This window comes from Pseudomonas sp. HS6-2, assembly GCF_049325675.2.
GTDB lineage: Bacteria > Pseudomonadota > Gammaproteobacteria > Pseudomonadales > Pseudomonadaceae > Aquipseudomonas > Aquipseudomonas putida_N.
This window is the reverse complement of the sequence record NZ_CM143906.1, coordinates 1,248,236-1,359,768: the sequence shown is the minus strand read 5'-3', so window position 1 is coordinate 1,359,768 and position 111,533 is coordinate 1,248,236. Positions and strand designations below refer to the sequence as shown.

The 111,533-nt window shown below is 63.1% G+C and carries 114 protein-coding genes (2 of these 114 running past the window's edge); 42 read left to right on the top strand and 72 right to left on the bottom strand.

What is annotated here, in order from left to right; genetic code table 11:
• The 13 genes from ACOKS3_RS06305 to ACOKS3_RS06245 form a co-directional block, all read right to left on the bottom strand.
• Positions 1-873, bottom strand: partial view of a terminase large subunit gene (locus ACOKS3_RS06305; RefSeq protein ID WP_236238357.1) — the 5' portion only. It extends 813 nt beyond the left edge of the window; 873 of the gene's 1,686 nt are visible here — the first part of the coding sequence; its start codon is at positions 871-873; its stop codon lies off the left edge, out of view.
• Positions 873-1,415: a terminase small subunit gene (locus ACOKS3_RS06300; protein ID WP_422763447.1), complete on the bottom strand. Its 543-nt coding sequence runs from the start codon at positions 1,413-1,415 to the stop codon at positions 873-875. The genes ACOKS3_RS06305 and ACOKS3_RS06300 overlap by 1 nt, the downstream gene beginning before the upstream one ends.
• A gap of 156 nt (positions 1,416-1,571) precedes the next feature.
• Positions 1,572-1,910, bottom strand: coding sequence for an HNH endonuclease (locus tag ACOKS3_RS06295; protein WP_422763448.1), 339 nt, complete (start codon positions 1,908-1,910; stop codon positions 1,572-1,574).
• Positions 1,910-2,233 carry a phage holin, lambda family gene (locus ACOKS3_RS06290; protein WP_422763501.1) on the bottom strand — a complete coding sequence of 108 codons (324 nt, stop codon included), beginning with the start codon at positions 2,231-2,233 and terminating at the stop codon, positions 1,910-1,912. Before ACOKS3_RS06290 ends, ACOKS3_RS06295 begins: the two co-directional genes overlap by 1 nt.
• A 31-nt stretch (positions 2,234-2,264) precedes the next feature.
• Positions 2,265-2,780 carry a hypothetical protein gene (locus ACOKS3_RS06285; protein WP_422763449.1) on the bottom strand — a complete coding sequence of 172 codons (516 nt, stop codon included), beginning with the start codon at positions 2,778-2,780 and terminating at the stop codon, positions 2,265-2,267.
• Positions 2,781-3,001: 221 nt separating this feature from the next.
• Positions 3,002-3,343 carry an antiterminator Q family protein gene (locus ACOKS3_RS06280; RefSeq protein ID WP_422763450.1) on the bottom strand — a complete coding sequence of 114 codons (342 nt, stop codon included), beginning with the start codon at positions 3,341-3,343 and terminating at the stop codon, positions 3,002-3,004.
• 11 nt (positions 3,344-3,354) lie between these two features.
• Positions 3,355-3,672 carry a hypothetical protein gene (locus tag ACOKS3_RS06275; RefSeq protein WP_422763451.1) on the bottom strand — a complete coding sequence of 106 codons (318 nt, stop codon included), beginning with the start codon at positions 3,670-3,672 and terminating at the stop codon, positions 3,355-3,357.
• Entirely contained in the window at positions 3,669-3,923 is a 255-nt protein-coding gene (locus ACOKS3_RS06270; protein ID WP_422763452.1) for a hypothetical protein, read from the bottom strand. The genes ACOKS3_RS06275 and ACOKS3_RS06270 overlap by 4 nt, the downstream gene beginning before the upstream one ends.
• A complete protein-coding gene (locus ACOKS3_RS06265; protein ID WP_422763454.1) occupies positions 3,920-5,206 on the bottom strand; it encodes a tyrosine-type recombinase/integrase in 1,287 nt (428 codons plus the stop codon). Before ACOKS3_RS06265 ends, ACOKS3_RS06270 begins: the two co-directional genes overlap by 4 nt.
• A complete protein-coding gene (locus ACOKS3_RS06260) occupies positions 5,203-5,631 on the bottom strand; it encodes a VRR-NUC domain-containing protein (RefSeq protein WP_422763455.1) in 429 nt (142 codons plus the stop codon). Before ACOKS3_RS06260 ends, ACOKS3_RS06265 begins: the two co-directional genes overlap by 4 nt.
• Entirely contained in the window at positions 5,628-7,007 is a 1,380-nt protein-coding gene (gene dnaB / locus ACOKS3_RS06255; RefSeq protein ID WP_422763456.1) for a replicative DNA helicase, read from the bottom strand. Before dnaB ends, ACOKS3_RS06260 begins: the two co-directional genes overlap by 4 nt.
• Entirely contained in the window at positions 7,000-7,791 is a 792-nt protein-coding gene (locus tag ACOKS3_RS06250; protein ID WP_422763457.1) for a replication protein, read from the bottom strand. Before ACOKS3_RS06250 ends, dnaB begins: the two co-directional genes overlap by 8 nt.
• 323 nt (positions 7,792-8,114) lie before the next feature.
• Positions 8,115-8,339: a helix-turn-helix transcriptional regulator gene (locus ACOKS3_RS06245; protein WP_422763458.1), complete on the bottom strand. Its 225-nt coding sequence runs from the start codon at positions 8,337-8,339 to the stop codon at positions 8,115-8,117.
• 104 nt (positions 8,340-8,443) lie between these two features.
• Here ACOKS3_RS06245 and ACOKS3_RS06240 point away from each other — a divergent pair, with 104 nt between their 5' ends.
• From ACOKS3_RS06240 to ACOKS3_RS06155, 18 genes are all read left to right on the top strand, one after another.
• Entirely contained in the window at positions 8,444-9,172 is a 729-nt protein-coding gene (locus tag ACOKS3_RS06240; RefSeq protein WP_422763502.1) for an XRE family transcriptional regulator, read from the top strand.
• Between the two features lie 368 nt (positions 9,173-9,540).
• Positions 9,541-9,924 carry a LuxR C-terminal-related transcriptional regulator gene (locus tag ACOKS3_RS06235; RefSeq protein WP_422763459.1) on the top strand — a complete coding sequence of 128 codons (384 nt, stop codon included), beginning with the start codon at positions 9,541-9,543 and terminating at the stop codon, positions 9,922-9,924.
• A gap of 19 nt (positions 9,925-9,943) precedes the next feature.
• On the top strand, positions 9,944-10,213 hold the full coding sequence (locus tag ACOKS3_RS06230) for a hypothetical protein (protein WP_422763460.1): 270 nt from the start codon (positions 9,944-9,946) through the stop codon (positions 10,211-10,213).
• Positions 10,210-10,668 (top strand): hypothetical protein, encoded by a 459-nt coding sequence (locus ACOKS3_RS06225; RefSeq protein WP_422763461.1) that lies wholly within the window; start codon positions 10,210-10,212, stop codon positions 10,666-10,668. Before ACOKS3_RS06230 ends, ACOKS3_RS06225 begins: the two co-directional genes overlap by 4 nt.
• A gap of 88 nt (positions 10,669-10,756) precedes the next feature.
• Positions 10,757-11,104: a hypothetical protein gene (locus ACOKS3_RS06220; protein ID WP_169775109.1), complete on the top strand. Its 348-nt coding sequence runs from the start codon at positions 10,757-10,759 to the stop codon at positions 11,102-11,104.
• Positions 11,105-11,131: 27 nt separating this feature from the next.
• The gene (locus tag ACOKS3_RS06215; RefSeq protein WP_422763462.1) at positions 11,132-11,947 is read left to right on the top strand and encodes a DUF2303 family protein; all 816 of its coding nucleotides are present in this window, start codon (positions 11,132-11,134) and stop codon (positions 11,945-11,947) included.
• A 52-nt stretch (positions 11,948-11,999) separates the two neighbouring features.
• Positions 12,000-12,584, top strand: a complete 585-nt coding sequence (locus ACOKS3_RS06210; RefSeq protein ID WP_422763463.1) for a hypothetical protein — start codon at positions 12,000-12,002, stop codon at positions 12,582-12,584.
• Between the two features lie 86 nt (positions 12,585-12,670).
• Positions 12,671-13,444, top strand: coding sequence for a DUF2786 domain-containing protein (locus ACOKS3_RS06205; protein ID WP_422763464.1), 774 nt, complete (start codon positions 12,671-12,673; stop codon positions 13,442-13,444).
• Positions 13,445-13,453: 9 nt separating this feature from the next.
• Positions 13,454-14,377 carry a DNA cytosine methyltransferase gene (locus tag ACOKS3_RS06200; RefSeq protein ID WP_422763465.1) on the top strand — a complete coding sequence of 308 codons (924 nt, stop codon included), beginning with the start codon at positions 13,454-13,456 and terminating at the stop codon, positions 14,375-14,377.
• 13 nt (positions 14,378-14,390) lie between these two features.
• Positions 14,391-15,215 carry a hypothetical protein gene (locus ACOKS3_RS06195; RefSeq protein WP_422763466.1) on the top strand — a complete coding sequence of 275 codons (825 nt, stop codon included), beginning with the start codon at positions 14,391-14,393 and terminating at the stop codon, positions 15,213-15,215.
• 92 nt (positions 15,216-15,307) lie between these two features.
• The gene (locus ACOKS3_RS06190) at positions 15,308-15,673 is read left to right on the top strand and encodes an HNH endonuclease (protein WP_422763467.1); all 366 of its coding nucleotides are present in this window, start codon (positions 15,308-15,310) and stop codon (positions 15,671-15,673) included.
• Entirely contained in the window at positions 15,670-15,936 is a 267-nt protein-coding gene (locus ACOKS3_RS06185; protein ID WP_422763468.1) for a hypothetical protein, read from the top strand. The genes ACOKS3_RS06190 and ACOKS3_RS06185 overlap by 4 nt, the downstream gene beginning before the upstream one ends.
• Before the next feature lie 11 nt (positions 15,937-15,947).
• Positions 15,948-16,358, top strand: a complete 411-nt coding sequence (locus tag ACOKS3_RS06180) for a hypothetical protein (RefSeq protein WP_422763469.1) — start codon at positions 15,948-15,950, stop codon at positions 16,356-16,358.
• Positions 16,355-16,705, top strand: coding sequence for a hypothetical protein (locus tag ACOKS3_RS06175; protein WP_422763470.1), 351 nt, complete (start codon positions 16,355-16,357; stop codon positions 16,703-16,705). The genes ACOKS3_RS06180 and ACOKS3_RS06175 overlap by 4 nt, the downstream gene beginning before the upstream one ends.
• Positions 16,706-16,751: 46 nt before the next feature.
• Positions 16,752-17,234 carry a class I SAM-dependent methyltransferase gene (locus ACOKS3_RS06170; RefSeq protein WP_422763472.1) on the top strand — a complete coding sequence of 161 codons (483 nt, stop codon included), beginning with the start codon at positions 16,752-16,754 and terminating at the stop codon, positions 17,232-17,234.
• 52 nt (positions 17,235-17,286) lie between these two features.
• A complete protein-coding gene (locus ACOKS3_RS06165; protein WP_422763473.1) occupies positions 17,287-17,601 on the top strand; it encodes a hypothetical protein in 315 nt (104 codons plus the stop codon).
• A gap of 38 nt (positions 17,602-17,639) precedes the next feature.
• Complete coding sequence (locus ACOKS3_RS06160) at positions 17,640-17,831, top strand: DUF4224 domain-containing protein (protein ID WP_039614784.1); 192 nt, start codon at positions 17,640-17,642, stop codon at positions 17,829-17,831.
• 15 nt (positions 17,832-17,846) lie between these two features.
• A complete protein-coding gene (locus ACOKS3_RS06155) occupies positions 17,847-18,833 on the top strand; it encodes a tyrosine-type recombinase/integrase (RefSeq protein WP_422763474.1) in 987 nt (328 codons plus the stop codon).
• On the opposite strand, the gene ACOKS3_RS06150 is transcribed toward ACOKS3_RS06155, so the two are convergent.
• The gene (locus tag ACOKS3_RS06150) at positions 18,814-19,713 is read right to left on the bottom strand and encodes an SDH family Clp fold serine proteinase (protein ID WP_422763475.1); all 900 of its coding nucleotides are present in this window, start codon (positions 19,711-19,713) and stop codon (positions 18,814-18,816) included. The genes ACOKS3_RS06155 and ACOKS3_RS06150 overlap by 20 nt on opposite strands.
• A 523-nt stretch (positions 19,714-20,236) precedes the next feature.
• On the opposite strand from ACOKS3_RS06150, the gene mutS reads away from it, so the two are divergent.
• Both mutS and fdxA read left to right on the top strand, forming a co-directional pair.
• Positions 20,237-22,810, top strand: coding sequence for a DNA mismatch repair protein MutS (mutS, locus tag ACOKS3_RS06145; protein WP_422763476.1), 2,574 nt, complete (start codon positions 20,237-20,239; stop codon positions 22,808-22,810).
• Positions 22,811-22,950: 140 nt separating this feature from the next.
• Complete coding sequence (fdxA, locus tag ACOKS3_RS06140) at positions 22,951-23,274, top strand: ferredoxin FdxA (RefSeq protein ID WP_051097441.1); 324 nt, start codon at positions 22,951-22,953, stop codon at positions 23,272-23,274.
• A gap of 562 nt (positions 23,275-23,836) precedes the next feature.
• Here fdxA and rpoS read toward each other — a convergent pair.
• From rpoS to ACOKS3_RS06100, 8 genes are all read right to left on the bottom strand, one after another.
• A complete protein-coding gene (gene rpoS / locus ACOKS3_RS06135; protein ID WP_016392283.1) occupies positions 23,837-24,844 on the bottom strand; it encodes an RNA polymerase sigma factor RpoS in 1,008 nt (335 codons plus the stop codon).
• Between the two features lie 109 nt (positions 24,845-24,953).
• Positions 24,954-25,811 carry a peptidoglycan DD-metalloendopeptidase family protein gene (locus ACOKS3_RS06130; protein ID WP_103446220.1) on the bottom strand — a complete coding sequence of 286 codons (858 nt, stop codon included), beginning with the start codon at positions 25,809-25,811 and terminating at the stop codon, positions 24,954-24,956.
• Between the two features lie 160 nt (positions 25,812-25,971).
• A complete protein-coding gene (locus tag ACOKS3_RS06125; RefSeq protein ID WP_181004448.1) occupies positions 25,972-26,610 on the bottom strand; it encodes a protein-L-isoaspartate(D-aspartate) O-methyltransferase in 639 nt (212 codons plus the stop codon).
• Positions 26,611-26,651: 41 nt separating this feature from the next.
• Positions 26,652-27,401 carry a 5'/3'-nucleotidase SurE gene (gene surE / locus ACOKS3_RS06120; RefSeq protein WP_060510080.1) on the bottom strand — a complete coding sequence of 250 codons (750 nt, stop codon included), beginning with the start codon at positions 27,399-27,401 and terminating at the stop codon, positions 26,652-26,654.
• The gene (truD, locus tag ACOKS3_RS06115) at positions 27,389-28,447 is read right to left on the bottom strand and encodes a tRNA pseudouridine(13) synthase TruD (RefSeq protein WP_103445316.1); all 1,059 of its coding nucleotides are present in this window, start codon (positions 28,445-28,447) and stop codon (positions 27,389-27,391) included. The genes surE and truD overlap by 13 nt, the downstream gene beginning before the upstream one ends.
• Entirely contained in the window at positions 28,444-28,917 is a 474-nt protein-coding gene (gene ispF, locus ACOKS3_RS06110) for a 2-C-methyl-D-erythritol 2,4-cyclodiphosphate synthase (protein WP_103445317.1), read from the bottom strand. Before ispF ends, truD begins: the two co-directional genes overlap by 4 nt.
• Positions 28,918-28,993: 76 nt before the next feature.
• On the bottom strand, positions 28,994-29,848 hold the full coding sequence (gene fghA / locus ACOKS3_RS06105) for an S-formylglutathione hydrolase (protein ID WP_103445318.1): 855 nt from the start codon (positions 29,846-29,848) through the stop codon (positions 28,994-28,996).
• Positions 29,849-29,856: 8 nt separating this feature from the next.
• Positions 29,857-30,969 (bottom strand): S-(hydroxymethyl)glutathione dehydrogenase/class III alcohol dehydrogenase, encoded by a 1,113-nt coding sequence (locus ACOKS3_RS06100; protein ID WP_103445319.1) that lies wholly within the window; start codon positions 30,967-30,969, stop codon positions 29,857-29,859.
• A gap of 108 nt (positions 30,970-31,077) precedes the next feature.
• On the opposite strand from ACOKS3_RS06100, the gene ACOKS3_RS06095 reads away from it, so the two are divergent.
• A complete protein-coding gene (locus ACOKS3_RS06095) occupies positions 31,078-31,974 on the top strand; it encodes a LysR substrate-binding domain-containing protein (protein ID WP_103445320.1) in 897 nt (298 codons plus the stop codon).
• Between the two features lie 45 nt (positions 31,975-32,019).
• Here ACOKS3_RS06095 and ispD read toward each other — a convergent pair whose 3' ends face one another.
• The 22 genes from ispD to rpsB all read right to left on the bottom strand — a co-directional run bounded on the left by ispD (position 32,020) and on the right by rpsB (position 57,178).
• Positions 32,020-32,727, bottom strand: coding sequence for a 2-C-methyl-D-erythritol 4-phosphate cytidylyltransferase (gene ispD / locus ACOKS3_RS06090; RefSeq protein ID WP_103445321.1), 708 nt, complete (start codon positions 32,725-32,727; stop codon positions 32,020-32,022).
• Positions 32,724-33,005 (bottom strand): cell division protein FtsB, encoded by a 282-nt coding sequence (gene ftsB, locus ACOKS3_RS06085; RefSeq protein WP_023534037.1) that lies wholly within the window; start codon positions 33,003-33,005, stop codon positions 32,724-32,726. The genes ispD and ftsB overlap by 4 nt, the downstream gene beginning before the upstream one ends.
• 156 nt (positions 33,006-33,161) lie before the next feature.
• The gene (eno, locus tag ACOKS3_RS06080; RefSeq protein ID WP_054885360.1) at positions 33,162-34,451 is read right to left on the bottom strand and encodes a phosphopyruvate hydratase; all 1,290 of its coding nucleotides are present in this window, start codon (positions 34,449-34,451) and stop codon (positions 33,162-33,164) included.
• A 200-nt stretch (positions 34,452-34,651) separates the two neighbouring features.
• Positions 34,652-36,280 carry a CTP synthase gene (locus ACOKS3_RS06075; RefSeq protein WP_079229451.1) on the bottom strand — a complete coding sequence of 543 codons (1,629 nt, stop codon included), beginning with the start codon at positions 36,278-36,280 and terminating at the stop codon, positions 34,652-34,654.
• A 268-nt stretch (positions 36,281-36,548) separates the two neighbouring features.
• Entirely contained in the window at positions 36,549-37,832 is a 1,284-nt protein-coding gene (gene tilS, locus ACOKS3_RS06070) for a tRNA lysidine(34) synthetase TilS (RefSeq protein ID WP_103445322.1), read from the bottom strand.
• A 135-nt stretch (positions 37,833-37,967) separates the two neighbouring features.
• On the bottom strand, positions 37,968-38,915 hold the full coding sequence (accA, locus tag ACOKS3_RS06065) for an acetyl-CoA carboxylase carboxyl transferase subunit alpha (protein WP_103445323.1): 948 nt from the start codon (positions 38,913-38,915) through the stop codon (positions 37,968-37,970).
• Positions 38,916-39,020: 105 nt separating this feature from the next.
• Positions 39,021-42,545, bottom strand: coding sequence for a DNA polymerase III subunit alpha (dnaE, locus tag ACOKS3_RS06060; RefSeq protein ID WP_103445324.1), 3,525 nt, complete (start codon positions 42,543-42,545; stop codon positions 39,021-39,023).
• 89 nt (positions 42,546-42,634) lie between these two features.
• Complete coding sequence (rnhB, locus tag ACOKS3_RS06055) at positions 42,635-43,258, bottom strand: ribonuclease HII (RefSeq protein ID WP_103445325.1); 624 nt, start codon at positions 43,256-43,258, stop codon at positions 42,635-42,637.
• A 1-nt stretch (position 43,259) separates the two neighbouring features.
• Positions 43,260-44,387: a lipid-A-disaccharide synthase gene (gene lpxB / locus ACOKS3_RS06050; protein WP_103445326.1), complete on the bottom strand. Its 1,128-nt coding sequence runs from the start codon at positions 44,385-44,387 to the stop codon at positions 43,260-43,262.
• Position 44,388: 1 nt separating this feature from the next.
• Positions 44,389-45,165, bottom strand: coding sequence for an acyl-ACP--UDP-N-acetylglucosamine O-acyltransferase (lpxA, locus tag ACOKS3_RS06045; RefSeq protein WP_085675614.1), 777 nt, complete (start codon positions 45,163-45,165; stop codon positions 44,389-44,391).
• Complete coding sequence (fabZ, locus tag ACOKS3_RS06040; RefSeq protein WP_003252314.1) at positions 45,162-45,602, bottom strand: 3-hydroxyacyl-ACP dehydratase FabZ; 441 nt, start codon at positions 45,600-45,602, stop codon at positions 45,162-45,164. The genes lpxA and fabZ overlap by 4 nt, the downstream gene beginning before the upstream one ends.
• 113 nt (positions 45,603-45,715) lie before the next feature.
• Entirely contained in the window at positions 45,716-46,771 is a 1,056-nt protein-coding gene (lpxD, locus tag ACOKS3_RS06035; protein ID WP_422763477.1) for a UDP-3-O-(3-hydroxymyristoyl)glucosamine N-acyltransferase, read from the bottom strand.
• Position 46,772: 1 nt separating this feature from the next.
• Positions 46,773-47,276 carry an OmpH/Skp family outer membrane protein gene (locus ACOKS3_RS06030; protein ID WP_003252311.1) on the bottom strand — a complete coding sequence of 168 codons (504 nt, stop codon included), beginning with the start codon at positions 47,274-47,276 and terminating at the stop codon, positions 46,773-46,775.
• A gap of 44 nt (positions 47,277-47,320) precedes the next feature.
• On the bottom strand, positions 47,321-49,669 hold the full coding sequence (gene bamA, locus ACOKS3_RS06025) for an outer membrane protein assembly factor BamA (RefSeq protein ID WP_422763478.1): 2,349 nt from the start codon (positions 49,667-49,669) through the stop codon (positions 47,321-47,323).
• A gap of 74 nt (positions 49,670-49,743) precedes the next feature.
• The gene (rseP, locus tag ACOKS3_RS06020) at positions 49,744-51,096 is read right to left on the bottom strand and encodes a sigma E protease regulator RseP (RefSeq protein WP_103445329.1); all 1,353 of its coding nucleotides are present in this window, start codon (positions 51,094-51,096) and stop codon (positions 49,744-49,746) included.
• Between the two features lie 48 nt (positions 51,097-51,144).
• Positions 51,145-52,335, bottom strand: a complete 1,191-nt coding sequence (gene ispC / locus ACOKS3_RS06015; RefSeq protein WP_422763479.1) for a 1-deoxy-D-xylulose-5-phosphate reductoisomerase — start codon at positions 52,333-52,335, stop codon at positions 51,145-51,147.
• A complete protein-coding gene (locus tag ACOKS3_RS06010) occupies positions 52,332-53,147 on the bottom strand; it encodes a phosphatidate cytidylyltransferase (RefSeq protein ID WP_103445331.1) in 816 nt (271 codons plus the stop codon). The genes ispC and ACOKS3_RS06010 overlap by 4 nt, the downstream gene beginning before the upstream one ends.
• Positions 53,147-53,902 (bottom strand): polyprenyl diphosphate synthase, encoded by a 756-nt coding sequence (uppS, locus tag ACOKS3_RS06005; RefSeq protein WP_027920033.1) that lies wholly within the window; start codon positions 53,900-53,902, stop codon positions 53,147-53,149. The genes ACOKS3_RS06010 and uppS overlap by 1 nt, the downstream gene beginning before the upstream one ends.
• Before the next feature lie 15 nt (positions 53,903-53,917).
• The gene (frr, locus tag ACOKS3_RS06000; RefSeq protein WP_103445332.1) at positions 53,918-54,475 is read right to left on the bottom strand and encodes a ribosome recycling factor; all 558 of its coding nucleotides are present in this window, start codon (positions 54,473-54,475) and stop codon (positions 53,918-53,920) included.
• Complete coding sequence (gene pyrH / locus ACOKS3_RS05995; RefSeq protein WP_027920035.1) at positions 54,472-55,215, bottom strand: UMP kinase; 744 nt, start codon at positions 55,213-55,215, stop codon at positions 54,472-54,474. The genes frr and pyrH overlap by 4 nt, the downstream gene beginning before the upstream one ends.
• Positions 55,216-55,392: 177 nt before the next feature.
• Entirely contained in the window at positions 55,393-56,256 is an 864-nt protein-coding gene (gene tsf, locus ACOKS3_RS05990) for a translation elongation factor Ts (RefSeq protein ID WP_103445333.1), read from the bottom strand.
• A 184-nt stretch (positions 56,257-56,440) separates the two neighbouring features.
• The gene (gene rpsB / locus ACOKS3_RS05985; protein WP_027920037.1) at positions 56,441-57,178 is read right to left on the bottom strand and encodes a 30S ribosomal protein S2; all 738 of its coding nucleotides are present in this window, start codon (positions 57,176-57,178) and stop codon (positions 56,441-56,443) included.
• 346 nt (positions 57,179-57,524) lie between these two features.
• Here rpsB and map point away from each other — a divergent pair, with 346 nt between their 5' ends.
• The 3 genes from map to dapC are packed head-to-tail and all read left to right on the top strand — an operon-like array spanning position 57,525 to position 62,276.
• Positions 57,525-58,307 (top strand): type I methionyl aminopeptidase, encoded by a 783-nt coding sequence (gene map / locus ACOKS3_RS05980; RefSeq protein ID WP_025337973.1) that lies wholly within the window; start codon positions 57,525-57,527, stop codon positions 58,305-58,307.
• A 39-nt stretch (positions 58,308-58,346) separates the two neighbouring features.
• On the top strand, positions 58,347-61,049 hold the full coding sequence (locus tag ACOKS3_RS05975; RefSeq protein ID WP_103445334.1) for a [protein-PII] uridylyltransferase: 2,703 nt from the start codon (positions 58,347-58,349) through the stop codon (positions 61,047-61,049).
• Between the two features lie 30 nt (positions 61,050-61,079).
• Positions 61,080-62,276, top strand: coding sequence for a succinyldiaminopimelate transaminase (gene dapC / locus ACOKS3_RS05970; RefSeq protein ID WP_422763480.1), 1,197 nt, complete (start codon positions 61,080-61,082; stop codon positions 62,274-62,276).
• 105 nt (positions 62,277-62,381) lie between these two features.
• Here dapC and ACOKS3_RS05965 read toward each other — a convergent pair whose 3' ends face one another.
• Positions 62,382-64,028 carry a Na+/H+ antiporter gene (locus tag ACOKS3_RS05965; protein WP_103445336.1) on the bottom strand — a complete coding sequence of 549 codons (1,647 nt, stop codon included), beginning with the start codon at positions 64,026-64,028 and terminating at the stop codon, positions 62,382-62,384.
• Positions 64,029-64,342: 314 nt separating this feature from the next.
• Here ACOKS3_RS05965 and ACOKS3_RS05960 point away from each other — a divergent pair, with 314 nt between their 5' ends.
• The 4 genes from ACOKS3_RS05960 (at position 64,343) to ACOKS3_RS05945 (ending at position 67,451) form a co-directional block, all read left to right on the top strand.
• Positions 64,343-64,690 (top strand): ArsC family reductase, encoded by a 348-nt coding sequence (locus tag ACOKS3_RS05960; RefSeq protein WP_103445408.1) that lies wholly within the window; start codon positions 64,343-64,345, stop codon positions 64,688-64,690.
• 31 nt (positions 64,691-64,721) lie between these two features.
• The gene (dapD, locus tag ACOKS3_RS05955; protein WP_085673271.1) at positions 64,722-65,756 is read left to right on the top strand and encodes a 2,3,4,5-tetrahydropyridine-2,6-dicarboxylate N-succinyltransferase; all 1,035 of its coding nucleotides are present in this window, start codon (positions 64,722-64,724) and stop codon (positions 65,754-65,756) included.
• A gap of 82 nt (positions 65,757-65,838) precedes the next feature.
• Positions 65,839-67,044, top strand: a complete 1,206-nt coding sequence (locus ACOKS3_RS05950) for a cysteine desulfurase (protein WP_103446224.1) — start codon at positions 65,839-65,841, stop codon at positions 67,042-67,044.
• On the top strand, positions 67,041-67,451 hold the full coding sequence (locus ACOKS3_RS05945) for a SufE family protein (RefSeq protein WP_103445409.1): 411 nt from the start codon (positions 67,041-67,043) through the stop codon (positions 67,449-67,451). The genes ACOKS3_RS05950 and ACOKS3_RS05945 overlap by 4 nt, the downstream gene beginning before the upstream one ends.
• Before the next feature lie 55 nt (positions 67,452-67,506).
• On the opposite strand, the gene tcdA is transcribed toward ACOKS3_RS05945, so the two are convergent.
• Positions 67,507-68,316, bottom strand: coding sequence for a tRNA cyclic N6-threonylcarbamoyladenosine(37) synthase TcdA (tcdA, locus tag ACOKS3_RS05940; protein ID WP_103445410.1), 810 nt, complete (start codon positions 68,314-68,316; stop codon positions 67,507-67,509).
• Positions 68,317-68,448: 132 nt separating this feature from the next.
• On the opposite strand from tcdA, the gene ACOKS3_RS05935 reads away from it, so the two are divergent.
• The 4 genes from ACOKS3_RS05935 to ACOKS3_RS05920 all read left to right on the top strand — a co-directional run bounded on the left by ACOKS3_RS05935 (position 68,449) and on the right by ACOKS3_RS05920 (position 73,494).
• Positions 68,449-71,040: a glycosyltransferase gene (locus tag ACOKS3_RS05935; RefSeq protein WP_422763481.1), complete on the top strand. Its 2,592-nt coding sequence runs from the start codon at positions 68,449-68,451 to the stop codon at positions 71,038-71,040.
• Positions 71,041-71,135: 95 nt separating this feature from the next.
• Positions 71,136-72,287 carry a succinyl-diaminopimelate desuccinylase gene (gene dapE / locus ACOKS3_RS05930; protein WP_422763482.1) on the top strand — a complete coding sequence of 384 codons (1,152 nt, stop codon included), beginning with the start codon at positions 71,136-71,138 and terminating at the stop codon, positions 72,285-72,287.
• The gene (locus tag ACOKS3_RS05925; RefSeq protein ID WP_103445413.1) at positions 72,287-73,099 is read left to right on the top strand and encodes a putative RNA methyltransferase; all 813 of its coding nucleotides are present in this window, start codon (positions 72,287-72,289) and stop codon (positions 73,097-73,099) included. The genes dapE and ACOKS3_RS05925 overlap by 1 nt, the downstream gene beginning before the upstream one ends.
• Before the next feature lie 17 nt (positions 73,100-73,116).
• Positions 73,117-73,494 (top strand): hypothetical protein, encoded by a 378-nt coding sequence (locus ACOKS3_RS05920; RefSeq protein ID WP_085673285.1) that lies wholly within the window; start codon positions 73,117-73,119, stop codon positions 73,492-73,494.
• A gap of 118 nt (positions 73,495-73,612) precedes the next feature.
• On the opposite strand, the gene ACOKS3_RS05915 is transcribed toward ACOKS3_RS05920, so the two are convergent.
• Positions 73,613-73,822, bottom strand: a complete 210-nt coding sequence (locus tag ACOKS3_RS05915) for a cold-shock protein (protein WP_003252255.1) — start codon at positions 73,820-73,822, stop codon at positions 73,613-73,615.
• A 231-nt stretch (positions 73,823-74,053) separates the two neighbouring features.
• Between ACOKS3_RS05915 and plsB the strand changes: the two genes are divergently transcribed.
• The 3 genes from plsB (at position 74,054) to ACOKS3_RS05900 (ending at position 77,736) form a co-directional block, all read left to right on the top strand.
• Positions 74,054-76,540, top strand: a complete 2,487-nt coding sequence (gene plsB, locus ACOKS3_RS05910; protein WP_103445414.1) for a glycerol-3-phosphate 1-O-acyltransferase PlsB — start codon at positions 74,054-74,056, stop codon at positions 76,538-76,540.
• 78 nt (positions 76,541-76,618) lie between these two features.
• On the top strand, positions 76,619-77,017 hold the full coding sequence (locus ACOKS3_RS05905; RefSeq protein ID WP_103445415.1) for a YbaY family lipoprotein: 399 nt from the start codon (positions 76,619-76,621) through the stop codon (positions 77,015-77,017).
• Between the two features lie 32 nt (positions 77,018-77,049).
• Complete coding sequence (locus ACOKS3_RS05900) at positions 77,050-77,736, top strand: DUF4197 domain-containing protein (protein WP_103445416.1); 687 nt, start codon at positions 77,050-77,052, stop codon at positions 77,734-77,736.
• Positions 77,737-77,856: 120 nt separating this feature from the next.
• On the opposite strand, the gene ACOKS3_RS05895 is transcribed toward ACOKS3_RS05900, so the two are convergent.
• Together ACOKS3_RS05895 and ACOKS3_RS05890 are read right to left on the bottom strand one after the other, a co-directional pair.
• A complete protein-coding gene (locus tag ACOKS3_RS05895) occupies positions 77,857-80,922 on the bottom strand; it encodes an efflux RND transporter permease subunit (RefSeq protein ID WP_103445417.1) in 3,066 nt (1,021 codons plus the stop codon).
• 6 nt (positions 80,923-80,928) lie between these two features.
• A complete protein-coding gene (locus tag ACOKS3_RS05890; protein WP_103445418.1) occupies positions 80,929-82,029 on the bottom strand; it encodes an efflux RND transporter periplasmic adaptor subunit in 1,101 nt (366 codons plus the stop codon).
• A gap of 168 nt (positions 82,030-82,197) precedes the next feature.
• On the opposite strand from ACOKS3_RS05890, the gene ACOKS3_RS05885 reads away from it, so the two are divergent.
• Positions 82,198-82,839: a TetR/AcrR family transcriptional regulator gene (locus ACOKS3_RS05885; RefSeq protein ID WP_103445419.1), complete on the top strand. Its 642-nt coding sequence runs from the start codon at positions 82,198-82,200 to the stop codon at positions 82,837-82,839.
• A 56-nt stretch (positions 82,840-82,895) separates the two neighbouring features.
• Here ACOKS3_RS05885 and ACOKS3_RS05880 read toward each other — a convergent pair whose 3' ends face one another.
• Positions 82,896-83,672, bottom strand: coding sequence for a class I SAM-dependent methyltransferase (locus ACOKS3_RS05880; protein WP_103446225.1), 777 nt, complete (start codon positions 83,670-83,672; stop codon positions 82,896-82,898).
• A gap of 103 nt (positions 83,673-83,775) precedes the next feature.
• Between ACOKS3_RS05880 and ACOKS3_RS05875 the strand changes: the two genes are divergently transcribed.
• Entirely contained in the window at positions 83,776-84,396 is a 621-nt protein-coding gene (locus ACOKS3_RS05875) for an energy transducer TonB (RefSeq protein WP_103445420.1), read from the top strand.
• A gap of 2 nt (positions 84,397-84,398) precedes the next feature.
• On the opposite strand, the gene ACOKS3_RS05870 is transcribed toward ACOKS3_RS05875, so the two are convergent.
• From ACOKS3_RS05870 to ppc, 7 genes are all read right to left on the bottom strand, one after another.
• Positions 84,399-85,085: an extensin-like domain-containing protein gene (locus ACOKS3_RS05870; RefSeq protein ID WP_103445421.1), complete on the bottom strand. Its 687-nt coding sequence runs from the start codon at positions 85,083-85,085 to the stop codon at positions 84,399-84,401.
• Between the two features lie 6 nt (positions 85,086-85,091).
• Positions 85,092-85,922, bottom strand: coding sequence for an isocitrate lyase/PEP mutase family protein (locus ACOKS3_RS05865; RefSeq protein ID WP_103445422.1), 831 nt, complete (start codon positions 85,920-85,922; stop codon positions 85,092-85,094).
• Positions 85,923-85,950: 28 nt separating this feature from the next.
• Complete coding sequence (locus ACOKS3_RS05860; protein WP_103445423.1) at positions 85,951-86,820, bottom strand: DUF72 domain-containing protein; 870 nt, start codon at positions 86,818-86,820, stop codon at positions 85,951-85,953.
• Positions 86,821-86,823: 3 nt separating this feature from the next.
• Positions 86,824-87,111, bottom strand: a complete 288-nt coding sequence (locus tag ACOKS3_RS05855; RefSeq protein WP_103445424.1) for a hypothetical protein — start codon at positions 87,109-87,111, stop codon at positions 86,824-86,826.
• A gap of 131 nt (positions 87,112-87,242) precedes the next feature.
• Complete coding sequence (tsaB, locus tag ACOKS3_RS05850; protein WP_103445425.1) at positions 87,243-87,917, bottom strand: tRNA (adenosine(37)-N6)-threonylcarbamoyltransferase complex dimerization subunit type 1 TsaB; 675 nt, start codon at positions 87,915-87,917, stop codon at positions 87,243-87,245.
• An 88-nt stretch (positions 87,918-88,005) separates the two neighbouring features.
• Positions 88,006-88,656: an adenylate kinase gene (adk, locus tag ACOKS3_RS05845; RefSeq protein WP_028691565.1), complete on the bottom strand. Its 651-nt coding sequence runs from the start codon at positions 88,654-88,656 to the stop codon at positions 88,006-88,008.
• A gap of 257 nt (positions 88,657-88,913) precedes the next feature.
• Positions 88,914-91,541: a phosphoenolpyruvate carboxylase gene (gene ppc, locus ACOKS3_RS05840; protein WP_103445426.1), complete on the bottom strand. Its 2,628-nt coding sequence runs from the start codon at positions 91,539-91,541 to the stop codon at positions 88,914-88,916.
• A gap of 167 nt (positions 91,542-91,708) precedes the next feature.
• Here ppc and ACOKS3_RS05835 point away from each other — a divergent pair, with 167 nt between their 5' ends.
• From ACOKS3_RS05835 to ACOKS3_RS05825, 3 genes are all read left to right on the top strand, one after another.
• The gene (locus ACOKS3_RS05835) at positions 91,709-92,053 is read left to right on the top strand and encodes a hypothetical protein (RefSeq protein ID WP_060512646.1); all 345 of its coding nucleotides are present in this window, start codon (positions 91,709-91,711) and stop codon (positions 92,051-92,053) included.
• 273 nt (positions 92,054-92,326) lie between these two features.
• On the top strand, positions 92,327-92,740 hold the full coding sequence (locus ACOKS3_RS05830) for a DUF4398 domain-containing protein (protein ID WP_103445427.1): 414 nt from the start codon (positions 92,327-92,329) through the stop codon (positions 92,738-92,740).
• Positions 92,741-92,790: 50 nt separating this feature from the next.
• Positions 92,791-93,582 (top strand): lipotoxin F family OmpA-related protein LptF, encoded by a 792-nt coding sequence (locus ACOKS3_RS05825; protein WP_103445428.1) that lies wholly within the window; start codon positions 92,791-92,793, stop codon positions 93,580-93,582.
• Between the two features lie 223 nt (positions 93,583-93,805).
• On the opposite strand, the gene ACOKS3_RS05820 is transcribed toward ACOKS3_RS05825, so the two are convergent.
• The 15 genes from ACOKS3_RS05820 to ACOKS3_RS05750 form a co-directional block, all read right to left on the bottom strand.
• Positions 93,806-94,132 carry a hypothetical protein gene (locus ACOKS3_RS05820; RefSeq protein WP_103445429.1) on the bottom strand — a complete coding sequence of 109 codons (327 nt, stop codon included), beginning with the start codon at positions 94,130-94,132 and terminating at the stop codon, positions 93,806-93,808.
• Positions 94,129-95,052, bottom strand: coding sequence for an alpha/beta hydrolase (locus ACOKS3_RS05815; RefSeq protein WP_103445430.1), 924 nt, complete (start codon positions 95,050-95,052; stop codon positions 94,129-94,131). The genes ACOKS3_RS05820 and ACOKS3_RS05815 overlap by 4 nt, the downstream gene beginning before the upstream one ends.
• On the bottom strand, positions 95,024-96,301 hold the full coding sequence (locus ACOKS3_RS05810; RefSeq protein WP_103445431.1) for a flavohemoglobin expression-modulating QEGLA motif protein: 1,278 nt from the start codon (positions 96,299-96,301) through the stop codon (positions 95,024-95,026). The genes ACOKS3_RS05815 and ACOKS3_RS05810 overlap by 29 nt, the downstream gene beginning before the upstream one ends.
• A gap of 25 nt (positions 96,302-96,326) precedes the next feature.
• Positions 96,327-96,875 carry a hypothetical protein gene (locus ACOKS3_RS05805; RefSeq protein WP_103445432.1) on the bottom strand — a complete coding sequence of 183 codons (549 nt, stop codon included), beginning with the start codon at positions 96,873-96,875 and terminating at the stop codon, positions 96,327-96,329.
• Positions 96,876-96,904: 29 nt separating this feature from the next.
• Positions 96,905-97,609 (bottom strand): TetR/AcrR family transcriptional regulator, encoded by a 705-nt coding sequence (locus tag ACOKS3_RS05800; RefSeq protein ID WP_103445433.1) that lies wholly within the window; start codon positions 97,607-97,609, stop codon positions 96,905-96,907.
• A gap of 123 nt (positions 97,610-97,732) precedes the next feature.
• Positions 97,733-99,235 (bottom strand): lysine--tRNA ligase, encoded by a 1,503-nt coding sequence (gene lysS / locus ACOKS3_RS05795; RefSeq protein WP_422763483.1) that lies wholly within the window; start codon positions 99,233-99,235, stop codon positions 97,733-97,735.
• Positions 99,236-99,328: 93 nt separating this feature from the next.
• A protein-coding gene (gene prfB / locus ACOKS3_RS05790) for a peptide chain release factor 2 (protein ID WP_103445435.1) occupies positions 99,329-100,424 on the bottom strand; the annotation gives its coding sequence in 2 pieces (ribosomal slippage) (positions 99,329-100,351 and positions 100,353-100,424; 1,095 coding nt in all).
• Between the two features lie 92 nt (positions 100,425-100,516).
• Positions 100,517-101,521, bottom strand: coding sequence for a Wsp signal transduction system regulator diguanylate cyclase WspR (gene wspR / locus ACOKS3_RS05785; protein ID WP_103445436.1), 1,005 nt, complete (start codon positions 101,519-101,521; stop codon positions 100,517-100,519).
• A gap of 51 nt (positions 101,522-101,572) precedes the next feature.
• Positions 101,573-102,586 carry a chemotaxis response regulator protein-glutamate methylesterase gene (cheB, locus tag ACOKS3_RS05780; protein WP_103445437.1) on the bottom strand — a complete coding sequence of 338 codons (1,014 nt, stop codon included), beginning with the start codon at positions 102,584-102,586 and terminating at the stop codon, positions 101,573-101,575.
• Entirely contained in the window at positions 102,583-104,886 is a 2,304-nt protein-coding gene (locus ACOKS3_RS05775; protein ID WP_103445438.1) for a hybrid sensor histidine kinase/response regulator, read from the bottom strand. The genes cheB and ACOKS3_RS05775 overlap by 4 nt, the downstream gene beginning before the upstream one ends.
• Positions 104,883-105,548, bottom strand: coding sequence for a chemotaxis protein CheW (locus ACOKS3_RS05770; protein ID WP_103445439.1), 666 nt, complete (start codon positions 105,546-105,548; stop codon positions 104,883-104,885). The genes ACOKS3_RS05775 and ACOKS3_RS05770 overlap by 4 nt, the downstream gene beginning before the upstream one ends.
• On the bottom strand, positions 105,545-106,798 hold the full coding sequence (locus ACOKS3_RS05765) for a CheR family methyltransferase (RefSeq protein WP_103445440.1): 1,254 nt from the start codon (positions 106,796-106,798) through the stop codon (positions 105,545-105,547). Before ACOKS3_RS05765 ends, ACOKS3_RS05770 begins: the two co-directional genes overlap by 4 nt.
• Positions 106,795-107,301, bottom strand: coding sequence for a chemotaxis protein CheW (locus ACOKS3_RS05760; protein ID WP_103445441.1), 507 nt, complete (start codon positions 107,299-107,301; stop codon positions 106,795-106,797). The genes ACOKS3_RS05765 and ACOKS3_RS05760 overlap by 4 nt, the downstream gene beginning before the upstream one ends.
• 5 nt (positions 107,302-107,306) lie before the next feature.
• A complete protein-coding gene (locus ACOKS3_RS05755; RefSeq protein WP_103445442.1) occupies positions 107,307-108,929 on the bottom strand; it encodes a methyl-accepting chemotaxis protein in 1,623 nt (540 codons plus the stop codon).
• Positions 108,930-109,057: 128 nt separating this feature from the next.
• On the bottom strand, positions 109,058-109,744 hold the full coding sequence (locus ACOKS3_RS05750) for a tellurite resistance TerB family protein (RefSeq protein ID WP_103445443.1): 687 nt from the start codon (positions 109,742-109,744) through the stop codon (positions 109,058-109,060).
• Between the two features lie 216 nt (positions 109,745-109,960).
• Here ACOKS3_RS05750 and ydcS point away from each other — a divergent pair, with 216 nt between their 5' ends.
• Both ydcS and ACOKS3_RS05740 read left to right on the top strand, forming a co-directional pair.
• Entirely contained in the window at positions 109,961-111,112 is a 1,152-nt protein-coding gene (gene ydcS / locus ACOKS3_RS05745; protein ID WP_103445444.1) for a putative ABC transporter substrate-binding protein YdcS, read from the top strand.
• A 131-nt stretch (positions 111,113-111,243) separates the two neighbouring features.
• Positions 111,244-111,533 carry the 5' end (the start) of an ABC transporter ATP-binding protein gene (locus ACOKS3_RS05740; protein ID WP_103445445.1) on the top strand. Its footprint extends 751 nt past the window's final position, so only the first 290 of its 1,041 coding nucleotides appear in the window; it begins with the start codon at positions 111,244-111,246; its stop codon lies beyond the right edge, outside the window.

Below are 111,533 nucleotides of genomic sequence, written 5' to 3'. Positions count from 1 at the left end.
ACGCTCAATAAACGGTTCATCAACTGACAACCCCAGGTTGGGGTTGGTGATATAGGCGTTGGAAAAGTCTCGATGCGCTCCGGCGTCAAGCATCGCCTTTGGAAACTCATACAGCACCGGCAGGAACGACTTGTCGACGATCTCCCCGTCCCGGACCTTGCGGGCGTACATCAGCTTTTGCCGGAACACGCCGGCCGGCGGCGCGTCGGACTGGGTTGTGGCCCAGATAATGAAACCCTCGGGACGCGATGCCAGGCCACCCGTTGCCTCGCGCAGCATTGCCTCGGCGTTGTTCCGTTTGCCGAACACCCAAAGTTCGTCAACAAAAACGCCAATGGCCTTCTTGCCCGACACCGTCTCGCTATCCGCCGCCACCACCTTCAAGGTCGCGTTGGTCTGGTGATGCGTCACCGTGCGGATGTGATCCTGAACCTTGAGCAGCGCCGAGAGCTCTTCATCGGCCCGCACCATGTCGCGGATGGGGATGTAGGAGTTGTCAGCAATTTCCTTGGTCGGGGCCAGGATGATGAACTCGCCAGATGGCCGCCAGTTGAGAATCAGCGCCGTCAGCATGATGCCGGCAGCGATCGTCGACTTGCCGTTCTTCTTGCTGATCAGCAGCATGAACTCGCTGACCAGGCGCCGGCCCTCGTCCGGGTCGTAGGCTCCGAAGATTGCGGCGACGAACTGATTCACCCAGTCACGCACCGTTTCGCACATCAGCGGGCTGCCGGTGGCATCAACCATGCGCAACGCGCCGAACACCTCCAAGGCCTCCTCAGCCTCTGTCGGGAACAGCGGGTCGAACGGGATAAGACTCTGGCGCGCAACAATGCGTCGCTCCCAGTCAGGGCATGCCGTTGTCCAATCCATCACTTCACCGATCGCAGCGGGCCGCGACGGGCGCCGAATTTACCAGCAGCTGCCTCGGCAGCTTTGTCTTTCGCCTGTTCCTTCTTGCCGCTCTCCCCTCTACGGGCATGCACGAAGGGCATCAGGGCCTTGGCTGCGTCAACACGCAGCTTGGCCTCAGTGCCCAGGTCATTCATGACCGCGAGCAGGAAGTCTTTGGGATCTTTGTGGGAAAGCGCCTGGGAGAGGTCGAAACCGGCCGGCTCCCACTCACCTTCAAGGCTGTGGGCAGTTGCTGGGGGCTCAGTTGGCGATGTGCTCTCGGGGCGCTCGGAGGCGCCACCTTTAACATCGTCTTTAACATCTGCTTTAACATCACCAGGCATGAGGCCGAGCGCTCGAAGCTTCTTCAGCTCGGCTGCGACATCGGGATCCTTGGCCAGCCGCGATCCGGCTGCAGATGCTGATTTTGCTGGGCATCCCGCCGCAATGGCTGCGTCGCGATTGGACGCACCTCCCCTCAGCGCGGCGATGAAAGCGCGCTTCTTGGGTGTTAAAGCCATTTAACAAAAATCCTGTGGGGGAAAAAAATCTGTGCGTGGGGTCGGTGGCGGTCTAGCTAGGTGAGAATCGCTATATTTTGACCTCCCCCACCCTCGCGGCACGCCACTGACGTGCCTCGAAGCCTCCCGACGCGCCTCGCGACGAACTGCTGACCATCAGCAGACCAGGCCAGCAGCCTCCTCGGCCTGCTTGACCGAGTCGTGGCAGGGCTTGCAGAGCGGCTGCCAGTTGGCCTGATCCCAGAAGAGGTCCTTGTCACCTCGGTGCGCCACGATGTGGTCAACGACGCTGGCTGCTGCCGTTCGCCCTTGCCGGGCGCAGTAGGCGCACAGTGGGTTGTCACGCAGATATTGCTCTCGCGCCTTCTGCCATCGGTAGTCATAGCCACGCTGGGAGCTGGTCATGCCGCTACGCCAGCTGCCTGGCGTGACCACCTTGACCCGTGAACCCGCGCTCTCCTTGATGCGAGAGCCGAGCGTCTTGAGCCTAGCCATCAGCCTTGAGCCTTGCGCGTCATGAACAAATCCGAGTAGCCGCGCAGCTTCTCAACTCCCATGAACCCGACAGCGCCGCCTGCGAATGTGGCCATGCCCTGCGGCAGCCCCATCCATTCCAGCAGCGGCACCAAGGCCAGAGTGATGAGGCCGCAGAGCGCGCCTTCCAGCACCATCTGCCGGCGGCTGCCACCTCCATATACAACTCGGAGCGCAGCAATCGCGACCGACAGGCCAGCGGCATACAGCTGAGGCTGGTGAGCCAGCACCCAGGCGAGCACAGCGGCCCACAGGCCAGGATCCTTCTCGGGCATGTTTGGCATCTCGATTCCTCCCGTTGCAGGGAGCGTGGTTTTATTGGCTGCAGGCAGCTGCAGCAAGCAGAAGCGCTTGGCCTTTCAGCAGCTCGCTGACACCGAAGTTGATCAGCTTGTAGTCTGCGGAAGAGTGTCCATACAGCAGGCTATCCAGCTCTCGAATCTCGGCCTTGAGGTCTTGCACTCGCTTCAGAACGGCGGCGTCATACTCTGCTCGCGCCTTCTCCACGATAGGGCGCACCATTTCACGCGCAATCCCAACACCGGAACGGTGCGCATCCTTCATCATGAAACAGTTGCCATCGGTGTATGCAGCACCATAGACAGCCTGATCTTCGTAAAAGAACGGCGAGAGAGTGTTGAGAAAGTCGACCGTTGCCATGATGGAAAAGGACTTCGCTTGCTCGGTATTCAGCAGTTGCTTGGTAGTGTTCAGGAAGACGCTTCCATCGCACTTTGACAGACGACGCAGCGCTGACTCCAATCGATCGAAATCGCCAGAGACTACCGCGTCCACCACCGCCTGTTTGTATCGCTCCGCCTGATCGCTCATGAGCTTTCTCCAGAAACAGAAAAGGCCCACCTACATGGCGAGCCTCAGATAGGTCGGCCCCAACAGCACTCCCAGCTCGGAGCGATGGGTGTGGTGGAGCCGAAAAACGAAAAAGCCCCGACAAAATGCCGAGGCTCTATGGTGGTTGTCGGTGATGGCGAGTTTGCTCTCGCGCACCTACCGCAAAGTAACATGAAAGATACGGATGAGGACCGGGGATGTCAAGCGGCCTCACGCCGAATATCCAGAGCACCATCAACCCAGGCCACACCGGCCTTCCACAGCTGCCGAGTCTTCTCCTCGCCGAAGCCCAGCTTCTTCCCCACATCCCTGAGGGCGGTGTCTCGCGAGGAGTAGTATTTGATGATGACCTGGCCGCATTCGGGGTAGCGCTTGTTCAATCGCCCGACCAAGCGATCAATGAACAACGCATCGTCGTCGGTGATCATCGGATCGAGGATGGTGTTCTCTCGCGATGCGCAGCAGGAAACCCCTGACCCCAGCACCACCCAACGGCCCCAGTGCTCCAGCAGATACTCGGCCGTCTTCTCTAGATTGCTCATGTCCTTCCCCCTCAATCACCGGTGTAGTTGGTGCCGCCGGCGCCGCGCCGGTTGCTTCCCTGATATGTCGCCTCAGGCCCGGATGCCTGAGGGTTCTTCAACTGCTCGATCTGCCGCAGCGCGGCCTGCAGCCTCATGCTGAGCTGGGTCACCAGTTCATCCAGGGCCAGGGCCTCGCCGGTAGCAGCCGCCACAAAGCCCGAGGCGTTGCAGTGGTCGCATGGCAGTTCGTGAAACAAACCCTTGGTGACCGCTCTCCCACGGCACAAAGGGCAATCTTCCAGTTCGATCACGGCCTTTTTGAAGGCTGGGCCGTGCTTCTTCTTCATCCAGCCACCTTCAAGCCTTGGGCAGTAATGGAGTCAACTACCTGGGAGACCCACATCTGCCCATCAGTGGCCAATGGAAGACTCACCTCCACAGCCTCCCGGGACGCCCGCCAAACCAGAAAATAGATCTGGTGAGGGTGAATCAGCTGGCTTTTGCACCAGGCAGCGAACTCTGCATAGCCCGGATGCCCAGTGATTGCCTGCTCCATCACAGTTGGGAGGTCATCGCGCATCTTGCTGTCTTGGCTCATTTCGAATCCTCGCTTATGGTTGATTCCTGAATCACCTTGCAGCCCTCATGCTGCACGGCCTCCAGGCAATTACCCGAAATTGCGTTTCTACCCTCCTTCAACCCGTGAATACGGTCGAAACCCTTGCTGTCTAGAAACGCGTGCCACTGCTCCAGGGCGGCGCGCTTGCGCTCCTCGGCAGTGGTCTGGATGTAGGCCTGGACGTTGTGGCCCATGGCGTGGTTGATCAGCAGCTCGCCGATCAGGAAGTCGATACCCTGGTCGGCCCAGCAGGTCCTGGCCAGCTTGCGCAGGTCGTGGCTGGTCCACTCACCCTGACCCAGGCGGGTGAACACCTCCGAGGCCTGCTTCTCGCTCAGGCACTTGCCGCTCTTGCCCGGGAACAGGTACTGGCCGGTGTAGCCCTTGGCGCGCTGGGTTTCGCGGTACCAGGTCAGCAGCGCGCGCACCTGCTCGGTCAGCGGCAGCGAGTGCTCGGCGCGGGTCTTGGTGTTCTCCGCCGGCAGGTGCCAGTTGCGGATGGCCAGGGCGATGTGTGGCCATTGGGCCTGGCGGGTCTCGCCTAGGCGGTTGCCGTGGCAGAGCATCAGCAGGGCCAGCATGGCGTCGGCTGGCTCGTCGGTGATCACCTCAGCGAGCTGGCTCAGCAGGTCCTCAATCTGCACCCCGCGCAGGCGCGCCGGGCGGGCTTTGATTTTGGCCTTGGTGAAGTCGCTGAACTTGATCCCGGCCATGGGATTGCGGGCGATCAGCCCCAAGGCAGCAGCCTTGCGGAAGGCGTCGATCAGTAGGCCGAACACCAGGCGCACGTACTCGAGCGACAGCTGCTCCTGCATCGGCCAGATCAGCTGGTTGTCCAGGGTACTGTGACTCACAGCAACAAGGGCGAGGCCGCCGATACGCGGCAGCAGGTGGCAGGCAATGGCCGACTTGGCCGTGGCTCTCCGGCTCTTCGACAGGTTGCGGGTGCGCTCGACGCGATCCGCATACCACTCCAGCAGCTCGCCGACCGTCTGCCAGCCCGAGATGGCGGCCTTGCCTTCGCTCAGCAGGCGCTGGCGGATCTCTGGCAGCGAGGCCAAAACAACCTTGGCCGACTGGTCCGGGTAGGTGCCGATCTTGTTCCACTGCTTGCGCACAACGAGATACCAGGTGCCGCGCGGGCGATCCTCGGTGAAGCGCAGGTACAGGCCTGGGTGGCGTGGGTCGCGCAGCAGCACGACATCCAGATCATCCGCCCGGCGGCGCAGCTCGGCATCGGAAAGCGCGACCACGACCGTCATGCGGCCACCGTGGCAGGCAGCAGCAGGTAGGCGCGGATGGCTTCGACGGCGTCGATGTTGCCCCGGCACACGATGGCCAGATAGCCCTGATCGGCGAGCGCCTGCAGGAAAGCGTCCTGGCTCGGTGAAACCGGCGCATCAAACGGCGGCATGGCCTTGAACTCGATGTACAGGCCGAAATAGCCACCGCGCGCCATCGGCAGCACCAGGTCGGGAACACCGGCCTTGACGCCCTGCCCCTTCAGCTTGGCGGCCACGGCCTTGACCCGGTGCCCGCCGTTCGGGACGTGGTAGATCAATTTGTAGGCTTGCGGGTAGCGCAGCTGCAGCTCCTGCATCAGCGCGGCCTGCTCCTGCCCTTCCCTGTCGACGGGCTTGGCGCGAGCCGCTTTGGCCTTGAACGGGCGAAGGGCGGGTACTGTCATGCGACTTCCTTGCGTGCATAGCGGGCCGACAACGGCCGCTCGGATTGGCTTGGGGCCTTGACTGGCGGCTGCCAGCTGGCCGAGAGGGTTTCGAAACGGTTGTACTGGCCGAGGAAGGCTGCGCGGACGGTGCCGGTTTCGATATCGCGACCTTTGCCGACGATGATCTCGGCGACGCCCTTGAACTCGCTGTTTTCGTGGTAGACCTCGTCGCGGTACACGAACAGGATCACGTCGGCGTCCTGCTCGATTGCCCCCGATTCGCGAAGGTCGGAGTTCACTGGGCGCTTGTTCGGGCGCTCCTCGCATTTGCGGGAAAGCTGGCTCAGCAGCACCACCGGAATGCCCAGCTCGCGGGCCAGCAGCTTGCAGCCGCGGCTGATGCTGCTGACCGCTTCAGTGCGGTTGCCGCCCTCGCCGTCCATCAGCTGCAGGTAGTCGACCATCAGGATGTCCAGGCCGTACCGCATCTTGTGCCGGCGTGCCAGCGAGCGGATGCGGCCGACCGTGGCGGCGGCGCGGTCGGCGATGAACAGGTTGGCGTGCTTCAGCTTGGCCGCTGCAGCGCACAACTCGGCGCCATGCGACTCACAGGCTGAGCCGTTCTTGATCAGGTTGAGCGGGATCCGGCCTTCGGCGGCGACGGCGCGGTCGATCAGCTGGCCTTTGCTCATTTCCAGGCTGATGACCAGTCCGGACTTCTTCTGGCGCACCACGGCGTCCAGCACAAAGCCCATGGCCAAGGTGGTCTTACCCATGGCGGGGCGACCCGCAACGATGATCAGCTGCTCAGGCTGCAGGCCCCCCAGCTTCTCGTCCAGGTCAGCCAAGCCGGTCGACAAGCCGATCAGCGTCTCGCCACGTGACAGCCGGTCGTGACGCTCCTGCCATACCTCCAGCTGGTCAGCCATCAGGTCTGCGGCCTTCACGACCTCATCGCCGTCACTGCCAGCGTCGATGCCCATGGCCGCCGCCTGCACGGCCGCGATCTTGTCCTGAATGTCACCACTGCCCTGCACGATCTCCAGGGTGCGGTCGCTCAGTTCGTACAAGGCACGCTCAATGGCTCGATCCCGAACGATGCCAGCGTAGGTGCCAGCGCTAGCCACGCTCGGGGTGTTGTGGACCAGGGAAGCGCAGTGCCCAAGGGCGCGCTCCCCGTTGTGCAGCACGCCGATCTGGTCGGCGACGGTAAGCAAGTCGACGGCCTTGCCAGCAGCGCGCAGAGCCTGGATCCCCCGGAACACCTCGGCGTTCTCGGCGAAGTAGAACGACTCGGGCGACAGGTCATCGGACAGGGTGTCGATCAGCTCCGGGCGCTGCAGCATGGCGCCCAGCAGGCCGTGCTCGGCCTCAGCGTTGTAGGGCTCATGCATGGTAATTGCCCTCCACCACCTTCACGAAGTTGGACGGGGCAATCAGCCAGTCGAACGTGGCGCGGAATGGCTTCGAGCCGTTACGGCCTTCGACCTTGCCCATCAGGAAAGCGGATATGCTCACCTGGAAGAAGTAATCAGCCCAGAAGCCCAGATCGCGGTGCACGTCGCTTTCGCGCCAGCGGGCCTGCAGGGCACGCTTGCGGGTGTCGTTCAGGATTGCGACTGCTGGCAGTTCAGGGAGAGCCTGGTGGTACAGGTCGACAATGGCCTGGTACGGGCACGACTCCATCGCTGGCTTCTGGCGACGAGGTTTCGCTTGAGCGGATTGACCCTCGGCGCCGACGACTACTCCGTCAGGAGTAGTATTTGTATTTCTTTCTTTATTGTGTGTCAGGAACGCCACATTGGACGTGTTGGAAACGCCACACTGTGGCACTTCTTTTGGCTTGTTCGGATGGGTGTTTTTCTTGTCGATCTTCCACTCGCCGACTGGGGCGAAACCGATCGGACTACGGCTACCGCCTTCACGGTGAATAACACCCTGGCGAAGCAGCTCGGAGATTGCGCGAGACACATCCTCGCGACGGATGCCGGACATCTGGGCGATGTACGACGCAGCGATGCAGGCGCTCTCAAGGTTGTAACCAGCGGTTTGGCGGTGGATTGCCAGGGCGACACGAAGCTCGCGGCCTGACAGCTCAGCCCCGATCAGGGCCTCGTACAGGTCGTTGTCCATTCGGGTGAATCCGCTTTTCGGTTGGATGGTGGTGACGGTGCTCACACGCCACCTCCGCACAACGATGCCCGCAGGTGCTCGACACACTCACGACGGAGTGCGGCTTTCGAGGTGGCTGCGTACTGGAGGCGAATCATTCGCGCGGCATGGAGTGCGGCGGATTGGTGGTAGGCTTTCTGGTGCGAAACGGCCAGGGGTGCGGTGTTGCTTGCATCCATTGCAGAGTGCATAATCGACCTCGTTACTTGCTGTTGAAGAAGCCGGGCTGCCACCCGGTTTTTTTATGCCTGCCATTCAGGTACTGGACGGATGAACAGCAGGGCGGCACCACTACTGGCGCAAGGCCAGGTCACGCATAATTCATCTCGTCAGGCCGCAGACTTGTCACAGGCTGGGGGCGGGAAAACATCGTCCAGGCCGCAGACAGCGCCCAGAGAGTTCAGCGCCGACACGATCTTCCGAGCCTCTTCCAGACCTGGGCTGCGGCGGCCAGCCTCATAGTTGGCGACACGCGACTGGTTCCAGTTGAGTGCTCGCCGAAGCGCTGCCTGACTGATCTCCGCCCCCTTTCGGATTTTGCGAATGTTGTTCATAGGGGTTCCTCGTTGACTTGCGCTCAGGATAAACACGCATCGTGTTAATGGCAATCACAAAGAGTGAAAGCACGACATTTCATAACGTGATTAAAATCGCGGCCATGAATGAAACCCTCGGACAACGAATCAAACGCCACCGCAAGGCCGCGGGACTTTCCCAGGCGGCGCTGGCTACCGCTTGCGGATGGAAATCCCAATCGCGAGTGGGTAACTACGAAGCAGACAGCCGCGAGCCATCGCTGGCCGATCTGCGATTGATCGCCAAAGCCCTAGGCGTCGACGAATCTGAGATCATCCTGGACTACAAGCCGAGCGCTCCGGATCCTGCCCAGAATGCTGTCCAGGCGAACGCTACGATGCTGGGCCCGATTGAAGTCTGGGATGACGACACGCCATTGGATGAGGACGAGGTCTATGTGCCATACCTGAAAGAGGTAGAGCTTTCGGCAGGCCAAGGCCGCACCGTTGTTGAGCAGTCCCACACGCGCCGACTCAGGTTTGGCAAACTCACTTTACGGCGCCAGAACGTACAGCCCAGTGAGGCGGTATGCGTTACAGTTGGCGGGAATAGCATGGAGCCGGTGTTGCCAGACGGCAGCACGGTAGGTGTTGACCAAGGCGCTACCAATGTCGTTGATGGCAAGATGTACGCTATCAACCATGGCGGCCAGCTACGCGTGAAAACCCTATACAGGCTCCCTGGCGGAGGTATACGCATGCGAAGCTTTAATCGCGACGAGCATCCCGACGAGGAGTACAGCGCCGAAGAGATGGTGAGCAAAGAGATCATCATCCTCGGGAAGGTCTTCTGGTCCTCAGTCCTCTGGTAACGCACCCCCATCCCACCTGAAGCCCGGCCAAGCGCTGGGCTTTTTATTGCCTTTGATAAAAATAATCACATATCGTGTTGACACGAATAAACACAATGCGTGATATTAGGGCCATGCCGGATCAACACCGGCCAGCAACGAAGGCAGCGATGGACAGGCCTCAACGGTCCAGAGGGGTGGCAACTGCCCCGGGCGTGCAGCGTAAAGCGCCAATGCAGTTATCCAGCGGGAGAACTAGCCGAAAGGCCCGCGGCTGGAGGAACAACCAGAAGATTGCCGCGCAACTGACGCCAGTAGCGGGTCGCGGCAGATTTCACTGGCTGGCCTTGGCGACAGGGCCAGACGGGAAATCACACCCGAGATCAATCATGGACACGATCACTATCGGCGCATGGATAGGCCATCTCGGCCGAGGCCTGGCGCCTCGCGAACTTCAATGCCTTCTGGAGGTTGCCCAGGGCTTCACCACGAAAGAGATCGCCAAGCACTTCGGCATCAGCGAAAGCGGCGTAGAGAAGCGCATCGGCGATGCAATGCTGAAGCTCAAGGTTGCCCGGCGCGCCGCCATGGTCGCCGAGGCCATGCGACGCCAGATCATCAGCCCGCTCTGCATCATGCTCGCCAGTCTCATCGCCATGCATGCGGTGATCGACGACAGCGACCCGATGCGCCGCGACCGCCGCGCCCCTGAGCGCCGCACCGCCCAAGTTCGAATCGTTCGCAAGGCCGAGGCCTACGAGCATCACGCCTGACCCTACCGAGGATCACCCCATGCAGACAGCAATGCACCCTGCCTTCGAGCAGAGGATTGCCGTGCTCGCGGCCCTGCTCGAGCGCAGCAAGTCAGTGAGGGCCGAGGCGCACGCCAAGGTCGGCCAGTCAGCTCCGCGCTATCAGGCATCTGGCAACGGCACGACGTGGGATGTGGTGGAGATCGCCACCGGCGCAAAACAGGGTTTTGCCTACAGCTACCGGGCGGCCATGCGGTTTGTGGATGCGATGGAGGCAGGCGCGGCGAGCAAGCAAGGCGGCATGCAATGAGCAAGCGCAAGCCCCACAACATGCGGGCACGCCTGGAGCGGACCTGCCGGGCGCTGGTCTCTGCCAACCACGCCGCCGTGGTGAACATTGACCCGAGCGGCCAACAGGTGCTGCTGAACTGGAAGAACCTCAAGCAGATCCGGTTGCGCCAGGTCGTCGACGCCGTCTGCGACATCCCGCACCGCTGGACCATTTACCTCAGCGTGCTGTGCCGGACGGAGTTCGGCGAGCGTTACCACAAATCGATCGAGGTCGCTCCACAGGGCAACTACCGGGCCGAGCACCTGACCGATGTAATCGAGGCTACCTACACCGACCTGCGGGCCACAGCCAACCCCAAACACCTGGTGGCGGCCGGCTGGATCGCCATACCCATAGACACAACGCTCGACGAAGCAGAGGCCGCAAAGATCTTTGCCGCTGTCGGCGCCTGGAATCAGCAGAAAGCAGCATGAAACGCATCACCGCGCGCGCCCGGCACGGCCGGCGCCAGCAGCACATCACTTTGCCGCCTAGCGGCATCCACCCCAAGGAGTCGAAGCAATGTCCACCCCAACCAATACTGCCGAGTTCCTCGAAGAGCTGAACGGCGGTGCCTTCGCCAGCCAGGTCGGTCACGCCCTGTCCGAGGTCGCCGCCGGCGTGGTGGATCACGGCAAGGCCGGCAAGGTAACCATCACCCTGGACTTCAGCCGAGTCGGCGAGTCCAGCCAGGTCAAGATCAAGCACAAGCTTGAGTACAAGGCCCCCACCAAGCGCGGCACCCGCAGTGAGAACACCAGCCTCGACACGCCGATGCATGTCGGCACCGGCGGCAAGCTCTCCCTGTTCCCCGAAAAGCACGACCAGCTCTTCACCCGTGACGAAGCACCTGTACACCCACGCTCGTAACTCACAGAACCTACAAGGAAAAAGCGAATGTCTTTCAGCAAAGAAGCTCTGCAGCTCATCGGCGATCAGGTCTTGGCGGCCGCCGGCAAATCCCTGGACACCAACACCCCTACCGTCATCGTTCCGGACAGTGCCACTGTGATCGACCTGGAACGCTTCCAGTTTGGCCGCAGTCGCTTCCGCGGTACCTACGCGACGCACTCGCTGGCCGACTACAGCGCCTACGTCGTCGAGCGCGCCGCGCCAGCGGCCCGAGGTTTCATCGACCAGGACGCTATGAGCTGTGTCGTGCTGTTCAACATCGGCACCGCCGATAATCCAGGCCACGCCGATGATCGCGCCGTGCTGCGCCTCAAGGCTTCAGCTGCCTTCGCAGCCGTACAGGCGGTTTGTGGCCAGAGCCTGGCACAAAAGACCATGAGCGACTGGATCGAAGACTGGAATCAGCATCTGGCGGCGTCTGATGAGAACGGCGCCACCATGTCGATCGCCAAGGCCATTGCTGCGGTCCGCACTATCACCGTGAAGGCCTCGTCGGAGAGCGATCACGCCGTGGGTGAAACCCGCGCCAGCCGCAGCACCATGGACCAGATCGAGGCCAGCAGCAAAGAAACCCTGCCGGCGTGGCTGGACTTTAAGGTCATTCCGTTCGAAGGCTTGGGCGAGCAAGTAATCCGCCTGCGCGTATCCGTCATCACTGGCGGTTCGCAACCGGTGCTAAAGCTGCGCTGGATCGGCGAAGAGGCACAGCGCGAAGCCATCGCCCAAGAGTTCAAGGCTGTGCTCGACGCCAAGGTTGGGTCTGCGGCGAAGCTGTCCCTGGGCACCTTTGACGCCAAGTAATCCATCCTGCGGCCCCGAACCCCGGGGCCGTTGCCTTGGCATGGAGAAAACCATGATCGAAGCCACCGAGAAGCAGCTAAACCTGCTCTGGCATACCCTGGGCCTCAATCCAGGCAGCCGCACTGGCGGCAGAAACTACTTCCTCACCAGCCCCGGCTATGACGACGCCAACAACCTTGATGTGCTGGTAGAGGCAGGACTGATGACTCGAGGCAAGGCGCCAGCGTTCTGTGGTGCGAATGACGTGGTGTACCGGGCAACGCCTGAAGGGAGGCAGTTTGCGCTGACCAAGCTGCCCCCGCCGCCGCCTCCGAGAAAGTACACTAGGTTCGATGCCTATCTCGACGAGTGCGAGTGCTATGACGGCTTCGCGCACTTCCTAGGGATCAATCAGCCCCAGATCCAGCAGCGCGGCGACTGGGGAAACTACGAATACCGGATGGTGCGCTACCCCCGCGGTAGCGCCTACTGCGAGCATCGTCGCCCTACCAGATTTGCTTACTGGTCGCCCTACCAGACCCTTGAAGTTGCTGGTGAGTGGGCTCCGACCATGAAGGCGGCCAAGGCCAGCTACAAGGAAGCCCTGCGGCTCCAGCTGGCTCAGCGCCGCGCCGAGAAGAAGCGCCTCGCTGCCTGACTCTCCCGCGCCGCCCCCATCACCTTCCCCTATTCAACGATAACGCCTCCCCGGCGAGGGCGGCGCCTGCACGCTAGGACAAAGACATGACCGAACATCGGCACGACGAAAGCAAGCTTGAACGGATCATCCGCAAGATCAAGCGCTGCCTGGCCCTCTCGAAAAGCTCGAACGAAACCGAGGCGGCTACTGCCATGCGCCAGGCTCAGGCGCTGATGCGCGAGTATCGCCTCACCGAGATTGATGTTCATCTCAGCGATGTGGGCGAGGTCGAATCGGAAAGCTCAAGACCCAAGCGACGCCCAACCTGGGATCGACAGCTGGGCGCGATTGTCGGAGAGGCGTTTAGCGTTCGCTCGTTCTCTCAGCGACAGTGGTGCAAATCTACTCGAAGAGTCGTTGAGCGCGAGTTGTATGTGGGGGTGAATCCCGCGCCACAGATCGCGATGTATGCATACGAAGCGCTGCTGACAAAGCTGACAATTGCTCGTCGCGAATACGTATCTCGGGTGCGAAAAGGCGAGCAGCGCAGCCACTATTCCCCTGAGACCGCAGGCGACCATTTTGCACTGGCCTGGGTTTCGGCCGTGTACGAAAAGATCCATCTGTTGGTACCGCGCGGCGAGGAAGATCCGGCAATAGGTATGCAATCCACTGGCCGAGACCTGTTGGCCGTGGAGGCGCAGGACCAGGCCCTGATCGAGCAGTTTCTTTCGGGTCGCGAGATTGGCAAGGCTCGGAAAACGCGGGAGGTTGAGCTTGACCTGAATGCGCATATCGCCGGCCTGCTGGCTGGTGAGCGGGTCGATTTGAACCCGGGGCTGGCCACAGGCGGCGAAGCCCAACTGCAGCTGGCGTAAGGGAATACCATGACCACAGCAATCGACCTATTCGCCGGTATGGGCGGATGGAGCACCGGCACGCGCGCCGCAGGCGTTCAGGTTCTCTGGGCAGCAAACCACTGGCCAGAGGCCGTGAAGTGGCACGCAGCCAATCACCAGGACACCGACCACGTCTGCCAGGACCTGCACCAGGCCAACTGGGCGGCGGTGCCACGCTCGGATATCGGGATCGCCTCCCCATGCTGCCAGGGCCACGCAAAGGCACGCGGCAAAAAGAACGGCAATCCAGAGCATGATGCTTCGCGGTCAACAGCCTGGGCGGTGCCATCTGCTGCTGAAGTACTGGATCAGGATGCTTGGGTGGTCGAGAACGTGCCCGAGTTCGTGAACTGGGTGCTCTACCCCAGCTGGGTAGATGCGATGCGGCGCCTGGGCTACCAGGTCGCGCCGCACATCGTAGATTGTGCCGACCTGGGCGTCCCGCAGCACCGTGTGCGCCTGTTCCTGATCTGTACCAAGAGCAAAGCGCCGATTCAGCTGCAATTGCAACAGTGCGAGCACGTTCCGGCCAGCAGCTTCCTCGACTTCGACGCCGGGCGTTGGTCGCAGATCGAGAAGCCAGGCCGGGCCCAGGCCACTCTCGAAAGGGTGCGCAACGGCCGCCAGCGCTTCGGCGACCGCTTCATCATGCCTTACTACGGCAAAGGATCTGGAACCATCGGCCGCGATATCAACCGGCCGATCGGAACCATCACCACCCTGGACCGCTGGGCCTTGGTCGACGGCGACCGCATGCGGATGCTCAGCGCCAGCGAGGCCCTGGCCGCCATGTCGTTCCCTGCTGGCACCCTGCGCCCGGACAACCACCGGCTGACCATGCATATGGCCGGCAACGCGGTACCGCCGCTGGCGGGACAACGCGTAATCGAAGCTCTTCTGAAAGCCGCATAGGCCGGAGTTACCCATGCCCACAGAGAACCGATCCAGCAACACCAAGATGGCCGTAAAGCTGCAGCCGTGCCCGTACTGCGGCCAGCAAGACGCCTTTGTAGAGCAACTGGACAGCGATGCCTCAGTAGTCATCTGCCAGGGCCGCACGGGCAAGCACTCTGCTTGCCTTGCTCGCGGGCCAGTTGGGGTTCAGCAGCACGAATGCGAGGATCAGCCAGGACATGACCAGGCGGTGCAAGAGTGGAACAACCGCGCTGCCCCGCAGCCCCACGCCGAGCCTATAGCGTGGATAGTTGATACTGCCATCTGGTGGACTAAAGAAGAGGCGGAGCGGGATGCTACTTCAACTGGCAAGCCAATGATTCCGTTCGGCCCGATGACAACCGTCTGCAGTCCAGCCAAGCAGCCGGAGAGGTCTGGCTTATTCAGCGACGAAGATCGATACCTGCTTTGTCGTGAGGAGCTTCGCGAATGCGAGGATGAGCGCTCAGCCTTGAGTGATGAGGCCCGCGGGCTTCGCGACCGTGCTGCCAAGCTGGATGCACTACTTGCTGAGGCATTGCTTGCCATTGAGGGTGGTTGCCACGCCGTTTCGCTGCCGGCGCGCATCAAAGCCGAACTATGTTGCGATGACGAGCAGGATCCGCCTTCAGGATACTTTTTCGATACCGGGCCGTACCAGGTGGAGCTCGGCGAGGAGCAATGGCTCAAGGCTCTTTCTGTCTTCGACAACTACACCCAAGGCAACCAAGACACCTTTGCCTGCCCAAGCGACAACCTGCGCGGCCTAGTCAGCGAAATCCTGATCGAATTGAGCCTTGCACCAGCGGTTGATTGACTGCACCTCGACAAGAGCACATTTGTACTCCACCCCGCTGTAACCCCTCTCCCCTCTATTCACTGCCGCGATATGGCGGCCAAGGAGCACCCGTGCGCCTGAAGAAAGCTGAGCGCGAGCAGGTCCGCCTGAAGTACGGCGGCCGCTGCGCCTATTGCGGCAACGACCTGGGCGAGCGCTGGCACGCTGACCACTTCGCCCCGGTGATCCGGTTGCCCGATAAGCGCGTGGCCGAGCAGCTGCAGAACCACAACGTGGCCAACATGATGCCGGCCTGCGTGCCCTGCAACCTGAGTAAGTCCCGCATGCAGCTTGAGGACTGGCGCCGCTGGCTTGCCGGCCATGTCAACAGCCTCAACCAGTACCACCCTATCTACCGCCTGGCCAAGGCCTACGGCTTGATCGCCGAGACCGGCGCCGGGGTCGTCTTCCACTTCGAGAAGGTAAGACAGCCATGACCCGCCTCGCCCTCTTCCTCCTGCTGCTGGCCACCGGCGCCAGCGCAGACCCTTTGCCACGTTACGTCGAGCGCATCCACGACAGCGAGCGTGCAGTCACCTGCTGGGTCGCCAGCGCAGGTATGGGGATCGGCATCAGCTGCATCCCCGACAGCCAGCTGCAGGCCGGCAACCAGCGCCAGCTCTCGCCGCACGAAACCCAACCCGAACCTACACCCGCTCTGGCGCCTGGGCGCTGGATTGAAGAGAGGTATGAGCTCTGATGGACAAGTACATGGAAAACGCATCCCTTCGCAGGGAAATCGAGCACCACAAGGAAGTCATTGCCCAGCTGCGTGCCGATAATCCCACGCAGTGCGAGGCTAGTGCGACTATCGCATTGACCGCCCGAGTGGAGCCCAAGAACTCCACCTACTTCCTGCAAGCCGCCATTGATGTGCAGGCCGAGCGCGGCAAGCAGTACGACGCCCCGGGCGGCGAGCGCAGCATGGGCCGCACCGTGCAGGCATTCAACGCCATCACCGGTCGCGACCTCACAGAGGCCGAAGGGTGGCTGCTGCTCCAGGTTCTGAAGGATGTGCGCCAGTGGCAGAACCCCGGCAAATTCCACGAAGACAGCGCGCTGGATGGCGTGGCGTACTCCTCACTAAAGGCTGAAGCTCTGGCCGCGGGGGATCGGCCATGAGAACACTCGGGCAGATCATCGAAGACGCCCGATCCGGCGAGCGCCCCGACTACGACGAGCTGCGCCTGGCAGTGTGCGTCATGGACATCCTAATGACCTTCGACCGGCAGGCTATCTGGAAGCTGGCCGAGGGCGAACACAAGGGCAAGAAACCGATTTTGGTCTGGAGCAGCCTCTGGCAGCGCGACGAGAACTTCACTCGAGTGAAGGGCGCCATGGCGAAAGACCCGAAGTCGTACCTCGGCCCGAACCAAGACCCGGACAGCCCTGCGGTGCAAGAGCGCCGGCGCATGTCGATCGCGATCATGGATGGCGTTGTACGCCGCGCACAGGAGAAGAAGCAATGATCCTGCCCCTGATGTACATGGCCTACCTGGTATGGAAGGCGCCGCGATGAGCGCTGTGGCCAAAGTCCTCGATCCCTGCAGCGCCAGCCGCATGATGTGGTTCGACAAGGAAGATCAGCGCGCCCTGTTCGGCGACATCCGCGACGAAGAGCACCTGCTGTGCGACGGAAGGGTACTGAAGGTCGAGCCTGATGTGCTCATGGACTTCCGGCACTTGCCTTTCGCGGCCTCAACGTTCCGCTTGGTCGTCTTCGATCCCCCGCACCTTACCCGCGCCGGCGTGGACAGCTGGATGAGGGCCAAGTACGGGGTGCTCACCAGCGACTGGCGGGAGGACATCCGCCAAGGTTTTGCCGAATGCTTCCGCGTGCTGGAGCCCGAGGGGATCCTGATCTTCAAGTGGAACGAAACCCAGGTGCTGGTCAGCGAGCTGTTGGCCCTAACCCACGAAAAGCCGCTGTTTGGCCATAAGTCCGGCAAGCGCGAAAAGACGCACTGGATCACCTTCATGAAGCGCCCAGCAGCCTAACCCCTCCACCTGCAACTCAAGCCCGCCGACATGCGCGGGCATGGAGAGACTCATGCTCAATTTCTTGGCCCGCCTGTTCAAGCGCAGGAAGAAGCCGGCACAACGCGCCGCGCTCGGCCCGACCGGGTATGCCCGTGGCCACAGCCCGGCATCCGGTCGGCAAGACCCGATGCTCGACCCGCTCAACCCCATGAGCCCGGTCAGCCCCATGTACCCCACCCACCTGACGGACAGCTACGAGCCGGCGCGCTCCAGCAGTGCCTGCACCAGCCGGGACTACAGCAGCTACGACAGCGGGAGCAGCTATTCGTCGAGCGACAGCAGCAGCTCCGGCGATAGCGGATCCAGCTCGAGCAGCTGCGACTGACCACCAACCTGCCGCCACCGGCGGCGTGGAGAGAAACCATGTTCATGACACCGGATGAGGTAGCCGACATGACGGGCTACCTCCGCCCTAAGGACCAGGTCCGCTGGTTGCAGGCAGAGAAATTTGGGTATGTGCTGGGCGCCGACGGGAAGCCGAAGGTGCTGAGACAAGTCGTGCTCGCCCGTCTGGGCGGGCATGCTGAGAAGAAAGGACCGGAACTCCGGTTTTGATAGAAGGGACGACCGATGAGGCCGCGAAAGAAGGATAGGCACCTGCCGCCGTGCATGTACATGAAGCACGGCGCCTACTACCTGGTGAAGAAAGGGAAGTGGGAGCGCCTTGATAGCGATTATCAGGGCGCCCTACTCGCCTACGCCAAGATCATGGGCGGCAAGGGCAAAGGCGGAATGCCCAAGCTGATCGACGAAGCGTTGGACGCCATGCGTGGGCGGCTAGCAGTAAACACCGTGAAGCAATACGAGGCAGCCTCGGCAAAGCTGAAGCATCACCTGGCCGAGTTTGAACCCCGCCAGGTTCTGCCACGGCACGTTGCAGCGCTGAAGCTGCATATGTCCGACACCCCGAACATGGCCAACCGGGTGATCTCGTTCCTCCGGATGGTGTTCGCCTACGCGCTGGAACAGCAGATCGTCGATTCCAACCCCTGCACCGGAATCAAGCGACACAGCGAGAAGAAACGGGACCGGTACATCACCGACGAGGAGTTTGCAGCTATCTGCGACGCGGCGTCTCCGTACATCCGTTCGATCCTTGAAATGTGCTACCTGACAGGGCAGCGCATTGGCGACGTGCTGGCCATCAAGCTCTCGGACATCAGCGACAAGGGCATTGCCTTCGACCAGCAGAAGACCGGCGCCAAGCTCATTGTGGGCATGACACCGGACCTTGAGCAGCTGATCGCCAGGGCCAAGGCCATCCCCAGAAAGGTGCGCGGGCTCACACTGTTCTGCACCCGCGGCGGCGGCAAGCCGGTCTCCTACGAGACGGTCAAGGATGCCTTCAAGAAAGCATGCGAAAAGGCAAAAGTCACAGGAGCCACTATCCACGACCTCCGGGCCAAGTCACTGACCGACACTGACAAGCAGGGAAATGACGCTCAGAAGCTCGGCGGCCACACTGACGCCAAGATGACGAAGCGATACTTGCGGCTTCGCGAGATTGACGTAGCGCAGCCTCCTGCTATGCCGAAAGCTAAGCGGAAAACTGAATGATCGCCTGCCCTGACTGATTCTCGATGATCTTCCCCGCGTTCGAGGACGCAAGTGTGTGCATATACGCATGGTGTACGGTCAGCACTAGATCCTGCAGAATCTGGTCACCTTCAAGAGCTGTGACCTTGAGCCCAAAGCCGATAGCGTCATCCATGTGCAGGTGCCGCTCGTGCGTTTTTGTGCCCGCGTGATCATTCAGCGCAGTGACGATTGCTTCAGCCTTCGTAAGCGCGTCGTCATCATCCTTGAACATGCCGCTGATCAACCACATCTTGACGATGTCGCCAGCATGCTCGATAGCCTTTTCGCATTCCCCTAGGAAAGATGGGTGATACTTGGCAATGAGAGCTTGCCAGATAGGGATCGAACCAGGGTCAGCTTTGACCGCCTCCACTGCATTCTGGAACTCCTCCAGTACGCCGTATGCTGGAATGCCGCCAAATTGAGGGTCGAACGGGCCGATGTTCGACTGCTTCCCCATCACCAATTCTTTGCAAGCGCAGGCAATCATGGTCCCCGCCGACATAGAAATCTGCGGGATGATGGCGCGGATGTCAGTGCCAAACATCTGGCGTAGGTAATGAACGATCGACTCAGTCGCAGCAATGTTGCCGCCCGGCGTATGGAGGAGCAGGTCCAAGCCTTTGCTTCGATCCATCTGATAAACAGCGTTCATGAACCCGTTCTTGTCGTCGTCATTCACGCTCGACAAGCTGAAGCCGGGCTTCTGAAGCCATCCGGAGTAATAGCAGATGATGTTGCGACCGGTGTGCTGGTGGAGGCGGGAGATATACCGGCGTCTTACACGATCGATGCTGTCCTGCGCCCCCATCTGCTGCTCAACAATGATTTCTTGTAATACTTCATTCCAGCTCGGCATACGATCATCCATAAAAAAGCCCGGCAGCGCCGGGCTTAGTACCTAAAGAAGCATCAGCGCTTAGTGATGGTCTCGAAAGCGTTTACAGCATAGGAAACGTTGGAGTCCTGTAGCACGGATGCCTTCTTGAACATGTCGGCAGTGCCAGGCGGGACCTGCTGATAGGGGGTTTGCGAATAGGGGATCTTAAGAAGGGCAAACCCAGCTTCAAAATTGGTTCGTGCGTTTTGCATGATTTTAGGCTCCGGTCCAACGTGTCCATACGCGTTTGGTGGGCGGCGATACTATCAACACACCCATGGTGAGAAAAGCACATTTTTTCAGCTTTTTCACTAGGTCAGACAAAAGGTTGTGCACAGCGTTCGAAATTTGACTCCACAGGTTATCCACAGCAAACGCTATGCCAAATCGTGCAAAATGCCACTAAAGAGCCATCAAAATCGGATCTTCGGGCCGCTTTCGAAATGCTGTAGTATTAGACGTTTCGCAATTGTCTAATAGACGCACAGCTGTAAGGCCTTGAATGTCCAGTCTTTCCGACCATACCCCAATGATGCAGCAGTACTGGAAGCTGAAAAATCAGCACCCGGACCAGCTGATGTTCTACCGCATGGGCGACTTCTACGAAATCTTCTACGAAGATGCGAAGAAAGCCGCGAAACTGCTGGACATCACCCTGACCGCGCGCGGTCAGTCGGCCGGCCAGTCGATCCCCATGTGCGGGATTCCATTCCATTCGCTGGAGGGCTACCTGGCCAAGCTGGTCAAGCTTGGCGAATCGGTGGTGATCTGCGAGCAGATCGGCGACCCGGCCACCAGCAAGGGCCCGGTGGAACGCCAGGTGGTGCGCATCATCACCCCCGGCACGGTCAGTGACGAGGCCCTGCTCGACGAGCGCCGAGACAACCTGATCGCCGCCCTGCTCGGTGACGAACGCCTGTTCGGCTTGGCGGTGCTGGACATCACCAGCGGCAATTTCAGCGTGCAGGAGATCAAAGGCTGGGAAAACCTGCTGGCCGAGCTCGAGCGCCTGAACCCGGTAGAGCTGCTGATCCCCGACGATTGGCCGCGCGACCTGCCCGCCGAGAAACGCCCGGGTGCCCGTCGCCGCGCGCCGTGGGACTTCGACCGCGATTCGGCGCGTAAGGCCCTGTGCCAGCAATTCGCGACCAAGGACCTCAAGGGCTTTGGCTGTGACAAGCTGACCCTGGCAATCGGCGCCGCTGGCTGCCTGCTGACCTACGCCAAGGAAACCCAGCGTACGGCCCTGCCGCACCTGCGCAGCCTGCGCCACGAGCGCCTGGATGACACGGTGATCCTCGACGGCGCCAGCCGCCGTAACCTGGAACTGGACGTCAACCTGGCCGGCGGCCGCGACAACACCCTGCAATCGGTGATCGACCGCTGCCAGACCGCCATGGCCAGCCGCCTGCTGACCCGCTGGCTGAACCGCCCGCTGCGCGACCTCAAGGTGCTACAGGCACGCCAGGACTCGATCCGCTGCCTGCTCGACGGCTACCGCTTCGAAAAGCTGCAGCCGCAGCTCAAGGAAATCGGCGATATCGAGCGGATCCTCGCCCGTATTGGCCTGCGCAATGCCCGCCCGCGTGACCTGGCGCGCCTGCGCGACGCCCTCGGCGCCCTGCCCGAGCTGCAGAACGCCATGAGCGAGCTGGAAGCGCCGCACCTGGCACGCCTGGCCGCCATTACCGGCACCTACCCGGAGCTGGCCAGCCTGCTGGAACGCGCAATCATCGACAACCCGCCAGCGGTCATCCGCGACGGCGGCGTGCTCAAGGCCGGCTACGACAGCGAGCTGGACGAACTGCTGGCGATCAGCGAGAACGCCGGCCAGTTCCTCATCGACCTGGAAACCCGCGAGAAGGCCCGCACGGGCCTGGCCAACCTCAAGGTCGGCTACAACCGTGTGCACGGCTACTTCATCGAGCTGCCGACCAAGCAGGCCGAGCAGGCACCGGGCGACTATATCCGCCGCCAGACCCTCAAGGGCGCCGAGCGTTTCATCACGCCCGAGCTCAAGGCCTTCGAGGACAAGGCGCTGTCGGCCAAGAGCCGCGCCCTGGCGCGCGAGAAGATGCTCTACGACGCGCTGCTGGAAACCCTCATCAGCCACCTGGCCCCCCTGCAGGACAGCGCTGCCGCACTGGCCGAGATCGACGTTCTGAGCAACCTTGCCGAGCGTGCGCTGAACCTCGACCTGAACTGCCCGCGCTTTACCGACGAGCCGTGCCTGCGCATTGAGCAGGGCCGCCACCCGGTGGTCGAGCAGGTGCTGACCACGCCGTTCGTTGCCAACGACCTGGGCCTGGACAACAGCACGCGCATGCTGATCATCACCGGCCCGAACATGGGCGGTAAGTCCACCTACATGCGCCAGACCGCCCTGATCGTGCTGATGGCGCACATCGGCAGCTTCGTCCCGGCCGCCAGCTGCGAGCTGTCGCTGGTCGACCGCATCTTCACCCGCATCGGCTCCAGCGACGACCTGGCCGGCGGGCGTTCGACCTTCATGGTCGAGATGAGCGAAACCGCCAACATCCTGCACAACGCGACCGACCGTAGCCTGGTGCTGATGGACGAAGTCGGCCGCGGCACCAGCACCTTCGACGGCCTGTCGCTGGCCTGGGCCGCCGCCGAGCGCCTGGCCGAGCTGCGTGCCTACACCCTGTTCGCCACCCACTACTTCGAGCTGACCGTGCTGCCGGAGAGTGAACCGCTGGTGGCCAACGTGCACCTGAACGCCACCGAGCACAACGAGCGAATCGTCTTCCTGCATCACGTTCTGCCTGGCCCTGCCAGCCAGAGCTATGGCCTGGCCGTGGCGCAGCTGGCGGGTGTGCCGGCGCCAGTGATCCTGCGCGCACGCGAGCACCTGGGCCGGCTGGAAACCACCAGCCTGCCCCATGAGGCACCGGTGACCAAGAAGGCCAAGGACGAGCCGCAAGTCCCACACCAGAGCGACCTTTTCGCCAGCCTGCCACACCCGGCCATCGAGAAGCTGGGCAAGCTGGACTTGGATGACATGACCCCGCGTCAAGCTATCGAAATGCTATATCAACTAAAGAACCTGTTATAACGGCGCCCACTACAAGCTGGTAGAATCCGCCGCGGTTTGCTGGTGCTGCAGGTTATTAGCCTGGCCTGCAGCCACATGCCTGTAAACCGCGCGGCCCTGAGAGGAAGGGCCGCCGCCGTCGCCTGAGGAGAGAACTAGAAATGACCTTCGTCGTCACCGACAACTGCATCAAATGCAAATACACCGACTGCGTGGAAGTCTGTCCGGTGGACTGCTTCTACGAAGGCCCGAACTTCCTGGTGATTCACCCGGACGAGTGCATCGACTGTGCACTGTGCGAGCCTGAGTGCCCAGCCCAGGCGATCTTCTCGGAAGACGAGATCCCTGCCGGCATGGAAAACTTCATCGAGCTCAACGCCGAGCTGGCGGAAATCTGGCCGAACATCACCGAGCGCAAGGATGCCCTGCCCGACGCTGAAGAGTGGGACGGCAAGACCGGCAAGATCGCCGATCTGGAGCGCTAAGCGCCCGAACACAAAAAAGGCCCGCAACGGGCCTTTTTTCATTTTCTGCGGGCAAAAAAAAGGGGCGGTTTGACCCGCCCACATTTTTTCCGTAGTCCCTGCTTGTCCCAAACATCATCCTGATGAAATCGCTTCTTGCGATGTCCCTGGCCTTCTCCCTGAAAGCCTGTGCATGTCCGTGTGCACAGTTCGAATACTAGCGAGTTCCCTGAGGCAGGCAACTGCGAGATCTCTCAGGATGTTACTGGGGACACATTTCCACATAACCAAAAAACGTATTAATTTCAGTAAGTTAAGAAAAAGCGGGATCAAAAAACGACTTTGATTTACTGGTAGTTACACAGATGGCTTACATAAAGAGTAAGCAAAGGCTTACACGCCGTGCATCAGGGGTAGCGCCGTACACATTCCTCGGCTTCAGAATTACGCCAGTCATTGCCGGCCTCTTCGCGGGACAAGCCCGCTCCTACAGGTAATTGCGATCTCCCGTAGACGCGGGCTTGCCCCGAAAACAAAAACGCCCCGAGGTCATCGGGGCGCTTCAGATACCGTTAAGCCAGGCTTACTGGAACAGCGACTCGCTGGAAAGCCCGTTCTTCTCGAGGATCTCGCGCAGGCGCTTAAGCCCTTCCACCTGGATCTGCCGCACACGTTCGCGGGTCAGGCCGATCTCCAGGCCAACATCTTCCAGGGTGCTGCTCTCATGCCCACGCAGGCCGAAGCGGCGAACCACAACCTCACGCTGCTTGTCGGTCAGCTCACCCAGCCACTGATCAATGCTCTGCGACAGATCATCGTCCTGCAGCAATTCGCACGGATCGGTCGGGCGGTCATCGGTCAGGGTGTCGAGCAGGGTCTTGTCCGAGTCCGGGCCAAGCGACACGTCAACGGAAGACACACGCTCGTTCAGGCCCAGCATGCGCTTGACCTCGGCGACCGGTTTCTCCAGCAGGGTGGCGATTTCTTCAGGCGACGGCTCGTGGTCGAGCTTCTGGGTCAGTTCCCGCGCGGCGCGCAGGTAAACGTTGAGCTCCTTGACCACGTGGATCGGCAAGCGAATGGTGCGGGTCTGGTTCATGATCGCCCGCTCGATGGTCTGGCGGATCCACCAGGTCGCGTAGGTCGAGAAGCGGAAACCGCGCTCCGGGTCGAACTTCTCCACCGCGCGGATCAACCCCAGGTTGCCCTCCTCGATCAGGTCGAGCAGCGACAGGCCACGGTTGACGTAACGACGGGCAATTTTCACAACCAGGCGCAGGTTGCTTTCGATCATGCGCTTGCGGCCGGCAGGGTCACCCTTTTGCGACAGGCGCGCAAAGTGCACTTCCTCTTCCGGCGAAAGCAGAGGCGAGAATCCGATCTCGTTGAGATACAGCTGGGTGGCATCGAGCGCCCGGCTGTAATCGATGTACTTGTGTTGCTTGAGCGAAGAGCCCGACTTCGCTCTGGTCCGAACCGACGGTACAGCAGGTTCGTCTGACACCACATCCGTTTCCAAAACGATACCCGTCTCCATGAGGAGGACGTCATCGTCGATGTCAAACTCCGGCGCTTCTTTACTGAGAGCCATTGTTATAGTCCTTTGCTGAGTTCGAACTCAGACTCTTGCGGCGCCTGTCTCCCTGGCAACGCAGGAGCCCGTCCCCTCTACATCCAAGGAACAGGCCGGGGTACAACAATCAACGGCGTGGCAGGAACTGGAGCGGATCGACGGGTTTACCTTGGCGGCGAATCTCGAAATGCAGCTTCACCCGATCTGTGCCCGTAGACCCCATTTCAGCAATCGACTGCCCTGCCTTGACCTGCTGCCCCTCCCGAACCAACAGCCTGCGGTTGTGACCGTAGGCACTGACGTAGGTGTCGCTGTGCTTGATGATGATCAGTTCGCCGTAGCCCCGCAAGCCACTCCCGGCGTAGACCACCGCACCATCAGACGCAGCAAAAACAGGCTGTCCCAAATCACCGGCGATATCAATGCCTTTATTCAAACTACCGTTTGAAGCAAATTTTCCAATGAGCACGCCATTGGCCGGCCACGTCCAGTTCCCCACCGCACGCTCTGCGGCGGGCACCGTGGTAACCGCCGGGGCAGGCGTGGCGGGCGTTGTTGGCGTCGTTTTTCCGCCGTTTTCAGCGGGGGTGATAGGTGTTCCGGCAGGGCGACGAATGACCGTTGTCCGGCTCGATGAGGACGGGCTGGAGACCACGGTACTGCTGCCGGTGGAGCCACTGCTGAAACGGATGGCCTGGCCCGGGCGGATGGTGTACGGGGCGGCAATGCCGTTGCGCGCTGCCAGCTCCTTGTAGTCCCAACCATAGCGGAATGCGATGGAGAACAGCGTATCGCCAGGCTTGACGACGTACTGCCCCGAAGTCACTGCCGGGCGCTTGGGCGCAGTAGTGTTTCGATCGACCACGCGCGCACCGCTGGAGCTCGTGCTGGAGCAACCTGTCAGCAAGGTGCCCATGGCCAGTGCAATCAGCAGAAGCTTGAAAGCCGACCGATCCTTGCGCTGCCGAATGACTGTGTGCCCCACCCGCGCTCCCCTCATGGTGCCGAAAATCAATAAGACGATAAGAAATGCAATATTGTTGCAATTATAACCAAGCCAAGCGGCAATGGCAGGGCCCAGGTCCCGCCAGATAGACAGGGCCGCGCCGCAAGAATTCGTTGCTGCTGTAAATATTCCTGGCGGCTCAGGCCAGCGGACCGTTGAGCAGCGGCACGAAACGCACCGCGCCCAGTACGCGACGGGAGAAGCCGTCCTCTTCGCGCACGATCAGCATCAGCTGCTGCACCTCGCCGGCCGGGCCTACCGGAATCACCATGCGCCCCCCCGGCGCCAGTTGGTCGAGCAGCGCCTGCGGCACTTCCGGTGCCACTGCGGTGACGATGATGCCATTGTAGGGCGCCAGCGCCTGCCAGCCATCACAGCCATCGCCCCAGCGAAATACCACGTTGCGCAGGTTGAGCTCGACCAGGCGCTCCTTGGCCCGATCCTGCAGCACCTTGATCCGCTCCACCGAGAACACCCGCTCGACCAGCTGGGCCAGGATGGCGGTCTGGTAGCCTGAGCCGGTGCCGATCTCCAGTACCTTGTCCAACGGCCCCGCCTCCAGCAGCAGCTCACTCATGTGCGCCACCATGAACGGTTGGGAGATGGTCTGGTTGTGCCCGATCGGCAGCGCCGTATCTTCGTAGGCCCGGTGCGCCAGCGCCTCATCGACGAACAGGTGGCGCGGGGTACGGCGAATCACGTCAAGCACCTTGGTGTTCGACACGCCTTCCTCGCAGAGGCGCTGGATCAGCCGCTCGCGCGTTCGCTGCGAGGTCATGCCGATACCGCCACGGCGCTGCAGATCATCCTGTTCACGCATCAGAGCAGGCCCTCCAGCCAGCCGTCGAGCTGTTCGAAGGCATCGTTGAACGTACGGTCCAGCTGCAACGGGGTAATCGATACGTAGCCTTGCATGACGGCATGGAAATCGGTCCCCGGCCCGCCATCCTCGGCATCGCCGGCCACGGCGATCCAGTAGCCTTCCTTGCCACGCGGGTTGACTACCTTGGTCGGCGCCGCCGCCCGCGCCCGATGACCGAGGCGGGTCAGCTGGATGCCCCGGATGTGCTCCAGCGGCAGATTGGGGATGTTGACGTTGAGCACGGTGCGCGGCGGCAGTTGCAGGCGCGGCAGTGCCTCGACCAGGCGCCGGGCGATGTGGGCGGCTGTCGGCAGGTTGTCGGGCAGGCGCGACAACAGCGAGAACGCAAGCGAGGTGCCGCCCAGGAAGCGGCCCTCCAGTGCGGCGGCCACCGTGCCGGAATAGATCACGTCATCGCCCAGGTTGGCCCCTAGGTTGATGCCCGAAACCACCAGGTCGACCGGTTCCGGCAACAGTCCATTGAGCCCCAGGTGCACGCAGTCGGTCGGCGTGCCGTTGAGGCTGATGAAGCCGTTGGCCAGGGTCTGCGGGTGCAGCGGCCGGTCCAGCGTCAGCGAACTGCCGGCGCCGCTCTTGTCTTGATCCGGGGCGATCACCACGCACTCGGCATAATCCGCCAGCGCACCGTGAAGCGCGGCGAGGCCAGGTGCCGTAACACCGTCGTCATTCGAAATCAGAATACGCATGGGCTGTCCGTCTGCCCTGCCGGCACCAGATCGACGAGTTCGCGCACCACCACGGTGGCGAAGCATCCGGCCGGAAGGACGAATTCCAGTTGCAGGATATCAGGCTCAGGATAATGCCACGTCAAGCCGCCAATAGGGAGCCGCAGGATGCGCCGTTCGTGACTCATGCCCGCATACGCGAGCCATTGGCAAAGTGCCAAGTGCTGCTCGCCGATCGCGGTCTCCAACTCGGAGGTCGCGCCAGCTGCGGGCGAAGGGCCTTCTCCCCACATCGGGCCGGTGGGATGCAAATCCAGAATTCCCAGGCGAGGATCAGAACATTCCTGCTCGCCCGCTGGAAAGAAACTACGGCTGTCAGTGAACGCCAACAAATCCCCGACCTGGGCGCGCTGCCAGCTGCCATCGGCGACACGCGCCGCCAGCACCTGGTTGAACACGTAGCTGCGCGCCGCCGAAAGCAAGCGCGAACGCACGTTGCGCTGCTCCGGCAGGGCCTTGCGCGATGCCCAGTCCTGGGCATCGTGGACGTTGCCACCGCCGTGCCCGAAACGCTGGCTGCCGAAGTAGTTCGGCACGCCCTGTTGCTTGAGCTGTTCCAGGCGGGAATCGAGGGCCTGGCGGTCAGCTGCCAGGGCGGTCAGGCGCAGGGTGAAGCCATTTGCCGAATGGGCACCACGCTGCAGTTTGCGCTGGTGGCGCACCTGCTTGAGCACGCGCAGGGTTTCGTCTTCAGCACGCGACAGGTCAGGGTCGGCCTTTCCCGGCAGGTGCAGGCTGAACCACTGGCGGGTCAGGGCCTGGCGATCTTTGAGGCCGGCATAGCTGATGGCACGCGCCGGTACGCCGGCGGCTCGGGCCAGGCGACGAGCGGCTTCTTCGGTGTTGAGGTCGCGCTTCTCGACCCACAGCCACAGGTGCTCGCCCTGGCCGGACAGTGGAATGTCCAGCACCTCGTCGACCTGAAAGTCTTCCGCCACGGCCTTGAGCACAGCGCTGCCCAACGATTCGCCCGACGCGCGCGGGCCCAGCAGGTCCAGTTCGGTCATGCTGGCAGCAACAGGGCAACCGAATGCACGGCAATGCCCTCCTCGCGACCGCAGAAGCCCAGTTTCTCGGTGGTGGTGGCCTTGACGTTGACCTGGTCGAGTTCGACCTGCAGGTCTTCGGCGATCAACTGGCGCATGGTTTCGATATGTGGGGCCATTTTCGGTGCCTGGGCGACAATGGTGGCGTCTACGTTGCCAACTTTCCAGCCCTTGGCCTTGACGATAGCGACCACATGACGCAGCAGTACGCGGCTGTCGGCGCCCTTGAACTGCGGGTCGGTGTCAGGGAAGTGCTTGCCGATGTCGCCCAGTGCTGCGGCGCCGAGCAAGGCATCGCTCAGGGCGTGCAGCAGCACGTCACCGTCGGAATGGGCCAGGAGGCCGTATTTGTGGGGGATACGCACCCCACCCAGGGTAATGAAATCACCGTCGCAGAAACGGTGCACATCGTAGCCGTGGCCAATACGCATAGAAAAACGCCCTGATTGAGTCAGGGCGTGATTCTACCTGCTTTGCAGGAGGTTGGGCGGCTTTTGGACCAGGCTGTTACAGCCGTCCCAGTGCCATCGCGTGATGGCGCAGGTGCTCATCGATGAAGCTGGCGATGAAGTAGTAGCTGTGGTCATAGCCAGGCTGCAGGCGCAGGGTCAGCGCATGCCCCCCTTTGCGTGCGGCCTGCTCCAGCGCTTCAGGCTTGAGCTGCTTCTCGAGGAAGTCATCCCGGTCACCCTGGTCCACCAGCAACGGCGGGCACTCGCCTGCAGGCGTTTCCGCCAGCAGCACACTGGCATCCCAATCACGCCAGCGCGCACGGTCTTCACCCAGGTAGCGGCTGAAGGCCTTCTCGCCCCAAGGGCAATCCATCGGGTTGCTGATCGGCGAGAACGCCGACACGGAGCGATAGCGCCCCGGGTTGCGCAAGGCGCACACCAGCGCGCCATGGCCCCCCATGGAGTGGCCGCTGATGCTGCGCTGGTCGGAGGCCGGGAAGTGCGCCTCGATGAGTGCCGGCAGCTCCCGCACCACATAATCGTGCATGCGGTAATGCTGCGCCCAGGGCTGCTGGGTGGCGTTGAGGTAGAACCCGGCGCCGAGGCCGAAGTCCCAGGCGCCGTCAGGGTCGCCCGGTACCTGTTCGCCCCGCGGGCTGGTGTCGGGGGCGACGATGATCAGCCCGAGCTCGGCGGCCAGGCGCTGGGCGCCGGCCTTCTGCATGAAGTTCTCATCGGTGCAGGTGAGGCCGCTGAGCCAATACAGCACCGGCAGTTTTTCACCCTGCTCGGCCTGCGGTGGCAAGTAGACAGCGAACACCATGTCGCAGCCCAGCACCTTGGAGTGATGCCGGTAACGCTTGTGCCAGCCGCCGAAGCTCTTCTGGCAGGAGATGTTATCCAGGCTCATGGCTGACCTCAGAAGTGGATCACGCTACGGATGCTCTTGCCTTCGTGCATCAGGTCGAAGGCCTTGTTGATGTCTTCCAGGCCCATGGTGTGGGTGATGAAGGTATCCAGCGGGATCTCGCCCTTCTCGGCCATGTCCACGTAGCTTGGCAGCTCGCTGCGGCCGCGTACGCCACCGAATGCCGAACCACGCCAGACGCGGCCGGTCACCAGCTGGAATGGACGGGTGGCGATTTCCTGGCCGGCACCGGCGACACCGATGATCACCGATTCGCCCCAGCCCTTGTGGCAGCATTCCAGGGCCGCGCGCATCAGTTGCACGTTGCCGATGCACTCGAACGAGAAGTCCACGCCACCGTCAGTGAGGTCGACGATCACTTCCTGGATCGGGCGGTCGTAGTCTTTCGGGTTGATGCAGTCGGTGGCACCCAGCTGGCGGGCGATCTCGAACTTGGCCGGGTTGATGTCGATGGCAATGATGCGCGAGGCCTTGGCCTTGACCGCACCGATCACGGCCGACAGGCCGATGCCGCCGAGGCCGAAGATGGCCACGGTGTCACCTGGCTTGACCTTGGCGGTGTTGAGCACCGCGCCAATGCCGGTGGTGACGCCGCAACCGAGCAGGCAGACCTTCTCCAGCGGTGCTTCCTTCTGGATCTTGGCCACGGAGATTTCCGGCAGCACGGTGTACTCGGAGAAGGTCGAGGTGCCCATGTAGTGGAACAGCTGCTGGCCCTTGTACGAGAAGCGCGTGGTGCCGTCCGGCATCAGGCCCTTGCCCTGGGTGGCACGGATGGCCTGGCATAGGTTGGTCTTGCCCGAGAGGCAGAACTTGCACTTGCCGCATTCCGGGGTGTACAGCGGGATCACGTGATCGCCCACCGCCACCGAGGTCACGCCCTCGCCGATCGCTTCGACGATCGCGCCGCCTTCATGGCCGAGGATCGACGGGAAGATGCCTTCCGGGTCGGCACCGGACAGGGTATAGGCGTCGGTGTGGCAGACACCGCTGGCGACCACGCGCAGCAGCACTTCGCCGGCCTTGGGCATGGCCACGTCGACTTCGACGATTTCCAGGGGTTTCTTGGCCTCGAAGGCAACGGCAGCACGGGACTTGATCATCACAGGGTCTCCAGACAGTGGATCGGTTCAGTCCCGCAGTGTAATCCAAGCGCTTTTGATGAATAATCCAGGCAAAGCCAAAACATTATTGCCACACAGGGATAATCCATGAGCAGCCGCTGGGAAGGCATCGACGAATTCGTCGCCGTGGCCGAGTCTGGCCAGTTCACGGCGGCAGCCGAGCGCCTGGGCGTGTCGTCGTCGCACATCAGCCGACAGATCGCCCGCCTGGAAGAACGCCTGCAGACCCGCTTGCTGTACCGCAGTACCCGCCGGGTGGCCTTGAGTGAAGCCGGGCAAACCTTTTTGCAGCATTGCCAACGCCTGCAGGACGGCCGCGAGGAAGCGCTACGCGCCATGGGCGACCTGGCCAGCGAACCCAAGGGCCTGCTGCGCATGACCTGTGCGGTTGCCTATGGCGAACGCTTCATCGTGCCGCTGGTGACACGTTTCATGGCGCTGTATCCGCAACTGCGGGTGGAAGTGGAACTGAGCAACCGCACCCTGGACTTGCTGCACGAAGGCATGGACCTGGCGATCCGCCTGGGCCGCTTGGCCGACTCGCGGCTGGTGGCCACCCGCCTTGCGCCGCGGCGGATGTACCTGTGCGCTTCGCCGGCGTACCTGGAGCGCTATGGGCGGCCGCACAGCCTGTCGGAACTGGCCCGGCACAATTGCCTGATCGGCAGTTCGGACCTTTGGGCTTTGCAGCTGGATGGCCGCGAAATCAGCCAGCGGGTGCAGGGCAACTGGCGCTGCAACAGTGGCCAGGCGGTGCTGGATGCGGCGCTGCTGGGGATGGGGTTGTGCCAGTTGCCGGACTATTACGTGCTTGAGCACTTGAACAGCGGCGCACTAGTGCCCTTGCTCGAAGGGCATCAGCCACCGAATACGGCGGTGTGGGCGCTGTATCCGCAGCAGCGGCATCTGTCGCCGAAGGTCAGGCGGCTGGTGGATTATCTGAAGGAAGGGTTGGCTGGGTTGCCCGAGTATCGGCACAGCTGATGTGCTGGCTTGCCCCGCGAAGAGGCCGGTACAGGTATACGACGATCAGCGCCGCCCAGCCCAGCGCTGTCGCAACCACTCCAGGTCTTCCGGCCGGGTGACCTTGATGTTGTCGCTACGCCCTTCGATCAGTCGTGGCGACTGACCCGACCATTCAATGGCCGACGCCTCATCGGTCACCACCACATCGGAAACCAGGCTCTCGGCCAGGGCCCGATGCAGCGCACCGAGGCGGAACATCTGCGGCGTATAAGCCTGCCAGATGGCGCTGCGGTCGACCGTTGCGGCCACCCGCCCGTTGGCATCGGCGCGCTTGAGGGTGTCGCGTGCTGGCACCGCCAGCAGCCCGCCTACCGGGTCATCAGCCAGTTCCGAGAGCAACTTGTCCAGGTCGCTGCGCGCCAAATTCGGCCGCGCCGCATCGTGCACCAGCACCCAGTCGTTGTCCGACGCCCCTTTGGCATGCAACAGCAGCAAGGCATTGAGCACCGAGTCGGCACGTTCGTCACCACCCGGCGCGCGCTGAATGCGCGGGTCGCTGGCGCAACGCAGGCCTGGCCAGTAAGGGTCGTCTTCGGCAATGCTGACCACCACGCCCTTTAGCGAGGGGTGGCCAAGAAAACAGTCGAGGCTGTGCTCGAGGATGGTCTGCCCGGCCAGCTCCAGGTATTGCTTGGGGCGGTCTGCAGCCATGCGGGCGCCGACGCCCGCAGCAGGAATCACGGCCCAGAAGGCCGGTAGTGTTTCAATCATTTTTGCGGCAGCTGGAAGAGGGTTTCGCCCTCTTTGACCATTCCCAGTTCATGACGAGCCCGTTCTTCGACGGTCTCCATACCTTTCTTCAACTCCAGCACCTCAGCATCGAGCACGCGGTTACGCTCCAGCAGCCGTTCGTTCTCGGCATGCTGTTCGTCGATCTGCTGCTTGAGCTCGGCCACTTGCGCCAGGCTGCCGTTACCCACCCAAAGGCGGTACTGCAGGCCACCGAGCAGCAGGAGCAGGACAAGGAACAACCAATAGGGACTGCGCATCAAGGTATCCAGGTTAAAGACCGCCGCACACGGGCGTCATATAGCACGAAGCCTGGCCGAGGCCAGGCTTCGTCGACAGAAACCCGCATGAAGCGTCAGAAATTTCAGAGCGAAACTTCCGACAGCCTCGGCTGCTGTCTTTTTACCATCTCTTGCTTAGCCGCGAAACTCGGCACGACCACGGTAAACCGCTTTCGCGCCCAGTTGCTCTTCGATACGCAGCAGCTGGTTGTACTTCGAAACGCGATCGGAGCGGCACAGCGAGCCAGTCTTGATCTGGCCAGCAGCGGTACCCACGGCCAGGTCGGCAATGGTCGAGTCTTCGGTTTCACCGGAACGGTGAGAGATCACTGCAGTGTATCCGGCAGCCTTGGCCATCTGGATGGCTTCCAGGGTTTCGGTCAGCGAGCCGATCTGGTTGAACTTGATCAGGATCGAGTTACCGATGCCCTTCTCGATGCCTTCCTTGAGGATCTTGGTGTTGGTCACGAACAGGTCGTCACCGACCAGCTGTACCTTGGCACCGATCTTGTCGGTCAGGATCTTCCAGCCAGCCCAGTCGGACTCGTCCAGGCCGTCTTCGATCGAGATGATCGGGAAGCGCTCGGTCAGGCCTTTCAGGTACTCGGCGAAGCCTTCGGCGTCGAACGACTTGCCTTCACCGGACAGGTTGTACTTGCCGTCTTCGTAGAATTCGGAAGCTGCGCAGTCAAGGGCCAGGGTCACGTCGGTGCCCAGCTTGTAGCCGGCTTTCTCGACGGCTTCGGCGATGGCAGCCAGTGCGTCTTCGTTGGAAGCCAGGTTAGGGGCGAAACCACCCTCGTCACCTACGGCGGTGTTCAGGCCACGGGCCTTCAGCACGGCTTTGAGGTGATGGAAGATTTCGGTGCCCATGCGCAGGCCGTCGGAGAAGGTCTTGGCGCCAACCGGCTGAACCATGAACTCTTGAATGTCGACGTTGTTGTCGGCGTGTTCGCCACCGTTGATGATGTTCATCATCGGAACCGGCATCGAGTACTGGCCCGGGGTGCCGTTCAGGTTGGCGATGTGCGCGTACAGCGGCAGGTCCTGATCCTGTGCAGCGGCCTTGGCGGCAGCCAGGGACACGGCCAGGATGGCGTTGGCGCCCAGCTTGGCCTTGTTCTCGGTACCGTCCAGTTCGATCATGGCGCGGTCCAGGGCCTTCTGGTCGGAAGGATCCTTGCCCAGCAGCAGGTCACGGATCGGGCCGTTGATGTTGGCGACGGCTTTCAGCACGCCCTTGCCCAGGTAACGGCTCTTGTCGCCATCACGCAGCTCCAGCGCTTCGCGCGAGCCGGTGGAAGCACCGGACGGCGCGCAAGCGCTGCCGATGATGCCGTTGTCGAGCAGTACATCGGCTTCCACGGTGGGGTTGCCACGCGAATCGAGAACTTCACGACCTTTGATGTCGACGATTTTTGCCATTGTTGTAAGCACTCCAGAATTGACGAAAACAACGCAACTTTAGGGAATTCTTGCCTTGCACCAGGCGGGGACGCAGCAGGCAGGCCTGGCAGAAGCGACCCCTGACCGAACGGTCAGGGGTAGATCGGGGCGTACTTTACCCGAGAAATGAGCCTTGCGCGGCTTTAACCGTCGGAAAACTCATCAAAGACCTGAAAAAATCAGGCCTTGTTCTTCTGGGCCAGGGCCGCCTTGACGAAGCCGCTGAACAGCGGGTGACCGTCACGCGGGGTGGAGGTGAACTCCGGGTGGAACTGGCAGGCAACGAACCATGGGTGATCCTTGGCCTCGACCACTTCGACCAATGCGCCGTCTTCGGAACGACCGGAAACCACCAGGCCGCCATCGACCAGTTGTGGCAGCAGGTTGTTGTTGACCTCGTAACGGTGACGGTGACGCTCGGTGATGATGTCCTTGCCGTAGCAGTCGTGCACCTTGGAACCGGCCGCCAGTTGGCAGTCCTGAGCGCCCAGGCGCATGGTGCCGCCCAGGTCGGAGGCTTCGGTACGGGTCTCGACGGCACCGGTGGCATCGGCCCACTCGGTGATCAGGCCGACCACCGGGTGGCCGCTGTTGCGGTCGAACTCGGTGGAGTTGGCGTCTTTCCAGCCCATCACGTTACGGGCGAACTCGATCACGGCCACCTGCATGCCCAGGCAGATGCCCAGGTAGGGGACCTTGTTCTCACGGGCGTACTGCACCGCGGTGATCTTGCCTTCCACGCCGCGCAGGCCGAAACCGCCCGGTACCAGGATGGCGTCTGCGCCTTCCAGCAGGCTGGTGCCCTGGTTCTCGATGTCTTCGGAATCGATGTAGCGCAGGTTGACCTTGGTGCGGTTGGTGATGCCGGCGTGGCTCATCGCTTCGATCAGCGACTTGTACGCATCCAGCAGCTCCATGTACTTGCCGACCATGGCGATGGTGACTTCCTGCTCAGGGTTGAGCTTGGCATCAACTACCTTGTCCCACTCGGACAGGTCGGCGCTGTTGCACTGCAGGCCGAAGCGCTCGACGACGAAGTCGTCCAGGCCCTGGGCGTGCAATACACCTGGGATCTTGTAGATGGTGTCGACGTCTTCCAGCGAAATCACCGCACGCTCTTCGACGTTGGTGAACAGCGCGATCTTGCGGCGCGACGAGGCGTCGACCGGGTGGTCGGAACGGCAGATCAGTACGTCAGGCTGCAGGCCGATGGAGCGCAGTTCCTTGACCGAGTGCTGGGTTGGCTTGGTCTTGGTCTCGCCGGCGGTGGCGATGTACGGGACCAGGGTCAGGTGCATCAGCATGGCGCGCTTGGAGCCCACTTCGACACGCAGCTGACGGATCGCCTCGAGGAACGGCTGCGACTCGATGTCACCCACGGTACCGCCGATTTCCACCAGGGCCACGTCGGCATCGCCGGCGCCCTTGATGATGCGACGCTTGATCTCGTCGGTGATGTGCGGGATGACCTGGATGGTCGCGCCCAGGTAGTCACCACGGCGTTCTTTACGCAGCACGTGCTCGTAGATACGGCCGGTGGTGAAGTTGTTGTTCTGGGTCATGGTCGTGCGGATGAACCGCTCGTAGTGGCCCAGGTCGAGGTCGGTCTCGGCGCCATCGTGGGTGACGAACACTTCACCATGCTGGAACGGGCTCATGGTGCCCGGATCGACGTTGATGTACGGATCCAGCTTGAGCATGGTGACCTTCAGGCCCCGCGCTTCCAGGATGGCCGCCAGGGAAGCCGAGGCAATGCCTTTCCCCAATGAAGAAACAACACCGCCCGTGACGAATATGTAGCGCGTCATGAAAAACCCTAGAAGTCTGCGTTAAGGCGGCCAGCGCCGCCGGAGAAAGCGAAGGAAGGCCGAAGCCCCCGATCACCTGCGTCAATCACAGTGCATCTCGAAAAACTGCCGCGTCTGTACAGACCAGGGTATCCCCGGCATGGAGCTCGCTCGTCATTTCCAGAATCAGCCCAGCAAAAAACTGCTTGGTAATCGGCAACTGCTGTGTTTCCGAGGAAGCCACAGAAGTTGTATCAAGAAGGGAGGGTAGTCTACCGGAATGTACCCTTCAGCTCAAACCTTGCGCGTTCGTCGGCAACTGCCAGTGAAGCTGGCAATCGGCCTGCGCCAGCGAAGGCAGATTGGCCACCGCCAGCAGGCGCTCGCCGCAATACAGCAACGGCAGGCGCGGGCGCACGAAGTGCGGGACCTGCAGCTCGTTGAGCAGGCGCTTGAGGTCGCGTCGGCCGCGGCCGGGGATGTCCAACACTTCGCCGCCCTGGCGGTAGGCGACATGCAGGCCATCCATCGGCCGAGTGCACACAAGACGCACATTGCCATTATCCGGCAATGCCAGTGCGACCCCAGGATCGCCCCAGGCCAACGGGCCGGCTGGTTGTTTCAGCCAGTCGCCACTCAACCACCAGATACGCCCGTGACTGCGCACCAGCTGACCGTCGGCCAGACGCCAGATCGGTTGCGCATCCCCTGCCGCATCGCGCAGATCCGCCCAGCCGGCCCAATGGCGGGCATCGGGCAAACGGGTGCGGCGGCTGAGCCAGTACTGCAGTGCGTTGCGCTGACGCGCAGGCGACAGCTCGCCGAGCACGGCCAGATCGAGCGAGCCCAGCCTCGACCAGGCAGGTGAAGCGCCCTCCCCGGCTAGAGCCAGATCACTTTGTGCCAGCTCATCGAGCAGGCCAAGCGCCTCGCCAAGGTGTTCCGCACAGCGGGCCAGGTTCTGGCTGGCCTGCGGCCAGCGTTGCTGCAACACCGGGAACACTTCGCCGCGCAGGTAATTGCGGGCAAAAACCGTGTCGCTGTTCGAGGGGTCTTCGATCCAGATCAGGCCGTGGGCCTGGGCATAGGCATGCAGCTGTTGTCGGGAAACATCCAGCAATGGCCTGACCAGGGTGCCCTGCCCTAGTGGCCGTTGCCAAGGCATCGCTGCCAGGCCGCGCAGGCCGGCACCGCGCAGCAGGCGGTAGAGCAAGGTTTCGGCCTGGTCGTCGCGGTGCTGGGCGGTGAACAGGATGTCGCCTGGACCGAGCACGCGCCTGAAGGCGGCATAGCGGGCGTCGCGGGCGGCCTGTTCGAGACTGGCGCCAGGGGTGACCTGAACGTGAATGACCTGCAGTTCGATACCGAGCTGGTCGCAGATCGACTGGCAATGGGCAGGCCACGCGTCGGCGGCGGATTGCAGGCCGTGGTGGATGTGCAGGGCACGCAGCGCAGGTGATGCATGGTTGCGGGCGTGATTGGCCAGCAGGTGCAGGAGGACAGTGGAATCGAGGCCGCCAGAGAAGGCGATGTACCAGGCGGGGGCGTTGAGCCAGGGGGTGAGGTTGATCATCTGGGCCTCACTTGGCTTGAGATTGGGGTGCTTTGCGCCCCATTCGCGGTGCAAGCCCGCTCCTACAAGCGTTCGCAAAACCCTGTAGGAGCGGGCTTGTCCCGCGAATGGGCCGCAGAGCGGCCCCAGGATCTTTCAGAGGCCGTAGCTCATCAGGCGGTCGTAACGACGGGCCAGCAGCGCGTCATTGTCGAGCTTGCCGAGCATGTCCAGCTGCTGCACCAGGTCGGCACGGATGCTTTCGGACATCTTCGCCGGGTCGCGGTGGGCGCCGCCCAGCGGCTCCTGGATGACCTTGTCGACGATGTTCAGGCTCTTCAGACGCTCAGCGGTGATGCCCATGGCTTCAGCTGCATCGGCCGCCTTGTCGGCGGTCTTCCACAGGATCGAGGCGCAGCCTTCCGGCGAAATCACCGAGTAGGTGGAGTACTGCAGCATGTTCAGCTGGTCGCACACGCCAATGGCCAGTGCACCGCCGGAACCACCCTCACCGATCACGGTGGCGATGATCGGGGTCTTCAGGCGGGCCATGACGCGCAGGTTCCAGGCGATGGCTTCGCTCTGGTTGCGCTCTTCGGCGTCGATGCCCGGGTAGGCGCCCGGGGTGTCGATGAAGGTCAGGATCGGCATCTTGAAGCGCTCGGCCATTTCCATCAGGCGGCAAGCCTTGCGGTAGCCTTCAGGGCGCGGCATGCCGAAGTTGCGGCGAACCTTTTCGCGCACTTCGCGACCCTTCTGGTGGCCGATGACCATGACCGGCTTGCCGTCCAGGCGCGCAGTACCACCGACGATGGCGGCGTCGTCGGAGAAGTGGCGGTCACCGTGCAGCTCTTCGAACTCGGTGAAGATGTGATCCAGGTAGTCCAAGGTGTATGGACGACGCGGATGACGGGCCAGGCGGGCGATCTGCCAGCTGGTCAGGTTGCCGAAGATGCTTTCGGTCAGGGTGTTGCTCTTGTCTTGCAGACGGGCAATTTCATCGCTGATGTTCAGCGAGTTGTCGTTGCCTACCAGGCGCAGGCCTTCGATCTTGGCTTGCAGGTCGGCAATCGGCTGTTCGAAATCGAGAAAATTCGGGTTCATAGTCATCCGTCTTGGGTCTACGGCCAGGCGGCCGGCCGGTTGATCCGTTTGGCGCCCTACCTTAAGGGATCAGGCGCATATAGGTCGAGATTAAATTTCGTCGATTCAACGATATTGCAGGAAGACGTTCTCACGCCCGAACTGGTCACGCAGTGCCTGAATCAGGCCATCGGCCGGGTCGATTTTCCACTGTTCGCCGAACTGCAACATGGCCTTGGCGTCGCTGCCGGTGTACTCCAGGGTAATCGGGCAGGCCCCGCGGTGACGGGTGATCAACTCGCCCAGCCACTTCAGGCGGTCGCCCTTGAGCGCTTCGTGTGCCACTTTCAGGCGCAGGCTCTCGGCCAGCTTGGTACGCGCGTCCTCCATGGTCATCACCTGCTTCACCCGCAGGCGCAGGCCACCGGAGAAATCGTCATTGCTGACCTCGCCCTCGACCACCACCATGGCATCGTTCTGCAGCAAGGACTGTGCCGCCATGTAGGAATCGGCAAACAGCGAAGCCTCGATGCGCCCGGAACGGTCATCCAGGGTGACGAAGCCCATCTTGTCGCCCTTCTTGTTCTTCATGACCCGTAGGGCAATGATCATCCCGGCGATGGTCTGGGTCTCGCGCGACGGCTTGAGGTCGATGATGCGCTGGCGGGCGAAGCGGCGAATCTCGGCCTCATACTCATCGATCGGGTGGCCGGTGAGATACAGGCCCAAGGTGTCCTTCTCGCCCTTCAGGCGCTCCTTGAGGGTCAGTTCGCGCACCTTGCGGTGGTTGGCGTAGACGTCGACATCCGCCTCGTCGAACATGCCCCCGAACAGGTCGACGTGACCACTGTCAGCGGTATGGGCCGCCTGCTCGGCGGCCTTGATGGCCTCACCCAGGGCAGACAGCAACGTCGCACGGTTGATGTCGATATTGGCCTGATAGGCCTTGATCTCATCATGGAAATGCGGGCCCAGGCGATCCAGTGCCCCGCTGCGGATCAATGCATCGAGGGTACGCTTGTTGACCCGCTTGAGGTCGATACGCTCGCAGAAGTCGAACAGGTCCTTGAACGGCCCGCCCTGGGCACGCGCCTCGACGATGGCCTCCACCGGGCCCTCGCCGACACCCTTGATCGCACCCAGGCCGTAGACGATGCGGCCGTCGTTGTTGACGGTGAACTTGAAGTCGGAGAAGTTCACGTCCGGCGCATCGAGGCGCAGCTTCATGCTGCGCACTTCCTCGACCAGCACCACCACCTTGTCGGTGTTGTGCATGTCCGCCGAGAGTACCGCGGCCATGAACGGTGCTGGGTGGTGGGTCTTCAGCCAGGCAGTCTGGTACGAAACCAGGCCATAGGCGGCGGAGTGGGATTTGTTGAAGCCGTAACCGGCGAATTTCTCTACCAGGTCGAAGATGTTACCGGCCAGGTCCGCATCGATGTTGTTGGCAACGCAACCTTCGATGAAGCCACCGCGCTGCTTGGCCATCTCCTCGGGCTTTTTCTTACCCATGGCTCGACGCAGCATGTCAGCGCCGCCGAGGGTGTAGCCCGCCATAACCTGGGCGATCTGCATCACCTGTTCCTGGTACAGAATGATGCCGTAGGTCGGCGCCAGTACCGGTTTGAGGCCTTCGTACTGGTAGTCGGAGTGCGGGTAGGCCAGCTCGGCGCGTCCGTGCTTGCGGTTGATGAAGTCATCCACCATGCCCGACTGCAGCGGGCCCGGGCGGAACAGTGCCACCAGTGCGATGAGGTCTTCCAGGCAGTCGGGCTTGAGCTTCTTGATCAGCTCCTTCATGCCGCGGGATTCAAGCTGGAACACCGCCGTGGTTTCGGCCTTCTGCAACAGCTCGTAGGTCTTGCGGTCGTCCAGCGGGATGAAGTCGATGTTGAGGTCGGGCAGGTTCTTCTTGGCCTGCTCGCGGTTGATGATCTCCATCGCCCACTTGATGATGGTCAGGGTACGCAGGCCGAGGAAGTCGAACTTCACAAGGCCCGCAGCCTCGACGTCGTCCTTGTCGAACTGGGTCACCAGGCCGCCGCCCTCTTCGTCACAGGCGATCGGCGAGAAGTCGGTGAGCTTGGTCGGGGCGATCACCACGCCACCGGCGTGCTTGCCGGTACCACGGGTGACACCTTCGAGCTTGAGCGCCATGTCCCAGATCTCACGGGCATCCTCGTCGCCCTTGAGGAAGTCGCGCAGGATCTCTTCCTGCTCGTAGGCTTTCTCCAGGGTCATGCCCACTTCGAACGGGATCATCTTCGACAAGCGGTCGGCCAGGCCATAGGACTTGCCCTGCACCCGCGCCACGTCGCGCACCACCGCCTTGGCGGCCATGGTGCCGAAGGTGATGATCTGGCTCACGGCGTTGCGGCCATAGGCTTCGGCCACATAGTCGATCACCCGGTCACGGCCGTCCATGCAGAAGTCGACGTCGAAGTCGGGCATGGAAATACGTTCAGGGTTGAGGAAACGCTCGAACAGCAGGTCGTAGGCCAGCGGGTCGAGGTCGGTGATCTTCAGCACGTAGGCCACCAGCGAGCCCGCACCCGAACCCCGCCCCGGGCCCACTGGCACGTCGTTGTTCTTGGCCCACTTGATGAAGTCCATAACGATCAGGAAGTAACCGGGGAAGCCCATCTGGATGATGATGTCCAGTTCGAACTTCAGGCGGTCCAAATAGACCTGGCGCTTCTCTTCGTAATTCGGTGTGGTCTCTTTCGGCCAGAGCACCGCCAGGCGCTCTTCCAGGCCTTCGTAGGAGACGTGGCGCAGGTAGTCATCAATGCCCATGCCATTAGGCGTCGGGAAGTCGGGCAGGAAGTATTTGCCGAGTTGCACCTGGATGTTGCAGCGCTTGGCAATCTCGACGGTGTTGGCAATGGCGTCGGGCAGGTCGCTGAACAGCTCGGCCATTTCCTCGGCCGACTTCAGGTACTGCTGGTCGCTGTAGCCACGCGGGCGGCGAGGATCATCGAGGGTCCAGCCCTCGCCGATGCAAACGCGAGTCTCGTGGGCATCGAAGTCGGACTGCTTGATGAAGCGCACATCGTTGGTGGCGACCAGTGGCGCGCCAAGCTGATCGGCCAGTGCCACGGCGGCGTGCACGTATTCCTCGTCGCCGGCGCGGTTGGTGCGCTGCACCTCGACATAGAAACGCTCGGGGAACATGCCCATCCAGTCGCGCAGCAGGGCTTCGGCCTCATCCTGGCGACCATTCATCAGGGCCATGCCGATATCGCCTTCCTTGCCTGCGGAGAGGGCAATCAGCCCTTCGCTGGCGGGGGCGATCCACTCACGCTGGAGGATCACCAGGCCGTTGCGCTGGCCATCGGTCCAGCCACGGGAGATCAACTCGGTGAGGTTGCGATAGCCCTTGGGGTCCATGGCCAGAAGGCAGATGCGCGACAGCGGTGCTTCCGGGTCGGCGCCGGCCAGCCACAAGTCGGCACCGCAGATCGGCTTGATCCCGGCGCCCATGGCAGTCTTGTAGAACTTGACCAGCGAGCACATGTTGCTCTGGTCGGTGATCGCCACCGCCGGCATGTTCATCCCTGCCAGCGCCTTGGCCAGCGGCTTGATCCGCACCAGGCCGTCGACCAGCGAGAATTCGGAGTGGACGCGCAGGTGAACGAAGGTAACCGACATGGAAAGTCCTGTAGCAGTGCTGAACGACAAGGGCGGGATTGTAGCGTAATTGCTTAAAACATTTGGGGCCGCATAGCGGCCCCAGTTCATCAGATCAACGAGTCGGTAATGCCTTCGCGGGCTTCCCAGGCGGCCCGCACCGGGCCGAACGAACGCCGATGAATGGGCGTGGGGCCCAGGCGCGCGAGCGCTTCAAGGTGCACAGGTGTCGGGTAGCCTTTATGCCCACCAATCCCGTATCCCGGGTAGATCAGCTCGAACGCGCTCATCTCCCGGTCGCGGGTCACCTTGGCCAGGATCGATGCCGCGGCGATTGCCGGCACCTGGCTATCGCCCTTGACCACCGGTGCAGCTGGCACCGCCAGTTTCGGGCAACGGTTACCATCGATCAGTGCCAGCTTCGGCGTCACGTGCAGCCCTTCCACCGCTCGCTGCATGGCCAGCATGGTGGCGTGCAGGATATTCAGCCGATCGATCTCGTCGACTTCGGCGCGGGCGATGCAGAAGCTCAGGGCTTTTTCGCAGATCTCGTCGAAAAGCGCCTCGCGCTTGGCTTCGGTGAGTTTCTTCGAGTCGTTCAGGCCCAGAATCGGCCGAGCCGGGTCGAGGATCACCGCCGCCGTGACCACCGCACCGCACAGCGGGCCGCGGCCGACTTCGTCGACACCGGCGACCAGGTCTTCGACCAGGTTGAAGTCCAGTCCAATCTGCATGTCAGCGGTCCTTGAGCAAAGCGAGCACCGCGTCGGCCGCCTGGTTGGAGGCGTCGCGGCGCAGGGTGCGGTGAATCTCGTCGAAGCGTTCGGTCTGCTGGGCACCGTCGGTGACCAACGGCGCCAGGGTCTGTGCCAGGGCTTCACTGGTCGCGGCATCCTGCAGCAACTCAGGCACCAGCTCACGCTGGGCCAGCAAGTTGGGAAGCGACACGTAGGGGCTTTTCACCAGGCGCTTGAGAATCCAGTAAGTCAACGGTGCCAGGCGGTAAGCCACGACCATCGGGCGCTTGTACAGCAGCGCCTCCAGCGTGGCAGTGCCGGAAGCGATCAGCACCGCGTCGCAGGCGGCCAGGGCCCGGTGCGACTGGCCATCAAGCAAGGTCAACGGCAGATCGCGGCCTTCGAGCATCTGCTCGACCTGGGCACGACGCGCTGCGTTGGCACATGGCAACACGAAACGCACGCCAGGCACCAGTTCGCGCAAGCGCTGGGCGGCGTCGAGGAACAGCGCGCCCAGGCGCCCAACCTCACCACCACGGCTACCCGGCATCAATGCCACCACCGGCCCATCAGCCATGCCCAGTTCGTTACGCGCAGCCTGGCGGTCTGCCGTCAACGGTATGGTATCGGCCAACGGGTGGCCGACAAACCGCACCGGCACACCCTGCTCTTCGTAGAAACGTGCTTCGAAGGGCAGCAGCGTGAGCATCAGGTCGCAACCTTCGCGGATCTTCAGCACACGCTTCTGCCGCCACGCCCAGACCGACGGGCTGACGTAATGTACGGTCTTGATCCCGGCTTGACGCAGCTTCAGTTCGATATTAAGGGTGAAATCGGGGGCGTCGATGCCGATGAACACATCGGGCTTTTCATCGATCAGGGTCTGGATCAGTACCTTGCGTCGCTTGAGCAGTTCACGCAGGCGCCCCAGCACTTCGACCAGGCCCATGACCGCAAGGCGCTCCATGGGGAAGTAGGACTGAAGGCCTTCGGCCTCCATCAACGGGCCACCCACACCGATGAAGCGGACATCAGGATGGCGCTCCTTGAGGGCGCGCATCAGGCCGGACCCGAGAATATCGCCGCTGGCCTCACCCGCGACCAGGGCTACGCAAAGCTGCGCCATGTCAGCGGGTAATGCCGCGGGCGGAGTTCACGATCGACTGGCGGAACAGCTCGACCTGCTCGTGCTTGGCGGCCAGCTCGTCCAGCTCCTTGATCGCCTCTTCCACGGTCAGACCCTGGCGGTAGACGATCTTGTAGGAACGGCGCAAGGCGTGGATGACCTCGTCGCTGAAACCACGGCGGCGCATGCCTTCGAAGTTCATGCTGCGAGCCTCGGCAGGGCTGCCGAAGACCGTGACAAAGGCCGGCACGTCCTTGCCGATCGCCGTGCCCATGCCGGAAAACGCGTGGGCGCCGATGTGGCAGTACTGATGCACCAGGGTGAAGCCGGACAGGATCGCCCAGTCGCCCACGTGCACATGCCCGGCCAGCGCTGTGTTGTTGACCAGGATGCAGTGGTTGCCAATGACGCTGTCGTGGCCGATGTGGGCATAGGCCATAATAAGGTTGTGATCACCCAGGGTGGTTTCCGCACGGTCCTGGACCGTACCACGGTGAATGGTCACGCCTTCGCGGATCACGTTGTGATCGCCGATCACCAGGCGCGTCGGCTCACCCTTGTACTTGAGGTCAGGGGTGTCTTCACCAATCGAGGAAAACTGGTAGATACGGTTGTGCTTGCCAATCCGGGTCGGGCCCTTGAGCACCACGTGCGGGCCAATGACGGTGCCCTCGCCGATTTCGACGTCAGGGCCGACGATCGACCACGGGCCGACCTCGACGCCATCGGCCAGCTTGGCCGACGGATCGATGATCGCCCGCGGATCAATCGAACTCATAGGGAGCGTTCCGCACAGGTGATCTCGGCCGAGCACACCGGCTTGCCATCAACCAGGGCACGGCACTCGAACTTCCAGATCATGCTCTTGCGGCTGAGGAACTTGGCTTCCAGCACCAGCTGGTCGCCCGGCAGTACCGGCTGACGGAAACGCAGCTTGTCGGAACCGACGAAGTAGTACAGGGTGCCATCGGCCGGCTTGGCATCGAGCATCTTGAAACCGAGGATGCCGGCCGCCTGGGCCATGGCTTCGATGATCAGGACGCCCGGCATGATTGGGTGCGCCGGGAAATGGCCATTGAAGAACGGCTCGTTGATGCTGACATTCTTGTAGGCACGAATGCTCTGGGCCTCGAAGTCCAGATCCGTCACGCGATCTACCAGCAGGAACGGGTAGCGGTGAGGCAGGTATTCGCGAATCTCGTTGATGTCCATCATTTCGGGGGGAAGCCTGTAATAAGAATAGGGAGCGCAGGTGCTGACCACACGCTCCTTTTGCAGTCCAAAGAGGAGCCAGCTAGCGACTGTTCACTCTTGCTCAGGAAATGGTATCAGCCTTCTGATGTCGGCTGGCCACCTGAGGTCACGGTATCGACACGTTTTTCCAGCTGCTGGAGCCGCTTGGCCATGTCATCGAGCTGGCGAATTCGCGCCGCGCTCTTGCGCCAGTCAGCCAGCGGCTGCATGGCCGTACCGGATGAATAGGAGCCTGGTTCGGTGATCGAACGGGTCACCATGGTCATCCCGGAGACGAATACGTTATCGCAGATATCGATATGCCCCACCAGGCCCACGCCACCTGCCAGCATGCAATGCTTGCCGATGCGCGTACTGCCGGAGATCCCGACACAGGCGGCCATGGCCGTGTGGTCGCCGATCTGCACGTTGTGGGCGATCTGGATCTGGTTGTCGAGCTTGACCCCGTCGCCGATCCGGGTGTCGGACAGCGCGCCACGGTCGACGGCAGTGTTGACGCCGATTTCCACGTCGTCACCGATGGTGACGCCGCCAATCTGGGCGATCTTGCGCCAGATGCCCTTCTCGTTGGCGAAGCCGAAGCCCTCGCCGCCGATCACGGCGCCCGACTGGATGACCACACGCTTGCCGATGGTCACGTCGTGATACAGCGTGACCCGCGGTGCCAGCCAACCGCCTTCACCGACCACGCAACGGGCACCGATGAAGCAATGTGCACCGACGCTGACGTTGGCGCCGATGCGCGCACCGCTTTCGATGACCGCAAACGGCCCGACACTGGCGCTGGCATCCACCTGAGCATCCTCCGCCACCACGGCGCTGGGATGAATACCCGCCACAGCCTTGGGTTTGGGGTCGAACAGGTGGGAAATGCGCGCATAAGCCAGGTACGGGTCAGCCACGATCAGGGCATTGCCGGCAAAGCCTTCGGCGTCCGCAGCCTTGAGCAGCACCGCAGCGGCCTGGCAGTTGTCCAGGTATTTGCGGTACTGCGGGTTGGCGAGGAAGCTCAATTGACCAGGGCCGGCCTCCTGCAAGGTGGCCAACCCGGTGATCTGCAGCGCCTCAGGGCCTTTGAGTGTGGCCCCGAGGGCCTCGGCCAGCTGGCCGAGCGTCATGGTCACGGTCATATCAACGCGCTTGGTTCATGCGCTCGATGACTTGGCGGGTGATGTCGTACTGAGGTTTGACATCAATGACCGCGCCGCGCTCGAGAACCAGGTCGTAGCCGCCCTTCTTGATCACTTCCTCGACAGCGCCGTCCAGCTTCGGCTTGAGCTGCTTGAGCATGTCGCGGTCAGCAACGGCCTTGGCCTCGTTCAGTTCCTTGGACTGGAACTGGAAGTCACGGGCTTTCTGCTTGAATTCGAGCTCCAGGCGCTCACGCTCCTGCTGCTGCATCTTGTCGCCACCCTTGATCAGGCGATCCTGGATGCCTTTGGCGCTGCTTTCCAGGCTCTTCAGCTTGGTCAGTTGCGGGCCGAACTTCTTCTCGGCATCGACCGCGTACTTCTTGGCGGCATCGGATTCGAGCAGGGCCATCTGATAGTTCAGCACGGCGACCTTCATTTCGGCGAAAGCCGGGGTGGCGACCAGCGCCGCGGCCACTACGGCCAGTTGAGCCAATTTACGCACGATGCACTCCTGGAAAAACCGTTGTCGTTAAGCAAGGGCCGACCTTAGAAGGTCTGGCCCAGAGAGAATTGGAACACCTGGGTATCGGCATCGCTCGGCTTCTTCACCGGCATTGCCAGGCTGAAGCTCAACGGGCCCAGGGCCGTGATCCAGGTCACACCTAGACCGACCGAACTGGCCATGCCCGAGAAGCCGACCTTTTCGCAATCCGGCTTGCTGCCGCAGTTGGTGTCGAACACGTTACCCACATCCCAGAACACGGAGGTGCGCAGGGAGCGCTGGTCCTTGACGAACGGCAGCGGGAACAGCAACTCGACACCGCCTTGCACCAGCACGTTACCACCGAACGGCAGTGGATCCTGATCCGGGTCCTTAATGGTTCCCGGGTTGGTGCCCTGGCTCGGCGTGCTACGTGGGCCCAGGCTGCTGTCCTTGAAGCCACGGACGGAGTTGAAGCCACCCGCATAGTAGTTTTCATAGAATGGCAGGCCTGAAGTGCTGCCGTAGCCATCACCATAGCCCAGTTCGGTGTGCAGGCGCAGGGTGTAGTCGTTGGTAATCGGCTTGAACAGCTGGCCGCGGTAGTCAAGCTTGTAGAACGACAGGTCGCTGCCCGGAATGGTGCTCTCGAGCGTCAGGCTCTGGGAGTGACCACGGGTCGCCAGCACACCTTTGTTCAGGGTCGACTCGGACCAGCCGATCGACGCCTTGAAGTTGGTGAAGTTGTCGCCTTCCTGCTTGAGGAAGTCGAAGATCTCGTCGACGGTGTACTTGCCGGTCTTGATCTTGTCCTGCTGAACGCTCAGGCCGTAGGTCAGGCGCGAGGTTTCGCTGATTGGGTAGCCGAGGCTGACACCGGCGCCCAGGCTGTCCACCGCATAGCTGGCCACGTCGACGTCAAGGTCGCTGTAGTCGGTGCTGCGGTAGAAGGCGTTATAGCCCAGGCTCACGCCGTCGGCAGTGAAGTAGGGGTCAACGAAGCCGAAGTTGTAACGGGTCTGGTATTCCGAACGGGTCAGGCCGATGGACACCTTGTTACCGGTACCGAGGAAGTTGCTCTGGCTGATCGAGCCGCCGAGGATCAGGCCGGCGCTCTGGGCGAAACCGACGCTGGCGGTGATCGAGCCGGAAGCTTGCTCTTCGACGCTGTAGTTGACGTCGACCTGGTCGTCGGTGCCTGGCACCGCCGGGGTCTCGACGTTGACTTCCTTGAAGAAGCCCAGGCGCTCGAGGCGGGTCTTGGACTGGTCGATCAGGTAGGTCGAGGCCCAGCCGCCTTCCATCTGGCGCATTTCACGGCGCAGCACTTCGTCTTCGGTCTTGGTGTTGCCGCGGTAGTTGATGCGGTTGACGTAGGCACGCTTGCCCGGGTCGACCACGAACATGATGTCGACGGTGTGGTCCTGGTCGTTCGGCTGCGGTACGCCGTTGACGTTGGCGAAGGTGTAGCCTTCGTTGCCCAGGCGACGGGTGATCAGCTCGGAGGTGGTGGTCATCACCTTGCGCGAGAACACCTGGCCTGGCTGCACCAGCAGCAGCGACTTGACCTGGTCTTCCGGCACCTTCAGGTCACCCGACAGCTTCACGTCGCGAACGGTGTACTTCTCGCCTTCGTTGACGTTGACGGTGATGTAGACGTGCTTCTTGTCCGGGGTGATCGACACCTGGGTGGAGGCAATGTCCATGTTGATGTAGCCGCGGTCCAGGTAGTAGGAACGCAGGCGTTCCAGGTCACCGGAGAGCTTTTCGCGGGCGTACTTGTCGTCGTTCTTGAAGAACGACAGCCAGTTGGTGGTCTTCAGCTCGAACAGCTGCTGCAGCTCTTCATCGCCGAACACGGTGTTGCCAACGATGTTGATGTGCTGGATGGCGGCGACCGTGCCTTCGTTGATCTTGATCTTCAAGGCCACACGGTTGCGCGGCTGCGGCACCACTTCGGCGTCGACCTCGGCCGAGTAGCGGCCCTGGGCCACGTACTGGCGCTGCAGCTCGTTGCGCACGCCTTCGAGGGTGGCACGCTGGAAGATCTCGCCTTCGGCCAGGCCGGACTGCTTCAGGCCCTTCATCAGGTCTTCGGTGCTGATCGCCTTGTTGCCTTCGATCTCGATGCTCGACACCGACGGGCGCTCGACCACGTTGATGATCAGAACGTTGCCATCGCGGTTCAGCTGGATGTCCTGGAAGAAGCCGGTCTTGAACAGCGAGCGGGTGGAATCCACCAGGCGACGGTCGTCAGCCTGGTCGCCAACGTTGAGCGGCAAGGCGCCGAACACGCTGCCAGCGGATACCCGCTGCAGGCCGTTGACACGAATATCGGAGATAGTGAAGGACTCGGCGTGAACTTCAGCGATCATCAGTGCGGACATGACCGCAGTTAGCAGCAGACGTTTCATGAAGTCCTTTTATTCCAACTGGCAATAAACAACCCGCCGCATAAAGACGGCAGGTTCGCAATTGAGCGAAGCTTTTAAAGTCGACCCAGATCGTTGATCAGGGCGAGCAACATTACCCCTACGACCAAACTGATACCGATCTGGACCCCCCAACCTTGCACCCGTTCCGACAGCGGACGACCGCGCGCCCACTCGACCAGGTAAAACAGCAAATGCCCCCCATCCAGTACTGGAATGGGCAGCAGGTTAAGAACCCCCAGGCTTATGCTCAGGTAGGCCAGGAAATTCAGGAAATCCCCCACGCCGGACTGGGCTGAAGCGCCCGCCACTTTAGCAATGGTTATCGGTCCGCTCAAGTTTTTTACCGAGAGCTCCCCGAACAGCATTTTCTTCAGCGACTCGAGGGTCAGGACACTCATGTTCCAGGTCCGCGAAAGGCCCTCGCCCACGGCATCCAACGGGCCATAGCTGACCTCGCGGAGCATGCTGGCCGGCCATTCGGCGCCCTTCACACCCGCACCAAGGTAACCCCCGACGGCCTTGCCCTCACCTTTGTGAGCCAATGTGACCGGCACATCCAAGGCCGCGCCATCGCGTTCGACACGCAGCACCACCTGGGTGTCCGGGCGGGCGCGAACGCTGTCCACCACCTGCTGCCAATCACTCAGCGCAGCGCCGTCGAGGGCGAGCAACTTGTCGCCAGCCTTCAGACCAGCGGCAGCGGCCGGGCCCTTCGGATCGATCTCGGCCAGCACCGGCGACACGGCCGGCCGCCATGGGCGCAGGCCCAGCGACTGGATAGGGTCCGGCTCGTCAGCCCCCTTGAGCCAATGGTCCAGCTTCACCTGCAACTGGCGCTCGGCAGTGGCGCCTTCGTCGCGCACCCCCACCTGCAGCGTGCCACTCTCACCCAGGCGCCGAACCAGCTGCAGATTGACAGCCGACCAACCGCTGGTCGCCTTGCCATCAATAGATACAATTTCCTGACCGGCGGCCAGGCCTGCCGACGCTGCCAGGCTCCCGGATTCGACCGCCCCGATCACCGGGCGGATCTGCTGGGTACCGAGCATGGCCAACAGCCAGAAGAAGACGATGGCCAGGAGGAAGTTGGCGATCGGGCCTGCGGCCACGATCGCGATGCGCTGACGCACCGACTTGCGGTTGAAGGACTGATGGGCAAGCGCCGGGGGAACATCGCCTTCGCGCTCGTCGAGCATCTTGACGTAGCCACCCAGAGGAATCGCCGCCACCACGAACTCGGTGCCCTGGCGGTCATGCCAGCGCAGCAGCGGCATGCCGAAGCCGACGGAGAAGCGCAGCACCTTGACCCCGCAGCGCCGGGCAACCCAGAAGTGACCAAATTCGTGGAACGTGACCAATACACCCAGGGCCACCAGGGTGCCGACAATCATGTAGAGCGCAGTCATATCTATCTCCGAATGACGTTCAGCAGAACCCTGGAATAGCCACCGGCCTCAACGGCCGTGACGCCTCAGCCACTCACGGGCAAGCTCGCGGGCGCGCTGGTCAGCAGCAAACACGGCCTCCAGCGATGGCAGCGCCACCACAGGTTCCTGATCAAGCACCTGTTCGATCATACCCGCGATCTCCGGGAAGCGGATACGCCGCTGGAGAAATGCCTCGACGGCGACCTCGTTGGCCGCATTGAGCACCGCAGGCGCACTGTTACCCGCTTCAGCCGCCTCGCGCGCCAGGCGCAGGCAGGGAAAGCGCTGCTCGTCCGGCGCCTGGAAGTCCAGGCGGGCAATGGCGAACAGGTCCAGCGGGGCTACCCCGGAATCGATGCGCTCTGGCCAGGCCAGGGCGTTGGCGATAGGGGTGCGCATGTCCGGGTTGCCCAGCTGGGCCAGCACCGAACCATCGACGTAGTCGACCAGCGAATGGATCACGCTTTGCGGATGCACCACCACCTCGACCTTGGCCGGCGCCGCGTCGAACAGCCAACAGGCTTCGATCAGCTCCAGCCCCTTGTTCATCATGCTGGCCGAGTCCACCGAAATCTTCCGACCCATGGACCAATTGGGATGGGTGCAGGCCTGCTCCGGCGTGACATCGACCAGGGCAGCCTGAGGCGTCTCGCGGAACGGCCCACCCGAGGCGGTCAGCAAGATACGACGCACGCCGACATGGCTGAGGCCACGGGCATAATCGCCCGGCAGGCACTGGAAGATCGCATTGTGCTCGCTGTCGATCGGCAGCAGCACGGCACCACTGCGCCGCACTGCGTCCATGAACAGCGCACCAGACATCACCAGCGCTTCCTTGTTGGCCAGCAACACCTTCTTGCCCGCCTCGACGGCGGCCAGGGTCGGGCGCAGGCCAGCGGCACCGACGATAGCCGCCATCACCGCATCCACCTCAGGGGCCGCCGCGACCTCACAAAGGCCCGCCTCCCCTACCAGCACCTGCGCAGTGCAGCCGGCGCCAAGCAGACCACCACGCAGGCGCGCAGCGGCTTCGTCGTCGGGCACCACTGCATAGGCCGGACGGTGCCGAACGCACAGGGCCAGCAGCTCATCGATACGCGAATAGCCGCTCAATGCGAACACCTGGTAGCGCTCGGGGTGCCGCGCTATCACATCGAGGGTGCTGAGACCGATCGAGCCGGTCGCACCCAGGACAGTAATACGCTGCACGCTGCTCACATCACACCCCATTCGGCAGCCCACAGCAGCACGGCAAAGACCGGGATCGCCGCCGTCAGGCTGTCGATACGATCCAGCACACCACCATGGCCAGGCAGCAGGTTACTGCTGTCCTTGATGCCGGCACGGCGCTTGAACATGCTTTCGGTCAGATCGCCGATTACCGACGACATGACCACCAGTGCAGCACCCAATAGCCCCAGCAGAATCTGGCCGAAGCCCCAGTCACGCATGATGCCGACCACCAAGGTGATCACCAGGCTGACCGCCAGGCCACCATAGACGCCTTCCCAGCTCTTGCCCGGGCTCACCTGTGGTGCCAGCTTGCGCTTGCCAAAGGCACGGCCGGAGAAATAGGCACCGATATCAGCCGCCCAGACCAGCACCATGACCGACAGGATCAGCCAGTTACCCAGCTGCCAGTGCTTGAGCAGAATCAGCCCTTGCCAGGCCGGCAACAGGATCAGCAGGCCGATCAACAGCTTGCAGGCCGCACTGGCCCACAGCTCGCTGCTACGCGGATAGGTCAGCACCAGCCAGGTGGCCAGCGCCCACCAGATGACCGAAGCTCCAAGCACCCAGGGTGCCAGGTCCGGCATGAGATGGAGCAGCATCAGCGCTCCGGCGACCACGGCGGCGTAAGCGATGCGCAAAGGCTGGGCCACAAGCCCAGCCAGACGCGCCCACTCCCAGGCACCGAGGGTCACCACGAAGCCGATGAACAGGGCGAAATCCCCGCCGTTGAGCAGGAAAAACCCACCCAGCGCGACCGGCAACAGGATCAGCGCAGTAATGATGCGTTGTTTAAGCATTAAGCACGAGCTCCAGCCTCGACCTGCTCGCTGGTCTTACCGAAGCGGCGCTGGCGCGAAGCGAAATCGGCCAGGGCTTTGCGCATGGCCTCGTGTTTGAAATCCGGCCAGTACAGGTCGGAGAAGTACAGTTCGGCGTAGGCCAGCTGCCACAACAGGAAGTTGCTGATGCGATGCTCGCCACCGGTACGGATGCACAGGTCGGGCAATGGCAGCTCGCCTGTGGCCAGGCAGGTCTGCAGCAGGCCCGGGGTTATGTCGTCCGGGCGCAGGTGACCGGCCTGAACTTCACGCGCCAGGCGTTGGGCGGCCTGGGCGATATCCCACTGGCCACCGTAGTTGGCGGCGATCTGCAGGATGAAGCGGTTACTGCCCGCAGTCAGCGCCTCGGCTTCGCGCATGGCAGCCTGCAGCTCGGGATGGAAACGCGAACGGTCACCAATGATGCGCAGGCTGATGTTGTTCTCGTTGAGGCGCCGGGCCTCACGGCGCAAGGCCGAGAAGAACAGCTCCATCAACGCACCGACCTCTTCGGCCGGGCGCTGCCAGTTTTCACTGGAGAACGCGAACAGGGTCAGCACCTCGACCCCGGACTCGGCACACACCTCGATGACTGCGCGCACCGCATCGACGCCGGCCTTGTGCCCGGCGACGCCGGGCAACAGGCGCTTCTTCGCCCAGCGGTTGTTGCCATCCATGATGATCGCGACATGACGCGGCACCGAGGACGGTGCCGCCAACTTGGACTTTTCCATTAAAAAACCTCGGCCTTAAACGGCCATCAGGTCCTTTTCCTTGGCTTTGTATGCGGCATCGACTTCAGCAATGAACTTGTCGGTCAGCTTCTGGATTTCATCAGCAGCACGACGCTCTTCGTCTTCGCTGATTTCCTTGTCCTTGGTCAGCTTCTTCAGGTCGCCCAGGGCGTCACGGCGCACGTTGCGCACGGCTACCTTGGCATCTTCGGCAACGCCGCTGGCCTGCTTGGTGTAGCCCTTGCGGGTTTCTTCGGTCAGGGCCGGCATCGGGACGCGGATGGTGGTACCAGCGCTGGACGGGTTCAGGCCCAGGTCGGAGGTCAGGATGGCCTTCTCGATGGCAGCGCTGAGGTTCTTGTCGTGAGCGACGATCTTCAGGGTGCGGGCATCTTCGACGGTGATCGCAGCTACCTGGTTCAGCGGCATCTCGCTACCCCAGGCAGTGACCTTGACGGCGTCCAGAATGCTTGGGTGGGCGCGACCGGTACGGATCGCTGCCAGGTTGCGGCCCAGCGCTTCCAGGGACTTGGTCATGCGCTCCTGCGCGTCTTTCTTGATGTCGTTGATCATTTTTGAACTTCCTCGATCAGAGTTCCTTCCGCGCCGCCATGCACGATGTTCAGCAGGGCGCCGGGCTTGTTCATGTTGAAGACGCGCAGCGGCATCTTGTGGTCGCGGCACAGACAAATTGCCGTCAGATCCATTACACCCAGCTTGCGATCCAGCACTTCATCGTAGGTCAGATGATCGAACTTCTCGGCATGCGGGTCCTTGAATGGGTCTGCAGTGTATACACCATCGACCTTTGTTGCCTTCAAAACTACATCGGCATCGATTTCGATGGCGCGCAGGCAAGCGGCGGAGTCGGTGGTGAAGAACGGGTTGCCGGTACCGGCAGCGAAGATTACGACTTCCTTGGCGTTCAGGTGGCGCATGGCTTTGCGGCGATCATAGTGATCGGTCACGCCAACCATGGAAATCGCCGACATGACGATAGCGGTGATGTTCGCCCGCTCCAGCGCATCGCGCATGGCCAGGCCATTCATCACGGTGGCCAGCATACCCATGTGGTCGCCGGTAACGCGATCCATGCCAGCTGCACTGAGCGCCGCACCACGGAACAGGTTGCCACCACCAATTACCAAGCCTACCTGAACACCGATGCCGACCAACTGGCCGACTTCCAGCGCCATGCGATCCAGGACCTTGGGGTCGATCCCGAACTCTTCCGAGCCCATCAGGGCCTCGCCGCTAAGTTTGAGTAGAATGCGTTTATAGCGAGCCTGATGACCACTGCCCTGCTGAGCCATTGCGAATCTCTCCTGCGGCGTTTGTAAAATTCTGGCGGGCTTCTTGAGCCTGCATGTAACTCTAACGTGACGCAGCAACTGCGTCAGCGAGCAACGGCCTTGTAAACCGTTCCCGCTTTGACAAAGAGGCTGCGCGCGTGAGCGGGCAGCCTCTTTGGGGCGACAGACGGGGCTGTCTTACTGCTTGGCAGCAGCTACCTGAGCGGCAACTTCAGCAGCGAAGTCGTCGACTGGCTTCTCGATGCCTTCGCCAACCTTGAAGTAGGTGAAGGAAACGATTTCAGCGCCGGCTTTCTTGGCCAGCTCGCCAACTTTGACTTCCGGGTTCATGACGAAGGCTTGCTCTTTCAGCGAGGCTTCGGCCTTGAACTTGGCGATACGACCGTTGACCATGTTCTCAACGATGTTTTCCGGCTTGCCGGCGATCTTGTCAGCGTTCAGCTGCAGGAAGACGCCCTTCTCGCGCTCGATGGCCTCGGCGGAGATTTCCGACGAATCCAGGAACTCTGGGTTCGAAGCGGCAACGTGCATGGCGATTTGCTTGGCCAGTTCGGCGTCACCGCCTTTCAGGACAACGGCAGCGCCGATCTTGTTGCCGTGCAGGTAAGCACCGACAACGTCACCTTCAACGCGCACCAGGCGACGGATGTTGACGTTTTCGCCGCACTTGGCGACCAGAGCTTCACGAGCCGCTTCACGCGAAGCAACCAGAGGCGCTGCGTCGGTCAGCTTCTGAGCGAAGGCTTCTTCCAGGCTTTCGGCCACGAAGTTCTTGAAGTCGTCTTGCAGAGCCAGGAAGTCGGTCTGCGAGTTCACTTCCAGCAGGACGGCGGCTTTGCCGTCGGTCTTGACGGCGATAGCGCCTTCAGCAGCGACGTTGCCAGCCTTTTTGGCGGCCTTGATGGCGCCCGAGGCACGCATGTCGTCAATGGCTTTCTCGATGTCGCCGCCGGCCTTTTCCAGGGCCTTCTTGCAATCCATCATGCCTTCGCCGGTACGCTCGCGCAGTTCTTTGACCAGCGCCGCAGTAATTGCTGCCATTTCAAAATCCTCTTGGAAAGTTTTTCAACCATTCCACCCGCTCGACGCGGGCGTTAAATTCTGCAAATCGCTGCCTTTATATCAGCTCGCCCATCATGCGGGGCCGTTGCTGACAGCAGGATTTCAAGGTGGCAAAAAGGGGGCAGAGCCCCCTTTTTGCGTGCCAAGTAGACGCTAGCGCCTATTACTCAGCAGCAGGTGCAGCCGCTTCTTCAGCGTAGACTTCAGTGCCGCCGGCAACGTTGTTGCGGCCGCGGATGACGGCGTCAGCCATCGAAGTCATGTACAGCTCGATAGCGCGGATGGCGTCATCGTTACCTGGGATAACGAAGTCAACGCCTTCTGGGCTGCTGTTGGTATCGACAACGCCGATAACCGGGATGCCCAGCTTGTTGGCTTCGGTGATAGCAATGCGCTCGTGGTCAACGTCGATCACGAACAGGGCATCAGGCAGGCCGCCCATGTCCTTGATACCACCCAGGCTGCGGTCCAGCTTTTCCAGATCGCGCGAACGCATCAGGGCTTCTTTCTTGGTCAGCTTGGCGAAGGTGCCATCTTCGGCCTGGGTTTCCAGGTCGCGCAGACGCTTGATCGAAGCACGGATGGTCTTGTAGTTGGTCAGCATGCCGCCCAACCAACGGTGATCAACGTATGGCGAACCAGCGCGAGCAGCTTGCTCAGCTACGATCTTGCCTGCGGAACGCTTGGTGCCGACGAACAGGATCTTGTTCTTGCCCTGGGCCAGGCGCTCTACGAACGACAGAGCGTCGTTGAACATCGGCAGGGTTTTTTCCAGGTTGATGATGTGGATCTTGTTACGCGCGCCGAAAATGTACTTGCCCATTTTCGGGTTCCAGTAACGGGTCTGGTGGCCGAAGTGCACACCGGCCTTCAGCATATCGCGCATGTTGACTTGGGACATGATAGTTCCTTGATAAGTCGGGTTGGGCCTCCACGTATCCCAATGACCAACCCGCGCTTCCGGAGAATCGGGGCACCCAGGTCATCGTGTCGACACGTGTGTGGGTTTAATGCTTACGGGGTCGTCCCCGAAAGCGGCGCATTTTATACCACAGACCGCGAGCGAACGGAACCCGGATCAGGTTGCGTCCGTCAGCCGTTTTTGCAGCACCTGGGCAAACAGGCCAGAATGCCTCCTATAGACAGCAGCATGGCCGCCTTTATCCCGACAGAATGCCGCCCTGCTCTGCTAGAATCCGGCCTTTCCCGTTTGTTCGCGCCGCATGCGGCGCTGTAGAGAGCCTGTAATGACCGTCACCATCAAGACTGCAGAAGACATCGAGAAGATGCGCATCGCCGGCCGCCTGGCCGCCGACGTGCTGGAAATGATCGAGGAACACGTCAAGCCCGGTGTCACCACCGAAGAGCTCGACCGCCTGTGCCACGACTATATCGTCAACGTCCAGCAGGCCATCCCGGCGCCCCTCAACTACAAGGGCTACCCGAAGTCGATCTGCACCTCTATCAACCATGTGGTCTGCCACGGCATCCCCAACGACAAGCCGCTCAAGGACGGTGACACGCTCAACATCGACGTCACCGTGATCAAGGACGGCTACCACGGCGATACCAGCCGCATGTTCCACGTCGGTACCGTACCGGTCTGGGCCGAGCGCCTGTCCAAGGTCACCCAGGAATGCATGTACAAGGCCATCGAGCTGGTCAAGCCGGGCTGCCGCCTGGGTGACATCGGTGAAGTCATCCAGAAGCACGCCGAGAAGAACGGTTTCTCCGTGGTGCGCGAGTTCTGCGGCCATGGCATCGGCAAGGTGTTCCATGAAGAGCCACAGATCCTCCATTACGGCCGCGCTGGCACCGGCATGGAGCTCAAGGAAGGCATGACCTTCACCATCGAGCCGATGATCAACCAGGGCAAGGCCGACACCAAGGTGCTGGGCGACGGCTGGACCGCCATCACCAAGGACCGCAAGCTCTCGGCCCAGTGGGAGCACACCCTGGTGGTGACGGCGACCGGCTACGAGATCTTCACCCTGCGCAAGGACGACACCATCCCGCGCACCTCGGCCTGATTGCACCCAAGGCAACCTCCCAGACAGGAACGCGACGCGATGCCCCAGGTGGACCCCGAGCTGTTCGACCGCGGCCAGTTCCAGGCGGAACTGGCCCTCAAGGCGAGCCCCATCGCCGCCTTCAAGAAAGCCATCCGCCAGGCCGGCGAGGTGCTCGACAAGCGTTTTCGCACAGGCTGCGAAATCCGCCCGCTGATCGAAGCCCGCGCCTGGCTCGTCGACAATATCCTGCAACAGGCCTGGAACCAATTCGACTGGGGCGACCCGAACGGTATCGCCCTGGTAGCGGTTGGCGGCTATGGCCGCGGCGAACTGCACCCGCACTCGGACATCGACCTGCTGATCCTGCTGGGTGCCGCCGAGCATGAACAGTACCGCGACGCTATCGAGCGCTTTCTTACCCTGCTCTGGGACATCGGCCTGGAAGTGGGCCAGAGCGTGCGCAGCATCGATGAATGCGTCGAGCAGGCCCGCGCCGACCTGACGGTGATCACCAACCTGATGGAAAGCCGCACCATTGCCGGCCCCGAAGCGTTGCGCCAGCGCATGCTCGACGCCACCGGCACCGAGCACCTGTGGCCGAGCAAGGAGTTCTTCCTGGCCAAGCGCGCCGAACTCAAGGCCCGCCACCACAAGTACAACGACACCGAGTACAACCTCGAGCCCAACGTCAAAGGCTCGCCCGGTGGCCTGCGCGACATCCAGACGGTGCTCTGGGTGGCCCGCCGCCAGTACGGCACGCTGAACCTGCACGCCCTGGCCGGCGAAGGCTTCCTGCTGGAAAGCGAGAACGAACTGCTGGCCTCGTCCCAGGATTTTTTGTGGCAGGTGCGCTACGCCCTGCACATGCTCGCCGGCCGCGCCGAAGACCGCCTGCTGTTCGACCACCAGCGCAGCATCGCCGCGTTGCTCGGCTACAGCGACGAAAACCCCAAGCGCGCCATCGAACAGTTCATGCAGCGGTACTACCGGGTGGTGATGAGCATCAGCCAGTTGTGCGACCTGATCATCCAGCACTTCGAAGAAGTCATCCTCGCCGATGACGACAGCGGCACCACGCAACCTTTGAATGCGCGCTTCCGCCTGCACGACGGCTATATCGAAGCGGTCAGCCCGAATGTGTTCAAGCGCACCCCGTTCGCCATGCTGGAGATCTTCGTGCTGATGGCCCAGCACCCGGAGATCAAGGGCGTACGCGCCGACACCGTGCGCCTGCTGCGCGAACACAGGCACCTGATCGACGACACTTTCCGTAAGGATATCCGCAACACCAGCCTGTTCATCGAGCTGTTCAAGTGCGAAATCGGCATCCACCGCAACCTGCGGCGGATGAACCGCTACGGCATCCTCGGCCGCTACCTGCCGGAGTTCGGCCTTATCGTCGGGCAAATGCAGCACGACCTGTTCCATATCTACACGGTCGATGCCCACACCCTCAACCTCATCAAGCACCTGCGCAAGCTGCAGTACACGCCGGTGTCCGAGAAATTCCCGCTGGCCAGCAAGCTCATGGGCCGCCTGCCCAAGCCCGAGCTGATCTACCTGGCCGGCCTGTACCACGACATCGGCAAGGGCCGTCAGGGCGATCACTCCGAGATCGGCGCGGTGGATGCGCAGAAATTCTGCGAACGCCACCAGTTGCCGGCCTGGGACAGTCGGCTGATCGTCTGGCTGGTGCAGAATCACCTGGTGATGTCGACCACCGCCCAGCGCAAGGACCTGTCCGACCCGCAGGTGATCAACGATTTCGCCTTGCATGTGGGCGACGAGACGCGCCTGGATTACCTCTACGTGCTGACCGTGGCCGACATCAACGCCACCAACCCCAGCCTGTGGAACTCGTGGCGCGCCAGCCTGCTGCGCCAGCTCTACACCGAGACCAAGCGCGCCCTGCGCCGCGGCCTGGAGAATCCCCTGGACCGCGAGGAACAGATCCGCCAGACCCAGTCGGCCGCGCTGGACATCCTCGTGCGCGAGGGCACCGACCCGGACGACGTCGAGCAGCTGTGGTCGCAGCTGGGCGATGACTACTTCCTCAAGCACAACGCCGCCGACGTTGCCTGGCATAGCGACGCCATCCTCCAGCAACCGGCCGATGGCGGGCCGCTGGTGCTGATCAAGGAAACCACCCAGCGCGAGTTCGAAGGCGGCACGCAAATCTTCATCTACGCGCCCGACCAGCACGATTTCTTCGCCGTGACCGTGGCCGCCATGTCGCAGCTGAACCTGAACATCCATGATGCGCGGATCATCACCTCGAGCAGCCAGTTCACCCTCGACACCTACATCGTGCTCGACAACGATGGCGGTTCGATCGGCGACAATCCGCAGCGGGTCAAGCAGATCCGCGACGGACTGACCGAAGCGCTGCGCAACCCCGAGGACTACCCGACCATCATCCAGCGCCGGGTGCCGCGCCAGCTCAAGCACTTCAACTTCCCGCCACAGGTGACCATCCTCAACGATGCCCAGCGCCCGGTGACCATCCTCGAGATCACCGCGCCGGACCGCCCCGGCCTGTTGGCACGGCTCGGGCGGATTTTCCTGGAGTTCGACCTGTCGCTGCAGAACGCCAAGATCGCCACCCTCGGCGAGCGGGTGGAAGACGTGTTCTTCATCACCGATGCCGACAACCAGCCACTGTCCGACCCGCAGCTGTGCAGCCGCCTGCAGGAGGCTATCGTGCAGCAGTTGCAGGCCGGCCAGGCCAGCGATGCCAGCCCGACCCGCGTGACTTTTTAACGATTAGACGATTGACGAGACCTTGCGCCGATGAACCATGCCTTGACCCAGCTTCAGCCTTACCCGTTCGAGAAACTGCGCGCCCTGCTGGGCACCGTGAAGCCTGCGGCGGACAAACGCGCCATCGCCCTGTCGATCGGTGAGCCGAAGCACGAATCGCCGGCGTTCGTCGCCCAGGCCATGGCCGACAACCTCGACAAGCTGGCGGTGTACCCAAGTACCCTCGGCCTGCCGGCCTTGCGCCAGGCCATCGGCCAGTGGTGCGAACGCCGCTTCGGCGTGCCGGCCGGCTGGCTGGATGCCGACCGCCACATCCTGCCGGTCAATGGTACCCGCGAGGCGCTGTTCGCCTTCACCCAGGCCGTGGTCAACCGTGCCGATGAAGGCCTGGTGGTCAGCCCCAACCCGTTCTACCAGATCTACGAAGGCGCGGCCCTGCTGGCCGGTGCCACCCCGCATTACCTGCCGTGCCTGGAAGACAACGGTTTCAACCCGGACTTCGATGCCGTACCGGCCGAGGTCTGGAAACGCTGCCAGATCCTGTTCCTGTGCTCGCCAGGCAACCCCACCGGCGCCCTGGTGCCGATGGACACCCTGAAGAAACTGATTGCCTTGGCCGACGAGCACGACTTCGTAATCGCCGCCGATGAATGCTACAGCGAGCTGTACTTCGACGAAGACGCACCGCCACCGGGCCTGCTGAGCGCCTGTGCCGAGCTCGGCCGCAGCGATTTTGCGCGCTGCGTGGTGTTCCACAGCCTGTCCAAGCGTTCCAACTTGCCAGGCTTGCGTTCGGGCTTCGTCGCCGGCGACGCCGAGATCATCAAGCCGTTCCTGCTGTACCGCACCTACCACGGCTGCGCCATGCCGGTTCAGACCCAGCTGGCCAGCATCGCCGCCTGGCAGGACGAGGCGCATGTGCGCGATAACCGTGACCAGTACCGGGCCAAATACGATGCCGTACTCGACATCCTGCAACCGGTGCTCGACGTGCAGCGTCCGGATGGCAGCTTCTACCTGTGGGCCAAGGTACCGGGCGGTGATGCCGAGTTCACCCGTGACCTGTTCGAGGCCCAGCATGTGACGGTGGTGCCGGGGTCGTACCTGTCGCGTGAAGTCAACGGTGTGAACCCAGGGGCCGGCCGCGTGCGCATGGCGCTGGTTGCACCGCTGGCCGAGTGCATCGAGGCGGCCGAGCGGATTCGCGCTTTCCTGCAAAGCCGCTGATTGGCCCGGGGGCGCTTTGCGCCCCATTCGCGGGTAAACCCGCTCCCACAGCGGATCGGCCTTTCTGTAGAAGCGGGCTTGCCCCGCGAATGGCCATAAGCAGATCTACCTGACCTGCCCCAGGTTCGCCTCACTCAAATCCAGCTCCCCCAGCACCTGCCGCACTACCTCATCGCCCACCAGATGCTGGCGATGCAAGTTATACAGCTCCAGTCGCTGCGCCCGTAGCGCCCGCAAACGCAAGCGCCGCTCCAGCAAGTCCATCTGTTCGGCCAGCGCTCGTGCCTCGGCCGTATCGTTGTAGCTGTCCAGCTCATCCCGATACTCAGCCATCAGGCGCGCCTTCAGCTCGGTGGCCAAGGTCGCCTGTGCCGCATCCTGAGGCGCACTGGCATCGATCACCTCCTCCGCCTCCAGCGCATGGATCGCCGCCTCCACCGTGCGCCTCCAGGCGTCCTGCACTTCCTGATGCAGGCGCTCATCAGGGCTTTTGACGATGCCGCGCAGCAGGAATGGCAAGGCAATGCAGGCACTGACCAGTGACAGCAGGATGACGCCTGCCGCGATGAATATCAGCAGGTCGCGCTCGGGGAAGGCCTGGCCTGCGCCAATCAACAAAGGCACCGACATCACACCGGCCAGGGTTACCGCGCCGCGTACCCCACCCAGAGTCAGCAGCCAGCACGAGCGCGCCGTGGGCATCAGCACCAGCGCTGGCTTACCGCGCCAGCGCCGCACCACGCCAATTGCCCGCCAGATGCTCTGCACCCAGACAAACCGCAACAGGATCAGCGCGGCGAAGATCGCCAGCACATCGAGGCACCGCCAGGCCAAGGTCGGCCAGATCGTGGGTTCATGGCTGACCACGGCCTTGATGATGTCCGGCAACTGCAGGCCCAGCAGCAAGAAGATCAGCCCGTTGAAGGCGAACTCCAGCAACGACCAGACGCTGCGGTTGAGCAGGCGCGTGCTGGTCTGGCGCGGCAACAGGTCGAGCCAGCTCTGCATCATGCCGGCGGCCACCGCCGAGAGGATGCCCGATACACCCAGGCGCTCGGCCAGTACATAGGCGGCGAACGGCAACAGCAGCATGAACACCACGTGGGTGGCCGGGTCATCCCAGCCACGGGCGATCATCCAGGCGCGCAAGCGGCCGATCAGCCAGCTCAGGGCCACACCCACGGCCAGGCCGCCGAGGGCGACCAGCACGAAGCTGAAGCTGGCATCGGCCAGCGAGAACGCCCCGGTAATCGCGGCGGCCAGGGCGAACTTGAAGGTCACCAGGCCCGAGGCATCATTCATCAATGCCTCGCCCTGCAGCATGTGCATCAGCGGGGTCGGCAGGCGATCCTGGGTGATGGCCGACACCGCCACGGCGTCGGTGGGCGACAGCACGGCGGCCAGGGCAAAGGCCACCGGCAGCGGAATGCTCGGCAGCAGCCAGTGAATGAAGTAACCGGCGCCAACCACGGTGAACAGCACCAGCCCCACGGCCAGCGCCACTACCGGGCCGCGGATGCGCCATAACTCACGCTTGGGGATGCGCCAGCCATCGGCGAACAACAGTGGCGGCAGGAACAGGAACAGGAACAACTCGGGGTCCAGGGCCACATGCAGGCCCAAGGTCGGCCAGGCCAGCAGCGCACCGGCGGCGATCTGCACCAATGGCAACGGCAACGGGATCATGCGCCCGACCAGTTTCGACACGCTTACCAGCGTCAGCAGGATGAGGACGGTGTAGGCGGACTGCATCCGTGAAGGCTTCCTTTGTGAACCAAAAACGACAGCGGGGGGGCGAGAGATCGCCATTGAAACAATATGTTAGCGGGGTCTGGTGAAATGAGACCGCTGCACGATAGTCGCAGGTGACCGATGAATATGTAACACGATGATACCCGGCGAGCATGTAGGAACATGCATTGAATGCTGTGGGGCTGCTGACATCGAGCGCCAAACGACCCAAGACATGCACACCCCGTGGCGCTCACCCAATCGTTCCCGCATAATCCCGCGACTGACATTCGGAAATGGAGAGATTGGGGCAGCCTGTGGCCTCAATGCACACAATGACCTACACGCTCTATGGCATCAAAGCCTGTGACACCATGAAAAAGGCGCGTACCTGGCTCGACGACAAAGCCATCGCCTACGAATTCCACGACTACAAGACCCAAGGCATCGACCGCGACAGCCTGAACCGCTGGTGCGACGAACACGGCTGGGAAGTCATCCTCAACCGTGCCGGCACCACCTTCCGCAAGCTCGACGACGCCAGCAAGGCCGACCTCGACCAGGCCAAGGCCGTCGAACTGATGCACGCCCAACCGTCGATGATCAAGCGCCCGGTGCTCGACCTTGGCGAGCGCACCCTGGTCGGCTTCAAGCCAGACCTGTACGCCGCCGCGCTGGCCTGAGCCCCCACCCTATTTCGCACGAGGTAATCACATGTCCAATACCCTGTTCAGCCTGGCCTTCGGTGTCGGCTCCCAGAACCGCCAGGGCACCTGGCTGGAAGTGTTCTACGCACAACCCCTGCTCAACCCGAGCGCCGAGCTGGTCGCCGCAGTAGCGCCGATCCTTGGCTACGAAGGCGGCAACCAGGCCATCGCCTTCAGCAACGCCCAGGCCGCCCAGCTGGCCGAAGCCGTGAAAGGCGTCGACGCCGCCCAGGCTGCCCTGCTGACCCGCCTGGCCGAGAGCCACAAGCCGCTGGTCGCCACCCTGCTGGCCGAAGATGCCGCGCTGGCTTCGACCCCGGAGGCCTACCTCAAGCTGCACCTGCTGTCGCACCGGCTGGTCAAGCCGCACGGCCTGAGCCTGGCGGGCATCTTCCCACTGCTGCCGAACGTGGCCTGGACCAACCAGGGCGCTGTCGACCTGAGCGAACTGGCCGAACTGCAACTGGAAGCGCGCCTGAAGGGTGAGCTGCTGGAAGTGTTCTCGGTGGACAAGTTCCCGAAGATGACCGACTACGTGGTCCCGGCCGGCGTGCGTATCGCCGACACCGCCCGTGTACGCCTGGGTGCCTACATCGGCGAAGGCACCACCATCATGCACGAAGGCTTCGTCAACTTTAACGCTGGCACCGAAGGCCCAGGCATGATCGAAGGCCGCGTTTCCGCTGGCGTATTCGTCGGCAAGGGCTCGGACCTGGGCGGCGGCTGCTCGACCATGGGCACCCTGTCCGGTGGCGGCAACATCGTCATCAAGGTCGGCGAAGGCTGCCTGATCGGCGCCAACGCCGGTATCGGCATCCCACTGGGTGACCGCAACACCGTCGAAGCCGGCCTGTACATCACCGCTGGCACCAAGGTGAACCTGCTGGACGAGAACAACGAGCTGGTGAAAGTGGTCAAGGCCCGCGACCTGGCCGGCCAGACCGACCTGCTGTTCCGCCGCAACTCGCTGAACGGCGCCGTGGAGTGCAAGACCCACAAGTCGGCCATCGAGCTGAATGAGGCGCTGCACGCCCACAACTGAGAACCCTTGGCGGTTTGAAGTGTTAAGATCGGGTCTGGCGCCAATGGTGCCAGACCCGATCTTCATTCCAGGCCCCGCGAACATGTTCCAGCCCTCCCCCTGGCGCGCCGATTTCCCTGCCATCGCCGCCCTGCAACGGCAGCACCAGAGCTACCTGGACAGCGCCGCGACCACCCAGAAGCCCCAGGCGTTGCTTGATGCCCTGAGCCATTACTACGGCCATGGCGCCGCCAACGTGCACCGCGCCCAGCACCTGCCCGGCGCGCTGGCGACCCAGGCCTTCGAGACCAGCCGCGACAAGGTGGCTGCCTGGCTCAATGCCGCTGATTCACGGCAGATCGTCTTCACCCATGGCGCCACCTCGGCGCTGAACCTGCTGGCCTATGGCCTGGAACACCGTTTCGAAGCAGGCGACGAGATTGCCATCAGCGCCCTGGAGCACCATGCCAACCTGCTGCCCTGGCAGCAACTGGCCCGCCGGCGCGACCTGCGCCTGGTGGTATTGCCGCTGGACAATCATGGCCGTATCGACCTGGATCAGGCACTGCAGCTGATCGGCCCGCGCACCCGTGTGCTCGCCGTCAGCCAGCTATCCAACGTGCTCGGCACCTGGCAACCTCTGCCTGCACTGCTGGCCCACGCCCAAGCACAAGGTGCGCTGACCGTGGTCGATGGCGCCCAAGGCGTGGTCCATGGCCGCCATGATGTGCAGCAGCTGGGCTGCGACTTCTACGTATTTTCAAGCCACAAGCTGTATGGGCCGGAAGGTGTCGGCGTGCTGTACGGTCGCACTCAGGCACTGGAGCTGCTGCGCCACTGGCAGTTCGGCGGTGAAATGGTCCAACTGGCCGACTACCAGAACGCCAGCTTCCGCCCCGCACCGCTGGGCTTCGAAGCCGGCACGCCGCCGATCGCCGGGGTCATCGGGCTGGGCGCGACGCTGGACTATCTGGCCAGTCTCGACCGCCATGCCGTCGAGGCCCACGAAGCCAGCCTGCACCAGCACCTGCTGCGCGGCCTGGCCGACCGGGAAGGCGTGCGCGTCCTGGGCACACCACAAGCGGCCTTGGCCAGCTTCGTCATCGAAGGCGTACACAACGCCGACATCGCCCATATGCTGACCGAGCAAGGTATTGCCGTGCGCGCCGGGCATCACTGCGCCATGCCGCTGCTCAAGAGGCTGGGGCTGGAGGGGGCGATTCGCGTGTCGCTGGGGCTGTACAACGACAGTGACGACCTGCAACGGTTCTTCACGGCGTTGGACCAAGGACTGGAGTTGTTGCAATGACGTTGCCTTTGCCAGCCCGGGAAGCGCTGGAAAGCTTCGAGCAGGCGCGCGGCTGGGAACAGCGGGCGCGGCTGCTGATGCAATGGGGTGATCGGCTGGAGCCGTTGAGCGAGGAGGAAAAGTCCGAGAGCAACCGGGTGCATGGCTGTGAGAGCCTGGTGTGGCTGGTGGCGGAACAGCACGCCGGTCAATGGCGCTTCAAGGCGAGCAGCGATGCGCGGTTGTTGCGCGGGCTGCTGGCGCTGCTGCTGGCGCGGATTGAAGGGTTGGCGACTGCGGAACTGGCCGGACTGGATCTACGCGAGTGGTTCGCCCAGCTGGGGCTGGAGCGGCAACTGTCGCCATCGCGCAGCAACGGGCTGCATGCGGTGTTGTTGCGGATGACGGAGTTGGCGTCCACCTGCTGAATCGGCGGTGCCTGCTTCGCGGGGGCGGGCTTGCCCCGCGAAGAAGCCAACACCATTATTCGGGTCTGACCCGCTCCGAGGGCCGCCGCGCCCCCGCCACCAGCTTCTCAATGGCCTTGCTCGCCGCGACCATGCCGAACGTCGCGGTCACCATCATCACCGCACCAAAGCCCCCCGCACAGTCCAGGCGCACACCTTCACCGACAAAGCTCTTTTGCAGGCAGACACTGCCATCACCCTTCGGATAACGCAGCTGCTCGCTGGAGAACACACACGGCACGCCATAGTTGCGGCTGGTATTGCGCGAGAAGTTGTAGTCCCGGCGCAGGGTCGAGCGTACCCGCGAGGCCAGCGGGTCGTTGAAGGTCTTGTTGAGGTCGCCGACCTGGATCTGCGTCGGGTCGATCTGCCCGCCCGCCCCACCGGTGGTGACGATGGCGATCTTGCGTCGCCGGCACCAGGCGATCAGCGCCGCCTTGGCCATCACGCTGTCGATGCAGTCGATCACCGCATCCATCTCCTCGATGATGTACTCGGCCATGGTCTCGCGGGTGACGAAATCCGCCACCGCGTGCACCGTGATCGCCGGATTGATCGCCCGCAGGCGCTCGGCCATCACCTCGACCTTGGGCCGCCCGACCTGGCCTTCCAGGGCATGGGCCTGGCGGTTGGTATTACTGACGCAGACATCGTCCAGGTCGAACAGGGTGATTTCGCCCACGCCGCTGCGCGCCAGGGCTTCGGCCGCCCACGAGCCGACCCCGCCAATGCCGACAACCGCCACATGGGCGTTGTTCAGCCGTTGCAGGCCCTCGTCGCCGTACAACCGGGCAACGCCGGCAAAGCGTGGATCTTCTGTGCTCATGTTGCTACCCCGAAACTCATGCCCGAAAAACGGCGCGCATTATAGGCCAGCGGCCGCTCTGACCTCCATCGTTAGGAAACACCCTACCATTGCTGCTTTAATGTCCTATCACTTGGACAGAAACGGACCACAATGTCATCTCGCAAATTCGGCCTCAACCTGGTGGTGGTCCTGGCCATCGCCGCGCTGTTTACCGGGTTCTGGGCGTTGATCAATCGCCCAGTCTCCGCACCTGCCTGGCCGGAACAGATCTCCGGTTTCTCGTATTCGCCGTTCCGCCTTGGGGAAAGTCCGCAAAAGGGCCAGTACCCCAGCGATGACGAGATACGCCAGGACCTGGAGCAGATGAACAAGCTCACCGACAACATCCGCATCTATACCGTCGAGGGCACCCAGGCCGAGATCCCGCGGCTGGCCGAGGAATTCGGCCTGCGGGTGACCCTGGGCATCTGGATCAGCAAAGACCTGGAGCGCAACGAACGCGAGATCGAAAAAGGCATCGAGCTGGCCAACCACTCACGCAGCGTGGTGCGGGTGGTGGTCGGCAACGAAGCGCTGTTCCGCGAAGAGGTCACGCCCGAAGAGCTGATCCAGTACCTTGATCGTGTCCGTGCCGCCGTCAAGGTGCCGGTCACCACCAGCGAGCAGTGGCACATCTGGAAGGAACACCCGGAACTGGCCAAGCACGTCGACCTGATCGCTGCGCACATCCTGCCGTACTGGGAATTCGTGCCGATGAAAGACTCGGTGCAGTTCGTCCTCGACCGCGCCCGCGAGCTGCGCCACCAGTTCTCGCACAAGCCGCTGCTGCTGTCGGAAGTCGGCTGGCCAAGCAACGGCCGTATGCGCGGCGGCGCCGACGCCACCCAGGCCGACCAGGCGATCTACCTGCGCACCTTGGTCAACACCCTCAACCGCCGAGGCTACAACTACTTCGTCATCGAGGCCTATGACCAGCCGTGGAAGGCCAACGACGAAGGCTCGGTAGGCGCCTACTGGGGCGTGTACAACGCCGAGCGCCAGCAGAAGTTCAACTTCGAGGGGCCAGTGGTGGCGATCCCGCAGTGGCGGGCACTGGCGGTGGCCTCGGTGGTCCTGGCGATGATCGCCCTGGCCGTGCTGCTGATCGACGGTTCGGCCCTGCGCCAGCGCGGCCGCACCTTCCTCACGTTCATCACCTTCCTGTGCGGGTCGGTGCTGGTGTGGATCGCCTACGACTATAGCCAGCAATACAGCACCTGGTTCAGCCTGACTGTCGGCGTGCTGCTTGCGCTCGGTGCGCTGGGCGTGTTCATCGTGCTGATGACCGAGGCCCACGAGCTGGCTGAGGCGGTGTGGATTCACAAGCGCCGGCGTGAATTCCTGCCGGTGCAAGGCGATAGCGCCTACCGGCCGAAAGTTTCGGTGCATGTGCCGTGCTACAACGAGCCGCCGGAGATGGTCAAGCAGACCCTCGACGCCCTCGCCGCACTGGACTACCCGGACTATGAAGTCCTGGTGATCGACAACAACACCAAGGACCCGGCCGTGTGGGAGCCACTCAAGGCCCACTGCGAGAAGCTCGGCGAGCGCTTCAAGTTCTTCCACGTCGCGCCCCTGGCCGGTTTCAAGGGCGGCGCGCTGAACTACCTGATCCCGCACACTGCCAAGGACGCCGAAGTGATCGCGGTGATCGACTCGGACTACTGCGTCGACCGCAACTGGCTCAAGCACATGGTGCCGCACTTCGCCGACCCGAAGATCGCCGTGGTGCAGTCGCCACAGGACTACCGCGACCAGCACGAAAGTGCCTTCAAGAAGCTCTGCTACAGCGAATACAAGGGCTTCTTCCACATCGGCATGGTTACCCGCAACGACCGTGACGCGATCATCCAGCACGGCACCATGACCATGACCCGGCGCAGCGTGCTGGAAGAGCTGGGCTGGGCCGAATGGTGCATCTGCGAAGACGCCGAGCTGGGCCTGCGGGTATTCGAGAAAGGCCTGTCGGCCGCCTATTCGCACAACAGCTACGGCAAGGGCCTGATGCCGGACACGTTCATCGACTTCAAGAAGCAGCGCTTCCGCTGGGCCTATGGCGCCATCCAGATCATCAAGCACCACGCCAGCGCCCTGCTGCGCGGCAAAGGAAGCGAACTGACCCGTGGCCAGCGCTACCACTTCCTGGCCGGCTGGCTGCCGTGGGTTGCCGATGGCATGAACATCTTCTTCACCGTCGGTGCCCTGCTGTGGTCGGCGGCGATGATCATCGTGCCGCACCGGGTCGACCCGCCGCTGATGATCTTCGCCATCCCACCGCTGGCGCTGTTCTTTTTCAAGGTCGGCAAGATCATCTTCCTCTACCGCCGCGCGGTGGGGGTGAACCTCAAGGATGCCTTTGCTGCGGCACTGGCGGGGCTGGCGTTGTCGCACACTATCGCCAAGGCGGTGTTGTACGGGTTCTTCACCAGCAGCATGCCGTTCTTCCGCACACCGAAGAATGCCGACAGCCATGGCTTGCTGGTGGCGATTTCCGAAGCCCGGGAAGAGCTGTTCATCATGTTGATGTTGTGGGGCGCGGCACTGGGCATCTTCCTGGTGCAGGGGCTGCCGAGTTCGGACATGCGCTTCTGGGTCGCGATGTTGCTGGTGCAGTCGTTGCCATATGTGGCGGCGTTGGTTATGGCGTTCCTGTCGTCGCTGCCCAAGCCTGCGGAGAAGGCCGCCGAGCCGCAGCAGGCTTGAGATTTTTTGGGGCGCATTGCGCCCCATTGGCCTGACGGTTTGATATAAGATAACGCCCTCAGATTTCCCCGCCTTGCCTTGCCCCGGAGTCCCCCATGACGGCCCCTGCCGAGCTCTCGCCTACCCTTCAACTGGCCTGCGACCTGATCCGTCGCCCCTCGGTCACCCCCGTCGATGCCGACTGCCAGGCGCAGATGATGAACCGCCTGGGTGCCGTGGGCTTCCAGCTGGAGCCGATGCGCTTTGAAGACGTCGATAACTTCTGGGCCACCCACGGTACACAGGAAGGCCCGGTGCTGTGCTTCGCCGGCCATACCGACGTAGTTCCCACCGGCCCGGTGCAGCAGTGGCAGCACGAGCCGTTCGAAGCACTGATCGACGCCGACGGCATGCTCTGCGGCCGTGGCGCCGCCGACATGAAAGGCAGCCTGGCGTCGATGGTGATCGCCAGCGAACGCTTCGTGCAGGACTACCCGAACCACCGCGGCAAGGTCGCCTTCCTGATCACCAGCGACGAGGAAGGCCCGGCCCACCACGGCACCAAGGCCGTGGTCGAGCGCCTGAAAGCGCGCAACGAGCGCCTGGACTGGTGCATCGTCGGCGAGCCGTCGAGCACCACCCTGCTCGGTGACGTGGTCAAGAACGGCCGTCGCGGCTCGCTCGGCGCCAAGCTGACCGTGCGCGGCAAACAAGGCCACGTGGCCTATCCGCACCTGGCGCGCAACCCGATCCACCTGGCCGCCCCGGCCCTGGCGGAGCTGGCTGCCGAGCACTGGGACGAAGGCAACGCGTTCTTCCCGCCGACCAGCTTCCAGATCTCCAACCTCAACTCCGGCACCGGCGCCACCAACGTGGTCCCGGGCGAGCTGACCGCACTGTTCAACTTCCGCTTCTCCACCGAATCGACCGTCGAAGGCCTGCAGGCGCGAGTTTCGGCGATCCTCGACAAGCATGAGCTGGACTGGTCGGTCGACTGGGCGCTGTCGGGCCTGCCCTTCCTCACCGAACCGGGCGACCTGCTCGACGCAGTGGCGGCCAGCATCAAGGGCGTTACTGGCCGCGACACCCAGCCATCGACCAGCGGCGGCACTTCCGATGGCCGTTTCATCGCCACCATGGGCACCCAGGTGGTCGAGCTTGGCCCGGTCAACGCCACCATACACCAGGTCGATGAGCGGATCCTGGCCAGCGATCTCGACCTGCTGACCGAAATCTACTACCAGACCCTGGTCCGGTTGCTCGCCTGATGCTCGCCTGCCCCCTCTGCCAGGCAGCCCTGTCGCGGCTCGACAATGGCGTGGTGTGCCCGGCCGGCCACCGCTTCGACCGCGCCCGCCAGGGTTACCTGAACCTGCTGCCAGTGCAGCACAAGAACAGCCGCGACCCGGGCGACAACCAGGCCATGGTCGAAGCCCGCCGCGACTTCCTCGACGCCGGCCACTACGCCCCGGTGGCCCGCCGCCTGGCGGAGCTGGCCGCCGAGCGTCAGCCCGGCGCCTGGCTGGACATCGGTTGCGGTGAGGGCTACTACACCGCCCAGATCGCCCAGGCCCTGCCGGCCGCCGATGGCTATGCCCTGGACATTTCCCGCGAGGCGGTCAAGCGCGCCTGCCGTCGGGCACCCGACGTCACCTGGATGGTCGCCAGCATGGCCCGCGTGCCATTGGCCGATGCCAGCTGCCAGTTCATCGCCAGCGTGTTCAGCCCACTGGACTGGGACGAGGCCAAGCGCCTGCTCAGCCCCGGTGGCGGCCTGATGCGCGTGGGCCCGACCAGCGGCCACCTGATGGAGCTACGCGAAGTGCTCTACGATGAAGTGCGCCCCTACGCTGACGACAAGCACCTGGCCCTGGTGCCTGAAGGCATGGCCCACGCCCACAGCGAAACCCTCGAGTTCCGCCTGAGCCTGGCCGCCCCCAAGGCCCGTGCCGACCTGCTGGCGATGACCCCGCACGGCTGGCGCGCCAGCGCCGAGAAGCGCGCCCGGGTGATCGAGCAGGCCGAGCCGTTAGAGGTGACGGTTTCCATGCGTTATGACTATTTCGTGCGCCAGCATTGAGCACACCCGGAGCCCTTATGCGCCAACCCGATATTGAGATCTACCTGAAAGACGCCGACGTCGACCACAAGCAGATTGCCGAGTGGCTCAGCCAGGCAATCGGCCCGTGCAGCGAATGGAAGCAGAAAGGCCAGACCTTCAAATGCCAGGCCGGTAACATTCCGGTCACCTGGTTACCCAAGGCTGTAGGGAAATGGAACAGCCTCTACCTGGAAAGCGACCAGACCCCATGGGCCGATGACGTCGCCTGCGCCCGCGCCGCGTTCGCCGCGCTGAACGTCGAAGTGCGTTGCGCGCCGGGTGGCTGGGTCGAGGAAGACGGTGAAGAAGATGCCGATCGCTGGATCCGCATCAGCGCCGACGGTGAAGAGGAAATCACCTGGCGTACTAGCTGACCTTTTCTTCTCTGTAGGAGCGGGCTTGTCCCGCGAAGCAGACACCGCGGTGACTGGCACCGGCTGCGCCGGTGTTCGCGGGGCAAGCCCGCTCCTACAAGCTTGTACAGCCTGGGGCTCAGAGGCCTACGACGTCCTCGGCTTGCAGGCCTTTCTGGCCCTGCACGCAGGCGTATTCCACCCGCTGCCCTTCGACCAGGGTACGATGCCCCTCACCGCGGATCGCCCGATAGTGGACGAAGACATCCGCACCACCTTCGCGCTGAATGAAGCCATAACCTTTGGCATCGTTGAACCACTTAACATTCCCAGTCTCACGAGACGACATCTGAACTACTCCGGATTTTTATTGTGAAGATCGCCTTGTAGACACAGGGTGTCCTCCCTATGTCGACGCCGCTTGCCGAAATATCCTGCAAGTGGCAGGCCGAGTATATGACACAGAACAAAAAAATTTCATGACCGTCGCGCTATTTACCTAATTTTGCTGAACTTGCGCCGATACGGCAGACTAAATGGCTGTCTATTCTCTGAAATTCATTCCCAGGGCACTCACCCCATGACCCGTTCCCCCCTGCGCCGCCTGATCTTCGGCGTCCTGCGTCGCCTGATGTACCTGTGGGTGCGCTCCGAGACCATCAACCAGTCGTCCCTGACCCTCAAGCTCGACCGCAGCCGCCCGGTCTTCTATGCCCTGCCCTCGCCATCGCTCACCGACCTGGCGGTGGTCGACCGTGAATGCACCAAAGCGGGGCTGCCGCGCCCGGTGCTGCCGGTGGCCGTCGGTTCGCTGCACGAGCCTGCCGCATTCTTTTACCTGACCCCGGACCCGGACTGGCTCGGCCGCCACGACAAGCGCGGTGCCCCGCCGACCCTGGAGCGCCTGGTCGCCGCCATCAGCCATCACGCAGAGGAAGACGCCCAGATCATTCCGGTCAGTGTGTTCTGGGGGCAGACACCGGCCAGTGAAAACAGCCCGTGGAAGCTGCTGTTTGCCGACAGCTGGGCCGTGACCGGGCGCCTGCGCCGGCTGCTGACCGTGCTGATCCTCGGGCGCAAGACCCGCGTGCAGTTCTCCGCGCCGATCCACCTGCGCGAACTGGTGCAGCACAACAAGGGCCACGAGCGCACCGTGCGCATGGCCCAGCGCCTGATGCGCGTGCACTTTCGCAACCTCAAGACCGCGGTGATCGGCCCGGACATCTCGCACCGGCGCAACCTGGTCAAGGGCCTGGTGCATGCGCCGCTGGTCCGCCAGGCCATCGCCGAGGAAGCGCAGCGCGAAAACATGCCCGTGGCCAAGGCCGAAGCCCAGGCGCTGCGCTACGGCAACGAGATCGCCTCGGACTACACCTATACCGCAATCCGCTTCCTCGAAGTGGTGCTGAGCTGGTTCTGGAACAAGATCTACGACGGCATCAAAGTCAACCACGTCGAGCAGGTGCAAGGCATCGCCCCAGGCCACGAAGTGATCTACGTGCCCTGCCACCGCAGCCACATCGACTACCTGCTGCTGTCGTATCTGCTGTTCCGCAATGGCCTGACGCCGCCGCACATCGCCGCCGGGATCAACCTCAACATGCCGGTGATCGGCGGCCTGCTGCGCCGTGGCGGCGCCTTCTTCATGCGCCGTACGTTCAAGGGCAACCCGCTGTACACGGCGGTGTTCAACGAGTACCTGCACACCCTGTTCACCAAGGGTTTTCCGGTGGAGTACTTCGTCGAAGGTGGCCGCTCGCGCACCGGGCGCATGCTGCAGCCGCGCACCGGGATGCTGGCAATCACCCTGCGCAGCTTCCTGCGCTCGTCGCGCACACCGATCGTGTTCGTGCCGGTATACATCGGCTACGAGCGCGTGCTGGAAGGCCGTACCTACCTCGGCGAACTGCGCGGGGCGAGCAAGAAGAAGGAGTCGATCTTCGACATCTTCAAGGTCTTCGGCGCACTGAAGCAGCGCTTCGGCCAGGTGTACGTCAACTTCGGCGAGCCAATCCGCCTGGCCGGCTTTCTCGATAAGCAGCAACCTGGCTGGCGCGAGCAGGAACTGGGCCCGCAGTTCCGCCCGGCCTGGCTCAACGAGACCACCACCCGCCTTGGCGAAACCGTGGCCCGCCACCTGAACGAGGCGGCGGCGGTCAACCCGGTCAACCTGGTAGCCCTGGCACTGCTCTCTACCAGCCGCCTGGCGCTGGACGAACGTGCCCTGACCCGCGTGCTGGACCTGTACCTGGCCTTGCTGCGCCAGGTGCCTTACTCTGCGCACACCACCTTGCCCGAAGGCGACGGCCAGGCTTTGATCGAGCATGTCCGCGGCATGGACCTGCTGGCAGAACAAAAGGACGCCTTGGGCCGCATCCTTTATCTGGATGAAGCCAACGCGGTACTGATGACCTATTACCGCAACAATGTCCTGCACATCTTCGCCCTGCCTGCGCTACTGGCAAGCTTCTTCCTCAGCAGCTCGCGGATGAGCCGCGAACTGCTCGGGCAGTATGTGCATGCGCTGTATCCGTACCTGCAGGCCGAATTGTTCCTGCGCTGGACGCCGGAACAACTGGATGAAGTGATCGACCAGTGGCTGGCAGCGTTGGTCGAGCAAGGCCTGCTGCGCCACGAGAACGATTTGTACATGCGCCCGGCGCCCAGCTCACGCCAGTTCGTGCTGCTGACCCTGCTCGCCCGCACCATCACCCAGACCTTGCAGCGCTTCTACATGGCCACGTCACTGCTGCTCAACAGCGGTCAGAACACCCTGAGCGCCGAAGCACTGGAAGACCTGTGCGTGATGATGGCCCAGCGCCTGTCGATCCTGCATGGCCTCAACGCACCGGAATTCTTCGACAAGACCTTGTTCCGCCACTTCATCCAGACCCTGATCGAACAAGGCGTGCTCCGCCCGGATAGCAATGGCAAGCTGGGCTATCACGACAAGCTCGGCGATTTGGCCGAGGGCGTAGCTAAGCGAGTGCTGTCGGCCGAACTGCGCCTGTCGATCCGCCAGGTGGCATTGCACCGCGATGACTCACTGACCACTGCGACCATTTGAGGCCACATCTGCCGGGAAAATCCGCTAAAGTCCCTGGGGTTGGCCACAAGCCAGCTCCAAGGACACACCGGAGACTCCATGAAAAAGCTCTTTATGCTGTGTTGCGCATCCCTGCTCGCAGCCTGTTCCAGCCAAACCCCCTCCACCCAGGCCAGCCTGGATGGCGAAGTCTTCTACCTGCAGCGCATCGCCCTGCCGCCTGCCGCCACCTTGAGCGTCGAGTTGCAGGATGTCTCGCTGATGGACGCCCCCGCCGTGACCCTGGCCCGCCAGGCCGGCCCGGTCAAAGGCAACGTGCCGCTACCGTTCCACCTCACCTACGACCCGGCCCAGGTCAAGCCCGGCCACCGCTACGCGGTCAGCGCGCGGATCGAGCTGGATGGCAAGCTGCTGTTCATCAACACCGAACACCACGGCGTTACCCTCGACGGCAGCGACCAGCAGCCAGTTAGGGTCAAAGTCGACCCGGTGCGCTGAGCCCGCCCCACTTCATCAATAAGGAAATACCCATGATTCGCGCCTCCCTGCGCTTCTCTACCCTGTGCGCCGGCCTGCTGCTGTCGGCCAGTGCCCTGGCCCTGTCGCTTGGCGACCTGAGCCAGTCCGACGCCACCGGCGGCCTGAAGGACGCCCTCACCCAGGGTGCGCAGATAGCCGTCAAGCAGTTGAGCACGCCAGGCGGCTTCAGCAACAACCCCGATGTGCGCATCGAGCTGCCGGGCAACCTCGGCAAAGCTGCCAAGGCCATGAAGATGTTCGGCAAGGGCGACCAAGTCGACGCCTTGGAAACCAGCATGAACAAGGCCGCCGAAGCTGCCATGCCGCAAGCCCAGGCGATTCTGGTGGATGCCGTGAAGAAGATGACCGTGACCGATGCCAAGGGCATCCTCAGCGGCGGTGGCGATTCGGCCACCCAGTACCTGAACAAGAGCAGCCGCGAGCAGATCCGCGCCAAGTTCTTGCCGATCGTCAAGCAGGCTACCGACAAGGTCGGTGTCGCCCAGCAATACAATGCCTTTGCCGGTCAGGCCAAGGGCCTGGGGCTGATCAAGGATGACGCCAACATAGAGAACTACGTGACCGAGAAGGCGCTGGATGGCCTGTTCGAGATGATTGCCAAGCAGGAAGAGAGCATTCGCCAGAACCCGGCGCAGGCAGCTACCAGCCTGGCCAAGAAGGTCTTCGGCGCGCTCTGAAGCCTCTGGGGCTGCTTTGCAGCCCATTCGCGGGGCAAGCCCGCTCCTACAGGGAAACTCGATCGTCTGTAGGAGCGGGCTTGTCCCGCGAATGGAGGGCAAAGCCCTCCCCCGCGATCTTTACCCTTTCTTCACCCTGAACCACGCCGCATACAACGCCGGCAGGAACAGCAAGGTCAACGCCGTGGCCACAATCAACCCGCCCATGATCGCCACCGCCATCGGCCCGTAGAACACACTCCGCGACAACGGAATCATCGCCAGCACCGCCGCCAGCGCGGTCAGCACGATCGGCCGGAAGCGCCGCACCGTGGCCTCGATGATCGCCTGCCAGCGGTCCAGCCCGGAAGCGATATCCTGCTCGATCTGGTCCACCAGGATCACCGAGTTGCGCATGATCATCCCCGCCAGGGCAATGGTGCCGAGCATGGCGACGAAGCCGAACGGCTGGCGGAACACCAGCAGGAACAAGGTCACGCCAATCAGCCCCAACGGCGCGGTGAGGAACACCATCACCGTGCGCGAGAAGCTGCGCAGCTGGATCATCAGCAGGCTCAGCACCACTACGATGAACAGTGGCATGCCGGCGTTCACCGACTTCTGTCCGCGCTCTGAGTCCTCAACCGTGCCGCCCACTTCCAGCAGGTAGCCGTCCGGCAGCCTGGCCTTGATCTCCTGCAAGGTCGGCAGGATCTGCTTCACCAACGTCGCCGGCTGCTCCTTGTCATAAATGTCGGCACGTACGGTCACCGTCGGCAGGCGGTTGCGGTGCCAGATGATGCCTTCCTCGAAGCCGTATTCCAGCGTGGCCACTTGCGACAGTGCCACGCTCTGGCCATTGTTGGTGGGCAGCGCCAGGCTGCCGAGGTTGCCCAGCTCGCCACGCTCCTGCTGGGTGCCGCGCAAGAGGATCTCGATCAGTTCGTTGTCCTCGCGGTACTGGCTGACCGTGGTGCCGGTCAGCGAGCTCTGCAGGAAGCTCGACAGCTGTGCGGTGCTCACGCCCAGGGCACGTGCGCGGTCCTGATCAATCTCCAGGAACACCGCCTTGCTCGGTTCTTCCCAGTCCAGGTGCACGTTGACCACATGCGGGTTCTCGCGCACCTTGTCCGCCACTTCGCGGGCCAGGGCACGGGCTTTCTCGATATGTTCGCCGGTGACCCGGAACTGCACCGGGTAGCCCACGGGCGGGCCGTTCTCCAGGCGCGTCACGCGGGCACGCAGGTCGGGAAACTGCTGGTCGACAGTGCTGATCAGCCAGCTACGCAAACGCTCGCGGTCTTCCATCGACTTGGCCAGTACCACGAACTGGGCAAAGCTGGCGGCTGGCAGCTGCTGGTCCAGCGGCAAGTAGAAGCGCGGCGAACCGGTACCCACGTAGGCTACGTAGTTGTCGATGCCGTCCTGCTGCTTGAGCAGCGCTTCCACTTGCTTGACCCGCTCGGCGGTATTGGCCAGCGAGGCGCCTTCGGCAAGCTTCAGGTCGACCATCAGCTCCGGGCGCCCCGAGGCCGGGAAGAACTGCTGGGGCACGAAACGGAACAGCAGAATGCTGCCGACAAAGGCGGCAATGGTCAGCAGGATCACCGTCTTGCGACGCCGCACGCACCACTCCACCACACGCCGTACGCGCTGATAGAACGGCGTGCCGTACGGATCAGGGGCATGCCCGTCCTTGCCATGGCGGGCGGCATGCAGCTTGGCCAGGTCCGGCAACAGCCGTTCGCCCAGGTAAGGTACGAAGACCACCGCCGCGACCCACGAGGTCAGCAGTGCGATGGTCACCACCTGGAAGATCGAGCGGGTGTATTCACCGGTGCTCGAGGCCGCCGTGGCGATCGGAAGGAAGCCCGCCGCCGTGATCAGCGTACCGGTGAGCATCGGGAACGCCGTACTGGTCCAGGCGTAGCTGGCGGCCTTGAGGCGGTCGTAGCCCTGCTCCATCTTGATCGCCATCATCTCCACGGCAATGATCGCGTCATCCACCAGCAGGCCCAGCGCCAGCACCAGCGCGCCAAGCGAGATCTTGTGCAGGCCGATACCAAAATAATGCATGGTGGCGAAGGTCATCGCCAGCACCAACGGAATGGCCAACGCCACCACCAGGCCGGTGCGCAGGCCGAGGGAGAAGAAGCTCACCAGCAACACGATCACCAGTGCCTCGACCAGCACCTGGACGAACTCGCCGACCCCGGCCTTGACCGCCGCCGGCTGGTCGGAGACCTTGCGCAGCTCCATGCCGGCCGGCAAGCTGCGCGCCAGGCGTTCGAACTCGCCTTCCAGGGCTTTACCGAGTACCAGGATGTCGCCGCCGTCCTTCATCGACACTGCCAGGCCAATGGCGTCCTCGCCCATGAAGCGCATGCGCGGTGCAGGCGGGTCGTTGAAGCCACGGTGCACCTCGGCCACATCGCCGATACGGAAGGTGCGGTCGCCTACCCGGATCGGGAACTGACGGATCTCATCAACGCTGTCGAAGCGCCCGCTCACTCGCAGTTGCAGGCGCTCGCTGGGGGTTTCGAAGAAGCCGGCGGTGCTGACCGCGTTCTGCTCACGCAATGCCTGCTGCACCGCCTCCAGCGGCACCCCGAGGGTGGCCAGCTTGAGGTTGGACAGCTCGATCCAGATCTTTTCGTCCTGCAGGCCGATCAGCTCGACCTTGCCCACGTCCTTGACCCGCTGCAGCTGGATCTGGATACGGTCGGCGTAGTCCTTGAGCACCGCATAGTCGAACCCGGCGCCACTCAATGCGTAGATATTGCCGAAGGTGGTACCGAATTCGTCGTTGAAGAACGGCCCCTGGATCTCCGGCGGCAAGGTGTGGCGGATGTCCGCGACTTTCTTGCGAATCTGGTACCACAGCTCGGGGATGTCCTTGGAGTGCAACGAGTCGCGGGCCATGAAGGTCACCTGCGACTCACCCGGGCGCGAGAACGAGACGATCCTCTCGTACTCGCCGGTCTCCATCAGCTTCTTCTCGATGCGCTCTGTCACCTGGCGCGATACTTCCTCGGCGGTGGCCCCTGGCCACAGGGTACGAATGACCATGGCCTTGAAGGTGAACGGTGGGTCTTCACTCTGCCCCAACTTGGTGTAGGACATGGCGCCGATGGCAGCCAGCAGAATCATCAGGAACAGCACGATCTGGCGGTTACGCAACGCCCATGCGGAAAGGTTGAAACCCATCGGGACTTACTCCTTGGCCGTCAGGTTCACCACGCGGTTGGTGCGGTCTACCGGCTGCACCTCCTGCCCCTCGCGCAGCACGTGGCCACCGGCAGCGACCACCCAGTCGCCCGGCGCCAGGCCTTCGAGCACCGGCACGGTTTCACTGCCATAAGGCCCCAGGCGCACCACGGCGCGCTCCAGGCGGCTGTCCTTGTTCACGCGCCAGACATAGGCCTGGCCGTTTTCTGCGGTGACGGCCGACAACGGCACCGCCAGCGGAATCAGCCCATCATGGGCAATGAATACCCTTGCACTCTGGCCGAGCTCGGCAGGTGCCTTGGCCGAGGTGAAGGCAATGCGAGCGGCGAACGTGCGTGAACGCGGGTCGGCAGCAGGTGACAGCTCGCGAATGCGCCCTGGGAAACGCTCGTTGGGGTACGACCACAATTCGACGCTGACATCCTGGCCCACGGCAAAACGTGCGAACTGCTGCTCCGGCAGGCCGATGGCCACTTCACGCTCACCGTCGGCGGCGAGTGTGAACACGGTTTGCCCGGCTGCTACCACCTGGCCGACTTCAACCTGACGCTTGGCGATGACGCCTGCCTGCGGCGCACGCAACACAGCGTATTCAGCCTGGTTGCCGGCCACGTCGAACTCGGCCTTGGCTTGCTTGAGGCGGGCGAGGCCTGCGCGGTAGAGGTTTTCCGCGTTGTCGTACTGGGAGTGGCTGACCATCTGCCGATCCAGCAGTTTCTGGTAGCGGTCGCGCTCGGTGCGCACCAGCGACAGGTTGGCCTCGGCCGCCGCCAGCTGGGCGCGGTTGGCTTCCAGCTGCAGGCGCACGTCCTGCGGGTCAAGCTCAGCCAGCGGCTGCTCGGCCTTGACCCGCTGCCCTTCTTCCACCAGGCGCTTGCTGACCTTGCCGCCAATGCGGAAGGCCAACTCAGGTTCGAAGCGCGCGCGCACTTCGCCGGGGTAACTGTCGGCAGCGGCTTCGGCCGGCTGTGGCTGCACCACCAGGGCCGGGCGTGGTGCGGCAGGGGCCGCGGCTTCCTGGCCGCAGGCGGCCAGCAACAAAGCGGCAGCAGCGGGCAGAGCGAGGGACAAGGCATGGCGCAACATGATGAATCCTTTCGAGAAGAGCACATCGAATATTTATACTGGTGAGTATATTAAATCAGGGAACCGAAGCCGGGAAGCCGGCGTCGGAAAGTAAATCAACATTAACGATGGTCGCGACCTGCAGCCGGAAGCGGTTCGAGCCGGTAAGATGGGCGCCCCTTCAACCAGATGCGGATTCCAATGTCCAACGACGCACCCATCGGCCCGGGCCGGCCCAAGGACCTGGCCAAGCGCGAGGCCATCCTCGAAGCCGCCAAGGCGCTGTTCCTCAGTCTTGGCTACGCCAACACCAGCATGGATGCGGTCGCTGCGGCGGCAGGTGTTTCAAAGCTCACGGTCTACAGCCACTTTACCGACAAGCAGACGCTGTTCGGCTCGGCGGTCATGGCGACCTGCCAGAACCAGTTGCCCGACCTGATGTTCGAATACCCCGAAGGGGCGGCGGTGGAGGATGTGTTGCTGAACATTGGCCGCAGCTTCCAGGCGCTGATCAGCAGCGACGAGGCGGTAAAGTTGAGCCGCCTGATCATGGCGCTGGGCAGCCAGGACCCTGGGCTTGGCGAGTACTTCTATGAAGCCGGGCCCAAGCGGGTGCTGGCGGGGATGGAAGCGTTGCTGCGCGGGATCGACGAGCGCGGGCTGTTGCGGATTGCCAACCCGTTGCAAGCAGCCGAGCACTTCTTCTGCCTGATCAAGGGCGCGCCGGATTACCGGCTGCTGTTGGGGTGTGCCGGGCCGCTGGAGGGGGATGAGGCCGAGGCTCATGTGCGTGAGGTGGTAGAGTTGTTTATCCGGGCCTTCAAGGCCTGAGTCAGCCTGTGCCGGCCTCTTCGCAGGCAAGCCCGCGAAGAGGCCGGCACAGGCGATCAAGCCTTCAAGGCTTTCTTCGGATAGATGTCATACCGGCTCGACTTACCTTCCAGGCTATGACTAGGCTTCGGCCCATCAATGATCGGCGCCTTGCGCGGCCGCTTCACCACCACCCGGTGACTGGCCAGCGCCAGTGCCGCCTCCAGCAATGCGGGCGCATCCAGATCATCGCCCACCAGCGGCCGGAACACGCGCATTTCCTTCTTTACCAAGGCGCTCTTGTCACGGTGCGGGAACATCGGGTCGAGGTAGATCACCTGCGGCGGCTCGCCTTCCCAACTGCGCATACGCTCGATGGCGTTACCCGTCAGCAGACGCATGCGCCCGACAATCGGCCCCACCTCTTCATCCAGCCGGGCCCGTGACAGGCCATCCTCCAGCAACGCGGCAATCAGCGGCTGGCGTTCGATCAGGGTCATCTGGCAGCCCAGGCTGGCCAGCACGAACGCGTCCTTGCCAAGGCCCGCCGTAGCATCCAGCACCTGTGGCCGAACGCCTTGGGCGATGCCGACCGCTTTGGCAATCATCTGCCCGTTGCCACCACCAAACTGGCGCCGGTGTGCAGCCTGGCCCTCAACAAAGTCCACCCGCACCGGCCCCGGTGCCTGGGGGCCCAGTTGCTGGATCTGCAAGCCATCAACGCCCAGCTGCACGGCAAAGCCGGCAGCATCGTCATGCAGCGGCAGCGCCAGGCGCTCGGCCCATGCGGCGGCCTGCGCCTCGAACTCAGCCGACAGCGCCTCGACCCGGATACCTGTGCCCTGCTCTTCCATCATTCACACCTAGAAATTGAACCCTGCCCCTCATGTATCGGCCGCCACGGCCGATACAGGCAATATCCCGCTATTCTGCCAGAGCACAGCGCGCACGACTGCCATGACAGATACTCTTCCCATCGGTTTGACCTACTTGTCGCCTGTCGGCAACTACGGTCGGCAGAATACCCAGGCACTCGGGGGCGTCAGCCACCTGTGGCAGGATTTCTTTGCCCGCGCGATGGCCGAGCAGCAGGCAGAAGAACCGGACAGCGTCAGCCAGGCAATGGTGCAGTACGATCAGCACAGCGGCGAGCCGATCGGCGGGGCCAAGGCCCTGGCCATGATCGAAACCCAGCGCGCCTGCCCGGTGCAAGACACCATCGTCGCCCCCCCCAAGCCCCTGTTCCTACCCAAGGCGGAGCTCGAGGCCAACCTGCTGGAGCCGGCGCCAGAGCCGTTCAGCGTCGCCGAGATGATCCAGCAGCAGCGCCAGCTCGACATCAGCAACAACTGGCTGCGCCCGGTGGTGATGAGCCAAGGCCACCCAATCGCCGAGCCAGGCCCTGGCCCCTCCCCGCGCCCGCTGCACCTGCCGATTGCCGAATTCGAAATGAACCTGCTCGACCCTGCGCCGGAGCCGTACGACGAGGCGACTATGGCCAAGCAGCAAAACGATCTGGAATTCGACATGCACTGGGCACGCCCAGTGGTGCTGAACAACGTTCGCGCGCACGCCTGATATCAGCGGCAGACCTGCCAACGCCCCATGTCCAGGTGAAAGTGATTATGGTGGGCAGCGTTGTAGTCCGGCCCCAGTACGGTGCTGAAGCTGTCACAGGCTGCTTGCCGCACCTGCCTTAGAAACTCACCCTTCTGCCCACCCGCCTGCCAGTCACGCGCCAGCACGATGCGCTGACCATCCTGCAGGCGGAAACCACTGATATCCAGCGCGTTGGCCGTGGCGTGCTGGCTCAGACGCCCCTCCTTGCGGTTGTAGACATTGCGGCAGGCAAAACTGCCCAGGTGATCCACCTGCACAACAGGCTGGCCAAGCACCCGCTGCGCCGCAGGCTGCAGCCCATGCTGCTCGAACAACGCATAGGCAACTGCCAAGGGGCAACTGGCCAGGAAACTGCTGCTTAAACGCACCTGCCCTTGCTCAATGCGCCACACGTTTTGCAACGGGCATTTGGCTGACGCCGGGCTGTCGGCTTGCGCCCGGTAACGCAGGCCGGAAGTCTCCAGCGTCTGGCGGCACAAGGCGGGGTCATTGCGCAGCCGCGACAGTTTGTAGCTCGTCAGCCAGCTTGGCGGCTGGCGCACATCCAGCACCGCCCACGGGTTCCACGCATCCGGCAGGCGCCAACCGAGCTGCCACGCAAAGCCTGCCATGATCAGCAGGCCACACAGCAGCACCAGCGCGCGCACGGCGCCTCAGCGGCGGAACAGGTCGTTGAGTTGGGCGAACGGCAAGGCCTGCTCGCCGTAGCTGAAGGTGCCCTGATCACGGATCTCCAGTGCGGCACGCTGGAACGCGCCCAGTGCCGCGCGCGCCAGCGACGAACCGACGCTGATGCGGCGCACGCCCAGGTCCTGCAACTGGTTGACGCTCAACGGTACACCCGCCAGCCCCATCAGCACGTTGACCGGTTTCGGCGCCACCGCCTGCACCACCGCGCGCACCTCATCGACACTGCGCAGGCCTGGTGCATAGAGCACGTCGGCACCGGCCTCGGCATATGCCTGCAGCCGCAGAATGGTGTCATCCAGGTCCATGCGCCCGTGCAGCAGGTTTTCCGCACGGGCACACAAGGTGAACGGGAATGGCAGACTGCGCGCGGCCTGCACGGCGGCCCGCACCCGCGCCACTGCCAGTTCGAAGTCGTAGATCGGCGCGTCGGCGCGGCCGCTGGCATCTTCGATCGACCCGCCGACCAGCCCCACTTCAGCAGCACGCAGGATGGTCTGGGCGCAGTCCTCGGGCAAGTCACCGAAGCCGTTTTCCAGGTCGGCGGCTACCGGCAAAGCGGTGGCATCGACGATCACACCGGCATTGTCCAGAGTCTCGTCCATGCTCAAGGCACCTTCGGCATCGGGCCGCCCGAGGCTGAACGCCAGGCCTGCACTGGTGGTGGCCAATGCTTCGAAGCCGAGGCTGGCCAGCAGCTTGGCGGAGCCGGCATCCCAGGGGTTGGGAATGACGAAGGCGCCTTCACGCTCATGCAGTGCCTTGAAGGCTTCGGCTCGCAGGGTCTGTACATCCATGGTCACAACCTCCGGGGGCTGGGAATGGTCAGAGTAGCCCCAGTTGTTCGACCTCGGGGGCGCGCGGCAATTCCGGCAATGCTGCCAGACCAGGCAGGCGGGCCATCAGCCGTTGGTGGAAACGCTGGGCCAATGCCGCGGCCAGGCGGTTGTCGGACGTGTGCAGGAATACATAAGGGCTACGCCCCTCCTCGATCCAGGCGGCGACCTTGTCCACCCAGGGGGTAAGGAAGGTCTCGTTGGCCTCAAGCTGCGGATGGCCGATGAAACGCACCTGCGGGTGCTGGCTGAAGGCAGCGGGGCGCGGTGGCACCTTGGGTTTTTTCGACTGCGCATGCAGCACGGCGGGGTCGCGTGAGGTGCAACTGAACAGGGCGCGGGGGTCGAGGCAGATGCGCTCCACGCCGCGCTCGTGCAGCAGGCGGTTGAGCAGCCGTTCTTCCTCGCCCTTGGCGAAGAAGGCCTGGTTGCGCACTTCCACCGCCACCGGCACGCCGATTTCGTCGAGGAAATGGCCCAGTTCGCCCAACCGTGCGGGGCTGAACTGGGCCGGCAACTGCAGCCAGTACGGCGATACGCGCTGGCCCAGCGGAGCCATCAGGCGGGTGAAGTCGCAGGCCGCTTCCAGCTGATCCCGCAGGTCGCCTTCGTGGCTGACATCCCTGGGAAATTTGGCGGTGAAACGGAAGTGCGCGGGCATGACCTGCGCCCAGCGGGCAATGGTGGCGGGCGCGGGGCGCGCATAGAACGTGGTGTTGCCCTCGACTGCGTTGAATACCTGGCTGTAGTAGCCAAGCATTTCATTGGTATTGGCGTCGGCGGGATACAGGTAGTCGCGCCAGGCGTTCTCGCTCCAGGACGGGCAACCTAAGAAATAAGGCAGGGAAGATGGATTCATCCATCAAATGTACAGGTCAAGCCCCAGTACTTCCATGTCCCAGTCGGTAAAACCGGCCGTGCTGAGGTAACTGGCCAATGCAGTAGCAGTGCGCCGGTCACGAGCGCGGGGGAATACCATGTCCTGCTGGCGAGCCGGCAGGCCCGACGGGCGACGACGCGCAGAAGCCTCTTGGGTGACTTCGCTCTCTTCGATAAGCTCGGCATCGTCCACGTTCTCGTCCCGCACCGCACCTTTGCGCGGGGTGCGCTTGATCGGGTAGGACTGTGATGAGAAACCGTCGATACGCATGGCGTGAGCACTCAGGACCAATGATGGCAATTTAGCAGCATCAGAGTTCCGTCGCTAATGCTCGAGTGATAACTGGACCACAGTTTGCGCCGAAGGTTTTATCGTCAACTGCGATAACCGACGAACAGCACTCAGCGCGCCTTGGGTGTAGCCACATTATCGCGCAAGTAAACCGGTTGCGCCTGTTCGGCGACGATTGCCTCGCCACGGGCCCAGGCGAAATTGGCCAGGCTGAGAATGTCCAGCGCATTGGGCAGTGCCGCGGGGTTGCTGGCACTGGTCTGTACAGCCAGGCGCTCGGCATAGCCCCAGCCGGTACCGGCACCGAACCAGTCACCACTGCAGCCTTCAGGCAGGGCTACGCGCTCAGGCGGCAGCACGGCTTCCAGGCCCTGCAGGCGCATTTCACCGGCTTCGGCCTTGTAGCAACCCCAGTACACCTCATCCATGCGCGCATCGATGGCTGCGGCCACCTGCTCCACGCCGTGCTCGCGCAAAGCGCCCTGGGCCAGCGCGGCCAGGTTGGACACCGGCAGTACCGGGCGCTCCAGCGCAAAAGCCAGGCCCTGCACCACACCGATGGCGATGCGCACCCCGGTGAACGCGCCCGGGCCACGGCCGAAGGCAATGGCATCCAGTGCATTCAGCGCCACGCCGGAGTCCGCCAGCAGCTGCTTGATCATCGGCAGCAGCTTCTGCGCATGCATGCGCGGGATCACCTCGTAATGGCTGGTTACCTTGCCGTCATGCAGCAGCGCAACGGAACAGGCTTCGGTGGCGGTATCCAGGGCCAGCAGGGTGGTCATCGAACGGGTATCCAGGTGCGAGGGAAAAAGAGCGGCAGTATAAACGACAACGGCCCGCAAGCGGGCCGTTGTGACGCATGGCGTTGGATCAGCTCAGGGCTGCCAGCACCTTGGCGGTGATCGACTCGACCGAGCCGACGCCTTCGATGTGGCTGTACTTCGGCTTGCCGGCGTTGGCGGCCGACAGCTTCTGGTAGAAGTCCACCAATGGCTTGGTCTGGCTGTGGTAGACCGACAGGCGGTGACGCACGGTTTCTTCCTTGTCGTCGTCGCGCTGGATCAGGTCTTCGCCGGTGACGTCGTCCTTGCCTTCCACTTTCGGCGGGTTGTACTGAATGTGGTAGGTGCGGCCCGAGGCCAGGTGCACGCGGCGGCCTGCCATGCGGCCGACGATTTCTTCGTCGTCGACGGCGATTTCGACCACGGCGTCGATGTCCACGCCAGCGGCAACCATGGCTTCAGCCTGTGGAATGGTGCGTGGGAAGCCGTCGAACAGGCAGCCATTGGCGCAATCCGGCTGGGCGATGCGCTCCTTGACCAGGCTGATGATCAGCTCGTCGGAAACCAGCTGGCCGGCATCCATGACTTTCTTCAGTTCCAGGCCCAGTGGGGTACCGGCCTTGACGGCGGCACGCAGCATGTCACCGGTGGAGATCTGTGGAATACCGAACTTCTCGGTGATGAACTTTGCCTGAGTACCTTTACCGGCCCCGGGAGCTCCCAGCAGAATTACGCGCATCTCGTGCTCCTCAAATTTTTTTATGAAATTCAATGGATTCGGCAATCGAGGCCAAGTCCGGAAAATCGGGTATGACCATAAATCGGTCAGAAGGCTGCTCAAGATACACAGCGCCCGGCAGCCAGACAAGCGTCCCAAAGTTGCAGCATTGCGTCATTTGTAAGCAAAACCGCAGGTGGTTGCGCCCGGCGCAACCACCCTCCTCGCCCTGTTCTGGCCGCTTGCCTGCCGACCGTGCAAGGCCGCACCCGCAGGCTTCAGCCGGTGTTGCGCAGGCCTGCGGCAATCCCTGCCACGGTCACCAGCAAGGCCTGCTCCAACGGGCTGTCCAGAGCGGCTTCGCGGCTGCGTGAACGGGCCAGCAACTCGGCCTGCAGGCGGTGTAGCGGGTCCAGGTAGGTGTTGCGCAGTCTGATGAATTCCAGGGTCTCGGGGCTGTGCGCCAGTAGCACCGGCTGCCCGGTCAGGCCCAGCACCACTTGGCACGACTGCGACAATAGGTCGCGCAGGTGCACACCTAAAGGAAGCAAGCCCGGTTGCACCAGACGTTGGTCGTAGGCCTCGGCGATTTGCGCATCGGCCTTGGCCAGGACCATTTCCAGCATGTCGATGCGGGTGCGGAAGAACGGCCATTGCTCGCGCATCTGCCCCAGCAGCTCGCCCTGGCCCCGCGCCAAGGCATTGCTCAGGGCCGTTTCCCACCCCAGCCAGGCCGGCAGCATCAGGCGTGTCTGGGTCCAGCCGAAGATCCACGGAATTGCTCGCAGGCTTTCGATGCCACCGGCACGACGCTTGGCCGGGCGGCTGCCCAGCGGCAGGCGGCCCAGTTCCTGCTCGGGCGTGGACTGACGGAAGTATTCGACGAAGTCGGGGTTTTCCCGCACTACGCCGCGATAAGCCTTGAGGCCATCGGCCGCCAGCTGGTCCATCAGTGAACGCCAGGCGGGCTCTGGAGGTGGTGGCGGCAGCAAAGTCGCCTCAAGCACGGCGGCCAGGTAGAGGTTAAGGTTCTGCTCGGCGATGCCCGGCAAGCCGAACTTGAAGCGGATCATCTCGCCCTGTTCGGTGGTGCGAAAGCGCCCTGCCACCGAGCCTGGGGGCTGCGACAGGATCGCCGCATGGGCCGGGCCGCCGCCCCGGCCGACCGTGCCACCACGGCCATGGAACAGCAGCAGCTCGACCTGATGCTCGCGGCAGATGCGCACCAGGTTTTCCTGGGCGCGGTACTGGGCCCAGGCGGCCGCCGTGGTGCCCGCGTCCTTGGCCGAATCGGAATAGCCGATCATCACTTCCTGCGGCCCGCGCAGGCTGGCACGGTAGCCTGGCAGGCCAAGCAGGCGCTCCATCACCGGCCCGGCGTTGTCCAGGTCGGCCAGGGTTTCGAACAGTGGCACCACGCGCATCGGCCGGGTCAGGCCGGCTTCTTTGAGCAGCAGTTGCACGGCCAGCACATCGGAGGCTGCACCCGCCATCGAGATCACGTAGGAGCCCAGCGAAGCGCCCGGCGCCGCAGCGATCTCGCGGCAGGTGGCCAGCACTTCTGCGGTCTCTGCCTGGGGTTTGAAGTGCGCCGGCAGCAACGGCCGGCGGTTCTTCAGTTCGGCCTGGAGGAAGGCGATGCGCTGTTCTTCGTCCCAGTCGGCATAGCTGCCCAGGCCCAGGTAATCGGTAATCTCCGCCAGCGCATCACGATGCCGGGCTGCGTCCTGGCGCACATCCAGGCGACCTAGGAACAGGCCGAAGGTCACCGCCCGGCGCAGGCTGTCGAGCAATGGGCCATCGGCGATCACGCCCATGCCGCACTCATGCAACGACTGATAGCACAGCTCCAGCGGGGCGATCAGGTCGCGGTTGTCCACCAGCACCTCGGCACTGGCCGGCTGGCTGCTGGTCAATGCGACCTGGGCCCAGGCGCGGGTCGCCCGCAGGCGGTCACGCAGCTGCTTGAGCAATGCCCGATACGGCTCGGCACTGTCGACCACACGCTCGCGCAAGGCATTACTGGCTTGCTGCATGGACAGCTCGGCCGCCAGCGCATCGACATCGCGCAGGAACAGGTCGGCGGCCATCCAGCGGGCCAGCAGCAGCACCTCACGGGTCACGGCGGCAGTGACATTGGGGTTGCCGTCGCGGTCACCCCCCATCCACGAGGCGAAGCGAATGGGTGCGGCTTCCAGCGGCAGACGCAGGCCGGTGGCGTCGAACAACGCCTTGTCGACCTTGCGCAAGTGGTTGGGAATGGCATGCCACAACGAATGCTCGATCACCGCGAAGCCCCATTTGGCCTCGTCCACCGGGGTGGGCCGGGTGCGGCGGATTTCTTCGGTGTGCCAGGCCTCGGCGATCAGCCGGCGCAGGCGCTCGCGCACCTGCTCGCGCTCGGCGGAGGTCAGGTCGCGGTGGTCCTGCGCGGCCAGCTGGCCGGCGATGGCATCGTATTTCTGGATCAACGTGCGCCGTGCCACCTCGGTCGGGTGCGCGGTCAGCACCAGCTGGATATCCAGCTTGGCCAGTTGCCGGGCGAGAGCGTCATCCTTGTGCCCGGCCTGCTTCAGGCGCGCCAGCAGTTCGGGCAATACCCGCGCCTCGAACGGCTCTGGCTGGCCGGCATCACGACGGCGGATCAGCTGATACTGCTCGGCCATGTTGGCCAGGTTGAGGAACTGGTTGAAGGCCCGCGCCACCGGCAACAGGTCTGCTTCGGCGAGGTCCGCCAAGGTCGAGCTCAACTGCTCGCCAGCACCGCGGCGGTCGGCCTTGGCGCTGTGGCGGATGTCCTCGATTTTCTGCAGGAACGCATCACCGTGCTGCTGGCGAATGGTTTCGCCGAGCAACTCCCCCAACACATGGACATCTTCACGCAGGCGCACATCGATATCAGTCATTGGCCCTCTCTTCGGCGCGGCTCGCCGCGCTCCTCAGGAAACAGCACTGGCCCAAGAGTGCCCACTGCCGGGGCGCAAAGGCAAGCCGCGATCGCGCAAAGCAAACTAAAGTTAAGCCAGCGCAGTCTGATGCACTGCAGCCTTTACTGGCGTTCACAGAGGTCATCATGAAAATCCGCGAACTCGCCCAGCACTGGGAACAGAATGCCGCCGGCACCCTGAGCCCCACCGGCCACGCCTTGCACCTGGACCTCGAGTCCGAGGCACGCCTGGCTGCCCTGATCGACATGTACCCCAAGCGCACCGCCGAGGAACTGCTCGGCGAACTGGTCGCCGCCGCGCTGGAGGAGCTGGAAGCCAGCTTCCCCTACGTGCAGGGCCGCAAGGTCATCGCCACTGACGAGGAGGGTGACCCGCTGTTCGAAGACATCGGCCCGACCCCGCGTTTTCTTGCCTTGTCACGGCGCCATCTGCACGACCTCAGCAACACCGGCGACGACAGCGGCAATTGAGCTTGAAACACGATATTCCGGGCCTGCAACAGGCCCGGAACCACTCCAGGCATCGAAAGTTCCGAGCAAATCTCGCTGACCGATCAGTCAGAAATAAATAGCCGTAATGAGCATTTTTTTCGGAACCATTCAAAAAACGGTCAAGTCCCAGCCAATAGCCATCACGCTAAAACCCTGCACTCCCGCCATGTGCATCGTTGAGCGCAAGCGCAGGCAATGTCAGGGATTGAGCGATGGACTGCTACGGACATCGTCGTAATCAGGAGTGATCCAATGGAACTGACCACCATCAACACCCGCACCCCGAAACCCACATCCAGCCACGTGCGCGGGTTGAAGCTGGCCGCGCTGGCCCTTGGCAGTAGCCTGGTCCTTGCTGGCTGTGCTGGCAACCCGCCTACCGAGCAGTACGCCGTCACCCAGTCCGCTGTGAATTCCGCCGTCAGTGCCGGTGGTACCGAGTTCGCTGCCGTGGAAATGAAAGCGGCCCAGGACAAGTTCAAGCAGGCCGAAATCGCCATGCACGACAAAAAGTATGACGAGGCCAAGCGCCTGGCCGAGCAAGCCGAATGGGACGCGCGCGTTGCCGAGCGCAAAGCCCAGGCAGCCAAGGCCCAGAAGGCCGTGCAGGATGCCCGCCAGGGCGTTCAGGACGTGCGTCAGGAAGGCCTGCGCAGCGCTGAATGAGCGCCGCCATGCCAACCCGAGCCTTCGCAACTGATCAAAGGATGAACACTATGCGCAACTACGTCATGATTCCCGCCCTGCTGGCCCTGAGCATCAGCCTCGCTGCCTGCTCCCACGACCCGAACCCCAACCTGGAGTCGGCCCGCACCAACTTCTCGGCGCTGCAGAGCGACCCACAGTCGAGCAAGGTCGCCGCGCTCGAGACCAAGGATGCCCAGGACTGGCTGAACAAGGCCGACAAGGCCTTCATGGACCGTGAAAACACCGAGAAGGTCGACCAACTCGCCTACCTGACCAACCAGCGTGTCGAAGTGGCCAAGGAAACCATCGCCCTGCGTACCGCCGAGAACGAGCTGAAGAACGCCTCGGCCCAGCGCGCCCAGGCCAAGCTCGATGCCCGCGACGCGCAGATCGCCAAGCTGCAGGAAAGCCTCAACGCCAAGCAGACCGACCGCGGTACCTTGGTGACCTTCGGTGACGTGCTGTTCGACTTCAACAAGGCCACGCTCAAGAGCAACGCCTACCCGAACATCACCAAGCTGGCCCAGTTCCTTCAGGAGAACCCGGAGCGCAAGGTGATCGTCGAGGGTTACACCGACAGCGTCGGCTCGGCCAACTACAACCAGACCCTGTCCGAACGCCGCGCTGCCAGCGTGCGCATGGCGCTGGTGCGCGCAGGCGTCGACCCGGCACGCATCGTCGCCCAGGGATATGGCAAGGAATACCCGGTGGCGGATAACGGCAGCAACTCGGGCCGTGCGCAGAACCGTCGGGTGGAGGTAACCATCTCCAACGACAACCAACCGGTGTCACCTCGTTCGGTGAGCCAGATTCAGCAATAAGGCTGCCGAAAAAACTGGAACCCCGCCTTGATGGCGGGGTTTTTCATGCATGCACGCTGGCAACTAAAAGCTAAGACCGTGAATTCGATGTAAGGGCAAGTAAAGAGTTCGGAAAGCGGGATGGCACAGGCTTCGCCCGTGTTCGCGGGCAAGCCCGCTCCCACAGGAATGGCGGCAGCTTTTAACATTTGGGCAAGACAGTTGCTCCCGCCTGACCTGAGATTCACTGCATCTGCTGCGGCGTCTCCTGGCCCATGCAGCGCACTGCACGCTTGCGACTGTCCACCAGCACGCCAGTCAGGCCTTTCTGCTCGGTATCGAACAGCACCAGCACACCATCCACGCACTGGGCCACCTGCGGCGCCGGGTCGAGGGAGACCTTGTAGTCCTCGCCAGGAATCGTCTTGAGCATGGTGAAGTCCTGCAGCAGCAGCGCATCCTCGGGTTTGGCGAAATGCAGGTAGCCGTAGTACCAGAGGGCTCCCACCGTCACGATGATGCTGCCGACACCGGTCAGGATCAGCGGGATGGCGTTGCGTTCTTCACTCATTGCTTGTTCTTCTCTTCAGGGTAGTTGGGCACTTCGGCAAGCCGCCGCAGGCCGTTGAAGTGGCTGGGGTCATCGAGGAAGCGCAGCATCACCTGGCGCCACACCGGGTCGGCGAAGGTCTGCACGTGCCCCCCACGGGTCAGCTGCAGCACCCGCGGGGGCGGTGCGTGCTGGTACAGGCGGATGCCGTTGTCCATCGGCACCAGGTTGTCGTCGATGCTGTGGAAGAACAGCTTCGGCGGGCTGCTCAGCTGCTCGATCGAATGGATCGCGCTGTCGCCGTCCGGCACCAGCCAGGACAGCGGCACCTGCAGCGGCCAGGTCATCCACGAGGTACTCAGTGCGTAGCGGCCGACCGCACGGTAACTGGCCGGCACACCGTCGAACACCAGGGCACTGAAGCGCTGGCGCTGCTCGGGGTGCTGCGCCAGGTAGTGAATCGCCATTGCCCCGCCGAGGCTCTGGCCAAGCAGCACCAGCGGCTTGCCCTTGACCTCGGGGGCCTGGGCCAGCCAGGCCATGGCCGCGTCGATGTCCTGATAGACCTCGGGCAAGCTCGGCGAGCCCTCGGACAGGCCATAGCCACGGTAGTCGATCATCAGCACCTGGTAGCCCTGCTCCGGCAGCCAGTAGCTGCCGCCAAGATGCCCTGGCAGATTGCCGCCGTTGCCATGCAGGTGCAGCACCGTCCCCTTCACCTCCACGCCTGCCTTGGCCGGCAGCCACCAACCGTGCAGGCGCAGGCCATCGGCGGTGGTCAGGCTGATATCGCGATACTCCAGCTTGGCCCGTTTCGGCGTGAACGGTTCGCCAGGTTCCGGGTAGAACAGCAGACTGCTGCAGCCACCCAGACCTAGCAGAAGCAAGCCCAGAACCAGCAGGCGGCAGCGCTCAGAGAATGTTCGCGTAGTCGGCTTCAATGCGATCCAGGCTCAAGTGGTTGAGGAAGTTGGAGAAGCACATCCAGGCCGACAGCGCGTTGAGGTCGCGGAACTGCTCCGGCAGGTACTTGGGTGGTTCCACCAGTCCCTCCTCGACCAGCTGGCGCAGGGTGCGCATGTCTTCCAGGGTGGTCTTGCCGCAGAACAGCAAAGGAATTTGCTCGAGCTTGCCCTTCTTCACGGCCAACTGAATGTAGTTGTAAACCATGATGAAGCCCTTGAGGTAGGACAAGTCCTTGGTGAATGGCAGGCCATTGGGCACCGAGCCGCGGAACACCCGGCTGGCGTTGCTGTAGCTCTGCGTCATCTCAAAGCCCTGCTCGCGGAAGAAGTCGAACACCTGCAGGAAATCGGCGCCCTCCTCGACCATGTGGATGGCGCGGGTGCGGTTGGTCAGCTTGCGCAGACGGCTGGGGTAGGACGCGAAGGCGATCACTTCCATGAGGATCGCCAGGCCTTCCTGGGTCACCGTCGACGAAGGCGGGCCCTTGGCCAGGAAGGTGCAGATCGGCTGGTTCAGGCCGTTGAGCGTGGTCCCCACGTGCACCAGCCCTTCATGCACCTCCAGCGCACGCACGTCACGGTTGTTGAACATGGCATCGGCGCGCACCTTGATGTAGTCGGCACCCGCTGCGGCATCGGCGACGATACCGTCCGACTCGAACACGCGGATGGTTTCCTCTGCCTCGCCGAACACCTTGTTCAGGCGGCGCTGGAGAATGTCCACGGCCTCCTTGGCGGTCAGGTTCTTCGGCTCGTCCTTGAGGTCGCCGCGCCCGTCGATGTTGTTCAGGTAGTCCGAGAGCATCAGCCCCAGGTCGGCCAGGGTCGGGTCACCGGCATGGAAGGCGTCGGAGGCGGCGCCGTACAACTCCTGGGAAATCAGCCCGAAGTCTTCGGTACCGCGGGCTTCGAGCATGCGCACGACCATGCGGTACTCGCGGCACATGCGCTTCATGATCTGCCCAACCGGGTTGAACTGGCCGAGCTGGCGAATGATGTCACGCTCGATGGCCTGGAACTCGGCCTTCACCGCGCTGGAGTCGAACGCCAGCGGGCGGGCCAGGTAGTACTCGCGATTGACGGCGGGCGGCTCCTTGCCCTTGGCCTTGAGGAAGCCCTGGCGAATGTTGTCGTCCCATTTCACCGCGTCCAGGACCCGGATCGGGGTCTGCGCCGCGACGATACGGTCGGACAGGGCGCGGATGGTTTGCTGGTATTCGTCCACGGAGGACTCCTTGATCAGATCCTGACTATTTGCCGCTGCGCTGGAACCGCGCCACTTCGACGAACAGGTCGGAGTTCGCCGGGTCATCCAGATATGCCAGCACCCGCGGCGACGGGCTGTCGATCAGCACACCCTCGCCGCTTTCCTCCGGCACCTCGGTGCTGCGCCCGGTCAGTTCCTTCTTCTCGACCGCCTGCTGCACCTGCTCGACATCGAGGTTGTAGACCACCAGCTCCTTGCCATCGACGATATCGAAACCGCCGATCAGGAAGTTGCCGCCCAGGCGCTTGGGCACGCCAGCCGACAGGTACCAACGGTTGCCATGTCGCGAGACGGTGAAGGTGTATTCCTCGGGCGCCTTGCCCTTGGCCGTGGCCACCGCCTTGTAGGCATCGCCACCGCTGCGGCTGATGGTCAGCTTCAGTGGCTCGCCCCAGGCGTCCTTGCTGCTCCATTTGCCGAGCAAGGCCTTGGGCGCCGCCTGGTTGCTCGGCAGCGGCTCATGAAAAGTCACCAGACAACCGCCCAGCAGGAGGAATGACAACGTCAACAACACCACACGCCAGGCTTTCATCAGGTTCTCCTTGAAAGTTCGGTCTCAGCTCAGGCCGATGCCAACACCAGGTGAAGGTAACGGGTAAGCATAGCGAGCATCTGCCCATCGGCTTGCGTATCGGCATCCTTGAGCAGGCCCTGATATTCCATCTGCTCGATAATCGCCGTCAACATTTGGGCGTCCTGTTCCGGTTGCTGCGAGCCAACCACCTGCAGCAGCTGACGGGCGCCGTGCAGCAGAATCTGCTCATGAGCGCGCACCAGCTCGGCCAGGCGCGGGCACAGCAGGGCCTCCTGGCGGAAGGCCTGCTCGGCCATCATGAAATCGCGGCGGTTGAGCAACTGGCGCTGGACATAATCGGCGGTCATGCGGGCGATTTCGTCGGCCAGTCGCGCCCGCGACTGCACGCTGCCATCACCCTGGGCCAGCAGCTGGCGCAGGACCACCTCGGTGTTGGCCCAGAGCTTGGCCATGTAGGCGGCGCTACGCTCGACGTACTGGGCGAAGGTATCGGTGAGCAGGTCTTCGATGTCCTTGAAGTAGTAGGTGGTGGCCGACAGCGGCACACCCGCCTCGGCGGCCACCGCACGGTGGCGCACGCCACGCACGCCATCGCGCACGACGATGCGCATGGCGGCGTCGAGGATCAGCTGGCGGCGCTGTTCGCTGCCTTGACGGGCGGTCTTGCGACCCTGGTACTGCACGCTCTCGGCGACGGCGGTGGCGATGCCAGCGGCGCCTTGTTGGGCCATTGCGGGTGTCACAGTGGTTACCTCATGGACAGTGGTTTGCCTGTACCGCGAAGAGGCCGGCACAGACAACATAAAGCTTCAGGCAAGAAAAAGCCGCCTCGAAAGGCGGCTTGTTCAGTTCACTCAGGCCTGTGGGCGCATGTGCGGGAACAGGATCACGTCGCGAATCGACGGCGAGTTGGTCAGCAGCATCACCAGGCGGTCGATGCCGATACCTTCACCGGCGGTCGGCGGCATGCCGTACTCCAGGGCGCGTACGAAGTCGGCGTCGTAGCGCATGGCTTCGTCGTCACCGGCGTCCTTCTCGGCCACCTGGGCCAGGAAGCGCTCGGCCTGGTCTTCTGCATCGTTGAGCTCGGAGTAGGCGTTGGCGATCTCGCGGCCACCGATGAACAGTTCGAAGCGGTCTGTCACGGCCGGGTTGTCGTCGTTGCGACGGGCCAGCGGCGACACTTCGAACGGGTACTCGGTGATGAAGTGCGGCTGCTCCAGCTTGTGCTCGACCAGCTCTTCGAAAATCATCACCTGCAGTTTACCCAGGCCTTCGTGGCCCAGCACCTTGGCGCCGGCCTTCTTGGCGATGTCGCGGGCACGGTCGACGTCCTGCAGGTCGGCAGCAGTCAGCTCCGGGTTGTACTTGAGGATCGAGTCGAATACCGACAGGCGCGCGAACGGCTCGCCGAAGTGGAACACCTTGTCGCCGTACGGGACGTCGGTGGTGCCCAGTACCAGCAGCGCCAGCTCGCGGAACAGTTCCTCGGTGAGGTCCATGTTGTCGCGGTAGTCGGCGTAGGCCTGGTAGAACTCGAGCATGGTGAATTCAGGGTTGTGACGAGTCGAAACGCCTTCGTTACGGAAGTTGCGGTTGATCTCGAACACTTTTTCAAAGCCACCGACCACCAGGCGCTTGAGGTACAGCTCCGGCGCGATACGCAGGAACATGGCCATGTCCAGGGCGTTGTGGTGGGTTTCGAACGGCTTGGCCGCGGCGCCGCCAGGGATGGTCTGCAGCATCGGCGTCTCGACTTCGAGGAAGTCGCGCTCGATGAGGAACTTGCGGATGTGCGAGATCACCTGCGAACGCACACGGAAGGTGTGGCGGGTTTCTTCGTTGACCATCAGGTCGACGTAGCGCTGGCGGTAGCGCTGCTCGGTGTCGGTCAGGCCGTGGTGCTTGTCCGGCAGCGGGCGCAGTGACTTGGTCAGCAGGCGCACGTTGGTCATCTCGACGTACAGGTCGCCCTTGCCGGAACGGGCCAGGGTGCCTTCGGCGCTGATGATGTCGCCCAGGTCCCAGGTCTTGACCGCGGCCAGGGTTTCTTCCGGCAGGGTCTTGCGGTTGACGTAGACCTGGATACGGCCGGTCATGTCCTGGATGACCATGAACGAGCCACGGTTGAGCATGATGCGGCCGGCAACCTTGACCGGGATCGCGGCTGCTTCCAGCTCTTCCTTGGTCTTGTCCGCGTACTGTTTCTGCAGGTCGTTGCAGTAGCTGTCGCGACGGAAGTCGTTGGGGAAGGCATTGCCCTTGGCACGCTCGGCGGCAAGTTTTTCCTTGCGCAGGGCGATCAGGGCGTTTTCTTCCTGTTGCAGGTCTTGCGATTCGGTCTTGAGGTCGCTCATGTCGTCATTCTTTCCATCAGGTATTCGTTGCCCTTTTCGGGCAGGGCACGCGCTACCGGCGGGTAGCCAGGCAGCGCGGCGGTGGTGTGCGGCTTACAGGCCCTGCTTGAGGCTCGCTTCCAGGTACTGGTCGATGTCGCCGTCCAGCACCTTGTTGCAGTCGCTGCGCTCGACGCCGGTCCGCAGGTCCTTGATGCGCGAGTCATCCAGCACGTAGGAACGGATCTGGTGGCCCCAGCCGATGTCCGACTTGCTGTCTTCCAGCGCCTGGGAGGCGGCGTTGCGCTTCTGCATTTCCAGCTCATACAACTTGGCCCGCAGCATTTTCATGGCGGTGTCCTTGTTGGCGTGCTGGGAGCGTTCGTTCTGGCAAGCCACCACGGTGTTGGTCGGTACGTGGGTGATACGCACCGCCGAGTCGGTGGTGTTCACGTGCTGACCACCGGCACCGGAGGAGCGGTAGGTGTCGATGCGCAGGTCGGACGGGTTGATCTCGATCTCGACCTTGTCGTCGATCTCGGGGGACACGAACACCGCCGAGAACGAAGTGTGGCGACGCGCGCCGGAGTCGAACGGGCTCTTGCGCACCAGGCGGTGCACGCCGATCTCGGTACGCAGCCAGCCGAAGGCGTACTCGCCCTTGATGTGCACGGTGGCGCCCTTGATACCGGCGACTTCACCTTCGGAGAGTTCGATGATGGTGGCGTCGAAGCCACGCTTGTCGGCCCAGCGCAGGTACATGCGCAGCAGGATGTTGGCCCAGTCCTGCGCCTCGGTGCCGCCGGAGCCGGCCTGGATGTCCAGGTAGGCGTTGTTCATGTCCATCTCGCCGCTGAACATGCGACGGAACTCAAGCTGGGCCAGGGATTCTTCCAGGGCCTGCAGCTCGGTCTCGACATCGCTGACAGCGCCTTCGTCACCTTCCTCGACGGCCATGTCGAGCAGGTCCTTGCAGTCGGCAAGGCCGTTGGCCATCTTGTCCAGGGTCTCGACGACCTGCGCCAGCATGGCACGCTCGCGGCCCAGGGCCTGGGCGTACTCGGGCTTGTTCCAGACGGCAGCGTCTTCCAGCTCGCGGTTGACTTCGATCAGGCGGTCATGCTTGTGATCGTAGTCAAAGATACCCCCGAATGGACAGGGAACGCTCGGTGAGGTCCTTGATGGTGTTCAGGATTGGTTGGATTTCCATGGGCGGCTGGCTCTCGTGCGAATTCGGTGAAAAGCCCGCGAGTATAACCCATCCAAAGAACGGCGGCAGCCCGTTGGGCAGCGGCATCGGCCTCAGGCAATCCCGACCTGGTTGCGCCCGTTGTTCTTGGCCAGGTACAGCCCCTTGTCCGCCGCCGAAATCAGCTGCCGGCAGTGGCTGCCAATGGCCGGCGTCAGGGTCGCCAGGCCGATGCTCACGGTCAGGTGCGAGTCTGCGGTCGGCGCGTTGTGCGCGATGTTCAGGCCGAGTACGGTCTGGCGCAGCTTTTCTGCGACCAGGCGTGCGCCGCCGGGCGAGGTGTTGGGCAGCACCAGGGCGAACTCCTCGCCGCCGTAGCGCGCCGGCAGGTCGGTCGGCCGCGAGCAGGAACCGCGTATGGCCTCGGCCACCCGGCGCAACGCCTCGTCGCCGGCCAGATGGCCGAAGCTGTCGTTGAACACCTTGAAATAATCGACATCGATCATCAGCAACGACAATTGCTGTTGCTCACGCATGGCCCGGCGCCATTCCAGCTCCAGGTACTCGTCGAAGTGACGGCGGTTGGACAAGCCGGTGAGGCCATCGGAGTTCATCAGGCGCTGCAGCATCAGGTTGGTGTCGAGCAGCTGCTGCTGGCTCACGCGCAGCGCGCGGTAGGCCTCGTCGCGCTGCAGCAGGGTCAGGTAGGAACGCGAGTGGTAGCGGATGCGGGCCACCAGCTCGATGGAATCCGGCAGCTTGACCAGGTAGTCGTTGGCCCCGGCGGCGAAGGCCGCGCTCTTGACCAGCGGGTCTTCCTTGGTCGACAGGACGATGATCGGAATGTCCCGGGTGGCCGGGTTGTTGCGGTACTCGCGCACCAGGGTCAGGCCGTCGAGGCCGGGCATGATCAGGTCCTGGAGGATGACCGTGGGCTTGATGCGCATGGCTTGGGCCACCGCCTGGTGCGGGTCGGCACAGAAGTGGAAATCGATATTCTCTTCGTGGGCCAGGCCACGTCGCACCGCTTCGCCGATCATTGCCTGGTCATCGACCAGCAGGACCATTGCCGAATTCTCGTTGGGCGTCGCGAAGCCTTCGATCGGTAGATCAGTCATTCGAATTCACCTGATCACGGCCGTCCATGCGGCGCGATTCTATACATGTCGTCATTCTGCAAAGATTTCCATCAAGCGCCCGGCAATTCGCTCAAGCGGGCGGATTTCTACCGCTGCATCGATTGCCGCAGCGGCCTTGGGCATGCCGTACACCGCACTGCTGGACTGGTCCTGGGCAATCGTCAGATAGCCCTGCTGGCGCATCAGCTTCAGGCCCTGGGCACCATCGCGCCCCATGCCGGTAAGCAGCACGCCCACCGCGTCGCCATTCCAGTAACGCGCCACGCTCTCGAAGAACACGTCGATCGAGGGCCGGTAGATTTCGTTGACGGGTTCGGCAGTGTAGGCCAACTGGCCACTCTGCAGCAGGCGGATATGGTGATTGGTACCGGCCAGCAACACCTGCCCGGGTTGTGGCGGCTCGCCTTCGCGGGCCAGGCGCACCGGCAGGCCGCAGGCGCTGGCGAGCCACTCGGCCATGCCGGCCGCAAACACTTGGTCAACATGCTGGACCAGTACGATAGAGGCTGGAAAGCCGCGCGGCAGGCCTTTGAGCAGCACTTCAAGCGCGGCAGGGCCGCCAGCGGACGAGCCTATGGCTACCAGGCCGCTGCGCTGCGAGGCCTCGCGCAGGGGGGCGGCGAGCGGCTTGCTCGCACCCGGCCGCTGCTGGCCGATCAACCAGCCGATGTTGAGGATCTTGCGCAGCAGCGGCGCCGCTGCCTCACGGGCGTCCCCCGCGCCCAGCGCGGGGGTGTCCACCACATCCAGGGCGCCATGGCCCATGGCCTCGAACACCCGGTGCACGTTCTGCTTGCGGTCGACCGTGACGATGACGATGGCACAAGGCGTTTCGGCCATGATCCGCCGGGTCGCCTCGACGCCATCCATCACCGGCATGATCAGGTCCATGAGAATCAGGTCGGGAGTGTCCTCGGCGCACATGCGCACGGCTTCGGCGCCATTGCTGGCCACCCAGATCACCTGGTGTGCGGGCTCGAAGGCCAGGGCCCGGCGCAACGCCTCTACTGCCATGGGCATATCATTGACGATGGCGACCTTCATCCCTGAGCACCTCCGATCAGTTCCACCACGGCATCCAGCAACGCATCATCGTGGAAGCTGGCCTTTGCCAAATAGTAGTCGGCTCCAGCGTCCAGGCCACGTCGGCGATCTTCTTCACGGTCCTTGTAAGACACCACCATCACCGGCAGCGACTGCAACCGTTGGTCGCGGCGCACCAGGGTGACCAGCTCGATGCCATCCATGCGCGGCATGTCGATGTCGGTGATCAGCAGGTCGAAGTCCTCGCTGCGCAGGGCGTTCCAGCCGTCCATGCCGTCCACCGCTACTGCCACCTCGTAGCCACGATTGCTCAGCAGCTTGCGTTGCAGTTCGCGCACGGTGAGGGAATCGTCGACCACCAGGATGCGCTTGCGGCTCGCCCCTCGCGACCCTTGCGTACCGCGCTCAATACGCTCCAGGCGGCCGGTGCTGAGCAGCTTCTCGACCGAGCGCAGCAAGTCTTCGACGTCGATGATCAGCACCACCGAGCCGTCGTCCAGCAGGGCCCCAGCGGAGATGTCCTGGACCTTGCCCAGACGCGGATCAAGCGGCATCACTACCAGCACGCGCTCACCAACCAGGCGCTCCACCGCCACCCCGTACAGCTGCTCACGCTCGCGGATCACCACTACCCGCAGGCTGTTGGCCTCACCCTGCCCTGCCGGCCGGTTGAGCAACTGGCTGGCAGCCACCAGGCCAATATGCCGGCCTTCGTGCCAGAAGTGCTGGCGGCCTTCGATCTGCACGATGTCATCGGCGGCCACCTCGAGGGTGCGCTCGATATGCGCCAGCGGGAACGCATAGGCCTCACCGCCCACTTCGACCACCAGGCTGCGCACCACCGACAGGGTCAGCGGCACCTCCAGGTGGAAGCGGCAGCCCTGACCGGGCACCTGGGTCAGCTCGATCGAACCGCGCAGGTTGCGGACCATATGCTGCACCGCATCCAGGCCAACACCACGGCCAGACACTTCGGTGACCTTGTCGCGCAGGCTGAAGCCTGGCAGGAACAGGAACGTCAGCAGCTCGGCCTCACTCATCTGCGCCACGGTGTCGGCCGGCGACAGGCCGCGCTCGACGATGTTGCGCTTGAGGCGCTCAAGGTCGATGCCAGCGCCGTCATCGCTCAGCTCAAGCATCAGCAGCCCGGCCTGGTGCGAGGCGCGCAGGCGGATCGTGCCTTCCGCCGGCTTGCCCGCCAGCAGGCGCCGCTCGGGCAGTTCGATGCCATGGTCGACGGCATTGCGCAGCAAGTGGGTCAACGGCGCTTCGAGCTTTTCCAGCACATCGCGATCGACCTGGGTCTTCTCGCCTTCGATCTGCAGTTGCACCTGCTTGCCGAGCGAACGCCCGAGGTCGCGAACCATGCGGCTCTGGCCGGTGAGCACGTCGGCAAACGGGCGCATGCGACAGGCCAATGCCGTGTCATAGAGCAACTGGGCCCGCTGGCTAGCCTGCCAGCCAAACTCGTCGAGGTCGGCGGCCTGCTGCTGCAGGATCTGCTGGGTTTCGAGCAGCAGGCGCTGGGTCTGGGCCAGGGCATCCAGCACTTCAGGGCTCTGACCACTGTCTTCTAGCTGCGTTTTCAGGCCGTCGAGGGCCCGCATGCCCTGGCCATGCATGCGCTTGAGGCGCTGCAAGGTGGCCAGGTAAGGCTTCAGGCGCTGGGTCTCGACCAACGACTTGCTCGACAGGTCGAGCAGGCTGTTCAGGCGGTCGGCAGTCACCCGCAAGACCCGCTCGCTGCCTTCGCCCGCGCGCTTGCCGGCCTTGCGTGGCGCGGCAGGTTCGACTTCGGCTTCCACGGCCGGCGCCATCGGTTCAGGCTTGGCTGGCGGGACCACGGGCAACGCTGGTTCGAGCGCAACCGCTGCGGGTATGGGCGCGGCAGCGGGCGGTACAGGCGTGGCAGCGGGGTCGAGCAGGCCAGCCATCTGCGCCAGGAACGCCGGCACCAATGCCTCGCCATTCGGATCGCCGGGCGTGGCGATGTGCATCAGCAAGTCGGTGCCGCGCAGCAATGCATCGATGTGTTCGGCGCGCAACAGCAGCCGGCCTTCCTGGGCCGCCACCAGGCAATCTTCCATGACATGGGCGACACTGACCCCGGCATCGATGCCGACGATGCGCGCCGCACCTTTCAACGAATGTGCCGCACGCATGCAGGCTTCCAGCTGGTCGGCCTGGGTCGGGTTGCGCTCCAGTGCCATCAGCCCGGTACTGAGCACCTGGGTCTGCGCCTCGGCCTCCAGGCTGAACAGTTCGAGCAGCGATGCGTCGCGCATTTGCTCTGGGGTCATGACAGGCTCCGCTGCACGGCAGACAGTAAGTGTTGATCGTCCAGTACCCGCACACTGCGCCCCCGCCATTGCAAGACCGCAGCGGTGAACGGTGCGGCATCCTCGCCAGCACCCTGCAAGGGGGCATCGAGGCGGTGAATGCCATCAATCTCGTCCACCGCCATGACCACTGGCCCGCCCGACGCTGCCAGGATCAGCATGCGTGGCATCGCCCGACCGCTGCGCGCCTGCTCGGACAAACGCTCCACGCCCAGCAGGTCGCCCAGCGACAGGCACGGCACCAGCGCCCCGCGCACATTGGCGACCCCTTGCAGTACCCGGGAACGCTGATGCGGCAACGAATGCACCGGTTGCAGAGGGGCAATCTCGGCCAGGCAGGCAGTGGCCAGGGCCAGCCACTCCTCGCCCAGGCGGAACAGCAGCAGCGAACGCCCGGCCGAGGTTTCGACGGGGGCGGTCTCGTGCGTCAGGTCCGCTTCGATCAGCGCATAGCGGTCGAGCAAGCGCGTGGCCGCCGCTGCGTAGACTTCGCAGTTGCGACAATGGATATGCCGCTCCAGCAACGGGCAGTCCTTGCTGCCGTGTACGCCAATACGGTTCCAGCAGTCGTCGATACGCTCATCGTCATTGGCCAGCAGCTCGATCGCGTGTTCGGCTTTCATCGTTCAGACTCCCGGCCAGCACGTGCCGCACGTTCCTGCAGGCGGCGGGCACCGGCTTCGTCACCTTGGGCCGCCAGCAACGTGGCCAGGTGCAACAGTGCCTCAGGATGCTGAGGCTCCAGATACAGCGCCTTGCGGTAAAGGCTCAACGCCTGCTGAGCATCACCTTCCGTGTCGCTTAGCAGCCCCAGCCAGTAGTAGACCTGGGCCTTGGGCGCGAACTGGCGCAGGTAGCGCTGGCAACTGGCGCGGGCCTGGGCACTGTCGCCAGCATTGGCCTGGCGCGCGATGCTGGCCAGCAACTCGCTTTCGCTCTCTCGCGGTTCGGCTGCCGGAGCGGCAGGTGGCACCACGCGCAGGGGCCGCGCTGGAGGCACAGTTGCAGGCCGCGGGCGACTCGGAGCCACCGCAGTGGGCAACTGCCGTGGTGGCTGGACGGGCACAACCGGCACATCGGCGGGTTGACGAACGTAGGCAAACGACTGGGCAATGCCCAGCGGCCGCATGCCCAACCGCGCCAGCAGGCTGCCTTCGGCAGGGCCGATGAACAGCACGCCCTGGGGCTGTGCCAGGCGCTTGAGCACCTCGAACACACGCTGCTGGGTCGGCACATCGAAATAAATCAGCAGGTTGCGGCAGAACACGAAATCGTACAGGCCGTTGCGGCAGGCCAGCGCCGGGTCGAGCACATTGCCCACTTCCAGGTTCACCTGCTGGCGTACCCGTTCATCCAGCGTGTGGCCGTCCTCTCCCTCAAGGAAATGCCGGTCGCGAAACGCAAGTTCGGTGCCGCGGAACGAGTTGCGCCCGTAGACGCCCTGTATGCCCTTGGCCACCGAGCTAGGGCTGATATCGATACCGTCGATGCGGAAATCGGCTGGGCTCATACCCGCATCGAGCAAGGCCATGGCCAGCGAGTATGGCTCCTCGCCGGTGGAGCACGGCAAGCTGAGCAGGCGCAACGGCCGCTCTCCGGCCAGCTCGGCCAAGCGCTTCTGGGCCAGGCCGACCAGCGCGGTGAACGACTCCGGGTAGCGGAAGAACCAGGTTTCCGGAACGATCACAGCCTCGATCAGCGCCAGTTGCTCATCCGGCGATCGCTGCAGACGGATCCAGTAGTCATCCAGATGGGCGGCACCTACTGCAACACAGCGCTGACGCAAGGCCCGCTCCACCATTGGCACGCCTACCGACTCGACATCCAGGCCGATACGTTCCTGCAGGTAGCGGAAGAAACGTCGCTCGCTCATGGCGCCACCTGCCCTGACGGTTGCGGGAACAGCAGTTCGCGGACGGCGTCTGACAGCAGGTCATCCACCTCGATCCGTTGCAGCAGGCCCTGGGCGTCCTCGCGGACCGGGCCCAGGTAAGGCGCTTCGCCGTTGTCCAGGCCGTAGGACTGGAACTCCTCCGGCATGCAGCGCAGGGTTTCGGTGGCTTGTTCGAGGATCAAGCCCAGCACCTTTTCGTCACGGTATCGCACCAGCACCAGGCGCGTGCTGGTGCGCTCGGCGGCCGGCCGGGCAAAGCTCAGCGCGCTCAGGTCGACCACCGGCACCAGGACACCGCGATGCGCGAGGATGCCGGCCACCCAGCTCGGCGCCTGGGCAATCGGTTTCAGCGGACGTCGCGGCAGCACCTCGATCACTTCGCGCACGTCCAGGGCAAAGCGCTGCTGGTTGAGGCGAAACTGCAGGTACAGCGTGCCCTTGGCGCTGGCCACCGCTGCCGGGTAGGAATGCAGGTCGGTCACGGCGATCAGACTTTGAAGCGCGATACACCACCGCGCAGGCCGGCTGCCACCTGGCTCAACTCATCGATGGCGAAGCTGGCCTGGCGCAGCGACTCCACCGTCTGGGTGCTGGCATCGCTGAGCTGGGCCAGCGCCTGGTTGATCTGCTCGGCACCGGTGGCCTGGGCCTGCATGCCCTCGTTGACCATCAGCACCCGCGGCGCCAGGGCCTGGACCTGGTGAATGATCTGGCTCAGCTGCTCGCCGACTTGCTGCACCTCGAACATGCCGCGGCGCACTTCTTCAGAGAACTTGTCCATGCCCATGACCCCCGCCGACACCGCCGACTGGATCTCGCGCACCATCTGCTCGATGTCGTAGGTAGCCACGGCCGTCTGGTCGGCCAGGCGTCGCACCTCGGTGGCGACCACGGCAAAACCGCGGCCATATTCACCGGCCTTCTCCGCCTCGATGGCGGCATTGAGCGAGAGCAGGTTGGTCTGGTCGGCCACCTTGACGATGGTCACCACCATCTGCGTGATGTTGCTGGCCTTCTCGTTGAGGATCCCCAGCTTGGCGTTGACCAGGTCGGCGGCGCCCATCACCTGGTGCATGGTCTCTTCCATGCGCGCCAGGCCCTGCTGGCCGGAGCCGGCCAGACTCGAGGCCTGGTCGGCGGCGCTGGTGACCTCGGTCATGGTGCGCACCAGGTCGCGCGAGGTGGCGGCGATTTCACGCGAGGTGGCGCCGATCTCGGTAGTGGTGGCGGCCGTTTCGGTGGCGGTGGCCTGCTGCTGCTTGGAGGTGGCGGCAATCTCGGTGACCGACGTGGTTACCTGAACCGACGAGCGCTGTGCCTGGGCCACCAGGTTGGCCAGGGCCTCGGCCATTTCGTTGAAGCCGCTTTCGATGGCGCCGAATTCATCCTTGCGGTCCAGGCTCAGGCGCATGCTCAGGTCACCCGAACGCAGTTTGTCGAGGGCATGCACCACGCGTTGTACCGGTGCGGTAATGGCGCGCATCAACAGCAAGCCACAGATACCGGCGGCCACGATCGCCAGCAGCAGCGAGACCATCATGCTGCCCTTGGCAGTGCTCACGGCAGAGACAATTTCATGGGTCGCTGCTTCTGCAGATTCTCGGTTGTGCTCGATCACCGTGTTCAGGTGCTTGCGCCCTTCGGTCCAGGCCGGTGTAAGCACCTCGCCGATCAACCGCTCGGCTTCAGTGTAATTGTGCTGACGATAGGCATCGAGCACCTGGCCGACGACCTTGAGGTAGGTTTCCTCGAGCTTGACGAAGGTATCGAAACGTTCCTGGTCTTCAGGGTCCTGAATAGTGCCCTGATAACTGGCCATGTACTGCTTCAGGCGATCATCGAAGCTCTTGAACAACTCCATGTCAGCCGTGGTGATTTCGCGGCGGTTCGACAGGCCCACCAGTTGCTGGCTGGTGACGTAGCTGTCGACCCAGGCGCTCCGGATCATCGAGCTGTAGTAGACCCCTGGAATGCTGTCTGACCCCACCGCTTCCTCGGCACTTTCGATCGTCACCAGCCGCGAGTAGGCGGCTACGATCATCAGCAGCATGATGGCGATGATCACGGCGAAACTTGCCAGGATCCGTTGGCGCAAGGTCCAGTTCTTCACATTCAGCCCTCAGGAATTCTTAACGAGCGGGAAAAATCGCCGAAGTATAGCCCAGGCTTCCTACGCTTTTGCGGCTGAAATGCGAGGTATTCAGGCCTCTATCCCTGACGGACAGGCCATTTTCAAGTTCATTGACCTGCGGCAAGCCGTACCTGGCTCTCCAGTTCCTGCCGCAGGGCCGGTTCGAGGCGCAACTGACGGGCCAGTTCGTCGAGGTAGGCGCGCTCCATGAAGTTCTCCTGATCGACCATCATCACGCTGGCCAGGTACATCTCGGCAGCCATCTCTGGCGTTTGCGCGGCGCGGGCGACTTCGGCCGGGTCCAGCGGCTTGTTCAGCTCATCGTGCAACCAGTGCTGCAGGTCACGGTCGCTGTCCAGGCGGGTGAACTCACCTTCGATCAGGGCCCGCTCGCGGTCGTCGATATGGCCATCGGACTTGGCCGCCGCCACCAGTGCGCGGAGCACCGCCTGGCTGTGCTGCTCGGCCTGGGCTGGCGGCAGGCGGTCGAGGGTCTGCGGCTCGGAGCCCTGCCCTGCGCCCTGGCTCGCCTGCCAATTGCCATAGGCCTTGTAGGCCAGCACGCCGAGCGCGGCCAGGCCACCGTAGGTGAGCACCTTGCCGCCATACTTGCGGGCCTTCTTGCTGCCCAGCAGCAGGCCCAGTGCCCCTGCCCCCAAGGCGCCTCCCCCAGCTCCGGATAGCAGGCTGCCTAACCCACCAGCGCCAGCGGACGATTTGCCCGCAGCAGCAGGCTTGTTGAGCAGTTCCTGGCCGGATTTGAGCAGTTGGTCGAGCAGGCCCCGGGTGTTCATGCGCATGTCTCCACGGTACGGAAAGGAGCGCCCAGAGTAAGGCCTGCCACCCTGCACGCCACACTAGGATTTGCTTCCGGATGTTGCGTTAGCTGGCAAAAAGCCAACTAGACTCGTCATCGCCAACCACTTGCACAGGCGACTACGCTTATAACCATCGCTTCACTGCTTGCTTGACGACTGCCCCGACCAAGATCTCCAAGAAGAGGGAACACCATGTCAGTGCACAAGACCGCATTGCTCGGCGCCGTGAGCGGCGCGCTGCTGGCCAGCGCCGGCCTGCAGGCCGCCGAGTTGCCCAAGGCCCTGGGCGCCGGCGAAGGCCGGCTGGATATCGTCGCCTGGCCCGGCTATATCGAGCGCGGTGAAAGCGACAAAGCCTACGACTGGGTCACGGGCTTCGAGAAGGAAACCGGCTGCAAGGTCAGCGTCAAGACCGCTGCCACCTCCGATGAAATGGTCAGCCTGATGACCAAGGGTGGTTACGACCTGGTCACCGCGTCCGGTGACGCCTCGCTGCGCCTGATCGCCGGCAAGCGCGTGCAACCCATCAACACTGCGCTGATCCCCAACTGGAAGAACATCGATCCGCGCCTGCAGAACGGCGGCTGGTACGTGGTCGACAAACAGGTGTACGGCACGCCGTACCAGTGGGGCCCGAATGTGCTGCTGTACAACACCAATACCTTCAAGCAGGCACCGACCAGCTGGAATGTGGTGTTCGAGCCGCAGGACCTGCCCGATGGCAAGCCGAACAAGGGCCGCGTGCAGGCGTATGACGGGCCGATCTACATCGCCGATGCAGCGCTGTACCTGAAGTCGGCCAAACCCGAGTTGGGCATCAAGGACCCGTACGAACTCAATGAAGCTCAGTACAAGGCCGTGCTCGACCTGCTGCGCCAGCAACAACCGCTGATCCACCGTTACTGGCACGACGCCACAGTGCAGATGAGCGACGTGAAGAACGAAGGCGTGGTCGCCTCCAGTTCGTGGGGCTACATGGTCAATGGCCTGAAGGCCGAGAACCAGCCGGTGGCCTCGACCATTCCCAAGGAAGGCGCCACCGGCTGGGCCGACACCACCATGCTGCACAGCGAGGCCAAGCACCCCAATTGCGCCTACAAGTGGATGGACTGGTCGCTGCAACCCAAGGTACAGGGCGATGTCGCGGCCTGGTTCGGCTCGTTGCCAGCCGTGCCGGCAGCCTGCACCGGCAGTGAGCTGCTGGGGGCTGAAGGGTGCAAGACCAACGGCTTCGACAACTTCGACAAGATCGCCTTCTGGAAGACCCCACAGGCCCAGGGCGGCAAGTTCGTGCCCTATAGCCGCTGGACCCAGGATTACATCGCGATCATGGGCGGGCGCTGAGTTCGGTTTAAGCCTGTCAGGGCCCTTTCGCGGGGCAAGCCCGCTCCTACAGGGGCACACGATACCTGTAGGAGCGGGCTTGCCCCGCGAAGAGGCCCGAACAGGAGACAGATATTGTTCGGAGCCCACGCATGCCCCTAGCCGTCCAGTTCACCCAGGTTTCCCGCACCTTCGGCGAGGTCAAGGCCGTCGACCAGGTCAGCATCGACATCGATGACGGCGAATTCTTCTCCATGCTCGGCCCCTCCGGCTCGGGCAAGACCACCTGCCTGCGCCTGATCGCCGGCTTCGAGCAACCGAACAGCGGCTCGATCCGTATCCACGGCGTCGAAGCCGCTGGCGTGCCGCCGTACCAACGTGACGTCAACACCGTGTTCCAGGACTACGCGCTGTTCCCCCACATGAACGTGCGCGACAACAT

Coding starts and splice junctions, on each gene's coding strand:
- fabZ (WP_003252314.1), bottom strand. CDS start 45,602: ATGATGGACATCAACGAGATTCGCGAATACCTGCCTCACCGCTACCCG.
- ispD (WP_103445321.1), bottom strand. CDS start 32,727: ATGATTGAAACACTACCGGCCTTCTGGGCCGTGATTCCTGCTGCGGGC.
- ACOKS3_RS06170 (WP_422763472.1), top strand. CDS start 16,752: ATGAGCGCTGTGGCCAAAGTCCTCGATCCCTGCAGCGCCAGCCGCATG.
- bamA (WP_422763478.1), bottom strand. CDS start 49,669: ATGAAACGTCTGCTGCTAACTGCGGTCATGTCCGCACTGATGATCGCT.
- ACOKS3_RS05935 (WP_422763481.1), top strand. CDS start 68,449: ATGTCATCTCGCAAATTCGGCCTCAACCTGGTGGTGGTCCTGGCCATC.
- ACOKS3_RS05860 (WP_103445423.1), bottom strand. CDS start 86,820: ATGAATCCATCTTCCCTGCCTTATTTCTTAGGTTGCCCGTCCTGGAGC.
- lysS (WP_422763483.1), bottom strand. CDS start 99,235: ATGAGCGACCTCAAGACCGAATCGCAAGACCTGCAACAGGAAGAAAAC.
- ACOKS3_RS06215 (WP_422763462.1), top strand. CDS start 11,132: ATGTCTTTCAGCAAAGAAGCTCTGCAGCTCATCGGCGATCAGGTCTTG.
- ACOKS3_RS05965 (WP_103445336.1), bottom strand. CDS start 64,028: ATGCAGTCCGCCTACACCGTCCTCATCCTGCTGACGCTGGTAAGCGTG.
- tilS (WP_103445322.1), bottom strand. CDS start 37,832: ATGATCAACCTCACCCCCTGGCTCAACGCCCCCGCCTGGTACATCGCC.
- ACOKS3_RS05885 (WP_103445419.1), top strand. CDS start 82,198: ATGCGGATTCCAATGTCCAACGACGCACCCATCGGCCCGGGCCGGCCC.
- dapE (WP_422763482.1), top strand. CDS start 71,136: ATGACGGCCCCTGCCGAGCTCTCGCCTACCCTTCAACTGGCCTGCGAC.
- ACOKS3_RS06300 (WP_422763447.1), bottom strand. CDS start 1,415: ATGGCTTTAACACCCAAGAAGCGCGCTTTCATCGCCGCGCTGAGGGGA.
- ACOKS3_RS05770 (WP_103445439.1), bottom strand. CDS start 105,548: ATGAAAGCCGAACACGCGATCGAGCTGCTGGCCAATGACGATGAGCGT.
- ACOKS3_RS06165 (WP_422763473.1), top strand. CDS start 17,287: ATGCTCAATTTCTTGGCCCGCCTGTTCAAGCGCAGGAAGAAGCCGGCA.
- ACOKS3_RS05830 (WP_103445427.1), top strand. CDS start 92,327: ATGGAACTGACCACCATCAACACCCGCACCCCGAAACCCACATCCAGC.
- truD (WP_103445316.1), bottom strand. CDS start 28,447: ATGACCGAACTGGACCTGCTGGGCCCGCGCGCGTCGGGCGAATCGTTG.
- tsf (WP_103445333.1), bottom strand. CDS start 56,256: ATGGCAGCAATTACTGCGGCGCTGGTCAAAGAACTGCGCGAGCGTACC.
- ACOKS3_RS06245 (WP_422763458.1), bottom strand. CDS start 8,339: ATGAACAACATTCGCAAAATCCGAAAGGGGGCGGAGATCAGTCAGGCA.
- ydcS (WP_103445444.1), top strand. CDS start 109,961: ATGTCAGTGCACAAGACCGCATTGCTCGGCGCCGTGAGCGGCGCGCTG.
- ACOKS3_RS06240 (WP_422763502.1), top strand. CDS start 8,444: ATGAATGAAACCCTCGGACAACGAATCAAACGCCACCGCAAGGCCGCG.
- ACOKS3_RS05975 (WP_103445334.1), top strand. CDS start 58,347: ATGCCCCAGGTGGACCCCGAGCTGTTCGACCGCGGCCAGTTCCAGGCG.
- map (WP_025337973.1), top strand. CDS start 57,525: ATGACCGTCACCATCAAGACTGCAGAAGACATCGAGAAGATGCGCATC.
- ACOKS3_RS06100 (WP_103445319.1), bottom strand. CDS start 30,969: ATGATCAAGTCCCGTGCTGCCGTTGCCTTCGAGGCCAAGAAACCCCTG.
- dnaE (WP_103445324.1), bottom strand. CDS start 42,545: ATGTCGGTTACCTTCGTTCACCTGCGCGTCCACTCCGAATTCTCGCTG.
- fghA (WP_103445318.1), bottom strand. CDS start 29,848: ATGAGCCTGGATAACATCTCCTGCCAGAAGAGCTTCGGCGGCTGGCAC.
- ACOKS3_RS06295 (WP_422763448.1), bottom strand. CDS start 1,910: ATGGCTAGGCTCAAGACGCTCGGCTCTCGCATCAAGGAGAGCGCGGGT.
- adk (WP_028691565.1), bottom strand. CDS start 88,656: ATGCGCGTAATTCTGCTGGGAGCTCCCGGGGCCGGTAAAGGTACTCAG.
- ACOKS3_RS06010 (WP_103445331.1), bottom strand. CDS start 53,147: ATGCTTAAACAACGCATCATTACTGCGCTGATCCTGTTGCCGGTCGCG.
- ACOKS3_RS05925 (WP_103445413.1), top strand. CDS start 72,287: ATGCTCGCCTGCCCCCTCTGCCAGGCAGCCCTGTCGCGGCTCGACAAT.
- tsaB (WP_103445425.1), bottom strand. CDS start 87,917: ATGACCACCCTGCTGGCCCTGGATACCGCCACCGAAGCCTGTTCCGTT.
- ACOKS3_RS06095 (WP_103445320.1), top strand. CDS start 31,078: ATGAGCAGCCGCTGGGAAGGCATCGACGAATTCGTCGCCGTGGCCGAG.
- ACOKS3_RS05765 (WP_103445440.1), bottom strand. CDS start 106,798: ATGAGCGAGCGACGTTTCTTCCGCTACCTGCAGGAACGTATCGGCCTG.
- ACOKS3_RS06270 (WP_422763452.1), bottom strand. CDS start 3,923: ATGAGCCAAGACAGCAAGATGCGCGATGACCTCCCAACTGTGATGGAG.
- pyrH (WP_027920035.1), bottom strand. CDS start 55,215: ATGGCTCAGCAGGGCAGTGGTCATCAGGCTCGCTATAAACGCATTCTA.
- ACOKS3_RS05920 (WP_085673285.1), top strand. CDS start 73,117: ATGCGCCAACCCGATATTGAGATCTACCTGAAAGACGCCGACGTCGAC.
- ACOKS3_RS05800 (WP_103445433.1), bottom strand. CDS start 97,609: ATGGCCCAACAAGGCGCCGCTGGCATCGCCACCGCCGTCGCCGAGAGC.
- ACOKS3_RS06260 (WP_422763455.1), bottom strand. CDS start 5,631: ATGACAGTACCCGCCCTTCGCCCGTTCAAGGCCAAAGCGGCTCGCGCC.
- ACOKS3_RS06200 (WP_422763465.1), top strand. CDS start 13,454: ATGACCACAGCAATCGACCTATTCGCCGGTATGGGCGGATGGAGCACC.
- ACOKS3_RS05835 (WP_060512646.1), top strand. CDS start 91,709: ATGAAAATCCGCGAACTCGCCCAGCACTGGGAACAGAATGCCGCCGGC.
- ispF (WP_103445317.1), bottom strand. CDS start 28,917: ATGCGTATTGGCCACGGCTACGATGTGCACCGTTTCTGCGACGGTGAT.
- rnhB (WP_103445325.1), bottom strand. CDS start 43,258: ATGCAGATTGGACTGGACTTCAACCTGGTCGAAGACCTGGTCGCCGGT.
- ACOKS3_RS06210 (WP_422763463.1), top strand. CDS start 12,000: ATGATCGAAGCCACCGAGAAGCAGCTAAACCTGCTCTGGCATACCCTG.
- ACOKS3_RS05825 (WP_103445428.1), top strand. CDS start 92,791: ATGCGCAACTACGTCATGATTCCCGCCCTGCTGGCCCTGAGCATCAGC.
- ACOKS3_RS06075 (WP_079229451.1), bottom strand. CDS start 36,280: ATGACGCGCTACATATTCGTCACGGGCGGTGTTGTTTCTTCATTGGGG.
- ACOKS3_RS05805 (WP_103445432.1), bottom strand. CDS start 96,875: ATGAAAGCCTGGCGTGTGGTGTTGTTGACGTTGTCATTCCTCCTGCTG.
- ACOKS3_RS06235 (WP_422763459.1), top strand. CDS start 9,541: ATGGACACGATCACTATCGGCGCATGGATAGGCCATCTCGGCCGAGGC.
- ACOKS3_RS05855 (WP_103445424.1), bottom strand. CDS start 87,111: ATGCGTATCGACGGTTTCTCATCACAGTCCTACCCGATCAAGCGCACC.
- lpxD (WP_422763477.1), bottom strand. CDS start 46,771: ATGACCGTGACCATGACGCTCGGCCAGCTGGCCGAGGCCCTCGGGGCC.
- ACOKS3_RS06290 (WP_422763501.1), bottom strand. CDS start 2,233: ATGCCAAACATGCCCGAGAAGGATCCTGGCCTGTGGGCCGCTGTGCTC.
- rpsB (WP_027920037.1), bottom strand. CDS start 57,178: ATGTCCCAAGTCAACATGCGCGATATGCTGAAGGCCGGTGTGCACTTC.
- uppS (WP_027920033.1), bottom strand. CDS start 53,902: ATGGAAAAGTCCAAGTTGGCGGCACCGTCCTCGGTGCCGCGTCATGTC.
- ACOKS3_RS06275 (WP_422763451.1), bottom strand. CDS start 3,672: ATGAAGAAGAAGCACGGCCCAGCCTTCAAAAAGGCCGTGATCGAACTG.
- mutS (WP_422763476.1), top strand. CDS start 20,237: ATGTCCAGTCTTTCCGACCATACCCCAATGATGCAGCAGTACTGGAAG.
- ACOKS3_RS05750 (WP_103445443.1), bottom strand. CDS start 109,744: ATGAACACCCGGGGCCTGCTCGACCAACTGCTCAAATCCGGCCAGGAA.
- ACOKS3_RS06205 (WP_422763464.1), top strand. CDS start 12,671: ATGACCGAACATCGGCACGACGAAAGCAAGCTTGAACGGATCATCCGC.
- cheB (WP_103445437.1), bottom strand. CDS start 102,586: ATGAAGGTCGCCATCGTCAATGATATGCCCATGGCAGTAGAGGCGTTG.
- ACOKS3_RS05960 (WP_103445408.1), top strand. CDS start 64,343: ATGACCTACACGCTCTATGGCATCAAAGCCTGTGACACCATGAAAAAG.
- ACOKS3_RS06125 (WP_181004448.1), bottom strand. CDS start 26,610: ATGACCTCGCAGCGAACGCGCGAGCGGCTGATCCAGCGCCTCTGCGAG.
- rpoS (WP_016392283.1), bottom strand. CDS start 24,844: ATGGCTCTCAGTAAAGAAGCGCCGGAGTTTGACATCGACGATGACGTC.
- ACOKS3_RS05945 (WP_103445409.1), top strand. CDS start 67,041: ATGACGTTGCCTTTGCCAGCCCGGGAAGCGCTGGAAAGCTTCGAGCAG.
- ACOKS3_RS06280 (WP_422763450.1), bottom strand. CDS start 3,343: ATGAGCAATCTAGAGAAGACGGCCGAGTATCTGCTGGAGCACTGGGGC.
- wspR (WP_103445436.1), bottom strand. CDS start 101,521: ATGACTGATCTACCGATCGAAGGCTTCGCGACGCCCAACGAGAATTCG.
- ACOKS3_RS05895 (WP_103445417.1), bottom strand. CDS start 80,922: ATGGGTTTCAACCTTTCCGCATGGGCGTTGCGTAACCGCCAGATCGTG.
- ACOKS3_RS05900 (WP_103445416.1), top strand. CDS start 77,050: ATGATTCGCGCCTCCCTGCGCTTCTCTACCCTGTGCGCCGGCCTGCTG.
- ACOKS3_RS06160 (WP_039614784.1), top strand. CDS start 17,640: ATGTTCATGACACCGGATGAGGTAGCCGACATGACGGGCTACCTCCGC.
- rseP (WP_103445329.1), bottom strand. CDS start 51,096: ATGACTGCGCTCTACATGATTGTCGGCACCCTGGTGGCCCTGGGTGTA.
- fdxA (WP_051097441.1), top strand. CDS start 22,951: ATGACCTTCGTCGTCACCGACAACTGCATCAAATGCAAATACACCGAC.
- plsB (WP_103445414.1), top strand. CDS start 74,054: ATGACCCGTTCCCCCCTGCGCCGCCTGATCTTCGGCGTCCTGCGTCGC.
- ACOKS3_RS05865 (WP_103445422.1), bottom strand. CDS start 85,922: ATGGATGTACAGACCCTGCGAGCCGAAGCCTTCAAGGCACTGCATGAG.
- frr (WP_103445332.1), bottom strand. CDS start 54,475: ATGATCAACGACATCAAGAAAGACGCGCAGGAGCGCATGACCAAGTCC.
- ACOKS3_RS06220 (WP_169775109.1), top strand. CDS start 10,757: ATGTCCACCCCAACCAATACTGCCGAGTTCCTCGAAGAGCTGAACGGC.
- surE (WP_060510080.1), bottom strand. CDS start 27,401: ATGCGTATTCTGATTTCGAATGACGACGGTGTTACGGCACCTGGCCTC.
- ACOKS3_RS06195 (WP_422763466.1), top strand. CDS start 14,391: ATGCCCACAGAGAACCGATCCAGCAACACCAAGATGGCCGTAAAGCTG.
- lpxB (WP_103445326.1), bottom strand. CDS start 44,387: ATGGCGCAGCTTTGCGTAGCCCTGGTCGCGGGTGAGGCCAGCGGCGAT.
- dapD (WP_085673271.1), top strand. CDS start 64,722: ATGTCCAATACCCTGTTCAGCCTGGCCTTCGGTGTCGGCTCCCAGAAC.
- eno (WP_054885360.1), bottom strand. CDS start 34,451: ATGGCAAAAATCGTCGACATCAAAGGTCGTGAAGTTCTCGATTCGCGT.
- ACOKS3_RS05875 (WP_103445420.1), top strand. CDS start 83,776: ATGACAGATACTCTTCCCATCGGTTTGACCTACTTGTCGCCTGTCGGC.
- ACOKS3_RS05905 (WP_103445415.1), top strand. CDS start 76,619: ATGAAAAAGCTCTTTATGCTGTGTTGCGCATCCCTGCTCGCAGCCTGT.
- ACOKS3_RS05950 (WP_103446224.1), top strand. CDS start 65,839: ATGTTCCAGCCCTCCCCCTGGCGCGCCGATTTCCCTGCCATCGCCGCC.
- ACOKS3_RS06175 (WP_422763470.1), top strand. CDS start 16,355: ATGAGAACACTCGGGCAGATCATCGAAGACGCCCGATCCGGCGAGCGC.
- ACOKS3_RS06285 (WP_422763449.1), bottom strand. CDS start 2,780: ATGAGCGATCAGGCGGAGCGATACAAACAGGCGGTGGTGGACGCGGTA.
- dnaB (WP_422763456.1), bottom strand. CDS start 7,007: ATGCATGAGCCCTACAACGCTGAGGCCGAGCACGGCCTGCTGGGCGCC.
- ppc (WP_103445426.1), bottom strand. CDS start 91,541: ATGACTGATATCGATGTGCGCCTGCGTGAAGATGTCCATGTGTTGGGG.
- ACOKS3_RS05880 (WP_103446225.1), bottom strand. CDS start 83,672: ATGGAAGAGCAGGGCACAGGTATCCGGGTCGAGGCGCTGTCGGCTGAG.
- tcdA (WP_103445410.1), bottom strand. CDS start 68,316: ATGAGCACAGAAGATCCACGCTTTGCCGGCGTTGCCCGGTTGTACGGC.
- lpxA (WP_085675614.1), bottom strand. CDS start 45,165: ATGAGTTCGATTGATCCGCGGGCGATCATCGATCCGTCGGCCAAGCTG.
- ACOKS3_RS06180 (WP_422763469.1), top strand. CDS start 15,948: ATGGAAAACGCATCCCTTCGCAGGGAAATCGAGCACCACAAGGAAGTC.
- ACOKS3_RS06230 (WP_422763460.1), top strand. CDS start 9,944: ATGCAGACAGCAATGCACCCTGCCTTCGAGCAGAGGATTGCCGTGCTC.
- ACOKS3_RS06225 (WP_422763461.1), top strand. CDS start 10,210: ATGAGCAAGCGCAAGCCCCACAACATGCGGGCACGCCTGGAGCGGACC.
- ACOKS3_RS06265 (WP_422763454.1), bottom strand. CDS start 5,206: ATGACGGTCGTGGTCGCGCTTTCCGATGCCGAGCTGCGCCGCCGGGCG.
- ACOKS3_RS05775 (WP_103445438.1), bottom strand. CDS start 104,886: ATGACCCCAGAGCAAATGCGCGACGCATCGCTGCTCGAACTGTTCAGC.
- ACOKS3_RS06155 (WP_422763474.1), top strand. CDS start 17,847: ATGAGGCCGCGAAAGAAGGATAGGCACCTGCCGCCGTGCATGTACATG.
- ACOKS3_RS05890 (WP_103445418.1), bottom strand. CDS start 82,029: ATGTTGCGCCATGCCTTGTCCCTCGCTCTGCCCGCTGCTGCCGCTTTG.
- ACOKS3_RS05820 (WP_103445429.1), bottom strand. CDS start 94,132: ATGAGTGAAGAACGCAACGCCATCCCGCTGATCCTGACCGGTGTCGGC.
- ACOKS3_RS06185 (WP_422763468.1), top strand. CDS start 15,670: ATGACCCGCCTCGCCCTCTTCCTCCTGCTGCTGGCCACCGGCGCCAGC.
- accA (WP_103445323.1), bottom strand. CDS start 38,915: ATGAACCCGAATTTTCTCGATTTCGAACAGCCGATTGCCGACCTGCAA.
- ACOKS3_RS05915 (WP_003252255.1), bottom strand. CDS start 73,822: ATGTCGTCTCGTGAGACTGGGAATGTTAAGTGGTTCAACGATGCCAAA.
- ftsB (WP_023534037.1), bottom strand. CDS start 33,005: ATGCGCAGTCCCTATTGGTTGTTCCTTGTCCTGCTCCTGCTGCTCGGT.
- ACOKS3_RS06150 (WP_422763475.1), bottom strand. CDS start 19,713: ATGCCGAGCTGGAATGAAGTATTACAAGAAATCATTGTTGAGCAGCAG.
- dapC (WP_422763480.1), top strand. CDS start 61,080: ATGAACCATGCCTTGACCCAGCTTCAGCCTTACCCGTTCGAGAAACTG.